The following is a 115,343-nucleotide window of genomic DNA, read 5'->3' on the forward strand; positions in this document are numbered from 1 at the left end:
CAAAGCAATATTTTGCAGACATTGAAAACAGAAATATAGAGAAACCCACTGTCACAGCTAAGTTAGACTTTGACCAAGCCGGTGGCAAACGTGTTTATTACTCGCCAAATGAAGATGTTAAGCAACTTCAGTTAGAGTTTACGATTGCTGATAACAGTAATCAGTTTGCCGTTAAGCCAAACCGTTTTGTTTCTTACCTGCTGAGTAATGAAATGCAAGGTAGCCCCGCTCAAATTCTACGAGATAAAGGTTGGGTTTCTCAATTAACAGCGTCTGCTGCTCCGACACAATATGGTAACTATGGCAGTCTAACTGTGAGCGTTGAGCTGACAGATGCAGGCATGCAAAACCGCGAGGAAATTGTCGCTACCATCATGCAATACATTGCATTGATAAAAGAGCAGGGTGTTGATAGTAAATACTTTAATGAGATTCGTACTTCTTTAAACAATGAATTTCAGTTTTTAGAAAAAGGCGATGAGTTTGGTTATGTGAGTAATCTAACTGATAGCATGCAAAAGTTCCCTGTTAATAATGCAATTAATGCACCTTATTACTACGCTCAATTTGATGCTGAAGCCGTGCAGAATGTGCTGTCTCAACTTAATGAAGATACTTTGCGTATTTGGTATATATCTAAGCAAGAAGAAACAGACTCACAGTTACACTTCTATGATGGTAAATACCGTATTGAAGATATTAGTGAAGATGAAATTAAACGTTGGAGTCAACCAAGTGAATTTGCACTTGCCTTACCAACCGTCAATCGCTTATTACCAGAAAGTTTTGCTATTAAAACGGGTGAATTTAAGCAGCAAGATCATCCTAAACTCGTGTTTGATAAGCAAGGCGTAAAAGTATGGCGTCAAGCAAGTCAGCAATTTGCTGAGCAACCTAAAGGCTTAGTCGAAGTTTATATCAATACACCCGATGCATTAGTTGACGCAAAATCACAGGTTCTCTACTCAATTTGGGCTGATGTCTATAATTTACAACAAAGTAAACTAAGTACTGAAGCTGCTGTTGCGGGGATGAGCCTTGGCTTACAACCAAGTAATGGATTGATTTTATCACTCAGTGGCTTTACCGATAAGCAAGACGTTTTACTTGCACAAGCGTTAGAAAATCTGCAATTAGACGTGTCTCAAGAAGGGTTTGCACAAGCGATTGACCGCTTTAAGCGTGACTTATTAAACCAGCAAAAGCAATTTCCGTTTTATCAAGCTTTTGGTGAGTATTCTAAATTAATTCGCAGTGGTAAGTTTGATACTGAGACGTTAATTGCCGCAGCAGATGAACTCACTTTGGCTGACTTTGAAAGTATTAAACAATCAACCCTAGCAGCTAATGACTTACGTGTATTCTCATTCGGTAATTATAATCAAAAAGATGTTGAGTCAATTGCAAATAAATTGATAGCCATTTTACCAAAGGGTCATAAAACGACGGAGTTTGCGCGCAGCAAAGCGTGGTTACCACAAGAAGGTGAGCGCATAGTATTACAAAAAGACATTGATGTAGCTGATGTTGCGATCATCGATATGGTCGTTCATCCTACGCCGGGTTATAAACAAAAAGCACAAGCACAAGTGTTACAAAACCACTTCAGAACTGTTGCTTTTGATAAACTGCGCACCGAAGAGCAATTAGCTTATGCGGTGGGTGCATTGGCTCGACCTATTGAAGATTACTCTGCGCTTGGTTTGTACATTCAAACACCTGTTAAAGGGCCAAAAGAGATGCAAACGCGTTTTGATGAGTTTAAAAAACAATACGCGGTAGAGCTTGATAGCATGACAGAAGAGACATTTGCTCAGCTTAAAAATGCCACCCTCGTGTCGCTAAAAGAGCAACCAAAGAATCTCAGTGATGAAATGTCGCCACTTATTAACGATTGGTACCGTGAAAACTTTAACTTTGATTCGAAAGAGCAGTTAATTGCTGAAGTTGAAAAAGTGACGTTGGCTGACTTGAAAGACTATTACAAGCAAACCATGTTAAATGATAAGGCGCCGCGTTTAAGCGTGCAAATGCGTGGTAGTAAGTTTGCAGACAAACCATTCGCCGACTTCGAAAATCAAACTAAAGTGACTAATCTAGAAACCTATTACAAAGGAATTAAATTCCAAAAGTAAGTTATCTGGTGTGTCATTACAAAAGCCCAAGCATTTGCTTGGGCTTTGTAATTTTAGGCAACGAGTAAGAACCCGATAAAGGCTGCCGTTGCTGCTATAAGGGTATACGGTAATTGTGTGACAGCATGGCTGACTAAATCGCAACCCGAGCCTTGTGCTGCTAGTACAGTGGAGTCAGAGTAAAAACATGCTTGGCTGCCAAATGACGAAGCCGACAGTAATGCCCCAATCACCAATGGAATATTGGCGTCAATTGCGTATGCTAATGGCATAACAATTGGGATTGTCACTGCAAATATTCCCCAGCTAGATCCCGTGGCAAAGGCAAGTACAGCCATTGCTAAAAAGACCACTGCAGGTAGATATTGTGCTGTCATATAGGGGCTTAAAGTATTTATCACATACTGTGGAAGCATAAGCTGGTCACAAACATCTTTAAATATAAATGCCGCCACGACTGTGCCGATAGCTGGGATCATGCTTTTAAAACCATCAAGCATTCGTTCAATAAGCTCCCCTAATGACATAAGCTTTTGCAACATATAAAACGGAAGTACCACAGCAAACGTTGCCAGTAACCCTTTGAATACATCGATATCAAAGTACACGGTAAAAGCAACTAGCAAGATGATAGGGACCAAGAAATTATACAATTTGCCGTTAGTAGCCGCTGTTTCGAAGTTTTCTTCAGCTGCCTTTACTGCGTATTCATCCGCAGTATGAACGTCGTTATATTGGTTGTTCGACACGGCTATTTCGTTGTGCATGGCACGACGTTGTGCTTTTTTCATTGGCCCAAATGCAGGGATCACATTTAAGCTAACGAGCAATACGACAATAACGGCAAACCAAGCGTAAAACATATACGGAATCGCTTGGATATACACGGCAATGCCTTGACCTTCAGCGGCCACATTGTTGTCGACTAGAAGCCCACCAAAAAACACCGCCCATGTTGATAATGGCACAAGTACGCAGATAGGGGCTGCTGTCGAGTCAACGACATACGCGAGCATTTCACGGCTGATTTTAAATTTATCAGTGATGCGTTTCATTGTCTCGCCAACAGTCAGCGCATTTAGGTAATCATCAATAAATATAATTACACCCAAAGCAAACGTCATAAGTAAAGAAGAGCGTTGCCCTCTTGCAAACTTAAGTGCTAACTCGGCAAAGGCAGTTGCCCCTCCGGTCCTGACTAACAAAGCGATTAATGCACCAAAGCCACCACAGACTAAAATAAGCCAAGCGATAGTTTCATCTTGCATCACCTTAAGAGAAATATCAGCAAAGTTTGCTAATATAGCGGTAGGTCCCAACATGGCTAAACCAAAGAGGGCACCTATAAGTAAAGATAAAATAGGGCGGCGTAAAAATACGGCCAAAACCACCACCAATATTGGCGGTAGTAAACTTAACGCAGAAGGTTCTTGCATTATAATTTTCACACAGTTAAGCAAAAGTCTTTTGCTTACATAAATCAAAAGTTGTTTTTTCAACTCATGTCACTGCTTTACGCGAACACACTTTAAGGCCGCTTTACGGTAAGTGCCTGCGTTGGCTGGCGCCAGACAGTATAGAGGATATACTGCTATTGTTTTGCCCAAAACATCGCGTGAAAAATAATCCTGAATTTTAATTTAGTCAATAAGAATTTTTATCTTATCTTAATTAATTTAAGCAGTGTATTCATGTTAGGCTTAAGTAAAATTTTACGAAGGGTTTTTATGGCTTTTTCAGATACATACAAGTTAAGTAGTCATGCTGTGATCACGAATGATCAGGGCCAAGTATTATTACTTAAAGCAGACTATGGGCAAAAAAGTTGGGGATTACCGGGCGGTGCCTTAGATCAAGGTGAAACAATACATCAGGCTTTAGTGCGTGAATGTAAAGAAGAGCTCAACTGCGACATTCAAATTGGCTATCTGAGTGGGGTTTATTACCACACAGCATTTAACTCTCACGCATTTATATTTCGTGCCTATTTACCTGAAAATGCGGAAATTATGCTCAGTAGTGAACACACAGAATATGATTATTTTGATATAGACGCATTGTCGACCGTTCAAAAAGAGCGTGTTCTGGATTGTTTAAATTTTACATCAGATGTAGTCAGTAAAGTATTTTAAGGGGACTTAAGTGTTTGATATCCATTTACGTGCTGGGCAACCGGGTGACGAGCAATTTATTCTCAGTCTTTTAAATCAACCCTCTTTTATCAAATACATCGGTGATAAGCAGATTAAAACGTTGGCACAAGCACAGCATTATATTCAACAGACCTTTATTAACAGCCACCAGCAGTTCGGTTTTGGCAGTTATGTTGTTTGTTTAGCGGATGGCACAGCGATAGGAATGGTGGGCTTGTTTCAGCGTGACGCACTGGCTATTCCAGATTTAGGGTTTGCTTTGTTAGCAGAGTATGAAGGGCAGGGAATTACCACCCGTGCGGCTGGTTTATTGTTAGCAAAAACGCACGTTAAGGCACTTGGAGTATTGGTGGCAATTACGTCACAAACAAATAGTGCATCGCAAAAAGTACTACAAAAACTCGGATTTGAGCAGGTGGGTGATGTCATTATTAATGACGATCACCAACCACTCACTTTACTTTTAAAGAGCAAGCTTTGAGAGTTCATCGCCTACTTGTTGATTCACTTTAAGCCACGTCGTCTCAAGTGTTGCAACGAGCCCTTCATAATCATTATCGTGTAAAGGTGTTAGCTCGTTAAAGTAGTTAACAGCCTTTATTTTTCGACCAGTCTCTGGTGTTGTGTAATATAAACGCCAAAGACCTGCGATATTTGCGTTACCTTTTTCGTCGCCATTAAAGTGATGAAGTTCGTATTCAAGCTCGTAGTAACGTTGTTGATCGACATCGGTAATAACCGGTAATCCTTTTATTACCATCCAGTTTGTCAGCTGTGTGTATAGTTGCTGATGCGCACTGGCTGTCAGCATTAAGTCAGGCGATTCACTCCACAGGTGATAATTTGCTGCGTTAACACGGTTATTATCGAGAACCATTGCAATACCGCGATTATTCAGTGCGCCTCGCAATTGAACAGTATTAACTCTTAGCTGAACGTGTGTATTGTCACTCGAACGCTTCATAGCCACGATTGGCTGCGAAAACTGATAATACTCGATGGTTGAGAATGACGTTTGGCTACAACCAACTAACAGTAATGCTGCGCCTAAACTAAATAAAGCGAGATGTTTATTGTTCATTATTGTTTCCTCGGAGTGGGATCAGCTGGGAGTTCTTTATCAAAAATCAGCATGTTAGGCTGTTGATTCAAACCTCGGGTAAGTGGCTGTAGCTCTTCACTTAAGCGCTTAAATTCTGACAAGGTTGTTTGTAATTGCTGGTGGAATGTTGAGCCTTGCTCATAACTTGCCATTGTTTTTTCGAATTGTTTCATGGTTTTATCAAATTGCTGCATGCTCTTGGTCATTTCAGCAAAGTTTCGATTAATATCACCGGGTAAATCTTGGGTATCTTGTTTATTAAGAAGATCCCGCATGTCATGAGCGAGCGCTTGGTATTCTGAAAAGGTCTCTTGCATTTGCGCTAAACTGTCTTCAATTTTTAAATTATTCACTTTATTAAGCACATCAGACACTTGGTCTGCAAGCACCGTGATACCACTCGATACACTCGGGAAAACAGTATACTCAGCAATCGTTGTAAGTTCTGCAGGCTTCGCGTTGTCGTAAATATCAAGATCAACGTACACCGCACCCGTTAGTAAGTTGCCTGGTTTTAAGGAGGCGCGCAGACCATTTTTAATCCAGCCGTTGAGGCTTGAATGCCAAAACTCTCGTGCCGCTGCACTGTCATGATAAAGCCGCCCGTATTCAATTTTTATGAGCGCAGGAACGGCTGTGTTATCGGTTCGAAAGTGGGCAGGTTTACCATTTATGATGACACTGGCGGGTGCCTCAACCACACTGCCTATCCGCATTCCTCTGTATTCAACGGGAGCGCCGGCTCTAAGGCCTCGAATTGATTGCTCAAAGTCTATTAAGTAGTAATCAAAATCATAAAAACGCTCTTCTAAAGCGGCTTTATAGCTATCACTTAACGAGAAGCTATGCCCATTGCTGGCTACTTCACCGGGGGCTTGCTGCTCTGGTCTACCGACAGAGATACCGCCTTTCAGCAGTTTACTTAAAGAGCCGGTGTTAACATTTATACCATCGGCAGAAAGATCAATTTCAATGCCTGAGTTAACCCAAAAAATGGAGTTGAGTGTTATTAAGTTCTGGTACGGTTCGTTAATAAAAATACCGTATTTCATTGCCTGATTTTTCCAGTCAAACGTGGCTGTTTCTATTTGACCTATTTTATAATCTTTAAAATAGATGCCCGTACTCACATCAAGCACTTCAGCGTTGTAGCTCAGTAAAGTAAAACGTCCGCCTTTGACATCTTTGCCAATTAATGCCGGTTCTTCTTGTAACTCAAATTTTTCAGTGAGTTTTTTACTTTCGCCAGGAGAGAATTCTAAGTAAACGCCAGAAAGTAGCGTGCTCATGCCGCTGATACCCGTATCATCAATGCGCGGCTTTACAACCCAAATTTTGGCATCTTCGGTGAGTAAGTCTTCGTAATGTTTATCTATTTGAGCGCGAGCAATAACACTGTTCTGTTTGTCGGAGAGTCTAACATGATCGATTTGGCCTATTTTTACACTGCGAACTTTGATCTCTGTTTTACCAGCTACAATCCCCTCCGCATGAGGCATTTTAATAAAGACGGTTGTCCCTTTATTTACTTGATATTGATATAACATCCATGCACCAATTAGCAAGGCAATAACGGGAATGATCCAAATTGCCGATATATTGGGCGCTGTTTTTATTTTAGCGGTTTCGCTCATACCAAGGTCTCTTGTTTCGCTGTTTTTAAGTTTTCAGGGTTATCCCACAATAGTCGTGGATCAAATGCATGGGCTGCTAACATTTGGCAGATCACCATGGTTGTAAAAAAGACGGTGCCGATACCGGGTGTCACTGACATTAAGTTTCCTAATTGTACTAAGGCTACTAAAATAGCGACAACAAATACATCTATCATTGACCATTTACCAATAAACTCAGTTAATTGATAAATTCGAGTGTAACTTTTTGTTTGCCTATTCGCTGGCCGTGCCACCATAAAACATAAAAAACTCATTACCAATGCTTTAGCCAAAGGCACGACTACACTGGCTAAAAATATAATCATTGCAATAGGGTAGGAGCCACTGTTCCATAAAATCATCACACCGCCAATTAATGTCGACGGGGTTTCATCACCTAGGCTCGTTGTGTACATAATGGGAAAAATATTGGCAGGAATATAACACGCGATAGACGTTATTAACCAAGCTGCCGCTTTTTGAACACTATACGGGTTACGAGTAAAGGTTTTAGATTCACAACGCACGCAAATATCTGTGTCTCCTAACTGGCCACAAACATGGCATGCACGCAAGCCTTGATCGATGGCCCTAGTGTTAGGCTTTGTTTGTTCGATGTAAACTGGGGGTTTGATTTGTTGCCATAAAGCGTGCTTGTTGAGCTTTGCTATCGCGCTTACATAGCAGATAACAAAGGCGGCATACGAGTAAAAGCTGACACCAAATTCAATATCAGCCATCGACATTATTTTAACCATACTGACCATGACACCAATTAAGAAAATTTCAGACATGATCCAAGGTTCTAAAGCAAAGGTCATTTTTAACAGTCGTTTACCCCATAAATAGGGCAATGCCTTCAGTAACCCTAAGTGCAGAGGAATAATAAGTAAAAGTAAAAACATCGGTAAGCCGATGATGCTTACATCGATAAAGAGGCCTAGAAAGTCACTGTCGTAATTAAATAATATTCGCGCAGCATCAGGCAGCGTAATTGTTTGCGTTATGCCGCTGCTGGTAAATGATAAGAATGGGTAAAACATACTGCTTAATAGCATCACAATGGCGCTTAAGCTCAGTGCAACAATGTGGCTATCTTGATTTGCTTGTGAAGATAACAGCTTTGTATTGCAATGCGGGCAGACTGCTAATTGTTTTGCTTTAAGGTCTGGGATCTCAATGACATGATCACAACTTGGGCATGCTGTTTGCAAACTAAGGGTCTCTTAAACAAGAACTTAATTAATTCTGCATCAATTAAGGCTTAAATACAAATGCAGAATTGTTTTAAATAAGTTAATATATGTACAGATCTTGAGTGTATTTTATGCAATATGTTGTTTAAGGTGAGCGGTGAAGCAATTACTTTTCTTTTTAATGCTGTGTATTAATTTTAAAGCTTACTGCTTATCTCCTCAATATACTGAGAAGGCGCTCGTGATTGCTGCAAGTGCCTATCTACCTCCTTATATGATGGAGCATACCAACAGCGGTATTCAATTAGAAATAGTCAAAGCGGCACTTAAATCACAGGGCATCACTCACCTTGATATTCACTACATGTCGAATAAGCGTATAGAGCAGCAGCTTATTCAAGGCAAAATAGACATCGCCCTAAATTTTCCTGCCACGGTACATGCTGACGTATATAAAAGTGAGGCATTGCTTTATTATCAAAATGTTGCGATTAGTCTAGCTGCCAGCGAGTTTACAATTAATAGCGTGTATGACCTGGCAGGTAAAAGTGTGTTGGCTTTTCAAAATGCGACAAACTTTATCGAACCGCCCTTTAAATCAATTACTCATATTTTACGCTCTTACGACGAAGTGATAAACCAAGAGGCACAGGTTGATCATTTAATGAAAGGCTGGGTCGATGTCATTATTCTAGAGCGTCGTGTGTTCTTATATTATCTAGAAAAATACAAGCAATCAGCCAAGCATCTTCCTTTTGTGGTCCACCCTATTTTCCAACGTGCGCCAAGACCCGCTTTTTTCAATAATAAGGCACTTAAAGAGACCTTTAATATTGGCCTTGGAAAAATAATTGATTCAGGCGAATATCAAGCGATTATTCGCCTTGATGGTACTGAGTACGCAAAGCTCAGCATCGATGAGTTAAGCAAATAAAGCGACAGTTTGGCGACTGAGAGCGATAAGCTTGCCATCTTCACGCCAAATGCAGCCATCTTCTAAGCCATAACCCCCTTTACTGTGATGGGTGATTGCTTCATACCCAACCCATGCATCAGGTGCAACTTCGGGCTCATCTAAAAATTCAATGTACCATGACATACTACTGGCAGGTGCAGGTTGCTTGAACATTTGTAATAATGTCGGCGGCCAGGCATCTGTTAGCGCAATAATATGTGCCTCAGCCATTTGTGAAGGCCCCTGTTTAAACTTCATCCAGCCTCCAAGGTGTGAGGTACCGGCAGCAGAAAATGGCATATTACCATCTTGCAAACACAGCGATACGTGTTGGAAAAACGCAGGCATCATCCCTTCTTTATAAGGGAGGATGAATCGCTCATCTACTGGTTTGAGTTGCATTGTTTTACTCACATCAACGCGCACCGCTGATTCTCGATTGGCCCCAAAGCAGGCTTGGGTAATCACACATATATCACCATTTTGAATAACTTTGGCAAGTACTTGTGCGCTGTTTTTACCTTCGCGCAATACCTCAACATCAATGGAAAAATCAGTATCAGCCAATAATGGCCCTACAAAGTTGGTGCTCAGTGATAATAAACGACGCGAGCCATCAATATGCTGACGCATAGCTTGATATAATAAAGCGGCCGATAACCCACCAAACGCGGTACGACCCTGACACCAGTTTTCGGGGAATTGCATGACTTTGGTTTTATCTTTACCAAGCTCAGTGGCTTTAGCGAGTAATTGTTCAAAATGCATAAATATCCTTAACATTTATTATTATGTCGTTGGTTATAGCACAGTAAAAGTCATCAGACCAGTTTGTTTGGCACGCCGTTTGGCTTAGAAACCGCCGGTTTTTGCGGAAAAAGTATGCATTTAGAAAATATTTCAAAAAAAAGTAAATTTTTTTCATTTTTATAGTTGAATTCAGTTTGCTGCACCCCTATTTACTAGTCATCGAACGTTTTAACGAATTTTGAAGTTGGAGAAGATTCATGGGTAGAATTATTGGAATCGATTTAGGTACTACTAACTCTTGTGTAGCAGTACTAGACGGTGATAAAGCACGCGTAATTGAAAACGCGGAAGGCGATCGCACAACACCATCGATCATTGCATATACGCAAGACGGTGAAACATTAGTTGGTCAACCTGCAAAACGCCAAGCAGTAACAAACCCAACTAACACATTATTTGCTATCAAGCGTCTAATTGGTCGTCGCTTTGAAGATGAAGAAGTGCAACGCGATATCGGCATCATGCCTTTTAAAATTGTAAAGGCTGATAACGGTGACGCATGGGTTGAAGCACGCGGTGAAAAACGTGCTGCACCACAAATCTCTGCTGAAGTACTGAAGAAAATGAAGAAAACAGCAGAAGACTTCTTAGGCGAAGCGGTTACTGAAGCGGTAATCACTGTACCTGCTTACTTCAATGACTCACAACGTCAAGCAACGAAAGATGCGGGTCGTATCGCAGGTCTTGAAGTAAAACGTATCATCAATGAGCCAACAGCCGCTGCACTTGCATACGGTATGGACAAAAACAAAGGTGAAAACGTTGTTGCAGTTTACGACTTAGGTGGCGGTACTTTCGATATCTCAATCATTGAGATTGACGAAGTTGAAGGCGAGCACACATTTGAAGTACTTGCGACTAATGGTGACACACACCTAGGTGGTGAAGACTTTGATAACCGTGTAATCAACTACTTGGTTGAAGAGTTCAAGAAAGATCAAGGCATTGACCTTAAAAATGATCCTCTTGCGATGCAACGTGTTAAAGAAGCAGCTGAAAAAGCGAAGATTGAACTTTCTTCTGCACAGCAAACAGAAGTTAACTTACCGTATGTGACTGCTGACGCATCAGGTCCTAAGCACATGAACGTGAAAGTAACACGTGCAAAACTTGAGTCACTGGTTGAAGACTTAGTTACTAAGTCAATCGAGCCACTTAAGCGTGCACTTGCTGATGCTGATTTATCAGTTAGCGACATTAATGACATCATCCTTGTTGGTGGTCAAACACGTATGCCACTAGTGCAAAAAACGGTTGCTGAGTTCTTTGGTAAAGAACCACGTAAAGACGTTAACCCAGATGAAGCGGTTGCAGTAGGTGCAGCGATTCAAGGTGGTGTACTTGCAGGTGACGTAAAAGACGTACTACTTCTTGACGTATCTCCGTTATCACTTGGTATCGAGACGATGGGCCAAGTAATGACGGCGTTAATTGAGAAAAACACGACGATTCCTACTAAGAAATCACAAGTGTTCTCAACAGCGGAAGATAATCAGTCTGCAGTAACGATTCACGTGTTACAAGGTGAGCGTAAGCGTGCTAGCGATAACAAATCACTAGGTCAATTTAACCTAGAAGGTATTCGTCCAGCGCAACGTGGTACACCACAAATTGAAGTTACTTTCGATGTTGATGCTGACGGTATCTTACACGTATCTGCGAAAGACAAAGATACAGGCAAAGAGCAGAAGATCACTATCCAAGCTTCTTCAGGTCTAAGCGATGAAGAAGTTGAAAAAATGGTACGTGATGCAGAAGCTCACGCTGAAGAAGACAAGAAATTCGAAGAGCTAGTCGCGACTCGTAACCAAGCGGATGCAATGGTTCACGGTACACGTAAGCAAATCGAAGAAGCAGGCGATGCATTACCTGCAGAAGATAAAGAAGCAATCGAAGCTGCAGTTTCAGAACTTGAAGCGGCGATTAAGAGTGACAAGAAAGAAGAGATCGAAGCGAAGACGCAAGCGCTTGCTGAAAAGTCACAAAAGCTTATGGAAATTGCACAAGCTAAAGCACAACAACAAGGTGGTGCTGACGCAGGTGCACAACAATCTTCTGCTAAGCAAGACGACGATGTTGTTGATGCAGAGTTCGAAGAAGTGAAAGACGACAAGTAATTGTTCGTACCGCTTCTGCCTAGCTTAAAAGAGGCTGCTTTATTAGGCCAATTAAGTTAGGATGAATGATTGAGGCGCGCCGGCGATTTCGCTTGACGCGCCTTTTGCATGTATATGGATGGTAAAGCGATACCCTTTATCGGTTTACTTTCATGCAGTGAAAACTGCAGTAAAAAGAGTAGTGTGATAGATATGTCAAAAAGCGATTATTATGAAGTTCTCGGCGTTAGCAAAGATGCCAGCGAACGAGACATCAAAAAAGCGTATAAGCGCTTAGCGATGAAATATCATCCAGACCGTACAGCAGGCGATAAAGAACTTGAAACGAAATTCAAGGAAGTAAAAGAAGCCTACGAAGTACTTACTGATGACCAAAAACGTCAAATGTATGACCAATATGGTCATGCTGCCTTTGAACAAGGTGGTGGCGGTCATGGCGGTGGCTTTGGTGGTGGTCACGGTGACTTTGGTGATATTTTTGGTGATGTGTTTGGTGATATTTTCGGTGGCGGTGGTCGTCGTCAATCTCGCCAACAGCGCGGTGCTGATTTACGTTACAACATGGACTTAAGCCTTGAAGAAGCTGTTCGTGGTAAAGATGTAGAAATTAAAGTACCGACATGGGTAAGTTGTAAACCGTGTGATGGTAGTGGCGCAAAAGCCGGCTCTAAACCAAAAACATGTACAACGTGTCATGGTGCAGGCCAAGTGCAAATGCGCCAAGGGTTTTTTGCTGTGCAGCAAACATGTCCTACCTGTCAGGGTACTGGTCAGATTATTTCTGATCCCTGTGATAGCTGTCATGGTCAAGGCCGCGTCGAAAAGACTAAAACATTATCAGTTAAAATCCCTGCGGGTGTAGATACGGGTGACCGTATTCGTCTTTCAGGTGAAGGTGAAGCTGGGATGCATGGTGCCCCTGCGGGTGATCTATATGTTCAAGTCTCTGTTCGTGAACACCCAATTTTCCAACGTGATGGCAATAACCTGTATTGTGAAGTACCAATTGGTTTCACAACGGCAGCATTAGGTGGTGAAATTGAAGTGCCGACGTTAGACGGTCGTGCCAAACTGAAGATCCCAGCAGAAAGCCAAACGGGTAAAATGTTCCGTATGCGTGGTAAAGGCGTTAAGTCTGTACGCAGTGGTGCTCAAGGTGACTTAATCTGTAAAGTAGTGATAGAAACGCCTGTTAATCTTAATGAACGTCAGCGTGAACTGCTTGAAGAACTTGAGCAAAGCATGGGTAAAGATGGTTCTAAAAATCGCCCAAAAGAAAAAGGTTTCTTTGACGGTGTGAAGAAATTCTTCGATGATTTAACTAAGTAATTTTAGTTAGCTGAATATAAAAATGGCGCTTATTTTTAAGCGCCTTTTTTATGCTTGTTTTAGTGATCTAAGAACAAATAGTTTTGCCAGCTTTTCATTCTAATCAACACTTTTCGCATAACAGAAACATGCTCAAAATGTTCTGAATACACGGCCACTTCGGTACTTGTGCCTTGTGGGAGATGATATTCACTCATATCGTCGGTAATTTTCAGTGTGACGATTGCCCGTCCTTCACGTGCAAAAAACTCACTGCCCATTAGCGTACCTTGTGCTTGAACTTGTCCTTCACCTATTGCTGGTAGTACATCAACGACTTCACCTGCAAAGGTTTTGCCGGGAATGGCTTTAAAAATAAAGTCAGCTTTATAGCCAGGCTCTAATCTAAGTAATGAATTTTGTCTAAATGCGGCCACGTAACGAGTGTCTTCTTTGTGTACAAAGGTCATCACAGGGCGCAATGGCATAGGGACGGCAATCATCCCTGGGCGAAGAGTTAATTGGGTAACATAACCGTCTGTCGGTGCATAAACACGAGTGCTATCAAGGTTAAACTGTGCTTGTTCTAAATGGGCCCTAGCTGCGGCTATTTTGGTTTGTTCACCATTAATTTCTGATTCGTACGCAAGCTTCTGACGTAACTCTTGTGCTTGTGACGCTTCGTAGTTTGCTTTCGCTGCGAGGTAGACTCCTAGTTTATTATCAACTTGGCCTTTTGAATAGGCACCGCTCTTTGCCCCTTTTTCATAGCGTTCGTATTCTTTTTTACTTCGCTCGAACTCTGCTTTACTCATAAGAGTACTTGCTTGTGCTGACTTATATGCGGCTTCTAACCCTAATACTGATTGCGTCGCATCTTGCAATCCAGCCATTGCCTCATTTAGTTTTGCTTTATATAAGGTATCATCTAAGCGAAAGAGTAAATCACCTTTTTTAACCGGCTGATTTGCATTTACCGCAACCTCTTCAACAGTGCCTCTAACATTTGGAACAATGGGGGTGGTTACATAGACACTGCTTGCCATGTTCGAGTGTGGATGATTGTAATTCATCAATAAAATGAGTGTGCCAATTAAAACGACACCGCCGAGTACAGCGGTTGGCACTGTCCATTTATTTAGGGGGATCTTGAATACTTTAAATATGCCAATACATAGTGCGGTATAAGATAGTATTAATAGTAAATCCATATTTTACTTCTCTTTATTATTCGATTGGGCGTTTATTTGTGCCTGTAATGCAGCGACGGTCGCTGACAAGCTAGCGACTTTTTCGGCAAGTTCTTCTTGTTCTTTTTGAATTTGGTTAAACCCCCAGCCTCTGTCGTCGCGCCATAAGGTTGCCCACACCCACAGCAAAGGCCATAACACATGCAGTGTAAACAAGCTGACCCAGCCAGCATAATGAATGGCATCTTGATGAGGGTGATTACGTTTTTTGGCAATCTCGTAGGGAATATCGTGGATGGCTATTACGCCATAAAATATTACTACAGTAACAAACACCAGCATAACTAGTGCAAAGTAGTCTAAAAACATGTACTTTCCTTCGTTCTTTCGTTAGTAGAATTTTATAATACGTTAAATTTTATTTTTTCCTAGTTTCTATTTTTATACAAAACATTAGTTTAGCACCACATAGTAGTCTGTATCGGCAAGACACCGACACAGAGTCACATCCTCTGAGAATGCGGTCTTTTGAATTTTTCCCTTATCAAGCCCTAGGGTATGGCACTTATTTTGACAGGCAATATACGCATTCCAAGCTGTGTATTCGTTACAGATAAAGTTTATGGTGCTTAGTAATGTAACGATAACTATGCACTGCTTTATAAGATAGAAGCAGGTGTGTTTCGACATGATACTGACCTTGCTTGGTGCTCATACCTTTAGTGTAGCGTATGCAGGAATTTTTATTGGTCATTAAAGAACGGTTTTTAATGTGTTTGCTTCTTTCTCTATAACAAACAGTTATGATACTTTTTAATGAAACAGCATTGGTTTTTTAAGGATTAATAGATGACACCTGCAATTAACTTACTCAAAAAAAAGGGAATTAAGTTTAATGTTCTTAGCTACGATCATGACCCCAATAACACACAATACGGTCTTGAAGCGGTTGAAAAGTTAGGCTTACCGGCAGAGCAAGTATTTAAAACGTTGGTACTTGAAGACAACGACAATCATCTGCTTGTTGCGGTTTTGCCAGTTATGCAGCAAGTAAACCTTAAAATGTTAGCCAAAGCGGCCGGTGTAAAAAGGGTGCAGATGGCTGCTCAGCAAAAAGTTGAAAATAGCACAGGTTATATTTTTGGAGGAGTTAGCCCGCTTGGTCAGAAAAAGCGACTTGCTACGTTTATCCACCATTGTGCATCAAACTGTGAGCTTATGTACGTGTCTGCCGGAAAACGTGGTTTAGAGGTTTCGATTTCTGTTCACGACCTCAGTCGCTTAACAGAGGCTAAGTTGGTTGATTTTTGAACATGTCTGTTGTTTTTTCTCTATTTTAGGTATTTTTTATTTGATATAGAGTGCATTCTGTATAAGCTTAATTTGCCTTATTAATGTTAATAACGGTTTATCTAAAAGGATTCAGGATATGAAAAAATTAATTGCTATTTCCGCACTTTCACTACTTCCACTTTCAACTGCAATGGCCGACCAAGATATTGGTTGTGGTTTCGGTTCAATGTTATTTGCAGGTAAAGACGGTAAAGTTGTTAAAGTACTTGGTGCAACAACAAATGGTATTTCTGGTAACCAAACATTCGGTATTACATTTGGTACGCTAGGCTGTGATGGCACAGGCACAGTAACTGCATCAACGAAAGTTGCAACGTTTATTGATGGCAATATGGAACAACTTGCACGTGATATGTCTCGCGGTGAAGGCGAAGCACTTGAAACACTTGCTGAAGTTTGGGGCGTAGAAAGCCAAGATAAAGCGGCATTCAATAAATTAGTTCAAACACAGTTTTCGCATGTTTTCACATCAGAAAATGTGACATCTCAAATTGTGCTTGAAAATCTAAATACACTTGTAGCAAATGATGCACAACTTGCATCTTACACTTTGTCTTAATTGACGTTTTTCTTTATAAAGCCCTTTACGGGCTTTTATTCTCTTATGCATAGACTTTTATTGCTTTGTTTAGTGCTTTTTAGCAGCACTGTTTTTTCTAGTACGGTTACAAAAGATATCGCTTATAACCCTTACTGGCTTAAACTAGGACATTATAATCAGCAACGTTTTTCTTCGTATGAAAGTGAAGTAGACAGTAATGCGTTTTTCTTTTCGCCTGTAGGCAAGAGCGATCCTCATGCTGAGCTTATTGCCACGATAAAAGCATTTGAGTTGGCTGATAATAATGAGGCTCAATGTCGTTTCCCTGCTCGCTATAGGTGGCTGAAGGATCATTTTTTTCCGCAGTGGCCTGAACTCCTATGCCCTGAGATAGATGTTTGGCAACAGCTTATAAACCCTAAAGGTATAACCTTGGTGTTTCCAACTGCGTTTATGAATGATCCCTCATCTATGTTTGGCCATACGTTACTGCGCATAGACGCAAGGGATCAAACTCGCAGTCGTGAACTAATAGCTTTTGCGGTAAATTTCGCTGCTGAACCAGATGCAACAGATAATGCGGCGCTTTACGCTTTAAAAGGCGTTATTGGTCAATACCCCGGTAAGTTCACCTTAATGCCTTACTATAGAAAGGTGCGTGAATATAATGATCTCGAATCGCGTGATATTTGGGAGTATCCGCTTAACTTATCAGAGCCAGAAATTCAGCGTATCTTGCTTCATTTATGGGAGATGCAGTGGGCTACATTTGATTATTTTTTTATTGATGAGAATTGCTCATATCAGCTATTAGCCTTGTTACAGCTAGCGCGTGATGATTTGTTTTTAACCTCGGAGTTTTCTACATACGCAATTCCCTCAGATACGGTTGCTGCATTAAAGCAATATGGGTTATTACAGCCCCCTAAATATCGCGCAGCGTCGGGCACCAAGTTACTTAATTATGAAAGCCAGTTAACCGATGAACAACTTGTCATGGCACAAGCATTACGTGATGGAAAACCTTTGCATGATTTATCACTTTCGGCTAAAGATGCTGTGCCAGTACTCGAAATGGCCTATGAATGGCTTAATTATCAGTACTATGATCAAGGTCTTGCTCGCGACGAAATAGCCCCACGATTAACGCGACTTCTTCATCAACGAAGCCAATATCATGTTGTTTCACCCTTTGAGCCACCCCAAATACCGCGCGTTAGTCCCGAGCAGGGACATGGCTCTGCGCGTATTGGTGCTGTGGTTAGCCACTATGAAAATAGCGCCAACCGTGTTGGTTTAAGTTATCGTGTTGCTTATCACGATTTATTAGATAATGCAGGGGGCTTTATACCCGGCGCCCAAATCAGCTTTTTTGATGTAGAGGCGAGTATTGATAACAACGAGCGCCTTTTTTTAGAGCGTTTATATGTGATAGATGCCATGTCTTTAGCACCTGACAATCGACTTTTTGATTCTTGGTCTTGGAATGTCCGTGTTGGTTATGACCGCCAACCCACGTTTAAAAAACGAGCTGGTCGTAGCTTTATTCAAGGTGGGTACGGTAAATCATTTGGTGATGCCAACCATTTTCAAAGCTATATTTTAGCGTCGTCTTTGTTGCAAACAGGTTCGTTAATTGATTCGCTCTCATTTGCTTTAGGCAGCGAGGCCGGTGCTATATGGCAAGTGACAGAGTCACAAAAGTTAGCTTTATCAGGCCAAGCATTATGGCTGTTCAATGAGCCCCGCAGTGACAAGCACATTGAGTTTTCTGCGCATTGGCAAATTGCCTTAGCGCAAAATTGGGGATTCAGAAGCTCTTTTGTATATCAAGATTGGCAAGTATCAGAGCAGCAATTTAAACTACAGCTACTGCATTACTTTTAACAGTGTATTTTTGGCAAGTTATACCAGCGAGTTGTGTAATGGGGTGATAAATACTCTCGTTTCATATGCCAGTCAGCGCTAGACGTTTCACTGGCTATGGCTAATGTGCCGATGCCAAAGCGTGCATTTATTTTGTCTAAGCATTGCATTAACTTAGGGTTATCGATGGAGGCTTGAAATAAGTCGGGTTGTTGGAACATGTGGCTTGTAAGCTCTAGTGCGCCAACACCACATTTGTAAAAAAGCACATTGGGTTTGTATAACAGCTCGAATACCTCGCTAATTGCATTAGCAAATACACGGCTGTCGGCGGTGGCGATATTGAACTCATAAATATACGATTTCTTGTAGTAGCCTTGTTGGTGTGGTGAACTGGCGACAAATATCAGTAAACGTTGAGTCAGCGACCCTTGAGCGCGTAGTTTACGCGCTACAATAGCACTGTGGTTAATCAATGCGGTTTTTAGCGTTATGGGATCTGTTACGCGCTCACCAAAGCTACGTGTTGAAAAAATTTCTTTTTTATCTTGGCGTACATCATCCCAGCTCAAACAGCGTTTGCCACATAGTTCATTAACGGTACGCTCAAGTACTACACTAAATAAACGTTTCATTTTTCGGGGGTCTTGCTGTGCAAGATCAAGTGCGGTGTTAATGTTCATTAACTTTAGCTTTTTAGCTAACCGTTTTCCCACGCCCCATACATCTTGTATATCCATGGCGCGTAAAATATTGACCCGTGAAGACTCAGAATCTATGACGGCAACACCATCAAACCCCGGTAGTTTTTTGGCCGCATGGTTTGCTGCCTTTGCAAGTGTTGCCGTAGGACCAAACCCTACGCCCACGGGCAGTTTTGTTTCACGCCAGACTGTACGTCGAATAGTATGCCCATAACGATACCAATCAGTTATGAGTGGATTAAAACCGTTAAAATTTAAAAAAGACTCATCAATCGAATAAATGTGTTGGTTATCACAAAAGCGACCTATCACATTCATCATACGCTCGCTTAAATCTGCGTAAAGCTCATAATTAGAAGAACGGATCACAACCTGATGATCAAAGAGGTATTGTTTAACTTGAAAATAAGGTTGAAACTTTGGGATCGCAAGCTTGCGAGCAATAGGGCACACAGCACAAATACAGCCATCGTTGTTAGTTAGAACCACGACGGGTTTACGACGAATCGACGGGTCAAAAACTTTTTCTGCACTGGCATAAAACGCCACTGCATCAACTAAGGCGTACATGATAGTAGTTCTTTGCTACTGCGGTGCATACGAATAGAGCGGGTAACAACACCTTCGAGTTGAAATTCATCAGAATCTCTTAACTGCACTGCGGGGTACTTGGCAGAGGCTGACAATAACTGTGCATTGTGTTTGTCGAGTAATTTACAAACAAATAAACCGTTTAAGTTTGCGACGATTACATCGCCATTTTTAACATCTTCAGCGCGATCAACAAGCAATAAGTCGCCATCAAAAATACCGACACCTTGCATTGATTCTCCCGACGCAATACCAATAAAAGTCGCATCGGGGTGCTTAATTAACAGCTGATCTAATGATAAGCCAAGTTCTTTGTATTGAGCCGCAGGTGATTCGAAACCACATACGCCTGCTTCAATATAAATAGGAATAACACGCATAAAAAAACCACTATACTGTATGTTTGTACAGTATAGTGGTTTATCGTAATCTTGCCAATGTGATTAACGGTCGATACGGTTAATATTTTCGATCATGATTGTGGCTGTCGAAATGAATTCGCTGATTTGTTGCTCTGTTAACCCTTGGCACAGAGTCTTGTCTACCTCTTGCTCCGCGACCTCTAGGCGTGAGAACAAAGCACTCCCTTGTTCTGTCAATGATAAAATTAAGCAGCGTTTATCATTTTCATCAGCGCATTTTGTAATTAATGCGAGTTTGAGTAGTTCTTTAATAAGCCGTGCTATTTGTGCTTTGTCACGGCCTGTTTTAGCGACTATATGATTAGCAGTACAGTGGTTGGTTTCAGCAATAATGTGTAAACAGCGCACATGGAGGGCATTTAGACCTAATTCATTCGCGTTAATCGCATTACGTACTGTGACACGGTAGCTCTGCGCCAGTGTAAATAAAGCTGAAGAAAGTGATGTTTGTGACATGGTTTACCTAGTTAGTTGACAAAGTCAATTAAAAGTATATAGTTGATTATATCAACTAATGGGGCAGTGTAAAACTTTATAGGAGACAAACATGGCAAAAAAAGTTCGTCGTGCAAATGTATTAAATACCACGCGCATTTCGCCGCACTTACAACGGATCACGGTTGGTTCACCAGACTTTGTCGATTTTCCACTCGATGCGAAAGGCGCTTATGTAAAAGTGTTATTTCCGCATGCAGGTGAATACCACGTAGAACAAGATCTAAATGCTGAGCATCCTGCAATTATGCGCTCTTATACAATTCGTGATATTGACCCTGTAACACGTGCTATAACACTGGATTTTGTAATTAATCAACATCAGGGAACTGCGACAAATTGGGCAAAGAACGCATGTATTGGTGATGAAGTAGGGATTGCTGGGCCAGGTCCTAAAAAATTGACTGATTTTGAACAGGCTCAATATTTAATGCTTGCAGACCTCACATCTATCAATGCTATCAATGGTTATCTGCACGTACTTCCAAGTAGTGCGCATGTTGATGTGCTCATTCATATTGAAGATAAAGACGATATTATTGAGCTTGAGCAAAACAAAGCGGCTATTAATCACAGTGTTCATTGGCTTGTCACCAATAAGCCAGAAACAGAACTTTTAGACCAAGTAGCACAATTATGTGGCGGGTATAACACCCAGCCTTTGATTTTTATGGCGCTTGAAGCAAATCTTGTTAAAGAGATTAAACGCTTAGTAACCAGTCGTTTTTCTGTAGCGCGTGAGCACATTGTTGCATCTGCATACTGGAAACGTGGTATTGATGCTGATGGACTAAAAGTGGAAAAACAGCAACAAAGCCGTGCTTAATTAGCATTTGAAAAAAGCATATTCGCACTCATTATAACGTTATCAACCCCATTATGGAGAGCTTATGTCTGAATTAAGCGGTATGCCTTTTTCATTGCTTGAACTGAGCCCAATGAAAGAGAACGAAACAGTTTCACAAACCCTTGCTAATAGTGTTGCCTATGCACAAACTGCCGATGAGCTAGGCTTTAATCGCTTTTGGATGGCTGAGCATCATAATATGCGTGGCATCGTATGTGCAGCGACATCAGTACTTATCGGTCATGTTGCAGGAAAAACGCAGCGTATCCGTGTCGGTGCGGGCGGGGTCATGTTACCTAACCATCCTCCTTTAGTTGTTGCTGAGCAATTTGGCACGCTTGAAAGTCTATATCCTGGTCGTATTGATTTAGGCTTAGGACGTGCACCCGGTAGCGACCCCATTACAAGTCGCGCGTTGCGACGCGATGAGCAGCGTGCTGAGCATTTTGCAGACGAAGTCACCGAGTTACAAAGTTTATTAGGCCCCTATAAAGGTGACTCACCTGTTAGGGCTATTCCCGGTGAAAATACAAATGTTCCTATTTGGTTGTTAGGATCAAGCTTATACAGCGCTCAATTAGCAGCGAAAAAAGGGTTGCCATATGCATTTGCAGGTCACTTTGCGCCACGATTTGTTCATGATGCTATAGCGTTGTACCGACGCGAGTTTCAACCATCAGACGTATTAGATAAACCTTATGTGATGCTTGGGTTACCCGTGGTGGCTGCTGATACTGATGAGCAAGCACAGTTTCTGGCTACAACTTCAAAGCAGCGAATATTAGCGTTAATGCGCGGTCAAGCATTGTGGTTAAAAGAGCCGATTGCAAGTATGGATGGACTGTGGTCACCTCAAGAAAAAATGCAAGTTGAAAGCTTTTTAGGGCTTGCTGTTGTAGGTAGTCAAGCGAGCGTTAAGCATAAGTTGAGTATGATTAAAAAAGAGCTACAGGTTGATGAGTTTATTTTTACTAACGACCTGTACGAATTGAGCGACAGACAACACGCGCTGACGATACTTGCGAACATAATGAGTTAATCGGTTACGGTGCGTAATGACGTAAATTACGCACCACACTGTGTGTCTGTTTTCTCATAATTAAACGGTTTTTTGAATTGAACTGATTTAATTATTCTATTTTAAGGATTTAAATAAACCCAATACACTGTCAATATTAACTACAACCCTAGGAAGGTGCACCGTGAAATCTCAAACAATTGCCAACGTCGAGCCACAAACAAAAACAGCATTAATTGCTGAGGGGGGCGGGCAACGAGGGATTTTTACCGCAGGTGTATTAGATGCATGGTTAGAAGAAAACTACGATCCATTCGATTTATTTATTGGCACATCAGCAGGTTCACAAAACTTAACCAGTTATCTAGCCAGACAAAAGGGTTACGCAAAACGCCTTATTAGAGGGCTGTCGCGGCATAAACGTTTTTTTCAACTGGGGCGTGGCTTAATTGGCAAAAGTATTGTTGATCTTGATTGGTATTTTGATAAAACCAAAGAAGTAAACCGCGCCCTTGATTTCAAAACAGCAACACAAAGTTTAGGCCAACGAGAGCTGTTAATAACAGCCACTCATGCAATTGATCGTAAGCCCTATTACTTAACACCGACAGGTGAAGACACGCAGTGGCTTGCATTACTAAAAGCGTCTAGTGCACTGCCATTCTTATATAGAGATGGGGTTAACTTAACGCCTTGGTTTACGACCAAAGCTGCTAATGATGCCATTATTCAAAGTGCAAATACTGACTTAGCAAATAATGTGTTTTTAGACGGCGGCTTAGCTGCACCACTGCCTGTTAAAGAAGCTTATAATCGAGGCGCTCGCGATATTGTGGTTATAAGAACGGTTGATAAAGACTTTCAAGTGCAATCTGAATGGGTCACTAAATTGAGGTCACTCGTGAGTGTGTCTGGCTATTGCCCAAAAACAATCGATTATTTATTGCAACATGAACAAGCGTATCAAGATGAACTTGATTTTATAGCCAATCCCCCAAGCGATGTGCGTATTACGCAAATATTCGCAGGCGACAAACTGCGCAGTAAATTATTAGGGAGCACAGACTCTGACTTGCGATTTGATCATAAATTAGGATTAGCAGCAGGTCGTAAGTTTTTAGAGGGTACGCACTGCAATTAAACACATTACTTACTTGAGATATTTGTAAATAAAGTTAAAGTGGTTAGCTAACTATTCACTTTTAGTGATTTGTTATTCTAAAAAATAACAATAAAAGGCTAACCATGTTCAATTCTGCTGTCGGTGCTATTAATAATCTATTGTGGGGAGACGGCCAGCTCCTCATCTATATTCTTCTGTTTGCTGGTATTTGGTTTTCAGTACGGCTAAAAGCCATTCAGCTTCTTAAATTTCGCCATATGTTCAGTTTATTAAAAACTAGCAGCAGCACAGATAAAAATTCTATCAGTTCGTTTCAAGCATTGTGCACCGGGTTATCTGCGCGAGTAGGGACAGGTAATTTAGCCGGTGTTGCGGTAGCAATATCGTTAGGCGGTAGTGGTGCTATCTTTTGGATGTGGGTTATTGCGATACTGGGAATGGCAACAGGTTTTGCAGAAAGTGTTTTAGGTCAAGTATATAAAGTAAGAGACGCTAATGGCGACTTTAGAGGCGGGCCTGCTTATTACATTGAACAAGGCCTTGCGAGTCGGTGGCTTGCCGTGTGTTTTGCTTTTTGTTTATTCCTTGGTTACGGCTTCACATTCAGTGCGATGCAAACTAATACCATAACAGATGCCCTGAACTACGCTTTTGAAATCCCCACACTGTATTCAGGGATTGTGATCACACTTTTAGCGGGAAGCATTATTTTGGGTGGCTTTAAAGCAATCGCCCGATTTGCAGAGCGTGTAGTGCCCGTAATGGGTATTTTATTTGTACTGGCTGCGGTGACTATTACCCTATTAAATCTAGGCAAGGTACCTGAAATGATTGAGGATATCTTACTTTCTGCATTTGGCTTACAAGAAGCGGGCGCTGGGGCCATGGGCGCCGCAATTAAAAATGGTATACAACGAGGACTGTATTCAAACGAAGCCGGTGCAGGCAGTGTGCCTCATGCCGCAGGTTGTGCATCGCCAATACCTAACCATCCTGTAACGCAAGGCTATATTCAAATGCTTGGTGTGTTTTTCGACACTATTGTGCTGTGTAGTTGCACTGCGGTGATCATACTACTCGCTGATATTGATATAACTGGCGAAATGGAAGGCATTCGCCTAACGCAATCTGCGATGACAGCACATATGGCTGCTGGTGGAATTTATTTTGTAGCTGCGGCCATTTGCTTGTTTGCATTTACCTCAGTTGTTGCAAATTACGCCTACGCAGAAAGCAATCTTCATTTATTTAAACTAGACAATAAATTTGGGCGAACAGTGTATACCGGCCTTTACTTATCGATGATGATTTGGGGAGCCTCAGCGACTCTTAAACAAGTATGGGATTTAGCCGACATCGCTTTAGGGTTGATGACAGTGGTAAATGTTATCGCTATCATACGGTTAACACCCACTATATTGGCAGTGACTAAAGATTACAACACGCAACGTGCCGAAGGAAAAGACCCCGTATTTAACGCCGAACATGTTAAAGTACAAGGACACACTGAGCTGGGTATTTGGCGTCAAAAACAAAAATGATGAGAAAAGCAGTACATGATTGATATTTACGCAGGGCCAACCGCTGCAAAAACAATACGAGAGCAGGGACTCTCTGCAGATCTTTTTAGTACATTTTTAGGTGCGAGTGGTGGACCTAAATGGTTTACTTTGTTCGGTCTAGATAAGTACCTATTCGGCGAGTTTTTTAAACAGCGAACACAGCCTTTAAATTTAGTAGGTTCAAGTGCTGGCGCTTTTCGTGCGGCCTGTTTTGCGCAAAATGATCCTGTGGCTGCAATATCACGCTTAGCTAAATCGTACTCCGAAACACGCTATTCCTCTAACAAAGCAAAGCCAACTGAAATAACAGAAAAAGCACGATTGCTTTTGAACTATGTATTTGCTGAAAACGGTATTGAAGAAATTATTAATAACCCCGTTTTTAAGGCGCATTTTATTGTTGCTAAATCAAATGGTTTTACGGCTTCAGAAAACAAAGTTATGCAGCTAATGGGGTTATCAAAAAGTTACCTATTTAACAGAGTAAATAGACGGTTGTTGAGCAAACAATATGAACGTTTCGTGTTTCAACCTGCGAATAGTAATCTGTCCTTTAGTGACAATAATACCTTTAATACTCAAACAGTTGAGCTTACAGAAGCTAATCTAGCCGATGCTTTACTTGCATCAGGCTCAATTCCGTTAGTAATGCAAGGCATTAAAAATATACCAGGCACACCGCAAGGTATGTACCGAGATGGCGGTATTATTGATTACCATTTTGATTTAACAATTCACAATGAAGGGTTAATACTTTATCCGCACTTTAATAATAAGCCAAAAGCAGGGTGGTTTGATAAAAACCTAAGCAGGGGGATCACACCGCGTAATTACGATAATGTGGTGATGGTTACACCTTCAGCAAAGTTTATAGCGTCATTACCCTACAATAAAATACCAGACAGAACAGACTTCACAGGACTTGATGCCGACACACGTATAAAGTATTGGCAACATGTTCTTAGCGAAACCGAACAATTAGCAGAGGCATTTCATCTGCTATGTAATAATAACGATTTTAAAATAAACATAATTACTTAAATTGATTAATGAGTGCGGTTTGCTCCGTTACTTTCGATAATAATCCTTCGCACAATTGCTGGGCAGAATGACCAAGCGAAGTGCATTCATGCGCAAAATCTTGTGCTGCTGATATATTGGCAGCAATTGCTTGACTGGCTGCTAATTGGTCACTAATTGCTTGTGAAATAATACTATTAAGTTCGCTTAATTTAACCGATTGTGCGTTGATATGTTGTAAACTTTCGCCGCTTTTATGGGCAAGACTCACGCTTTCTGAAGACAACTTGAGGCCATCAGACATCGCATTTTGTGCTTCTTTAGATGCTCCAGTGAGACGATTTAAAACAGTATTAATTTCTTCGGTTGATTGCTGAGTTCGTGAGGCGAGGGCGCGTACTTCACCCGCAACGACAGCAAAACCTCTGCCTTGTTCACCAGCACGTGCTGATTCAATCGCTGCATTTAATGCTAATAGATTCGTTTGTTCTGCTATGGCATTTATTTCCGATAAAATGGAGACAATATGCTTATTACCCTCCACTAAATTCACAACTTGCTCGCTGGCTGAGTGAAGTTTTTTGTCCAGCTCGTTTATTGAATTAATCGTTTGCTGTACTGCTTGTGACCCTTGCTCTGTTGATTTCATCGCCGTTTCGGCTGCTTGGCTTGTGTCTGTTGTACTCGATGATAAGTCGTTTATCGACGCTGACATCTGCTCCGTCGCAATAACAATTTGTGACACTTCGTCAGCTTGTTTACTTAATAGTTCAGTAACATGGTGTCCAGTTTCAGCGCACTGTATTGCATTATTATTCACTCCCATTGTTACGTCATTAACACGCCCGACAATCGCTTTAAGTTTTGCTTGTTGCATTTCAAATGCTAAATTCAAATAGCCAATGTCATCATTTGTTCCTGAGTATAAGTAAGCCATTAAAGGATTATTGTATATGTCTTTTGCTTTACTAATTAGCTGTGTGTAGCGCCTACGCCAAAAGAACATCAGACTATTTATAGTAGCTAAAACGATGAGTAATACCGTATTCAATATTTCAAAGCCATTGATCAAAACAGAGGCTAAAGCCGTAACAAAACACGCGGCTAAAAGGATGCTAATAAATAAAGTTACATCATACTTTTTTGATAACGCGCGAGATTTTTGTCCATCATTGATTTTTTTATATTCACTGCTGGCACGTGCTACAACATCATCATTTGGTTTAGTACGTACTGACTGATATTCAATTGTTCGATTATTTTCATCCCTGATAGGAGTCGCAAACGCATTAACCCAATAATAATCACCATTTTTACAGCGATTTTTAACCGGTCCCATCCAAGATTGGCCATTTTGTAAATGTTTCCACAGGTCAGCAAAAGCAAGTTTTGGCATATCAGGGTGGCGAACAAGATTGTGTGGCTTGCCTTTCATTTCATCTAAATCATAACCGGCGATTTTGCAGAAATCTTTATTCGCATAAGTGATATGACTTTTAAGATCGGTTGTCGAAAGGAGAATATCTGATTCAGAAAATTTCACTTCGTTGTTAGTTATTTTTGCTTTTATCACGTAGAAATCATCCAAGTGTGTCGTTAGCTATCAATAAAATTCATTAATTTATCGGTTGAAGTTTAAACATTATTTATAAAAAAAGATGTTAACCAGTACCAATAAAATGACTGTTGTCTTAGATCAATTTAGCGCTAAGTCAGTGAAAAATAACTAGGAAAATTCTGTTTTTGTATTTTGAAGGTAAATACTTTTTAATTATTTAAGGGACTAAAAAAGAGAACTCACTATAAGAAAAAAGAACACTCTAAATAAATTATCTTGAATTCAGAGTATATTGGGATAGTTTATTTTATAATGCTAAGCATGTGCGCCATGCTTAGATTTTATATTTAGGGGCGGAGTCTTGTGTCGTTTTCACATGGATCACCATCATAGTCTCCATCCATGTCTGTATTAGGGCAGTTTTTAATAAAAAAAAGTGCTTCTTCAAGCGAGGTCATCTCACTACAGTATTGCCTGCCATCACAGACAAATTTGCTCTCATCTGTTAAATAGGGTCCGTTACGTTTACGAGTATACTTTGTCCGAATGGGGTCAATAACTTCACTCTGTAATGTGTCTATTGGCGAAATGCCGCCATAATTTGTTGCATAATATTCCCAACCAAACAATCCAATAATGATTAGTAGCAATAATTTTCTCACGTGACTTCCTTTTAGTATTGTCATAAAAATGAGTATATTTATAGTCAGCGAAAGCTTTCGCACACCTAACTAAAATGGCTTACTATGATAGTGAGGTTATACAATAATTTTAAGTGATATTCGGATTTGAGAAAGAAATCTGAAATTTCGCAGAAGCTAGCGTATTAGGATATAGTAATTAAATTAAGCCCATAAATTACGTTATGTTAAATAGATTGTAATAAATAAAAGTGGGTGTTATGTTACTAACTAGCCCACTTATAGAAGGGTTTTTATTTACTGATTTAGCTCAGAATCTACCCAAAATTTAGTACCTTTAAGAACCGCTTGAAGCGCCAAGCCATTTTCGGTTAAAGAATATACGGTAACTTGATCGGCTATCGCTTCGGCAACTAAAGCGCCACCTTTATCTTCATATTTAGCGGCTGCATCTGCGTTGCCACCAAACGCCCATCCATGCTCGATGAAACGGTTTACAGCAGCCTGATTATGAAAAACCATAACAACATTGAAATCTTTAACACCTAAACCGAGGCCTAAACCTGCTTCGCCCATGTTCATGTAAGTTGATTTACCTGTTAGGTTGTTTTTAACAACACCGTAGCCACCGCCAAAACTTGCCAAAACTACATTTACATTGGCATTATCGAAAACAGCATAGCCAGCTGAGTTAGCAATTTGTTGTTTCACATCAGGTTTTTCTGCATATAATGTGTTTAGAGTGTTTGTTTTCATACTCTGGACTAGCGCCCGTTTTTCACTCGGAGAGGCACTGCCGGTAGTAGCACAACCCGACAAAACGGTTGATAATATGATTAAACTGATTGCAATAAACTTTTTCATACATATTCCTTGAATAATTGTATGGCAAGATAGTAATTAAAAGACTCGTTAATTTAAGGATATCTTAAGTCCAATACTAGACAGTATCGGACTTTGTGTTACTCTTATAACTAGTTATTTTACAAGATATTTATACATTATGCTCGTTGCTCTAGTCGATACTATAAAACAACTTCGTTACCAAATTGCCCACCTAGAAGATGATACTCTAGCAACAGAATATCCAGAACTTGATACATTTATACACCAGGTTGGATTGACTGTTGCTGAATCAAAAAATGACTTGGCTTTTTTGTATCAGTTTCTTTATGTGTATGGTCGAAAATCCGAAGCGACATTTAATCGATTTAGAAATGAACTTGAACGTTTTTGTTTATGGTCTTGGCTCATAGCTGAAAAATCAGTTTTTGAACTAAAACGTGAAGATATTGAAGCTTATGTTGATTTTATGGTTGAGCCAGAATCAGCGTGGTTATCAAATTCAGTTCAATGGCGATACAAAGATGAACAAGGTATTCGACGATTAAATTCTAATTGGCGCCCTTTTATCGGAAGAGAAAATATTGCTAGTCAACAAACGTTAGCTGCAATGTTTACTGCATTAAATGTATTTTATAAATTTGCCATTCTAGAAGAAAAAACATTCGCTAACTTTGTACCTGTTGTAAAAAAGAATAGCCCATATTTGGTTGTGCAATCTCAAATTAAAATTCCAGACACATTAAGTGATATACAGTGGGAGTATGTATTCGGTGTAACGCGAGATTTATGTGAAGAACAACCTGATCTTGAGCGAAACTTATTTACGCTTGCATGCTTAAAAGGATTGTATCTACGGATTTCTGAATTGTCGGAACGGCCGCAATGGTCACCGGTAATGTCACATTTTTGGCAAGATAATGATGGGTTCTGGTTTTTACGTATCATGGGTAAAGGCAATAAATTACGGGATGTAACATTAAGTGAAGATTTTATTACTTACCTAAAACGTTACCGATTATACCGTGGGTTACCCGCCCTGCCCCGAGTTGATGAAGCCGAACCTTTAGTTCACAAAATTCGTGGTAAAGGTGGTATGACGGTTAGACAAATTAGACGTTTAGTTCAACAAAGTTTTGATTTGGCGAAAAAATCATTACTTGATGATGGTTTTAAAGATGATGCAGAACAACTTGAAGCTGCCACAGCACATTGGCTTCGACATACGGGTGCAACACACGATGCACAAACTCGCCCTTTAAAACATTTATCTGAAGATCTTGGTCATGCAAAAATAGCTACAACAGATCAAATTTATATTCAAACCAATATTAAAGAAAGAGCAAAGTCAGGGATGAAAAGGAAAGTATAATGGAATACACCATATTGGCCATTGTTGGTTGTGCGTTGCTATTTTACTCAATGACAATCCGCCAACTTGAGCGCACCGAAATCACCGGACCAATGTTCTTTGTATTGGTCGGGATTGCAATGTCTTACTTATTACCCAGTGAATTTAAGCTTGGTGAAAATGGACTCAATGAAATTTTACCTTTAGTTGAGTTAACGCTAAGTATTTTTTTATTTACCGATGCAGCTAAATCAAAGTTAAGTGTATTGCAGCATAGTTTTCAGTACCCTAGCCTGCTTTTATTTGTAGCATTACCACTCACATTACTTGCAGGGGTTGCCGGTGGTTTATTTATATTTTCTGAGCTATCACTATTTCAATCTGCACTTATTGCAATTATTTTAACTCCGACGGACGCGGCGTTAAGCAAAGGTATTTTAGAATGCTCGTCGGTTCCTGAAAAAATTCGAGAAGGGATCAATACTGAAAGTGGATTAAACGATGGATTATGTGTGCCAATATTTTTAGTTTTATTATTGCTAGTTCAGAATCCAGATAGTGCTGTGACAACAACAGATACTCTCGTTGTTTTTATTAGAGAATTGGGTGTTGCGTTTTTGGTTGCCGCAGTTGCAACAGCGATATTTATTCCACTCCTTAAGGTCGCTTTGGCGCGTCATTATTTTGCAAATAATAGCAGTCCATTTTTATTGATTGGTTTAGTAATGGCGATCTTCTCGTTAACGCAAAACTTTCATGGTAGTGGATTTATTGCCGTATTTGTCGCTGGGTTATTGTTTGACTATTTTTCACCAAGAAAAATTCGTCTTACTTTAGTTAAAGACTCGGAGCATATCGCAGAATTTATAGCATTACTCATTTGGTGTTTGTTTGGGTTTGTTTGTGGACATTTAATAATTAATGATATTACTTGGCCTATTGTTTTTTATGCATTACTTAGCGTGACCTTATTTAGAATCATACCTGTATTACTTTCTTTATTTTTCACAGACTTAAATAGAAAAGATAAATTGACGTTTGCCTGGTTTGGACCAAGAGGTCTTGCGTCAATTGTATTTACACTAATGGTTATGGATACAACAATTGCTAACAAAGAACAAATTGCGACAGTAACGTTAACAACAATTCTATTCAGTGTTTTTATTCATGGCATGAGTACCAAGCCTATTGCGAATAGCTATAAATAAAAAGGCGCTTAAAGCGCCTTTTTTATAACAGTTCTGCTATTAATTGCAGTGGATGTTTTGGTTTATATTTTTCGTAACGCTTTACTTGGCTACGGCAAGAAAATCCAGTAGCCAAAATCGTTTCGGGTTCACTATTTTCAATAAGTGGTTTCCAACTCATTTCGTACAATGCGCGTGAGTTTTCTTGATTTTGTTTTTCATGACCATAAGTGCCAGCCATACCACAACAACCTGTACTTGTTGTACTCAAAGATAAACCTAAATCAGAGAAAATATTTTGCCAAACTTTTGAGGCATTTGGCATCGCTGTCGTTTCAGTGCAGTGGCTTAATAATTTAAATGGCACAGCACTTTTTGCCGACAGTGATACGTTTTTAAAGTTTTGTGTTTGTAACCACTCATGAGCAAGTTCAACTTTAAAATCACCACGCGTTTCTTTTAGTATTGATACATACTCATCGCGGTAACACATAACAAGAGACGCATCGAGACCAACCAGTGGAGAGTTGATTTCAGAAAGTGAATTTAAAAACTCAGCCGAATTTTTTGCTGTAATTTTAAATTCATTTAAAAAACCTTTTACGTGCTGGGCTTTTCCATTTGGTTTAAAGGGTAACAGGATTGGTTTTTTACCCAGCGCTTTTATTACTTTTATAAAACTCTCAACCAATTCAGCTTCGTAAAAACTGGTAAATGGATCTTGCACAATAAGAACATACTCAGCTTGTTCATCACTGGTAAGTGATTTAAGTAATTCAAAATTGAACATGTCATTTTTGTTTACGCGTTTCGAAAGTTGAGGAACACTTAACGTTGGAGTGTCTACATAGCCAATTGTATTTTTTATTAAACTAGAAACCAGTTTTGTATTTACAATTGGATTCACTACCTTCGCAAATTTAGCCATGACAGGTGCCGTTTGTTCGATACCTGCCACTAAATAATCTTTTAATGGCCGCGCGTAGTAACTGTGATAGAAATTTAAAAACTGCGATCTAAATGTTGGCACATCTACTTTTATAGGACAGGCTGTTGTACATGCTTTGCATGCTAAACATTCGTCCATTGACTCTTTCACTTCATGCGAAAAATCATAAACGCCTTTTTTCTTATCTCGGCTATGCTGAAAACGTTCCCACCACGTGATTACTTCTCCATTGATAAGTTCTTTTTCAACATGTATTAAATCAATATTTTCTGATTCTTGAAGACGCAACCATTCGCGCATTAAACCTGCACGTCCTTTAGGTGAGTAGCGTCTGTCACCCGTTACTTTATACGAAGGGCACATTGGAGAATTTTGATCATAGTTAAAACAAAGGCCATTACCATTACAAGTCATGGCGTTATTAAATTCTGTTTTAACGTCAATAGAAATTTCTTTATCAAACCAAGCTCGCTTTTGATCATCAACAGAAACGAGGGAGTCTTTACTTTCAAGCGGTGTACATATTTTACCGGGATTAATGCGATTGTCTGGATCGAAAGCTGATTTAATTTTTCGTAGTTGAGTAAATAAATGCTCACCAAAAAATTCTGGTCCATACTCACTACGATAACCTTTACCGTGCTCGCCCCACATTAAACCACCATATTTAGCGGTAAGTTTTACAACTTCATCTGAAATATGGCGAAGTAATTTTTCTTGCTCAGGATCACACATATCTAGGGCTGGACGCACATGTAAAACACCCGCATCAACGTGGCCAAACATACCATACTGAAGATGGTGACTATCAAGAAGTTGACGAAACTCAACAATAAAATCTGCCAAATTTTCTGGAGGTACGGCAGTATCTTCAGCAAATGCGAGCGGCTTTTGACTACCTTTAACATTGCCTAGTAAACCAACAGACTTTTTACGCATGGCATAAATTTTTAGAATATCGGCTTTATCATTTGTAAGTTGATAACCGATCACACCATGCGTTTCGTTTTTAACGCAGTCATCTAACAATCTACATAGCGTGTCTACTTTTTCTTTAATATCATCCGGTGATACAGCATTAAACTCAACCATGTTGAGGCCTTGCATATCTTTATTATCAACATCGGTTATTAAGTCCGATACTGAATGCCAAATGATATCTTCCCGTGCCAAGTTAAGCACTTTACTGTCGACTGTTTCAACAGACGTTGCATTTGCGGCGACCAAAAAAGGTGAATGACGCAATGCTGAATCAAAACTATCGTATTTAATATTGATTAAGGTTTTAAACTCAGCAATTGGGGTAATATTAAGTTTGGCTTCGGTAACTATACCTAAAGAACCTTCAGATCCCGTAATTAAACGACTCATATCAAAAGTTTGTAAGTCGTCAGAAAAAATATGTTCTAAGTCATAACCGGTTAAAAAACGATTTAATCGTGGGAATTTTTGCAAAATTGCATCACGATTATTGAGTCCAATATCCATTACCGTTTTATACAACTTGCCGACTGTTGAGTTTTGCTCAGAAACTAACTGTGCTTTTTCGATAGGCATGGGTGAGGTAGACATTTCAGTTCCATCGATTAGGTATGTTGTCAGACCTAAAACATGATCACTGGTTTTACCGTAGACAAGCGAGCCCTGCCCTGATGCATCGGTATTTATCATCCCACCAATTGTTGCTCGGTTACTGGTTGATAAATCAGGTGCGAAGAAAAATCCATAAGGGCGTAAAAAGTCATTAAGCTGATCTTTAATGACACCTGTTTGCACTCTTACCCAGTTTTCCTCAACATTTATTTCTAATATTTCACGCATGTAGCGAGATAAATCAACGACGATACCAGGAGTAAGAGACTGACCATTTGTCCCTGTGCCACCGCCGCGAGGACCAAAAGTCAGTGACAGAAATGGATCTCGAGAGGCGATTTGCATTGCAAGTTGAATATCTTTCGCCGTTTTTGGAAAAATAACTCCTTGCGGTACTTGCTGATAAACACTGTTATCGGTCGATAAGCTTAATCGCGTAGAATAACTTGCGTCTGTGTCACCCGAAAAACCTTGTTTTACAATAGTTTCTAGGTAGTTAGCGACTAACTCAGAAGCGACTTGTTGTTGACTTATTGTTGCTATCATGACGGTGATAAATTAAGGCATTTCGTAAATTATATCATGCTAATAGCTAAGTTAAATTGAAGATTTTACAGTTTGTAACACTCTTTTAATCGATTTAAGTCTCAATACTTTTATACTGTTTATAAAAGCATCAAATGAGTAAGGGATATGAAAAAGATTTTATTAGTAAGCTTAGGTATTTTAAGTATGCTACTTGGGTTGATATTTGTCATTGTGCCCGGCCCATCATTACTATTTTTTATAGTGGGATTACTGTGCTTTTCGTTTTATTACCCACTGGCACGTCGCTATTTGGTTTATTGTCAAAAAGCACTCACTAAATCATGTGCTTATTTAGATAAAAAACTAGCGAGATAATTGCCAATCTACGATAACACTTAAGTGCATCGTGATACTTTCTAATTGAGTAAACAAAAATGCCAGCATAATCGCTGGCATTTTTTTAATAAACACTAGTTAGTCTGCTAGCTTTTTAGCTAAGTATAACCAAGTTTCTAATACTGTATCTGGATTAAGAGATACAGAATCAATGCCCTGCTCAACTAGCCATGCTGCAAAGTCTTCATGATCTGATGGACCTTGACCACAAATACCTACGTATTTGCCTTTTGCTTTTGCAGTTTGGATTGCCATTGAAAGCAGCTTTTTAATCGCAGGATTACGCTCATCAAAAAGATGTGCAATTAAACCTGAGTCACGGTCAAGACCAAGTGTTAGCTGAGTCAAATCGTTTGAGCCAATAGAGAAACCATCGAAGTATTCTAAGAACTCATCAGCTAATAGCGCATTTGATGGTAATTCACACATCATGATCACTTTAAGACCATTTTCGCCACGTTTTAAGCCATGTTCTTCAAGAAGTTCGATAACACGCTTACCTTCTTCAAGGGTACGTACGAATGGAATCATGATTTCGATGTTCGTCATACCCATTTCGTTGCGAACGCGTTTAATTGCTTCACACTCTAGCGCGAAACAATCACGGAAATCTTCAGAAATGTAGCGAGCAGCACCGCGGAAACCAATCATTGGGTTTTCTTCTTCCGGCTCATATTGCTGGCCCCCAACTAGGTTTGCGTATTCGTTTGATTTGAAATCAGACATACGAACAATGACACGCTCTGGTGCAAACGCACACCCTAATGTCGCAATACCTTCAACAAGCTTAGAAATGTAGAACTCAACCGGTGACTCATAGCCAGCCATCATGTCTGAAATTTCTGCTTTTAACTCATCTGATTGCGCTTCAAAGTTTAATAGTGCTTTAGGGTGAACACCGATCATACGGTTGATAACGAACTCAACACGTGCAAGGCCAACACCTGCATGAGGTAAACGGGCAAAATCGAAAGCACGGTCTGGGTTACCAACGTTCATCATAATTTTCATTGGTAGTTCTGGCATTTCATCAACGCGCGAAGTAAGTACTTCGTAATCTAGAATGCCTTCGTAGATATAACCTGTATCACCTTCAGCACACGAAACGGTTACATCTTGGCCTGCTTTAATTAAATCAGTTGCGTTGCCACAACCCACAACAGCAGGTATACCTAGTTCACGAGCAATAATAGCTGCGTGACATGTACGGCCACCACGATTGGTAACAATCGCCGCTGCACGTTTCATGATTGGTTCCCAATCTGGGTCGGTCATATCGGTAACAAGGATATCGCCTTGCTGTACTTTGTCCATCTCGTCAATAGAGTTAAGAACTCGTACCGTACCAGCACCAATTTTGTGACCAATAGCACGCCCTTCGACAACAACATTGCTCGAGCCATTTAATTGGAAACGTTCCATTACGTTGGCATCTTCATTTGAGCGAACGGTTTCTGGACGTGCTTGAACAATGTAAAGCTTACCGTCGTTGCCATCTTTAGCCCATTCGATGTCCATTGGACGACCGTAATGTTTTTCGATGATCACAGCTTGCTTAGCCAGTTCTTGAACTTCGGCATCTGTGATTGAGAATTTGTTTGATAATGCAGTATCTACATCTACGATTTCAACTTGCTTACCATGTGATTCATCACTTGAGTAAATCATTTGGATTGCTTTTGAACCGATGTTACGACGAACTACTGCAGGCTTGCCGCTCGCAAGCGTTGGTTTATGTACATAAAATTCATCTGGGTTTACTGCACCCTGTACAACCATTTCACCAAGACCGTAGCTTGATGTGACAAACACAACGTCTTCGAAACCAGATTCAGTATCGATACTGAACATAACACCTGACGATGCTTTGTCTGAACGTACCATGCGTTGAATACCAGCCGATAAAGCAACACCACGGTGATCATAGCCTTGGTGAACTCGGTAAGAGATAGCGCGGTCATTGAATAATGAGGCAAACACGTGTTTGATTGCAGTCATAACTGAATCAATACCACGTACGTTTAAAAACGTTTCTTGTTGTCCTGCGAATGAAGCGTCTGGCATGTCTTCTGCTGTAGCAGATGAGCGAACTGCAAATGATACATCTTGAGATGCGTCGCCATGTAATTGGCTATATGCGTCGCGGATGGCTTGGTCTAGGTTAGGTTGGAATGGTGTGTCGATAATCCATTGGCGGATTTCGGCACCGACTTTAGCGAGTGTATTTACATCATCCACATCCAATGTGTCTAAAATATCGTGGATTTTTGAGTTTAGCCCTGATTGCTCAAGGAACTCGTTAAATGCATCGGCAGTTGTAGCGAAACCACCTGGCACTTGTACACCAGCGTTAGCTAGGTTTGAGATCATTTCACCCAGTGAGGCATTTTTACCGCCAACACGCGGAACATCTTGCATACCAAGCTCTTGATACCAGAGAACGTATTCTTGCACGGATCTTTCTCCATAAAACAAATTGTAGTACTAACTGTGAGAGTTAAGAAAGAAAACCTTCTAAAAAGGTCGCCATCATTCTACACTGGCAACAGACCTCACGTAAACCGTGAAGCCCCTATTTTGCAGATAAAGGTAATAAAAAGGTTAATTATGAGAACTGCATTCTATATTTCTGACGGAACAGCTATCACCTCTGAAGTGTTTGGCCATGCTACATTGTCGATGTTCCCTGTCGATTTTAATCACAAAACAATTCCATTCGTTGAGACAGAAAAAAAAGCAAACGAAGTTAAAAATTTAATCAACTCAACAGCTCAGCGCGACGGTGAACAGCCTTTGGTATTTTTCACTTTTGTGAATCATGAGCTAAGTGAAATTATTAAATCTTCGTGTGCGGTGTGTTACGATTTCTTATCTCAGTACAGTGACCAAATAGCAAAAGAGCTCAAAGTTGCGCCTGTGCCTAAAGTTCACCGTACACACTCTATGCATGAAAAAAGCTACGATTTTAGAATTGATGCCGTTAACTACGCGCTAACAAACGATGATGGCGCTAATATAAAAAACTATGCTGAAGCTGATATCATTTTGGTGGGCGTAAGTCGCAGTGGTAAAACCCCTACTAGCCTCTATTTAGCATTACAATATGGAATAAAAGCAGCAAACTATCCATTGACTGAAGATGACCTAGAGCGTGGCAGCCTACCTGAATGTTTGAAGTCGTATAAACATAAACTATTTGGTTTAACAATCGACCCTGTCAGACTTGCCGATATACGACAGCGACGCATGGCGAACTCAAAATATGCATCATTAAAACAATGTCGAATCGAAGTCCGCGAAGTTGAAATGCTTTATAAAAAGCAAAAAATTCAATATTTGAATTCTACACATCACTCTGTTGAAGAAATATCAGCCAAAATTATATCTGATACAGGGCTTGAGCGTCGTAAGTACTAACCAACTTTTCTTCATAATTAGTATCGGACATAAAAAAGGCTGCACTATGCAGCCTTTTAATACTTAATAAGTAAAGCGAGATTACTTGCGCGCATCCTTTAATAAGTCTGCAACAAGGAAGCCTAACTCTAATACCTGATCTGCATTTAAACGTGGGTCACACTGTGTGCGGTAACGTTGAGCTAAATCTTCATCTGACAGCCCATATGCCCCACCTGTACATTCAGTTACATGTTGGCCGGTCATCTCAAGGTGAACACCACCAGGGTATGAGCCTTCGGCTTTATGGACTGCAAAGAACTGGCTAATTTCACGAAGTATATTATTAAAGCTTCGTGTTTTATATCCTGAGCTCGCTTTTTCAGTATTACCGTGCATCGGGTCTGAGCTCCAGATAACCTTGCGTCCTTCTTGCTGTACTTTACGAACAAGCGCTGGCAGTTTTTCTGGTAGAATGTCTGCACCCATGCGTGTGATTAAAGTTAAGCGACCAGGGATATTATCTGGGTTAATTGCATCTATTAACTTAATCAACTCGTCAGGGTCCATGCCAGGACCTACTTTTACACCGATTGGGTTCTTAATACCTTTAAAGAACTCGATATGAGCATGATCTAATTGACGAGTTCGTTCACCAATCCACACAAAGTGCGCAGAACAGTCATACCAATCACCTGATAAATGGTCTCGACGTGTTAGTGCTTCTTCGTAGCCAAGTAATAGCGCCTCGTGCGATGTAAATAAATCTGTTTCTTTTAAACTTGGTGCAACCGTAGAGTCAATACCACATACTTCCATAAACTCAAGCGCATCTTGAATGCGATCTGCAAGTTGTTGGTACTTCTCTTTTAATGGATTTGCAGCAACAAAGCCCATATTCCAACGATTTACCTGATGTAAATCAGCAAGGCCACCTTGTGCAAATGCTCGTAATAAGTTTAACGTAGCCGCACTGTGGTGATAAGCAGTCATTAAACGTTGTGGATCGGGTATTCGTGCTTGTTCAGTGAATTCAAAATTATTTACAATATCACCACGATATGAAGGTAATGAAACCCCATCAATGGTTTCGTAATCTGACGAACGTGGCTTTGCGTATTGACCTGCCATGCGTGCAATCTTAACAACAGGGCATTTACCGCCATAGGTTAAGACAACAGCCATCTGTAATAGAGTTTTAAATGTATCGCGAATATTGGCGGCATTAAAATCACTGAATGATTCAGCACAATCACCACCTTGAAGTAAAAAGGCACGTCCTTCACATACATCTTCTAATTGTTTAAATAAGCTACGCGTTTCTTCGGCAAACACTAAAGGCGGTGCGCTTTTTAATTGCCCTTCAACTTGTTTAAGGGCTTCTTTATCTGGGTACTCTGGCTGCTGAAGTATCGGCAGGTTTCTCCAGCTATCTGGGTTCCACGATTGCATGTTCTTTCCTCATTCCTAACATAGACCGTTAATGAAAACTAACTTAATGCACAGGGTAAGTTCAAGGACTATATTCACCTATTTTCAATTATTTAGTTATTTGATAAACCAAAGCATTGATTGACTGGACATCAACTATAACATAGCTAATTAAAACAAAAGCTTAAGTTAGATTTGCAGAATGTGAGTGAGCAATAAAATTAAGAACACATCTTACCCATAATAAAGCTCAGTGTAACCTCAGCTTTACACTGTATTTAGATAAAAATAAACAGCAGATTGAAATATTGGAAAAGCATGCTAAGGGATATAATAAAGAACACATCATACTTATAGAAATGTTAGTGTAAGGTCAGCATATAAGAATAATTTATCCTTTAAATATCAAAGAAGCTGAGGTAATATTAACTCATGTTAAAGTAAGATGTGTTCTTATGACTTCTAAATTAGAAATTCGTAGTCAATTTGATTTAGTCAGCGAATTAACCCAATTATTTTGCGATGATCTAAAACAAGTTGGTTTTAAAAAAGCGTTTTATTATCAATTACCAGAAACGGATATTAACGATGAGAAAAAAATACCCTCACTGATTCCTGTCAAAAAGTTCGAAGGTGATGAAGCGCACAAATTAATTATTAACTCGTATTTAGACCTTTATAAAAAACCAGGGATTAGTAGTCGAGTTTTAAAACGTCATCCTGGGTTATTGGTACTTCATGATGTTGATAAAAATCAACTTACAGCCCGCATTCAACAATTGAACAAAGCAAAAGCTGACTTTAAAAACTGTATACTCGCTATCGATAATAATGATGCTCGATTTGAAGCAGTGCATAACGCTGTACCAAATTTAATTACGCTTGCAGCATATCGTAAAATTCATTTTGAAACTGAATCACCCTACTCGGTCAGGTTCACATGGATGCACAAACATGCAACTAAAACTTTATCCAAAAAAATGGCATTGGCCATGCTTGATAAATCGGCGAGTTACTCTAACCCTAGAATGATAGATCAACATACTTGGCAATCTCTTGTTGCAAAAGAACAAAGCCGTGTTGCGAGTTTAAATGATAAAGATAAATTAAGAATTCGCAGACCTACCCGTGTTAGTCCACAAGTTAATGTGCGATACACTGCTCAAAACCGATATCATGTGAGTGCCGCATTACCATTCATTCTTATAAATCCAGAACCGGATGTAAAACTTGGAGCACTAAATGATTATCAAAAACCTGAGAGTCATCCACGTAAAAAAGAATATGACTTTTTAGTAGATCGACTTTATTTGGAACAAGTAACAGATTGATTATGTTAAAAAGGCCACTTTAGTGGCCTTTAACATGTAACAGTATTGGAGATAAGAAATATAAATTTAATCTTCGACTATTTCTTCTATTTTATCTTCATCAATTAACACAGCATTCTCAACGATACGTTTACCGCCTTGAATTTCAATTCGTTTATTGTGTTTATTGAGCGCTAAAATTTCATCACAAAATTGATCAGACGGATGCATTTCGTATGTGTAATCAATAATATTACCCGTTTTATCATCTTTCACATTTGTGATGTTGTATTCTGATATCGCGCCTTTTTCTATTAAATCTTTCATCGTTGTGGTCATATCACGACGTAACGCTTTTAATTTATTCTCAGTGATTTCATCTGTCGAATAAATTGAGCCGTACTTTTCCATGATTGATAACAATCTAAAATGATATGTCTTACCTGGCGCAGCATAACGCCAAAGATGATACAAACGTAACATCATCCAGCGAGATAAACCGCGTTTCAGTTCTTGAGCACTATTAAAATAATAGCCTTTGTACTCAAGGTTATCGATCATGTTATGAACAAACGCATTTAAACATGCCACACATTTTACATTACCGCCTTGTCCTTTTTTACCGCTAAAGTGAAGCGACGATAAAAAGTTCATGTTCGACTCGTAAAATGAATCATCAATATCAGAGTTGCGCGTGTCCGTTGCAGAATATTTAAATGATAACTTAGAACCTTGAAGAGCTTCAAGCGATTCTTTAATCTGCGGATACGGCATTGATTGACCAACCGCTTTTAATTCTTGTGCCAACTCATTCATTGAAAAAACAACCGCGTATTGAATACCCGATTTAAAATTAATTTTTACAATTTTACCTTTAGAGGCCAAACGTATTAATGCACGTTCAACTTTTTCTTCGCGATCGGATGGCCATACTAAATATTCAATGTCTTCACCATCTTTTCGTGTGCTGACAACTGCTGGAGTAATTTTAATTTCGCCATCATAGAGAATCCCATCAACTTTTTCTGAAATTCTTCTTGTAACAATTGTCTTTTTTGGTGCTTCTTCAACCGGAAGCTTTTTATGACCTGAACGAACAAAACGTCCCCACAAATCATAATGATTAAAGGTATTTGAGTAAGCTCTCAAACCATGTGCTGCATTTTCAATTGAAACGCGTACATCTTTGTTGTCTGTAAACAGTGCAAGACTTTCATTATCGATTGCACTTTCCACCCCATGGATTTGCCCGCGTAATGTATCGGGGAGGTTATCCACTGAGATGTTGACCTTTCGGCTCATTGTTCTTATTTCCAATTTTTCTTCGACAGTTAATAACAACACATAAAACTTAAAAAGTTAAATGTTTAAGTTAGTATAAACTTGATCCGATCTGAAATATTTTCTTGAGATCAGTTTTATACTAACTAGATTAATTCTAGAACTTTTCAGATCAGATTTTTACTAAGTTATAGTGTATGGGTCAAAATTTTACTAACTCAGTGAATATTATGTCATGTTAAAATTCATTTTCAGGTCAAAAAACACGACACATAAACCCATTTTTACAAAAGCATGTGGATAAATGCTTACTGAGTTAGCATAGATCTGATCTGTACCAACTATAGATCAGATCTATACTAACAAAATGCACTATTCTGATTTTGCTTCAGTGCATAACTCTCTAATTTAGTTAGTAAAATCATGATCTACAGCAGTAAAAATGTGCATAAACTAGTGACTAACCTGTGCATAACTAAGCAGCTGGTTTTTTAGTTAGTATTAAGCTGATCTGCGAGTTATAAGAGATCTGATCTTAACCAAGTAAAAACATGATCTGCTTTTTTTAATAATATTCTGGTTAATCAGTAACATAGATTGCTATTTTAGCACGTTAACCTTATATACCTATATCTTTAACCAATTCTAATCTTACTTATTTATACTTAGCTTCAATTAGATTACAAATTTTTCTTAAATGTCTTATTAATAAAAGGCATGTCGTACAAAATAGTTGTTTACAGCAATTTGAATGGACATTATACTTAAAGCATAACTTTGAGGAAGAAAGTATGTCTATTAATAATAATGCGCTAGCCACTTACCGGTTACTAAAAGCAACAGCTGAAGTTGCTGAAAAATCGCTAGAAGGACGTATCCAACATTATCGTGCTCATCTTAAATCGGAAGAAAAAGAACTTCGCACCTATACTCAAAAAGCCGCAGCAGATCTTTTAGGCTGTAATAACAGAACGTTAAAGCGACGTCATGATAATGGTGACTTTGATGAATTAAACATCAAACGAGGTGCAAATGGACATTATGCCTATACGCTAGTCAATATTTTCGCTATGGCAGATATCATGGATATCAAGCCAGATCACCGCACAACAGATGACAAGCTACAAGTTATTGTCATTAACTCTTTGAAAGGTGGCTGTGGTAAAACAACCAGCATGGTTAATATTGCAGCGGCCCTCGCTACAACCAATATTAAACGGTATCGAATTGGTATTATTGACTTAGATCCACAAGGCTCATCATCGAGTTTCTTCCCGCCAAGTGAACCAGATCCAATTACTGTGGGTGACTTAATGCGTGATTGCATTGAGCTTGAAGAAAATGAAACGTGGGACGAACTTGTTACTAATTCATTTTTACCGACTCACATTCCCAATATTCGTATTTTACCTTCTGGTATGGATGATTTTTATTTTGAACATGAAACAGCCACACTGTTAAAAGATAGTTCAAGTTACGATAAAACACGTCATTATCATAAATTATTAGAAAAAGTGATTGAGCCTGTAAAAGATCAATTTGATATTATTTTAATTGATACAGCTCCATCACTTAACTTTATGTTTTATAACGCTTTAATGGCTTCAACATCGATGCTTATTCCTGTTCATCCTGAAGCTGTTGATTTTGATGCAAACAATAAATACTTAAAGCGTTTAGGCGAGATCTATCACACGGTTGCTGCTTTAGGGCATCAAGGATGGGATTTTATGCAGTTCCTCGTTACAAATTACGTGAAAGGCAATCATTCACAACGCGATATTGTTAAAGACGTGCGCAGTGCCTTTGGACGTCAAGTTATGAGTTACCCAATAAACCATAGCTCCGCTATCACGGCGAGTTCATCGTCTTTTAATACCATATTTGACCAAAAAACGTCTGACAGTCTCGCAAGTAGAGAATCATTACTACGTGCTCAAGAGAATATCAAAGATGTGGTTGATGAGCTTGAAATGTTGATTCGTTCTAACTGGCAATCAACCCAATCAAAATTGAATACAGCTAAGTAAGGTAAATGATTAAGATGGCTAAAAAACGTAAAAATGATACCAGCTTAGATCCTTTTTCAACGTCAATTGAAAGCAGCAGTCTAGATGCTTTACTTGAACAAGCCAATGCTGGCGATGTTATTAGCATGCCCGCGCCAAGTGATCCTACGCGCCAAATTACCCTGGTATGTAAAGTCATTCCAAGTTCTGAAATCGAATCTAAAACTAAAGTGTATGGCAAGAACCGTCGAGTTCAGTCGTTACTGAATGAAAAATCGGTGGCTGATATTTTACCGGCTATCGCTGAAGACGGACGAAACCAACACCCTGCCCTTTGCTGGGATAAAGGCACTGAAATGCTTGTTTTAGCCGGCTCACGTCGTCGCAAAGCGTGTATTTTAAGTGGTTCGGACTATTTAGTGCTAAGTTCAGAAGATTTCACAGAACAAGATGCAAAAATACTTGCGGTCTCTTCTGATCAATACATTGCCCCCAGTCTGTGGGAGCTTGGACAAGCTTATCAGCAAACCCGTGATGAATTAATTGCAGAAGGCAAAAAGGGCTCGTACCGTGAGATTGCAGCAATTGAAGGGGTATCACATACAGCAATAGCGGATGCCATTAAAGCCTATGAAAATTTACCCGCTTCTGTACTGAGCCTCTACCCAACAGCGAATCATGTTGGCCGAGAAGTGGCTAAAAAGCTTATTGCGGCGAAAGAGCGTGACGAACAGGCATTCACTCGCCTTGTAAGTGAAATCAGCACTGACAGCGAAATAAACGCCATAAGCAGTGACGATAAGCGTGCGCTAGCCATTACTAAGTACTTAACAGTCGAACCCGCTACGCCAAGCCGTCGTGAATCACTCATAGAAAGTGAATTTGTGACCGTACAGCGAAACATTAAAAGCGGTGATTTATCGGTAAAAATCGATAATAAAGTGATGACTGACAAGCGCTTAGAGCAGCTTACTAAGTTATTAAATAGCTTTAATTAGTTAGTAAAATAGCGATCTGTCACGCTTTTATTGTTAGTAAAAGCGTGATCTCTTACCCTATTTTGTTAGTAAAATACTGATCTAAATATCTTAAAATTTGCTCAATTCGCATCCATAGATCAGATTTTTACTAACTATCTGCCCCTTTACAGGCTATTTAAGCCTTTTCACTGTTTCCTTAGTAAAAAAGTGATCTGTAAAGGCCCTGCCTTGTTATTAAGTTGTTTATATCTTGTGCGTTTGTTGTTCGTTAAATAGTCGAGCCCTCTTCTTTGGCTGTATTTTTTAGACAAAAACATAATTTTACCAACTAATCAGCTCCAACCAGTCCGAAATAAAGGAATAGTGCTTTAGCTGGGCGCTGATAGATCATATACTGGCAGAATTATTTTTTGTTTTTACTGTTAAAAGCGTTATGTCTGCTAACTTATCCAAAAATGACTTATTAGCTATCTTTGAAGAAATCAAACAAGAGCAAGAAACACAGTTTCCGCTGTCAGAGCGATTCATCAAGCAGCTATTTAAGCCGCATGTGCTAAGTAAAGCAAAAGAGTACCATCAGAATGGCCAAATCAATTGGCTTGAGCATAGTAGTGACTTTAGTGTGATTGATGCTTCTATGTTTGGTAACGAAGGGAATACTTTTACCCAGCATATCGAGATCAGTAAATTACCAACCGGATTTTCAGTTGATTCACATTGTACGTGTGGTTCAAAAACAAAGTGCCGTCATATTGCTGCGGTTTTGCTTAAATTAAAAATTGAGCATTCAGGCGATTATGGCGAGGACTATATTATTAATGATTGGTTTAGTGAGCTAAAGACGCTAAAGCAATCAACAACCGACACAGCAAAACATGTATTATTATTTGTTTTAGATGTTGAAAAATCGGCTGTTACCCTTACCCCTAAAATTGCTAATTATGATCCTGAGCATAACTACACATTAGGCCGTAATTTAACAGAACAACAATTAAATAGCTTTGTTACACCGACTGATTTACTCGAAACTGACTTTAGATTATATAGTTGGATCCGCTCTCAAAACGCGCTCGGTAAGCTTGAGTTGAAAGGCTCATGGGGCTTTTCGGCATTACAACAACTCATAGCGACACAACGATTATTTTTAGGCCGTTCTCGCCAGGCTATTAAAGCAGATACCATGCAAGCCTTAGAATTTAGTTGGCAGCAAAATAGTGATTTAACCTCATTATCTTTGTCATTAGCAGGGCAAGATAATTGGTTGTTACTCAAAACGACACCCCCGACTTACCTAGATCCAGACACACTTAAAATTGGCCGTATCCGTACTCCTTTGACTGCAGATGAAATTGCGTTATTGGCTAACATGCCTGCGATACACAACGAAAACTTTGATCGTGTATACCAACAACTCAATGACAATTTTGGTGAGGGTGTTATTCCGCATGCATTTAAGCAAAGTAAAAAGAATCAATCACGTTCTGTCTTTCCCGTTATAAGCATACGCAACGATGAGGGAAACATTGGTCTATCGCTTCAATTTAACTATCAAAATTCACTTTACGAACTAAGCCAAGCCCCCGAGGGGATTATTAATCAATCGCTTGAGAATACCGTTGTTAATGAGCTAACGAACTTAGGGTTTGAATTTTGTAAAGGGGCTTTACAAACCGAGTTTGTATTTAATAAACAATCAGTTATACATGCACACTGGTTGAAATTCGAAATTATCCCTACCCTGCTTAAACGCGGCTGGAAAATTAATGATGAACTTGATGTTAGTAAAGCATTAAAGCAAATATCGCTGCAAGTTGAGCGAGGAAAAGGTCATCAAATAGTTAGTAAAATCGTGATCTCTGGTGTAAAAACGCAGCAACTTTTTACAGCGGATAACAATTTTCAGTCTCTCAATCGTCAAAGTGAACGTTATTATTATTTCAGCGTAGGTAAACGTTTTGCTGTTGTTGATAAGTTAGCGATTACTCAGCTTAATGAATACCGCGAACGTTTTGAGCATATAAAAACGCGTGATGAAATACTCATGCCATTGTCATTTTTACCCCAGTTAATCGCCCAAAAAGCAATTAAAGTCAGTATTGTTGATGATGCCCTTGATGCATATTTAACTGAATTAACGAACACCCATCCGGTGGTTAAAAAGTCCGATATTCAGGGATTGAATGACGGTGTGCAACTTCGAGAGTATCAGCAACATGGTGTTGATTGGCTTAACTTTTTAAAACGTCATCAGTTGGGGGGGATTTTGGCTGATGACATGGGATTGGGTAAAACCTTACAAGTTATTGCCTTTCTAGCGAATGCCAAACAACGGCCTCAAGCTGGCCCTACTTTAATTGTTTGCCCGACCAGCTTGGTAGGAAATTGGCAAAGTGAAATTAATAAGTTTGCGTGTAACCTTAAAATCACCACCGTATTTGGTTCGTTACGAAACGAGCAACTCCAGCAGTTATCGCAGGCCGATTGCATTTTAACAACGTACCCTTTGTTAAAACGTGATATTGCATATTACTCGCCACTGTATTTTGAAAACATCATTCTGGATGAAGCCCAGTACATTAAAAATGATGCCGCGCAGGTATCGCGTTTGGTTAAGCGCCTTAATGCCGATTTTAAATTGTGCTTAAGTGGCACGCCTATCGAAAATAACCTGTTTGAGCTTAAGTCGTTGCTCGACTTTGCAATGCCCTCACTCCTGGGCTCGCAAGCGCACTTTAAAACATATTTTCAAACACCTATTGAGCGCGATAACGATGTTAAACGAGCCGATGAACTTAAATCGCTGATCATGCCTTTTATTTTACGCCGAACAAAAGCGCAGGTAACGCAAGAACTTCCCGAGAAAACAGAGCTGGTTAAAGAGTTTGAGTTCGAAGCGAAACAAAAAGAAATTTACACCGGTATAACGCAATCGCTAGAGCAAAAGCTGGTTGACTTGTTTGCCCAACAAGGTGTGCAAAAGAGTAAGCTTGCGTTTTTGGACGCGTTACTAAAATTAAGACAAATTTGTTGTCATCCCAAACTTATTGATCCAACAACTCAGGCGGGTAGTGCAAAGCTTGAATGGCTCTCTAAGCATTTACCCGTTATGTTAAGTGAAGGTCGTAAAGTCATTATATTTAGCCAGTTTACGACCGCTTTAGATGTGATTGCAGAACGTTTAGGCGAGTTGGGAATTACCTTTAGTATGTTGACCGGTCAAACTCGACATCGCAGTCGTGTTATTGAAGAGTTTACCGAAGGTGAATCGTCAGTCTTTTTAATAAGCCTAAAAGCCGGTGGCACCGGGTTAAATTTAACCCAAGCAGATACCGTGATTCATTTTGACCCATGGTGGAACCCTGCAGTTGAAAAACAGGCAACCGATCGGGCATATCGAATAGGTCAAACCAACCCTGTGTTTGTGTATAAATTGATTATGGCCAACTCTGTTGAACAAAAAGTATTTAAAATGCAGCAGCATAAACAAGCGTTAGTTGATGCATTATTTACTGATAAATCAATGAGTTTTACTCAGTTTGATGAAGAGCAGATGTTGGCGCTGATAAAAAATTAAATTTTTTTAAACTTTTTTTGAACTAATCAAATTTAGCGGCGTCTATTATTATGCTTGTTGTTAAATTGCAGTTTACATGAGCATTATGTTGATTTCCCATTTGGTTACTAAATTTAGTAATGTTAGAGCCAGCTCACCTTGAGCTGGCTTTTTTTATGCCTACTCCCCTACTCTGCTGTCATGTAATTCGTTATGATGAAGTGTCTTTAAGTTATTGAGTTTTCATTATGATTACAGAGCTATTAGGCCACATTGATTGGCTTCAGATTGCAAGCGGTTGTGCACTAGGAGTATTGGCTGCAGGTACTGTGCTTTCGTTGCAAAAGAGTCGCTTAAAAAGCCAGTTAGTCGCACTGGAAAATAGCCATCAGTTGCAGCAGAATCAATTAGAGCAGAAGCTACAACAGTTACAAGAAAGTCAGTTAACACTGTCGCAGTTACAGCAAGATTACGCAGAGCAACGTGATGAATCTCAACACTTTAAAACCCGCTTTGTCGAGCAAGAAAAGCAAGCGCAGCAATTTAATCAATTTTGGCGACGAGTTGAAGCAGAACTCGCTGACACCAAAGCAATGCTAAATCAACGCGATGTCGATTTAAGTACTTTACGCAGCACCTTAGAACAAAAAGAACTGCACTTTAAAGAACAACTTAATCATATAAAAGACAGTAAAGAACAGCTCAAAAAAGAGTTTGAAAACCTAGCAAATCAAATTCTTGAAGAAAAATCACAACGATTTAAAACGCTCAACCAAGAAAGTATTGAACAGTTATTAAAGCCCGTTCAAGGTGAGTTAAAAGGCTTCCGCGATAAAATGGAGCTAATTCATGTTGAAGACTTAAAACAACGTGCCGCATTAAAAACTGAGCTTTTACATTTACAGGCAAAAAGCCAGGCCATAACAGAACAAGCAGACAGGCTCAGTACCGCTTTGCAGGGGCAAAAGAAAACACAAGGTAATTGGGGCGAGTTAATGCTCGAAAACGTCTTAGACAGCGCAGGGCTTCGCGCAGGAATCGATTATGAGCGAGAAGTGTCATTCAATACTGAAGACGGGCGTCTGCGCCCCGATGTTGTGGTTTATTTACCTCAAGAACGACATTTAGTGATCGACGCTAAAACCTCGCTCAATGCGTATACACGCTACGTTAATGCCGACAATGAGCTTGAAGCACAACAAGCACTAAAGGAGCATGTGACTGCGGTGCAATCGCGTATCAATGAATTGGCCAGTAAGGCATACGACAGACTCCCAGGAATTAACTCCCCCGAGGTGGTCGTCATGTTTGTCCCCATTGAGTCTGCATTTGTTGAAGCGCTTAAATATCAGAGTGATATATATCAGCAAGCGATCGAAAAGAATATTTTGGTGGCGACACCAACAACCCTGCTAACCAGTTTAAATATTGTGAAGCAACTGTGGCGATTTGAAGAGCAAACAAAATACTCAAAAGAATTGGCCGCCCGCGCTGAGCGCTTTTACAACAAACTTAATGGCTTTTTAACCAGTATGGAAGGCGTTGGTAAACAGCTCGATCGAGCTAAAGAAAGCTATGATAAGGCCTTTTCACAACTTTATCGCGGAAAAGGAAACTTAATTAAGCAAGCGTCGGAGTTTAAAGAGTTGGGTGTATCTGTGCAAAAAGAGCTCCCGAGTGACAGTGTCGAGAGAGCGCAGTTAGAACTCGATTAATCCCGTAAATATCCCGCACGTATACGTTTGTGAAAGCCAACAGCATGTTGGCTTTTTAGTTAGTTGATTAGCTCTGCCGAGACGATTCTGTTCAGCATTAAAAAATGGCTAAGCACAGCCTCTTCAAGCTCAAAGATCTGCACTACTTTTTCACCCTTGGTAGATAGCCCAGTTTGCTCCCCCTCAAACTGTATATGCAAACCGAGGCGTTTTAATGTGTTTACATCATAACTGTATATCGGGGCATCACGTTTTTCGGTTATGCCAGGCATCATCCCAATAATGGTTATCGCCTGTTCTACATTAATCGTTTCAAAAAATTGTTTTTCTGCTTCTTGCCACTTTGCAATGTAATTTGTTATTTGCGTATTTTTCTCCATTGGCACATATAACGGTTGCAAAGCTCCTCCATGCCAGCCAATGATCCCCTGCTCTTCAACGCGAACATCTGGGCTTGCCGTTATCACATAGTTTGCACATGATGAGGCGCACAATTCGCGTACGATCACTTTTAATTGATACTCGTGAACTAAGCCGCCTAAATGGAGACCAGCCATAACATCGCCGCCCTCACTGTTGATCACTAGGGTATCGATTTTGTTTTTGCTATTCACAAGCACGCTTTCGAACATTTCAACATTTTGTCTTGATGTCTCGCCTTGATACAAAACTGTACCTGGCGATATTTCACTGATTTCAGTGACGGTTTGCTCTGTTGATTTACACCCAACAAGCAGGCCACACAGTAATAATAATAAACGCATTAACAATGCCTTAAAGATTTATTTGTATACAGTACTAATTTAATAATATGTTATTAACGCTCTGCAAAAATGGCATAGTACGATTTTTTACTTGATAAATAAATCCACATATTAGGAACAATTGTATGAATATTGGGATCTACATTTATGATGATGCTGAAGTGCTTGATTTTTCGGGTCCGTTTGAAGTGTTCAGCACCGCAAAGCGTTTAGCCAAAAATGATTGGCAAGTAAGTTTAATTGCACAGACTAACGGCCCTGTGAATGCGCGTGGCGGATTCAGTGTAAACCCCCATTACAGCTTTGCTGATTGCCCAGAACTTGATGTGTTTATAGTGGTTGGTGGCGACCATACGCATGAGCTTGAAAAAAGCGCAGTGATTGAGTGGTTAACCCACACCGCATCAACAACAAAAAGGGTTGCGAGTGTCTGCACAGGCGCATTTTTGTTAGCTAAAACAGGGCTGTTATGCAAAAAAAATGTCACAACTCATTGGCAGGATCAAAGTGATCTCGCTGCTATGTTTAAAGACTTGACAGTGATTGCCAATAAACGTTGGGTAACCGATGGAAAATTTACAACGTCTGGTGGTATTTCTGCAGGCATTGATATGAGCTTAGCGTTAGTGGCAGAGCTGATAAATAAAGAGCACGCTTTATTAACAGCAAAACAAATGGAATACGCATGGCTATAGTGTTTCAGAAATAAACTGTGTTACGAACTGTTTTAGACAAACCGCTTTTTTACTAAGTAATCGCCCGCTTGGCCAAATTGCATATATCTCTCTGTTTTCACCACGCCATAAAGGGAGCACTTGCTTGAGCTGCCCACTTTTAAGCTCATCAATAATCTCAAAGCGTGGTAACAACGCTACACCTTGGCCATCACAGACTAAGTATTTCACAAACCCGGTGTCGTTAAATGTGCTAGCAAACCGGCACATGTAAGTCTGTGTTTCGCCTGTTTTTAGGTTGTTTAGTTGCCATTTATTTCTGAGCGTCGTGCCTATAAGCCGGTGTTGCCTTAAATCTGCTGGGGTACTGAGTGAGGGAGCGTCACTTAAATAGCGCTCTGTCGAGACAAATAATGTATCGACACTGCCTAGTTTCTTTTGTTGGTAGTGTGAATCAGTTTGCGGACCAATACGAATAGCGATATCTGCTTGGTTTTTACTGAGATCGTCACGTTGGTTGTTTAGCAGTAACTCAAGTTGAATTTCTGGGTAGTGTTTCGTGAAGGCAAGCCACATAGGTTTTAAAAATCCATGGCTAATATTCAGGGGTGCGAGTACTTTTAGCTTGCCCGTTAATTTCGCTTTTTGATCGTTTAATTGATGGTGAGTCTGCTCAAATTGCTCCACTAACTCTACGTAGCTTTGAAAGTACACTTCGCCAACGTGAGTTAATGTGCATTGCCTTGCAGTACGATTTAATAGTTTTTCACCAACGCGCTGTTCAAGCCGTTGTAATCGCCTTGAAACTGTTGCTGCTGGTACAGATAGGTAATCGGCTGCTGCTGTAACTCCGCCTTGTTTAACGATATGTATGAACAGTGCAATGTCATCAATCATCATTTCATTTATGCAATCATAGTTTGTTTATATTGTTGTTTTTAGCATTTTTGTAATTGTTTATCATGTTTTTTATGATTCACTACTTGGTATAAATATGACCTTCCTTCAATTTATTCAGGCGATAGTTATTGGCCTTGTTGCCACGCTTTCAATTGATATATGGAGTTATTTTTTTAAAAAGTGCTTTAACCAGACTACATTAAACTTTTGCTTTGTTGGGCGTTGGGCCCTTACTATGGCATCGGGGCAATTTAAACATGTCGATATTGCTGCCAGTGAAGCTAAAGAACGCGAATGTGTTGTTGGTTGGATTTTGCATTACATCATCGGCGCCCTATTTTCTCTGTTTTTTGTGTTATTAATTGGTAAGGAATGGATGACTTCACCGCTATTTTTACCTGCCTGTTTATTCGGATTGTTCAGCACGGTCATGCCATTTTTTGTTATGCAACCTGCTTTAGGATTAGGAGTTATGGCTGTTAATACAGCTAAGCCAAACCAAGCACGTTTGAAAACTCTCACCACCCATTTACTATTTGGTGTAGGGTTATATTTATCAGCTCAATTTGTGTTGTTTATTTAGGAGTTATTGATGGACGCAAAACATTGGCATAATCGTTGGGAAAATAATGAAATAGGATTTCATGAAGGGGATGTTAATCGTTACCTGGATCAGTATTTTACCAACTTGAGTTTGCAACCTGGCGATACCGTATTTGTGCCTCTATGTGGCAAAACGCACGATATTCATTTTTTGTTAGCCAGCGGCATGAAAGTTGTGGGCGCTGAGTTAAGTGAAATTGCAATTAAGCAGCTTTTTCAAGAATTAAACCTCACACCAGAGATTACTAACCATGGCACACTAACGTGTTATCAGAGCGCTAATTTAACTGTGTGGGTGGGAGATATATTTACATTGACTCCTGAACAACTTGGTACGGTAAACGCTGTGTATGATAGAGCGGCATTAGTGGCATTGCCATTATCAATGCGAGTACGTTACACGCAACACATTTTACAGTTAGCCAATAAAGCGCAGCAATTGGTTGTGGTGTTTGAGTATCAACAGAGTGAGTTTTCAGGTCCTCCATTTAACGTTACTGCCAACGAGCTTCATCAGCATTACGACGCGTATTATCAATTAACCTTACTTTGTCGAGAGCCATTAGAAGGGGGGCTTAAAGGGAAAATACCCGCAATGAATGCTGCATGGTTGTTAAGTTAGTACTTACAAACTTTTGGTGTGTAAAATCACACCTAAGCTGTGCATTTATGTGGCTGGCTATTGCACCTCTGTGCGTGCACTATACATAACAACGTAAGTAAGGAGCCCGTTTATGCAAAAGCCACGCGTCTTTTTTGTTTCTCATGGTGGCGGCCCAATGCCGCTATTAGGCGATGCCAGTCATGCTGATATGGTTACCTGTTTGCAATCTGTTGCAGCAAAAATTAAAAAGCCATCAGCTATTTTGATGATCAGTGCCCATTGGGAAGCCAACCCAATAAATATTACCTCTTCCGCTGCGCCTGAGCTTATATATGATTATTATGGATTTTCGGATTCTGCATATTCTATAGAATACCCATGTCCCGGTGAGCCAGCGCTTGCTGAGCAAGTTCATCAAGCACTCACAACTGCACATATTGACAGTGAGTTGAACCCCACTCGAGGCTTCGACCATGGCATGTATGTCCCTTTGAAGATAATGTACCCAGACGCAGATATACCTTGCGTGCAGTTGTCGTTGCACCCTAGCCTATTACCAAACGTGCATCTAGCAATAGGCGAAGCGCTGCAAAACCTGCATTACGACAACCTATTGATTATAGGCTCAGGGTTTACTTTCCATAATATGCGCGCTTTTTTTACACCGAAAACAGCCGAAATCAAAATGCAAAATCTCGCTTTTGAGCAGTGGCTTGTTGATGTGTGCGGTAATACATCGCTTACAGAACAACAGCGTCACGCTAAGTTATTAGAATGGCAAATGGCGCCAGCAGCACGCTTTAATCATCCTCGTGAGGAGCATTTGTTACCACTGCATGTGTGTTACGGAGCCGCTAGTCGACCATGTAGTGATATATATGAACTGCGTATTGCTAATAAACATGCCAGTATGTTTTTGTGGGATGATTAAGTTCAACCCCCCTGTTTATACGATAAAAACTCAGATTTTATTAACTTATTTTGCTACGCTAGGTTAGTTAAAACCAAGGGATAACAAAATGAACTTAATAAAAACATCAGCCCTCGCGTTTGCCGTTGTTGCAGGTTTGGGACTACAAGCATGCTCAAGTACTGAGCAAGCCAATACAACCACAACAGTGAGCGCAAACTCTAATCCTCTTTCGCTTGAGCAAATATACAAAGACAAAGACTTTAAAGCACAACGTAGCACCTATTTCACATGGCTCGACGACGGCACGGGTTACACAGTGCTTGAAGAGCGTGAAAGCGATAAAAACAAACAAGACGATAAAGCCAAAGACGATGAACATGGTGTAAAAGGCAACGACATTGTTTTTTATAATGCCGATGGTACAAATCGAAAAGTGCTTGTTAGCTACGAAAAACTGATCCCAGAAGGCGAAAAAGAGCCGTTAACCGTTGAAAGTTATCAGTGGTCAAAAGATGGCAAGTGGCTGATGGTGTTTACCAATGGTGAGCAAGTTTGGCGTTCACGTAGCCGTGGTGACTTTTGGCTTTTAAACCTAGAGACAGACTCGCTGTATCAATTAGGTGGTGAAAACGTTGAAGCTAAAAAATTAATGTTCGCAAAGTTCTCACCAGATAGCTCTAAAGTGGCCTATGTGCGTGATAACAATATCTACATGGAAAAAGTAGGCAGCAAAGCGGTTACTGCATTAACTACCGATGGCAATGACACCCTCGTTAACGGTAACTTTGACTGGGTATACGAAGAAGAGTTTACTATTCGAGATGGATTCCGTTGGAGCCCTGACAATAAATCTATCGCTTATTGGCAGCTTGATACCAGTGATGTGAAATATTTCACTATGATCAATAACACCGACGAGCTTTATCCGACACTCAAAGAGTTTCCGTATCCAAAAGCGGGCGAAATGAACTCTGCCGTAAAAGTCGGTGTGGTAAGCTTAAGTGATAAAAAAACGCGTTGGGCAGAACTGGGTGGCGATAACCGTGACCGTTATATCCCACGTATTAGCTGGGCTGGCACGGGAGAGTCATTAATGATTCAAGATCTTAATCGCCCGCAAAGTCACAACAAAGTGTGGTTATTTGATTGGAAAAAGCAACAGCTAACTAAAATTCTTGAAGACAAAGACGATGCATTCATCGAGTGGTTCTATAAAGCTAACTGGTCAAAAGATGGCACATTCTTTATTTGGCACAGTGAGCGAGATGGATGGCGTCATCTTTATCGTGTTTCTCGTGATGGCAAAAGTATCATTGATTTATCGCCTGGCGAATACGACATTATTGATATGTTGGCGTTAAACGAAGATAAAAATGTGATGTATTTCACAGCTTCACCTGATGATCCGGGCCAGCGTTATTTATTTCGTACATCGCTTGATGGAAGCACAAAACCGATGCGTGTAACGCCAGAGTCATTTGATGGCTCTAATAGCTACTACATGTCGAAAGACACCTCATGGGCAATGCATACCTACTCTAAGTTTGGCACACCCCCCATGAAAGAAATCATCAAAGTAAGTGATCACAGCAATGTGAAAACCTTAGTTGAGAATAAAGCGCTAAAAGAAAAGCTTACAACTGAACAATTACCAACACACGAGTTCTTTACAGTAAATGCCCGCGATGGTGTTGAGCTTGATGGTTACATTATGTTCCCTGCTAATATGGATAACAGCAAAAAGTACCCTATCGTATTTTATGTATACGGTGAGCCATGGGGTTCTACAGTTCAAGACCGCTGGGAAGGCAACAGTTACTTGTATAAGTCGTACTTAACACAACAAGGCTTTATTGTTGCCTCGGTTGATAATCGCGGTACACGTGCGCCGAAAGGCCGAGATTGGCGTAAATCAATCTACAAAAAAATTGGCTCAATCACTGTGCGTGACCAAGTGGATGCACTTGATGCAATGGCAAAGCGCTGGGATGTAATTGATACTGACCGTGTTGGCGTATGGGGTCACTCAGGAGGCGGCAGCTCAACACTTAACTTGTTATTCCGCCATGGCGACAAGTACAAAGTGGGCATTGCTTCAGCCCCAGTCCCTGATATTCGCTTGTACGACACCATCTATCAAGAGCGTTATGCTGGTAATCCAAATACGGATCCTGAAAGTTACGACAATACCTCGCCAATTACTTTTGCCAAAGACTTGCAAGGTAAATTGTTGCTGATCCACGGCACTGGCGATGACAACGTGCATTACCAAGGTTCAGAACGTTTAATTAACGAATTAGTTAAGCACAATAAACAGTTCGAGTTTTTCTCATACCCGAACCGCTCTCACAGCCTGCGTGAAGGTGAAGGCACGACTCTGCATTATCACACGATGATGGCTAACTTCTTTGAAAAGCATTTACTCAAGCCGTAATTCAGCTTTTAGTAAAAGCCGCAGCTTAATAACTTAAACTGCGGCTTTTTTATGCAAGCTGTAAACCCCCGTTACAGATTACTAAATGTTTAATTTAATAATCGCTCTAACCACTCAATTACGGTTTTATGTGTGTTTGTCTCAAAGCGAGACTTATCGGGTATGTAATAACAAAGCTGTGATTCTACAGCATGGCTCTTAAAGTGTGTGAGTAACCCTGCATCAACATAGGGTTTGACCAACGTGTTTGAGCAAAATACAGCGCCATTATTTGCCAATGCTTGTTGAATACCAAATAACTCCTGATCAAACGACTTAATCTCGAACTGCGATGAGCTTTGGTTGTTTTTAGTCAGCCACTCAGTGAGAGGAGGCGCTGCTAATGCGTTGTTTTTCCATTGACTAGTGTACAAAGTAACGTGCCCATTTAGCCAAGGCGCGCGCTGGTGCGTGCTTGCAGCAAAGACATTAAAAGCCTCATATTTTATGATATCAGCTTCGTTGATTTCTTCTTTATTCCCAAGTCTAACGGGTAAAGTATGCAATTGTTTATCCAGCGCTTCACTGGTTGATATATCGAGCGTTAATTGTGGATACTGCGTGTTTAGCGTATGTAAAGCGGGTATTAGCCTCATTGCGGCAAGTGATGAGGTGGTTGTTATCCGAATGTGGTTCTTTGCTTGGCTTAGCGTGTCTAGCGCATCAAAAATTAGTTTAAACCCTTTTGAAGTGCTCAGGCTCAAGTATTCACCCGTTTCAGTTAAGGTGATTTTTCTTACTTCACGATGAAATAAATCGGTGTTTAAACGACTTTCGAGGTTACTTATATGATGTGAAACCGCGGTGGGCGTAATCGCAAGTTCTGCTGCTGCAGCTTTAAAACTGCCCAAACGCGCAGCCGACTCAAAGGCTTTTAAGGATTGTAATGATACTTGCATAAAAAACTCTCGCAGATTTATAGCTGAGTATAACTTACTTATAGTGAATTTTAACTCGTTTGTTAAAACGCCTCAATTTATTGATGATACCCATACATTAACTAATGAGGTTTTACTTATGACTACCCTTCTACATATTGATGCTAGCGTACGTGCGGCAAAAAATGATAATTCAAGCCATGATTCAATTTCAAAGAATATTGCTAAACATTTTATAAGCTGCTTACAAAATACTAATGCAATAGCTGAGTATATCTATCGTGATGTAGGGATTCACCCGCCTTCTTTTATTACTCAAGCGTGGATAGGTGCTGTGTTCACACCGGCTAATAAGCAAACCATAGAACAACAAGCACTGCTTGCTGAGTCAGATGAACTTATTAGTGAAGTCGCTAAGGTCGACACTATCGTGATCTCAACTCCTATGTATAACTACGGTATGCCCGCGCAACTAAAAGCATGGTTTGATCAAATAGTTCGCATTAACAAAACTTTTGATTTTGACTTAGGACGTGGTGATTTTCCTTTAAAACCGCTGCTAAATGGTAAACGCTTAGTGATCATTACCTCTACAGGCGAGTTTGGCTTCGAGCAAGGTGGGATACGCGAGCATATGAGCCATTTAGTGCCTCATCTACGCACATTGAGTCTGTATTTAGGCGTTGAGAAAATCGACGAAATTGCCAGTGAATACCAAGAGTTTAATGATGAAAGGCATCAGCGTTCACTCACTAACGCCTATGCAAAAGCTGAACAAATAGCACTGAGTTTTTATAAATAGCCAGCGCCGCATTAAGCGGCGTATTTAGTCAATTTGTAATGGGGGTTTACACGCGTTGTTTAGTGCATTGCTATTCAACAGAAATAAACACCTCAACCTCATCGCTACTTTTATAAAACTCGTAGTCAGTTTTATAAGCGCGAATGTGTGGGCACTGCTCATTACTAAAGTATTGCCAAACTTGACCCCATATATCAATCACTGCGTGTGGCATACTTCCTTGACCACTAAAGCGAAGATAATGCCCTGCAGCCAGATCAACGGACTCTGTTTCTACCGTGTTTATCGGGGTATTAGTACAGGCATATACATCAAAGTCGCCGGTGACATCTGATTCGTAATGTGTATACACACCGTAAACCTGGCTTGTTGAGGTCAGTTCTGGTGCTATTTCGCTATAAAAACGTTGCCATAAATGCCCTATTTGAGCGCCCTCGCCACTCATTTCATTCGCGTTACACGTGCGCACTTTAAAACCTGAAAGTGATTTTATTTCGCTAACGTTGATTGAGGTAATGTGCTGTTCCATCGCTTGAATCCATTTTTAATTGCTCCCGATAAAATACCAGACGATGACCTAATTAGCCTCATTTTTTATAAAGGTTATTTAAAAAGGTATTTTTATCAATGCCCCTTTTATGGACAAAAAACAGTCATAGCATCGAGTTCATCATCAGGTTAAGATGGATTAAAACTATAACGAAATCAGCAGGTGTTTAATGAATAAAATCAATGCGCTTATCTACTTTTTAGCATTCAGTAGTGGCTTTTGTATAATGGGGATTGAATTACTCGGTGGGCGGATTTTAGCCCCATTTTTTGGTAGTAGTGTGCATATTTGGGGCAGTATTATTACTGTGTTTATGTTGAGCTTATCAATTGGTTATTTGCTTGGCGGTAAACTTTCTACTCGCAACCCAACATTAACCAAATATGGCGCTATCTTTTTTATTGCCAGTATTATGGTGATACCAATAGTTATGTTTGCTGAGCCAATTATGGCTTTTATTTTCAGTCATATCGAAGACAGTCGTTACGGTTCTCTGCTTGCCTCAATGGCATTGTTTTTCATTCCAACTATTATTTTAGGCATGATCTCGCCATATTCGGTGCGGTTATTGGTTACCGATCATGAAAAAAGCGGACAAGTGGCTGGCGGGTTATATTTTGTGAGTACATTAGGCAGTGCGCTGGGCACTATTATCACTTCGTTTTATATGGTACTGGCATTTGATGTTAATGACATTATTAAAACATTTGCTGCTGTACTTGGTGCTTTGGGGTTACTTGCTATTGTTGTGAGTCAGCTTTCGGTTAAGGAGCGTGCTGTATGCTTAGAGTCTTAATATGGTTAGTGTTAATCATGCCATTCATTGCACAAAGCAAGGTAATACACAAAGAACGCTCTTTGTATCGCAACATTTTGGTCGAGAAAAATGCTGACTTACTGTGTTTAAAATTTAATGAAAAAACCCGTAAAAGTACGCAAAGTTGTATGTACCAAAGTGACCCTAAAAAGTTAGTGTTTAATTACACTAAAATGACCTTCGCAAGTTTATTATTTATTGATAATCCAAAGAATGTGCTCATTATTGGATTGGGGGGTGGCACACTTTCTAACACCATTTATGAACTCTACCCCAATGCACATATAGAAAATGTAGAAATTGACCCTGCGGTGATTAAAGTTGCACGCGATTATTTTGATTTTGTTGAAACCGACAGCGTGACATCAAAAGTGCAAGATGGACGCATTTTTATAAAACGCGCGGCATTAAAAAAGCAAAAGTACGACTGGATTATTCTCGATGCCTTTAACGGCGACTACATTCCTGAGCACTTACTTACAAAAGAGTTTTTTGCTGAAGTAAAAAGTGTTCTGACCAAAAACGGCGTTGTTGCCGCGAACACCTTTTCATCAAGTAAGCTTTATCAGCACGAGTCTGCAACCTATTTTGATGTCTTTGGTGATTTTGTAAATGTAGTGACAGATAAAGATTCTAACCGGATAATTTTAGCGGGTTTTCATGCCATGCCCACAGAGCAACAAATTGCTGAGCGGGTAAAGCGTTTAACGCCAAAATTAGCCCCTTATGATGTCGATATGCAGTTGCTTAGTGAGCACTTGTTTTATACTAAAGGCAACCAAGACTGGCCAAAAGACACCAAAGTCTTAACGGATCAATATTCACCAGCAAACTTGTTAAATTATCAATGATCAAACTCATCTTCTCTCTATTTCTTTTTGTTAGCTCTGCTGTGATAGCAGAGCAACCTGCATCGACAACAGTTTCACCCAGCCTGCAACAACTCGCAGCGTTACTCAGTCAAAATAAAGGAAAAGTGGTACTATTAGATTTTTGGGCGTCGTGGTGCAGCCCTTGTCGCCGCTCGTTTCCGTGGCTTATTGAAATGCAAAATACGTATCGTGAACAAGGATTGACGATTATTGCGGTTAACATTGATGTAGAGCGCGCGGATGCTGAGAAGTTTTTAACTGATTTTGCGGTTAATTTTAATATCATTTATGACCCCGATGCTGTCATAGGCAGGCAATATCAACTCAAAGGGATGCCCAGCAGCTTTTTAATTGATAAAGAAGGGATAGTCCGCTACCAACATACGGGCTTTGTAATTGATAAGTTAGACCAATATGAGCAGCATATTAAAACGTTAATCGAACCTTTGTGAACTGACAGGTTATTATTTTCGTTGTTTCGGTTTTTTCGATTAGTTCTATCTGTTTTATAAAATGCATTAATATTTACTTAGCATGCTAACTACATTAAAATAGTTAGCATGCTAAGTAAATGGAGTGCATTATGTCCTCTTCTATCCCCTTTCATGAAACTCTTGATCTAACCTTGTGCGGAAGCATGGGGCGTGTACATCGTTTATGCCGCGATGCCGTTACATTTGCGGTTGAGCCTTTAGGTTTAACGCAATCGCGCTGGACGGTAATGATTCATTTATTTCACTTGAATCAAGGCTGCACACAGCAGCAATTGGCGAGTAGTTTAGGCATTGAAATGCCGTCACTAACACGCACTATTAAGCAGCTTGAGCAGCAAGAGATTATTGTACGCAAGTCAGATACCGAGGATAAACGCAGTAAACGCCTTTATTTCACCGAACAAGGTCTACAATTATTAGACACCTTGCGCGTTATTATTGCTGATGTGAAACAACACTTGTATGCAAATTTAACCACTGAGCAGCTCGATACCATGGCGCATGGTCTTGTGCAAATGGAAATAAACGCGCGCCAGTGCATTAAGCAATATTCAGGAGATAAGTAAGTTTATGACACCGGATCAAAAATTTGCCCGTTATGTAAAAATCTCCTTAGCGGGTTTTATTGTTTTATTTCTTTATTTTGTGGTTGCTGATTTATTCATGCCTGTAACTCCGCAGGCACGCGTGTATCACCCTGTTGTACAGGTAACGCCACAAGTCAGTGGGCGTGTAACGGATGTGTTCGTAACCAATAACCAGTCGGTTGTGAAGCAACAACCATTATTTCATATTAATGATGAGCCTTTTAAGCTTGCCGTACAGCAAGCCGAACTTGCTTACGATGATGCAAAGTTGCAAAACCAACGCTTAGATAGCAGCGTTAAAGCGATTGAAGCACAATTAGCAGCGGCAGAGGCCAAGTTACATGAGCAAACCTTGTTGTTTGAACGCGGCGAATCACTCCTTAAAAAGCGCTCTATATCAGAGCAGGAATACGAAACGATTAATGCGAATTATCAGTCGAGTAAAGCGAATGTGGCAGCGATTGAAGCGCAACTGAGCGAAGCTAAATTAGCGCGTGGTAAAATGGGCGATGACAACCTAGCGCTTCGTCACGCCTTGAATCAACTAGAGCAAGCAAAGCTTAATTTGTCTTATACAAGTGTTACAGCAGAGACCGATGGTAAAGTGGCGAACTTGCAAGTTACGCCAGGTACTTATGCGAATAAAGGCCAGCCATTAATGGCGGTTGTGGCTAATAAAGCGGATCTTGTCGCTGATTTTCGCGAAAAATCACTCGTTCATGTGAAGGTTGGTAGCCGTGCAAAAGTCAGTTTTGATGCCCTACCCGGCAAGGTTTTTAATGCAAAAATTATCAGCTTTGAGGCCGGTGTGAGTGATGGTCAACTTAATGCTAATGGCTTATTAAGTGCCACTGAAAGTAGCAATCGCTGGGTCCGTGATGCACAGCGTCAGCGTATTCATCTGCAATTAGAGCAACACGACATGCTGGCTAAGTTTCCAAGTGGCGCACGAGCAACGGTGCAACTATTGCCTGAGTCAAGCATCGGTAGCTGGTTTGCGGGCATGCAAATCCGTTTGATCAGTGTTTTGCACTTTATATATTAAGGTTAAGTAAGTTATGTCAACACTGCAACTCGATGGGAATGGTTTGCGTCAAGCATTGCGTATTGCTACGGGCTCAGCATTAGGGTTTGCGCTTGCAAAGTTGATGAATTGGCCAAATGGGATCTTTTTTACTGTGTATCCTATGTTGTTGCTTGGCCTAGTACCTGTACTTAATATGCATATTATTCGTCAGTTTTATGCGGGTGCAGTATTCAGTGCATTGTTTGTACTTGTCGTTCAAGGTTTGCTTGCACATTTGCCTGTGGTCATGACGATGGTAAGTTTTTTGGCATTTGCTTTTTTGTTTTACCAAATGAGTCGTGGCGCTAACTTTTTATTTGGTGCAACAACGGTAGTCAGCCTCTCGATTCAATTGCACTTTTCAACCTACACAGGGGCAGGAGTCAGTATTTATCCGTTGATCATCAGCAATGCAGTCGCTGTTATTGTAACCGTTGTTTTTTCGGTACTGATGCATGGAATTTTTCCTGATGTTTCACCCCGCCAAGCTCGCGTAATGCCTGAAAAAGCCAAAGAAAGTGTTCGGCACGAAGTCTTGCTATGTTCAACCGTTGCGACTCTTTCTTTTATTGTTTTTCAGGTATTTGATTTACAAGACTCTATTTCTGCACAGGCGGCGTCGGTATTGATTTTGTTTTCTTTATGCTGGAAAGCGGCGGGAATGGCTGCATGGCAGCGTGCTATTGGTACATTAATTGGCTGCAATTTAGCACTTGTGGCGCAGTTATTTTTATACAATCACACTGATATATTAATTTTTCCTGCACTGATTTTATGGATTTTGACCTTTATATTTAGTCGCTATCATATTTTATCTGGCGGCATTCCAGGGGTTGGTTTTGGTATTATTACGACCTTTGGCATCTTGTTTGGTCAATCATTAGGGCCGGGTCAAGATCTGGTGTATAGCGCTTTATATCGCTTTTCATCGGTGTCGGTTGCAATACTATTAAGCTTGTGTGCTGTCTATATTATGCATCACATACTCAATCGATTTGAAATGACACGCCACCATACATTTGACTAGTGCATGCGGGCCTGGTGACAAAAAAGGGAGTTAATCAGAACTCCCTTTTTTATTATTATTTGTTTCGAAGATGGTTGGCAGCGACTTTAATAACTCATCTTGCTTAGCCATACTCATACTTTCTACACAGGTTTTTGATGCAACATCGGCAACCCATGCCCCCCATTGTGAACTACCGGGTTCTTCTCCTGGGGTTGCCCACCATCTGGCTTTATAGAGTATCTCGTTATAACAGGTTTCACTTCCTTGCGGATAAGCGCTTCCGGCTTGCCAAGAATCAACGGCAAAGCTGGTCATAGGCAAAACTGACAGCGTTATCATAGCAACGCCGATTAAGCATATTTTTTGGCCCATTTGCGGCTCCTTTCAAAAGTGAGATAGTATGATTATTATAGTCTTGGTAGGATTAACCATCAATTAACTTTGTTAACAAGTTACACTTCTTTACAGTTATGCTTATTATTGACACTATTGGATGATGATAAGGTTATAGGCTTATATTTTTTCTTAATGCTTTAGTTTGACCTCTCTTCGTTTTGCTATCCATGCGCTTGCGTTGTGAATTTCTTGATGGCTTGGTTGCACGACGCTTTTTTTGAACCTGTGTTGCACTGATAATTAACTCTTTCAAACGATTGAGTGCTTCTTCTTTATTCAGTTCTTGTGTACGATGACTTTGCGATTTAATGACAATAACTCCCTCTTTGGTCAACCGAGAGTCATTTAAATTGAGTAATCTTTGTTTGTAAAAGTCAGGCAGCTTTGAACGCTTTATATCAAAGCGTAGATGAATTGCACTGGCCACTTTATTTACATTTTGTCCGCCTGCACCCTGAGAGCGGATTGCACTAAAGTCGAGCTCCCATTCATCAATTGTTACAGTATTAGAAATAATTAACATTAGGTTCAGTTAGTTGTGCTAAAAACTGTATTGTAACACTTGTAATTAGCTGATCATAATAACTCGCTAAACAAGTCGGTTGTTATAAACTGGAAAAGAAAGGAAATCATGATGAAAGCACTAATTATTTCAATGAGTTTACTCGCGATGAGTTTTTCTAGCTTCGCACAAGATATTACCGAAAACCAACTACAAAGTTATATTAAAGCACTCCCCGCAGTTGTGAACTGGTCAAAAAATCAACCTGAGCTTGAAAGTGTAGACCTGGGTAACATGCTGGGTAGCACAGAAGGGGTAGACACTTCTGTGGTAATGAGCGCACTGGGTCACATTAAAGAACATGAGCTTTACACTGAATTTGCCGCCTTAACACAGCAGTATGGCTTTACGCCAGAGCAGCTTGTTACTGTGGGTTCTGAAGTTTCTATGGCCTATCTTGAAAATGTGAAGGCAACACTGTCACCAGAAAACCAAGCGCGAGTTAATCAAGCAATGAGTGGCTTACAAAGTTTAACTGCGTCTTCTGCAAGTTCTGGAACACGTTCAATGACCGGCGCCTTAGAGGGCGTGAAAGAAGCGAGTAATGCCCCCGTTGATGTTAGCGAAAACAACGTTAACTTGATTAAAGAATATATGCCGCAGTTAAAGCAGTTATTTGCGATGCTGCAATAGTATTAAATGCAATGCGAGAAAGCGGCTAATTAAGCCGCTTTTTTATTAAATAAAAACCGCAGGATTTTCCAATTTCTTAAGCTGAGCATCTGTCGGTAAAAGGTCCGTGTTTATAAATTGCTCCACGCTCTCATGGCGTTCAAAAAATAGAATATCGAATGAAAACCTATTGAGCCCATACAATCCTCGGTGAATCATATTGGCCGAAAAAATCAATAGATCACCTTTTTGTAGTGAGATAGTTTTACCGTGGATTAAAGAATCATAATTGTGAGCCCCTTGCAGCTCTAGCCTTACCGCTAATTCTTCTTCAGAATCCCAATTTTTATGACTCGCTGGTATTAACTCAATCCCATGTTCATCTTCAAATGCAATACGGCAATGCAGTACTTCAGGACCTGTTAGAGCTGATTGCTGTGCATTGATATCTAAATGATACTGCGAATCTCGGTGCCAATAATTATGTTGTTCTGGGTTGTAAGGATTAAAAAATAATTGGCTATTTAAAAACCTTGGTCTCGCGATGATTGAGGTAACCTGATTGAGCAATTGCGTTGAGTTTATAAAATGGAATAAGCTCAGTTTTTCATTTTCTGTTAACCATGGAGACGCTGTGAGTCCTGAACTATTAATAGCTTTAGTTTTATAAAAAAGAGAATTTTCGCGAAGCCAATTATTATGAAATTTATCTAAAATGGGGCGAATAGCAGATAAAGCAGAATCATTGTAAAGCCCCTTTACATGCATGTAACCGTGTTGCTTAAAAAAAGTATTTTCCATTGTGTTATCTATTAAGTAATGAACGTATTTGGCTACTCAGTTCAGGAAGCACTTTTTCTTCAAACCATGGATTTTTCTTTAACCAAATATTATTGCGTGGGCTTGGGTGTGGCAAAGGTAAATACTTAGGCCAATAATCACGCCACGATTTTACTAACTCTGTTAACGGCAACTGTTTGGTATGAGGTAAATGATACGCCTGTGCATACTTACCTAAAATGATAGTCAGCTCAACGTTGTTTAATTGGGCGAGGAGCTTTTCTCGCCAAGCAATAGCGCATTCCTTGCGCGGTGGTCGGTCGCCAGACTTACCTTTACCCGGATAGCAAAAGCCCATTGGTAAAATAGCGAAGTTTTGGGCATCGTAAAACTCGTCATCACTGACACCTAGCCAATTTCGTAATCGTTTTCCGCTGGCATCATTAAAGGGCACACCTGTTTCGTGAACTTTAACCCCGGGTGCTTGCCCCGCTATTAAAATGCGCGCATTGGCATTAAATTGAATAACGGGACGGGCTCCTAACGGTAACTCAGGTTCGCAGATCACGCATTTACTAACTTGTTCTAAGAGTGTTTGATGTTTCATTACTTAGTAAAAATCTGATCTATGCTTGTTTTGACCACACGGCAAGCTCGTTGCCACTGGGTTCTGTAAAGTGGAAGCGGCAACCTCCTGGGAAATCAAATAATGGTTTAATTATAACCCCGCCGTGGTTCTCAACTTGAGCTTGGGTTTCTTTAATATTGTTAGAGTAAAGTACCAATAACGCCCCGCCATTGCTCGTTAAACTGGTTAAGGGTGCTTGATAAAAGCCGCCATCAAGCCCTGCTGATTCACAGCTGAAGGCTGTATATTCGGGGCCATAGTCAGTAAATTTCCATTTAAATACCTGCTGGAAAAAAGTTTTGGTAGCGGTTAAATCTTTAGCGGCGAATTCTACATAATTTAGACTGTGGTGATTCGACATAATAGTCTCCTAGTTTATGCTGTGCTTAAGCGCCATTGAACAATGCAATGCGGTGCTATCAAATAACGGAATGGCGGTATCAGTGTGTTGAATTAGCAAGGCTATTTCGGTACAACCTAAAATGATTGCTTCTGCACCTTGTTGGTATAGTTGATTGATAATTCTCAAATAAGCGGCTTTAGAGTCTGGGTTTATGATACCTATACAGAGCTCTGTATAAATAATTTCATGGATCACCGCGCGTTCGTCTGGCTCAGGAATTAGCACTTCAATTCCAAATTTGTCACTGAGGCGCTGTGTATAAAAATCTTGCTCCATGGTAAATGACGTACCTAGTAATGCGACTTTTTTGTGTTTACTCGCTGTAAGCTGCTCTCCAACGGCATCGGCAATGTGTAAAAGAGGAATCGAGATAGCTGCTTGAACTTGCTCTGCAAGCTTATGCATGGTGTTAGTACAGATAAGCAAACAATCAGCACCCGCAGCCTCAACTTGCTGAGCCGCATTTATTAATATTTCTGCCATTTTAGGCCAGTTTTGCTGTTGTTGAAGCGTTGCTATTTCGGCAAAATCAAGGCTAACTAAGGCTATTTTTGCTGAATGTAAACCACCAAGCTTATCTTTAACTCCCTGATTTAAAAGTTGATAGTAGCTCTGTGTCGACTCCCAACTCATACCGCCAATTAATCCGATTGTTTGCATTATAACTCCTTCTGCTGTGTGCATAACACCATAGGCTATTGTGTAAAACAAAGCTAGCAGATCATTATTTTACTAACTATGAAATCGGGTTTTAAATCGTTCCTTTATAAAATACGGTTACGCAAATGATAATCACTATCTTTTTGGTTTTGTCACTATATAATAATGCGTTTTCTTCTCGTTTAACTTTTTTTTAAGGGATTATCATGCACTCTCAGTCCTTACAAGCTGGGCAAGCTAAAGAACCAAGAGGCGCTAAAAAACGTTCACAGAGCCTGTCATATCGTGTTGCTGTGTTTTTTCGTTTTGTTGCTGCCATCTTAGGGGGTTATGTTTTTACCAGTGTATTTATCTCATTACTGGCGGTTTTATTGCCGCTAAATAAACTCGACAGTGTGTTGTTGACCACAACCTTATCGGTCTTTTTTTATTGCTGCGTGTTCATATGGGTGTTTGCAGTTAAGTCACTGAAGGTCGTTTGGATCACCATTTTACTAACGACAAGTCTGCAATTATTCGTACTGGCTTTGATTAAGGGATGGCTATGAAAGAGAATTTCTTCCGTTCAATGACGTGGTTACACACGTGGGTAGGTTTATTAGTTTGCTGGCTTTTATTTTTAATTTTTTTCGCAGGCACGTTGAGCTTCTTTAAAGACGAAATTAGTTTTTGGGCTAAGCCTGAAATCCATCAAGTACGTCATCAAGAGCACCGTGTTGCTTCACAAGCAAAGCAAATTAACGATGTGTTTGCAGATTTACAGCAAAAAGCACCTAACTCTCTTTCGTGGCGTATAAACATGCCCGACTCGCGAAACCCCGTTTTAAGTTATGGCTATGCAGAACCTAAGCAACCAGGTCAACGTCGTGCTCCGTTTAATTACACTCATATAGACCCAAATACACTGGAACCAGTTCCTGAGCCACGTGATACAAAAGGCGGCAGCTTTTTTTATCGTCTGCATTTTGATTTGCATTATATAGATGTGTTTACTGCGCGTATTCTTGTTTGTTTAGCTTCAATGTTTATGTTGGTTGCGCTTGTCACGGGGGTCGTAATTCATAAGCGTATTTTTAAAGATATGTTTTCTTTTCGTCGTAATAAAGGCAGTAGAAGCTGGTTAGATGCGCATAACGTGTCGTCTGTTTTGGCGCTTCCTTTTCATATTATGATTACTTACACAGGTATCATCACACTGATTTTTATGTTGTTCCCTTACCCCGCAGAAACCGTGTATGAAGAGGGATTAAGTCAGATGTTTAATGAAGCCTTACCGGTCAATAAGCGCGCGGCGCCATCCGATGAACACCGCCCCATGGTGGCAATAAATCAGGTTTTAGATCAGATTTATACTAAGTACCCTAATGCCGATATAAGCCATGTATTCGTTCGTAATGCCAATACGGCGTCATCACAAATCGTTGTCTATCTGGCGACAGCTAAAGAGGTGGTCGATAATGGTCCTCGTTATTTATTTAATGGTGTAACAGGGCAAATAGACGCGCAATCAGGTGAAGACTGGAGTGCATCGGCACAATTTTACGACTCAATGACCGCGCTTCACAGTGGGCGATTAGCTGAGCCATTACTACGATGGCTGTACTTTTTATGTGGGGTTGCTGGCTGTGCCATGATTGCGACTGGTTGCATGATGTGGGCGAAGCGTTTAAGAGAGCGCATGAAGCCTGAACAATCAGCACACCGTGGCTTGAAGCTTGTTGAAACGTTAAATTTAGCTACATTAATGGGCTTGCCCTTTGCAACGTGTGCATTTTTTATCGCGAACCGATTACTACCTATAGAGTTAGCCGCACGTGCCGATAAAGAGGTTCTAGCCTTTTTCTTAGCGTGGTTATTCATTGCTGTTTTGGCTTTGTTTGGACGTACTCAGTCACATTGGCGCTTAGCTGCGTGGTTAAATGCGGTGGCATGTTTTTCAATCCCTTTAATTAATGCATTTACAACAGAGGGAAATTGGATCAGCTATTTACTAACTCAGCAATGGGCGCTATTTGGCATTGATAGTGCGTTTATCTGCGCTGGTTTGATGTTTATTGTTCAAAGCAGAAAAATACCTAGCCATGGCAACGTAAAAGAAAAAGGAAATTTATTTAAAAACAGGCAGTTAAAGGAGCAACAAGGATGATGGAATTACTGCAATTTAGTCTCTGCTTTTTAGCGTTTAATTGTTTTGCACTTGCAAAGTTTAATCATTTTCGCGATGTATTTAAAAAGAAACTTACTGAAAAACAGCGATATAGATTTTTAACGATTGGCTGGATCACTATTTTACTAAGTTTAGGACTGAGTGTGATGAGTGAAGGCGGATACGGCGCATTATTATTTTGTGGTTATATGGCGCTAAGTGTTCTTATGCTTATGATTTTATATAGTTTTACGGTCTCATGGGTAAAACACATCAGCGCAATAAATGTGTCTGTTTTGGTTTTAAGTGGGCTTTCAGTGATGATTTTCTAGTTAAGTTAGTAAAAAACTGATCTCAAAAAAAAAAGGGTAGGCAATGCCTACCCGAGCAGGGGATTAAATTGGGGATCACATGTCATGTTCAATTTAATGTCGCACAGTGTGCCTCTTTTCCATGACAATTGTGTTGCACATTCGTGATAGTTTAAAGACGCGTGTAAAGCCCCTTTACATCCCTTCATGCTCAACAAAAATAAGCTCGTCTGTTTTAAAGCCATATTGTCTGGCGGTATTTTTAAAGTCGTCTAGCTGCTCTTTAGTGACTGTCGGGGTTCTTGATAAAAACCATAAATACTCTTTGTTATAGCCAGTAATATACGCGTATTGATAGTTTTGCTTATCGAGCTCAAAAATGACATAGGAGCTGTAGAATGGGCCAAAAAATGAGACTTCTAAATGACCAATGTCATTTTTACCGGCAAACTTAGCCTTGCCCTCTGCTTGTTCCCACTTTTTATCTGAGGTGTTATAGCCTCTATTAATAACTTTAACAGTGCCATCAGAGTTGACTGAGTACTGTGCGGTTATCCCTTCTAAACCGCGTTCAAATGAATGATCAAGGCGCGCTATTTCGTACCATGTTCCGGTGTACTTATTTAGTTCAAAATCATTAACGGGTTTTATGTTGTCAGGCACTCCTGTACAAGCCGATAACAGGGTCGTAAAGAAAAGTAGAAATATAAATTTTATGCTGTTCTGCACACGCTCACTCCTTTTAAAATTAAAGAATTTAATACGTTAATAGCGGTAAATAAGTTTAATTACGTTAAACTACCTAAGCTTAGAATAGTTAAATAGAGAAAACCATGAAGATTTGGGTTGATGCAGATGCCTGCCCCGTTGTTATTAAAGAAATTTTATTTCGTGCTGCAGAACGAACGCAAACAGTCACTACATTAGTGGCTAATCATGCTATGCGTGTTCCGCCGTCTAAGTACATTTTTCGTCAGCAAGTATCGTCTGGTTTTGATATCGCCGATAACGAAATTGTTAAGCGAGTCGAAGCCGGTGATTTGGTTATCACGGGTGATATCCCGCTGGCAGCCGAAGTGATTGAAAAAAATGCACAGGCGTTAAATCCCCGCGGTGAGCTGTATACAACAGAAAATATACGTTCTCGCCTTAATGTGCGTGATTTTATGGACACAATGCGCTCAAGTGGTATCGAAATGTCGGGTGGGCCGCCACCGTTGAGCCAAGCTGACCGTCAGAATTTTGCTAATAACTTAGATCGAATTCTTGCTCAAAAATCATCATGATTCAGCAACAACACTCTTTACAGGGCTTTGGTGACAGTGCATTTAACGTTGCTGTGTACATAGAAAAGCGTCCGCCGATGGTGCCTTGGCACAATATTGATCATTTACATGCTATGCAAATTGGTCAAATAGATGACATTAATCAGGCTTGTGGAAATGGCTGGCGAAAAGTCTTTAATGTGTATGCAAAAGTGCTGTTTGCGCTGCCGAGCGAATATTTTCAGTTTGCTAAATGTTCTGCCAATTGGCAAACCTATCGTGATACGCGTTTACTCCAAGCACACAGTCACACAGCGTTGCTGTTTAGCCCTCCTGTATTTGACAACACGGATAAATTACACATTATCGCTGGGCGCACGTATGCAAAAAGCCTTGTTCAATCAGGTTTATTATCTAGCCAGTTCACTTGGCTTGATGAAGAGTTTGCCTTTAATAAGCAAGATAAGGTGATTGTGTGCCCCTATTTTGATTATAGGCAATTAAGTAATATTAAAATTGCGCGGCTTAGTCAGTTGGTTGCAGATATTTTCGCGTAAAAGTCTGCCTTATCATTGCGTTATTTGGCTTGCAAACTAAGCTTTAAGGTAATGTAAAACGGACTACACTTTATATGAAAATTCTTGTCGTTGATGATATGCCTTTAATGCGTCATGTTTTGATAAACATGCTACGTAGCCTTGATTACAACGACATAACAGAAGCAACGGATGGTTCGCAAGCGTTAGAGTTGTTAGAAAAGCAGCATTTTGATTTAGTTATCACTGATTTACATATGCCTAAAATGGATGGAAAGTGTTTACTTAATCACATTCGCGAAACCCCCGAGTTTGACGATTTACCCGTTCTTATGGTGACGTGTGAGGATAGCAAGCAAACAGTCACTGACATGATTGCCGCCAAAGTCAGTGGTTTTATCATTAAGCCATTTTGTCTCAACACGCTGCAAAAACAGTTAAGTAGAATCGTTAAACCTGCGTAATAAACCGAAAAAGCCTGGAGTTAATTGCGATGAAGAACTGGCCAGCCACACTCTGTTTATTTTTCACATGGGCAGCACTGGCTGAATCAACGCCATTAACCTTGTATACCGAATCATTTCCTCCTTATAATTTTGAGGAACATAATCAACCGACGGGTATTAATACTGAAATAGTTGAGACGATTTGTAAGCACGCAAAATTAAAATGTGTAATACAGGTGTTGCCTTGGAGGCGAGCGATGTCAAAAACGCTTGAGCAGCCGTATTCTGGTATTTTTTCAACGTCTCGAACAACACAAAGAGAAGCTCAGTTTCAATGGGTTGGTCCACTGGTGTCGGGGCAATCTTGTTTATATAGGTTAAGTGAGCGCACAGACATTGAGCTGACAAGTTCACGCTTATTAACTAATTACACAATTGGCGTATCACGCGGCGATGTTTATCAAGCCGTACTTACAGACTTACAGTTAGTTGAAGGGCATCATTTTTTAACCTACTCAGGTAAATTTGAAGAGTTAAATATGTTTAAACGTGGTAAGCATGATTTATTAATTGGCTCTTCCATGACGCTTGCAACACAATTACAAAAAGTGGCTTTAAACCCTGATCAAGTGATACCTGTGCTTGAACTTAACCACCCTGCTTTAGGGGGAAACTATTTGGCTTTAAATAAATCTGCTCCAACTAGTGTGGTCAGCGCACTTCAGCGCGCACTCGATACCATGAAAGAAAATGGGCAAATAGCTCCCATTGTTGAAAAGTTTGTCCCTGCTAATAAGTACCCTCATGTGCAAACCTCTCCTACGGTTGATAGATGTTTTTACGGTACGGCTGTTTATTAATAATCGGGTGCTGTTTACGAATTCAATCGCGTTTTTTTTGCCCTCGGTAGCAAAACCATTGTTTACAGTGACTTTGCTTTTTATAGTGAATAAAACAATAAAATGAGAAATAACCATGAATCCAACGCCACTACTAAAAGGGCTTGTGTTAGCGGTATGCTTAGGCGCTGCTGGGACGACACAGGCTTACGACCGTATCACAGGGCATAACTTTGCCAGTCGCTCAGAAGTTATTGCGCAATCAGGTATGGTTGCAACGTCGCAGCCATTAGCTACACAGGTTGGCTTACAAGTGTTAAAAGACGGGGGCAATGCCATTGATGCAGCAATTGCAGCCAACGCCGTACTCGGGCTTGTAGAGCCGACAGGGTGTGGTATAGGTGGCGACTTGTTTGCCATTGTTTGGGACAATAAAAGCAAACAGTTATATGGCTTGAATGCATCTGGCCGCTCACCGAAAAGCCTGACATTCGACACCTTAAAGGCACAAGGCGATATGATCCCCGCCTATGGCCCGTTGCCTGTTTCTGTGCCAGGCGCTGTGGATGGCTGGTTTGAATTACATAATAAGTTTGGTAAAACACCGATGAAAACCTTACTTCAGCCAGCAATTGATTATGCTGAAAAAGGCTTTCCCGTTTCTGAATTGATTGCCTATTACATGCAAAAAAGTGTTGATGCGCGTGGAAAATACCCTGGGTTTAAAGACGTATACATGCCAAATGGGGCGATGCCAGAAAAAGGCGATATTTTTAAAAATCCTGCCCTTGCAAATACCTATCGTAAAATAGCGAAGGAAGGACGTGATGCTTTTTACAAAGGGGATATTGCAAAAGAAATTAGCCGTTATATGAAAGAAAATGGCGGTTATTTATCGTACGACGACTTAGCTTCACACCACAGTGAATGGGTTAAACCTGTCAGTGCAGATTACCGCGGTTATACGTTATGGGAATTACCGCCCAACGGCCAAGGCATCGCCGCTCAGCAAATTCTAAATATATTAGAAGGATACGATATTAAAGGTATGGGTTTTGATAGCCCTGAGTATGTTCACACGTTTGTTGAGGCAAAAAAACTGGCCTTTGCAGACCGCGCTAAATATTACGCCGATCCTGCGTTTAATACTATTCCCGTGCAGACCTTGATTTCTCAGCAATACGCCGATGAAAGACGCAAGCTGATTGACCCAAATAAAGCGGCAAAACGTGATCATGCGGGTCCAGTAGAAGGCGATACTATTTACCTGACGACGGCCGATAAAGACGGCAATATGGTGTCATTAATTCAAAGTAATTATCGTGGTATGGGCTCAGGTATGACCCCCGCTAAACTGGGCTTTGTATTGCAAAACCGAGGAGAAATGTTTGCACTTAAAAAAGGCCATATGAACCAATATGAGCCGGGTAAACGTCCGTTCCACACGATAATTCCAGCCTTTGTGACCAAAGATGGCAAGCCATACATGAGTTACGGAGTAATGGGCGGTGCGACACAACCGCAAATGCATGCGCAAATTTTAATTAACATGATTGATTTTGGCATGAATTTACAAGAGGCCGGTGACGCTCCACGCATTCTGCACAGTGGCTCATCACAGCCTACAGGCGAAATTATGGAAGACGGGGGCGTTGTGAGTTTAGAATCAGGTTTTTCGATGGAAACTCGCCGTGAGCTGATGAAAAAAGGCCACACTTTGCAAGACGCTGTTGGACCATATGGCGGTTATCAAGCTATCTTAAAAGACCTTAAAACAGGGGTGTACTATGGCGCATCTGAAACCCGCAAAGACGGCCACGCCGCAGGGTATTAAGGTAATATAAGGTAATAAATCATTGTGTTGCAATTGATTGATGACGCGGCTTAAAGCCGCGTCTAACTCTCGCTGTGAGACTCGCTTTGCGTGGTTTATAAGTTATCGACATACCTATCTACCTATCTACCTATCTATCTACCTATCCCAGTAAGACTGACTTTAGAGGTGAACCGTACTTCGTGTGCGTGTGTTGCGCGATATATAATCGCGCTGACAATGGAAGTTCAAAGCTTAAAACTTAAAGAGTCTAACTCCCCACCACATACCCAGTGAAACCCAGCACTTTAAAATACTGTTTAGGGGTGCTAAATCCGCTTTCATTCATTAATTCTGAAAAACGAATACGGTCTAATGGATAAAACTCATGTTCTAGATTGTGTCGGGTGCGCTCTTTGCCGGCATCGGTTAAACCTAGCTGAGTACAAAGCTGTAGTTGTGATTCGCGCTCAAATTGCGTTTCAGGGCGCATTAAATCGGCAATGAATAAGTTGCCCTGCTTTTTAAGCCTGCTTTTAATCGCTTTTAACAGCGCTTTTTTATCGCCATTGTCCTCGACAAAGTGCATGACTAATAAACATAATGCTGCATCGGCGCTTGCATCAATATCGTTAATATCGCCACAATGAACCGTTACACGGTCACTGATGTTATGTTGGCTAAAGTGCTGCTCAGCGATATCCAACATATCTTGTGAAATATCCTGCGCAATAAAACGCCAGCCTGCGTTGAGCTTAGCAAGTTCTATGATCTCTTTTCCGGTGCCTGCACCAATCACTAAAATACACGCGTCGTTGTCGAGCGTGCTGACTAGTTGCGCTGCGGTTGCTTGGTGTAATAACGCGTACCCTGGCACTAAACGCGTTATGCGCTCATCGTAATGACTGGCTTCTTCATGATTAAAAGTTGGCATGCTAATCCTTTAAATAACAGAGATGGTTGAGTAACCACCGGGTTTTTTCGCTACATGTACCTGCGTAGCCACGCGTTCGGTCATTTCAGATACATGCGAAATAACCCCTACTTTACGGCCTTGTGCTTGCAGCGAATCGAGAGCATCCATCGCGATGCTTAACGTTTCACTGTCCAACGTACCAAACCCTTCATCGATAAACAAAGAGTTTATTTGCACTTTATTCGATGACAACGAGGCAAGCCCCAAAGCCAGTGCCAGCGAGACTAAAAACGACTCCCCGCCTGACAAAGTATTAACAGAACGCTGCTCATCGGCCATGTCTTTATCAATGATGGCAATATCCAGCGTTTGCCCGATAGCCGTTAATTTGTAGCGCTTGTTTAAAGTGTGTAAGTGGCTATTGGCATAATGCAGCAGTATTTTGAGAGTTTGCGTTTGCGCTAAGTTACGCATGGTTTTACCACTGGCATCACCCAGCACTTTATTAAGTAAATGCCAGTGCTCGTAGCGCTTTTGCTGTTGAACTAATAATTGCTGTTTATCTGCTAATGCTTGGCTATTTTGTTGGTGCGTGTGCAGCTCACTACCCACTTGCATCAGCGATTGATTCGTATGTTGCTGGGCATTAACGGCGTTAGCTAGTTCAGTTTCAGTGTCGCTTTCGCTGTGCTTTGGCTGATCTTTTAAATGCGCCGACTGCGATGAATGCAGCTGTTTTAAAGCTGCTTGAGTTTCTTTTAGCGCATTTTCTGCCGCGTGGTGCTCGTTGAGTGTTTGCTTTATTGATTCGCTACTGATGCTTAAAAGCGTTGTAATTGCGTCTTCAGAAAGTGAAGGATGCTGTGCTTTAAACTCGCTAAACCACTGCGTGAATCGTTTTTCAAGCGCAGCTTGTTCATCGCTTAACTCTTTTTCACGCATCGTTAAGTGGCTTATTTGAATAGCGTGCTCGTCACGCGCTTTAACCGCATTGCTTAGGTGTTGCTGAGCCTGTTGCACTGCTTGCTGTAACGAGTCAATGGCCTGTTCAAGTTGTGCAATATACTCATCGACCGACATGTTCGCATCGGCAAACAAGGCAATGCGTTTTTCATGCAAATCAGCCTGCTCGTTCTCGGTATGGGCAAGTTGCGCAGTGCACTTAGCTTTCGCTTCTGCTGCTTCATGTTGCTGAGGCAGTAAATGCGCGATGGTTTGATCAGTGCTTGTTAGAGCCTTCGTTAGCTCATCTGATTGTTGAAGTTTCGTTTGATAGCGTTGCACATCCTCTGCAATAGTCTCTAATGACACGTGTTGTTCATTGAGCTGTTGCCACCAAGGGGCATTTTTAAAGGTGTCGTCGAGTGCGGTATGCAGTTGCTGATGTTCTGCGTTTAGCTCGTTTAAACGTGCTTGTTCAGTGTTGAGTTGCTGCTGTGTTTCACTCAGCTTTTGCTCTGCTGCATGCAGTGCTTGCCCTTTTTGATTAAACTCTGCTTGTTTGGCTGTTAATGATGTTTGCAGCTGCTGTTGTTGCTCAAGCACTTTAAAATACTGCTGTTTCTGGCTCGTGAGCTGCTGCTGACGCTCGTTTAATTGCGCCTCTGTTAAATCATTCAGCTCTGTACGATTTGCCGCCATGGTCTGTTTGAGCGTGTTCTGCTGGTCGGTGAGTTCACTCACCTGCCCCTCTAATGACGCTATTTGCTGAGTACAGGCTGTCAGTTCATTACTTTTTGTTTGTTGTAAAGCTTGCTGATTATTTAAGTGCTGTTTGGCACTATTAAGTTGCTCAGTAAAATCATTAATGAGCTGACTAAACTGCGCATTAACCACATCATGTTGAAACGGGTGCTCAGTCGAACCACAAACAGCACATGGCTCACCCGCTTTTAAAGTGGCTCTTAATTGGCTGACCCCCTCACTGGCTCTTAACTGAACTTGCTGTAAGTTTTTCTCGCATAGTGTCAGCTGTTGTTGGGCGTTTTCTACATCCTGCCCTATCGCGCTGAGGGCTGTTTGTAACTGTTGTTTATTTTGGTTTAAGGTGTCTGATTGGCTTTGCCACACTTTTAATTGTTGCTGATTACTTTGCCACAGTTGACGCTTTTCAATAAGGTGTTTAATCGCCTCTAGTTGTGCATCTATGTCGGCCATAGACTGACTATTTAAGCGGTCTTTGAAGCTAGCGTCTTGTTCATTCAGCGTTTTTAGTGCGTGCTCAAGCGCTTGATACTGTTTTTGTAATTGCTGACGACTGTGTTGCTGCTCAGTAACCGTAGGCTGAAGTGACTTTATCGTTTGATTTGTTTTATCAATACGAAGCTGCAGTTGATTAAAGCGGCTTAATTCACTTTTATAATATGACCAGTCTTTCGCTAATGGTTGCCATTGTGCATGTGTCGCTAACCAATTAGTGAGCGCTTGTTGTTGCTGATGTTGCTGTTGTTGCTCAGCCTTTGCCGTATTAAGTTTATTGCTCAGCTCGGTGTTATGCTGGTTTGCTTTTTCGAGTTGCGCTTTTTGAGCGTGTGCTTGCTGGTTCAATACCGCCAGTTGTTTATCGTACTCACGTGCTTGGCTAATGATTGGCTGAGCATCTTTTTGCGTTTGTTTCGCTTGCTTTAACTGCTCAGTGTGTTTGTTTAGCGTTTGCTCTGCGTCACTTATCAGGGCGTTATGATCAATTTTTAAAAGTTGCTCACGGTTTTCTACAAGCTGCGCTTGCTGAGCTTTAATTGTGGCTGTGCGCTCACGGTTATCTTTTATTTCTAAGCACTGCTGCGCTTGTTTGGCTTGCTTTGCTTTATCTTCAAGTTGATGTAATTGCTGCTCAGCTTGGTGCTTTGTGTGTTCTGCTTGCGTTATTTGCTCTGATAGATGCGCCGCCTGTTCATACCAAGTTTGGTATTGCTCCAGCTGCTTTATTTGGTTTTGTAGTTCAGTTTGCTTCGTTAATAGCGATTTATGCTCAGCTTGCTTAGCCGCTAACTCTTCGGGGCTTAATACCTTAAAGTTCGCCAAGCTGAGTTTTAATTGCTCAAGGGCCTGTTGTTGTTCGCGGTGACGTTCAAATATCCGTTGCCCAATACGACTAAATTTGTCGGTGCCAGTTAAGCATTCTAACAGTTGTGCCCGTTCATCCCCTGTGGCTTTCAAAAAGGCTGCAAACTCATGCTGGGCAAGTAGCACCGCCCGCGAAAATTGATCAAAGCTTAAACCAATAATGCGCTCTATTTCTTTGCTGGCATTACTTCTATCGGCAATTAAGGTTTCGTCAGGCAACGAATGAAGCGTGTGTTGCGCTTGTTGTAATTTGCCATTCGCTTTGTTCCGTGCGCGGCTAAAGCTCAAGCGAGCACGGTAGTGATGTTTATCTTGGCCTATAAAGTCCACTTCGGCATAGCCCTGCCCTGCCCCACGGCGTAATAAATTTCGCGAGTCATTGAGCTTGATATTATCGCCATTAAAGTCAATTTTATTACCTGTGTCGCCACGAAGTCTCGCGGTTTTGGTATACAGTGCTAAACAAATGGCATCAAGTAACGTACTTTTACCTGCCCCGGTATCACCTGTAATGGCAAATAGCCCAGCTTCTTTTAATGGCGAAGCTGTAAAATCGACTTCGGCATCGACAATGGATGCCAATTGATGAACACGTATCGCTAAAATTTTCATAGCACGTCCTCCGTATTCAACTCATCGATAACGTGGCTTAATAAGTCTTCGAGCTCTTTTGGCACTGCTTGCCCTGCCATATCTTTATGATTGGCAAAGGCTTGCTCTAACAACGAATGTGGATTGAGAGCTTCGATTTGCGACACATCGTCAAACAAGGCTTGCTCATCGTCTTGATGATTGCGCTCTTGTCGCACCCGTTCAATCCCACAAAACTTAAGCTGCTTACCTGCCAGCGCTTGTTCAATTTGCTCTCTGAACGTGGTGTCGGTGTCGTGAGCGCTCAGTTTAACGCGTAAATAGGGCGCTAAGTTTTCATCGCTTAAATCAAGTTCACTCAACAGCTCACACAATTCACTCAGTGGCACACAGTCTTTTTCGGGGAGCAGTATGACTTTACAAAAGCTCGGTATGTAAAGGGGGTTTACAGTGCAACTTGAATCAGAAAGCTCAATTAACACAACTTGGTGCTGGTAACGGCGCTCAGAAAAGGACATCGGCATGGGGGTGCCACTGTAGCGAATGGTCTCAGACTTGGCGACGGTTTGTGCTTTATGCAAGTGACCAAGGGCTACGTAATCAGCCTGTTCACTAAAAATGTTAGCAGAGATCGCTTCTTCACCGCCAATCACTAAGTTTCGCTCTGAGTCTGTCGAAATATCGCCGCCTTTTGCATGGAGGTGTCCCATTACAATTAGCGGCGCTTTCGGTAACTCACTGGCAGCATTTAGTGCATCTTTATAAGCCAATGCCACTGCTTGGTTGTAACTTAAAGGTTGCTCTTCTTGGCGATTATAATGACTTAAATCGCTGCTTCGTAAAAATGGCATGGCAACAACATGTGCTTGGCCATTTTTTGTTGATATAGGCAGTACGACATCCTTTGGGCTTGCGGTATCGAACCGACCCACCACATGCGTATCAAATTGAGCCAGTAAGGGTTTTGCAGCCATGATACGGTTTGCCGAGTCATGATTACCAGCAATAATCACGATGTGTAAATCTGGGCAACGTTGTTTGGTGTTCTTGATAAATTGATAGAGTTGGTTTTCAGCACTCGCAGGCGGTGTCGCCGTGTGATAAATATCGCCAGCAACGAGTAATAAGTCGATGTGCTGTGCTGCGAGAGTCTCCGTTAACCAGTTTAAAAAAGCCTGATGTTCCTCGAAGCGGGAATGTTCGTAGAATTGTTGGCCTAAATGCCAATCAGAAGTATGAAGGACTTTCATTAAACGCTCTTATTATTTATTAAGAGCGTCAATATACCTAAGCTGAGCCTCGATGCCCAGCCTCGTTTTTAACTTAAGCTATACCACGCAAACAACACCATAGGCAAAGCAAGCAATGCCATTATTAAGGGCACTTTGATAGCCTTTGTTTGTTTGGCCTGTAAAACTTTAAGGGCATTGGTTTCATTACATGCCGCTACTTTGTCGATATAGAAATACCCCGAATCTAGGTATTGTTTACAATTTTGTTCGTCCGCTGGAATTGCAATTAGTTCTTGTTGTTTTTTTAGGATGTAAAAATCCATACGCTCACCGAATTCTATGCTGATTACCGAAACATTTTTTGGGTATAAATAGACACACATAAACACCCAAATCGAAAAAAGTGGGCGATTTTAAATACAAACAGCAGTAAATTTCAATAGAAAATGTCGCAAAAACTACTTTATTGCGAAAATAATTGCAATTAGACTCAAAATAACCAGCGTTGAGCCATAAAACAGCCATTTTTTAGGGCGTTTTGCATGGGGAGTGGTACGCGATAGTGCATCGGGTTCATCGCGAGCGGCAATGACCTCTACAAACTCAAATCCGCGTGCTTTGTATTCGTTTAAAACCGATTCTTCTGCTGGAATAGCAGCTAATCGAGAGTCTTTTTTTACAATGTAAAACTTCATTTAAGTCCCCTCTTACCTTTAAACAAAAAATAAGCAACCTCGCTATATTTTAAGTGTAATACGGGGGTATGAATTAGCACTGAACCTGTTAGGTTTGTAAAGGGGCTTTACAGTTTTGTTAATAGCAGATGAAAGGATTGAAAAATACAGGCTAGGAAAGCGCGAATACTACCCTAAAAAACCCGCACTTTATCGTGATTTTATTGAAATTTTGTTAGTGGTTTGAGATGTTACGCTCACGCATATTTTACAGGATTAACAATGAAAAAAGCAGTTATTACTTTGAGTGCTTTGGTATTGCCTTTAGCAGTATCAACCGCAGTCATGGGGTCGTCTGTTGAGCAAACAAAAGGCTCATTTGTTGACAAGTTCCGTCAACTTGATGAAGCACTTGCAACGCCTAACGTATACCGTAGTGCCGCGGGTGAACCCGGCGAAAACTACTGGCAACAGCAAGTAAATTACGACATCGATGTAAACCTTGATGAGAAAAAACGTCGCTTAACAGCGCGTCAAACTATCGAATATAAGAATAATTCACCTCACACATTAAAGTACCTTTGGTTGCAATTAGACCAAAATATTTTTAAATCTGATTCAATTGCCGAGATGACCGCTACTTTCAATGGTAAAACATTGCAAGGTGACCCTCAGCCAAAAGCCACTAAATTGAGCTTAGGCCAGTTACGTCGTCAGCAATTTATGGCCGACAACGAGCTAGGTTTTCAAATCGCCAATGTTAAAGACGAAGACGGAAAAGAGCTTAAAGTAACCGTGGTTGATACCTTGATGCGTATTGACCTAAATGAGCCGCTTAAACCGGGTAAAGACGTTGAGTTCAGCATGGACTTCGCCTTTAACATTGTTGAAGAAGATGCGGTAGGCGCACGTTCAGGTTATGAACACTTTGAAGAAGATGGCAACGATATCTTTTTATTAGCACAGTGGTTCCCGCGTCTTGCTGCGTACACAGACTATGAAGCATGGACTAACAAAGCGTTCTTAGGAAGCGGTGAGTTTACACTGGAATTTGGTAATTATGATGTCGAAATCACCGTTCCTGCGGATCACATTGTATCGGCAACAGGTAAGCTAGATAACCCAGGCAGTGTATTAACACGTACGCAGCGTAATCGTCTTGAAGAAGCTGAAAACGCTAAGCGCCCTGTATTTATCGTGACCGAAGAAGAAGCACTTGAGAACGAGAAAGAAGGCACCGACAAAACCAAAACATGGCACTTTAAAGCCGAGAACGTGCGTGACTTTGCATGGGCATCATCACGTAAGTTTATGTGGGATGCAAAAGGCTACCATCAAGGTGGTAAAGAACAGCCGTTAGTGATGGCAATGTCTTTCTATCCGAAAGAAGGCGGTGACCTGTGGAAGAAATATTCTACCGAAGCTGTTGTGCACACGATGGAAGTGTATTCACGCTTTTCGTTTGACTACCCTTACCCTGTGGCTCAATCAGTCAATGGCCCTGTTGGGGGGATGGAATACCCCATGATCACATTTAATGGTCCGCGTACAGAGCTTCAAGACGATGGTACCCGTACTTACTCTCAAGCTGAAAAACGTTTCTTAATTGGTGTTGTTATCCACGAAGTCGGTCACATTTACTTCCCGATGATTGTTAACTCAGACGAGCGTCAGTGGACGTGGATGGACGAAGGTCTAAACAGCTTCCTAGATGGTGTTGCGGGGCGCGAATGGGACCACACAATCCCTTGGGGTGTTGAGCCGCGTGATATTGTTGAATACATGAAGTCTGAAAACCAAGTACCCGTTATGACACAGTCTGACAGCGTATTACGTTTAGGACCTAATGCGTATACTAAACCTGCTGCTGCACTTAATATTTTACGTGAAGTGATTCTAGGTCGTGAGCTGTTTGACTTTGCATTTAAAGAGTACGCGCAGCGTTGGAAGTACAAACGCCCTACTCCTGCAGATTTCTTCCGTACTATGGAAGAGGCGTCAGGGGTTGATCTAGATTGGTTCTGGCGTGGTTGGTTCTACACCACAGACCATGTTGATATCTCGTTAGACAAGGTTTATCAACTGCGTTTAGACACAAAGAATCCTGATATCGACTTTAATCGTCTTCGCGATATTGAAGCTGATAAACCAATGCCATTATTCGTTAAACGCAATAAAGAAGAAGGCAAAAAGTTATGGGTTGAAGAAAACCCAGATGTCACAGATTTCTATGACGAAAACGACCGCTTTACAGTGACTAACAAAGAACGTAACGCGTATAACAAGTTCCTTAAGGGGTTAGAGCCGTGGGAGCGTAAAACGTTTGAACGTGCAATTAAGGAAGATAAAAACTACTATGTGCTTGAGTTTTCAAACTTAGGTGGCTTAGTGATGCCTATCTTATTAGAGCTGACCTATGAAGATGGCACGAAAGAAGAACAGTACATTCCGGCTGAAATCTGGCGTCGTAACCACAAGCACGTACAAAAGCTAATTATTACTGAAAAAGGTAAAAACTTAGTGTCTGTTACGGTTGACCCTCGCTGGGAAACAGCCGATGTTGATGTGGAAAACAATAACTACCCTCGTCGTATTATTCCATCGCGTATCGAAGTATATAAGCGTGAGAAGAGTAAAGCGAAAGTGAGCCGTGATATCATGCAAGATATTAAAACTGAGCTGAAAAAAGACGACGAAAAAGATGCTGAGGAGCAAAAATAATGCGCTTTATAGCCATTATTTTCGCTTTATTACTGAGTGCGCCAACGATGGCGCACCAGTTAAAAGCGTCTGTGACTACGGTATTATTTAATAAACGCACTAATAACATAGAGCTAATGCATCGCTTTTATTTGCACGATACGGAGCATGCTGTTGAACATTTGTTTAATGGCAATGCCGATATCTTAAGTAACAAAGAAGATCAAAAGCGTTTTGCTGATTATGTTGAGTCACACATTGCACTGCAAACCTTAGAGGGCAAGCCACTTGAGCTTAAAAAAGTGGGAGCGCAAGTTGATGGTAAGTTCTTTTGGGTTTACCAAGAAGTCACCATCCCTGAAGGCATCAAAGGGATTCGTATGAGCAATGGCGCGTTACGTGATTTATGGCCTGCACAGGTCAATATGGTTAATATTGAAGGCAAAGGAAAGGTGAAAACACTGACCTTTAGCCAAGATGATAACTGGCTTGAAGCTAAATTTGAGTCAATTAAATAATAACCCTATCCGATAAAAAAGGATTAAAAAAGTCTATTTTTTAATCCTTTGATCCTTTAATTAACGGTTATCGTACACTATCTTATTAATGGGTCTTAAAATTTTCCCCCAATTCTCATATACAGGGATTTATATGAATATCCATGATAACAATATACGTGGTGTCATTTTCGATTTAGACGGTACCTTGGTTTCGTCAGAACTCGATTTTTCACTGATTAAAGCGCAAGTTGGCTGCCCGCTTGAAAAAGATTTGTTAGCCTTCATAGCCGCTTTACCTTCGCCTTATATGCGCGAAGAAGCGATGAACATCGTGCATCAACATGAGCTTTTAGATGCGCAGCACTCGCATTTATTGCCAGGTGTTGCCAGTGCGGTTACTGCACTCAAAGAAAATAATATTCCAATGGCTATTGTTACGCGCAATTATGACCGTGCTGCAGCAATTAAACTTAAAAATAACCCTTTGCCAATCGAAACAGTGCTGACTCGCTCAGATGCGCCAGCAAAGCCAGATCCAAGTGCGCTTAATGCGATTGCAACGCTTTGGGAGCTTGATAAATCAGAGCTGTTGTATGTTGGCGATTATTTGTTTGATATTCAAGCGGCACATAATGCGAATATGCGTGCTTGTTTGTATGCGCCAGATGACATTCCTGACTATGCTGATCAGGCAGATTACGTACTGCATCATTTTTCAGAGTTACCTAATTTAGTCGGCGCATTTCAACAAAATAAAGTGTTATGTTAAATAGCGCTTCCTTTAATTATTTCTGCATCGTTTTCTTAATTTTTTACTTTCAAGGTTGTCGCCACAGTCGTTGTCTATTTTAGCGAGAACGATAAACAGACCAGGCACTAGCCCAAGCGACAATGAATTGCTAAAATATCGGCAATTATCAAATGTATTCATAGAGGCATAAGATGGGCAGAGCATTTGAAGTCCGCAAAAACGCCATGGCTAAAACGGCCAATGCAAAAACAAAAGTAAATTCTAAGTACGGTAAAGAGATCTACGTTGTTGCAAAGAATGGTGAACCCGACCCAGAAGTAAACCAAGCATTAAAACGCATTATTGAACGTGCAAAACGTGATCAGGTTCCTGCACATGTAATCGAAAATGCCATCAAAAAAGCAGCCGGTGGAGCAGGGGAAGACTACTCTCCAGCACGTTACGAAGGGTATGGCCCAGGTAACTGTATGGTGATTGTTGACTGTTTAACAGACAACCCTAACCGTACAATTAAAGATGTGCGTTTACCGTTCACTAAAACTGACTCAAAAATTGGGACGCCTGGTTGTGTCGCGCACATGTTCGATCACTTCGCGGTTCTTGGTTTTGCTGGCGAAGATGACGAAGTGGTACTCGAAGCCCTAATGATGGCTGATGTTGACGTGACGGATGTCGAAGTAGAAGACGGCAAAGTGTCAGTATTTGCACCGCATACAGAATACTACAAAGCAAAAACAGCACTTGAAGAAGCGTTTGAAGGTATTACATTTGAAATAGACGAAATCACGTTTGTTCCACAAGTACATACAGAGATCACTGATCCAGATGATATTGCTAATTTTGAAAAGTTCATCACGATGTTAGATGACTGTGATGACGTTCAAAACGTTTATCACAATGCGATTGTCAAAAACTAATTTTAAAAAATTAGCACGTAAGAAGGGGCATTTGATAACAAATGCCCCTTTTTTGATCAATTTTTATTAGCCGATGAATGGCCATTATTCACTGTATTTATTCCGTTAAATAACAATATCAAGCTGAAAAAATACTGAATCATTGTAAGGGATAACATGAGTCGCAAGCGTGTAAGACAGCGCTCACTAACGACTGTATAGATATAAAAGATAAAGCAATGCAGGCGCAATTGCCGAGCACAACTCAATACAAAATTTTTGCCTTGTTATCAACGATGTATTATTGCCTCAAAATAGACCACTTAATTAAGTGAAATGGTATAAATACATGCGTTTATTGGTTTTTAGACGAAAAAAAGCAGCCCGAAGGCTGCAAAGAACGACACATCAAACTCGAAAGGGAGTGAGAAAAGTGATTAATGTTGAGACTTATACTTTATACGAAACGCATGCAGTAATGGTTCAGTATAACCACTTGGCTGTTTAACGCCTTCAAAAACAAGGGCTAATGCTGCTTGGTACGCAACACTTTGTGCTAGGCTTTCGGCTGAGTCAGCCATATTGGTGTAAGCTGGATCCCCTTCGTTTTGCCCATCGACGACTTTAGCCATACGTGCCATCGTTTTACGAATTTGCTCTTCATTGCATACACCATGATACAGCCAGTTCGCCATATGCTGGCTTGAAATACGCAGCGTTGCACGGTCTTCCATTAAGCCTACATGGTTGATATCTGGCACTTTTGAGCAACCAATACCTTGATCAATCCAGCGCACAACGTACCCTAGAATGCCTTGTGCATTGTTATCAAGCTCGGCTTGGATATCTTCTTTTGATAACGTACTTGAGTCTTTCATCAGTGGGGGGGTAAGTAAGCGTGTGAGGCTTGCTTCTTTACGGTCCATCAGTGCCTTTTGACAGGCAAATACATCAATATCATGATAATGCATTGCATGCAGTGTAGCCGCAGTAGGAGAGGGCACCCACGCGGTATTAGCCCCGCTTTTCGGGTGGCCAATTTTTTGTTCCATCATCAACGCCATTTTATCAGGCATTGGCCACATACCTTTACCAATTTGCGCTTTACCACTGAGGCCTGTTGCAAGGCCAATATCGACATTACGGTCTTCGTAAGCACTGATCCAAGGTTCTAGTTTTATAGCGCCTTTAGGCAGTACGACACCTGCTTGCATTGAGGTATGAATTTCATCACCTGTACGGTCTAAGAAACCTGTGTTAATAAACACAACACGGTTTTTTGCTTCGTAAATACAGGCTTTTAAATTTGCTGAAGTGCGGCGCTCTTCGTCCATAATCCCCATTTTTATGGTGTTTGCAGGTAAACCAAGCATCTGTTCAACACGTGTAAATAGGGTATTGGTGAAGGCCACTTCTTCTGGGCCGTGCATTTTGGGTTTAACAATATTGATGCTGTGAGCTGACGAATTTTTAAGGCCGTGCGTGCCTTTTAAGTCATGCAGGGCTGCGGTACTGGTGATGATGGCATCCATTATGCCTTCAAACACATCATTCCCCTCGCTATCTTGAATGGCTGGGTTTGTCATTAAGTGGCCTACGTTACGCACAAACATCATGCTTCGCCCTTTTAGGGTCACCGTTTCGCCATTAATACCCTGATATTGGCGGTCTTCAGCTAAGCGACGTTCAATAGTCTTCCCATCTTTGTTGAATGCTTCAACAAGGTTGCCTTGCATCAAACCAAGCCAGTTTTTGTAGACATTCACTTTGTCTTCAGCATCGACCGCAGCCACAGAATCTTCGCAGTCCATAATGGTGGTTAGTGCAGCTTCAAGTACAACATCTTTGAGGCCCGCTTTGTCTGCTTGCCCAATTGGGTGATGATGATCGATTTGTAGCTCAACATGTAAGCCGTTATTTTTCAAAAGAATAGCGCTCGGATTTTGTGCTTCACCTTGATAACCAACCAATTGTTCTGGGTGTGCCAGACGCACTTGGCTGCTATCACGCAAGGTGATAAGTAGCTCGTTATTCACAATGGCGTAGCTGGTACTTTCAATGTGTGAGCCATTGGCTAAAGGCAGCGCTTTATCAAGGAATTGGCGTGCAAAAGCCATTACTTTAAAGCCTCGCACAGGATTGTATGCAGCGCCTTTTTCTGCGCCATCGTCTTCACTGAGCACGTCGGTGCCGTACAACGCATCGTACAATGAGCCCCAGCGTGCATTGGCTGCATTCAGTGCAAAGCGTGCATTACTAACAGGCACAACTAGCTGAGGGCCTGCTGTATTGGCTATTTCGGGCTCTACGTGTTCGGTTTCAATTTTGAAATTGGCGGGCTCTGGCACCAGGTAGCCAATCTCCTCAAGGAAACGTTGGTAATTGGCTGCATCCCATACCGGCTGCTGTTTATGGTAGTTATCAATCTTGGCTTGCAGTTGTTCGCGTTTTTCTAAAAGCGCCCGATTGATAGGAGTTAACTCATTAACAATATCGGCAAAGCCTTGCCAAAACGCAGCTGGAGAAATGTCTGTACCAGGTAGCAATTGTTGTTCAACGAACTGTGCTAGCTGCTGGTCAACACTTAACCCATTTAGTGAGAGAGTGGTGGTCATAATAATGTCCTTTAAACGGTCGTAATTCGATCAGTCATGGCTCAACCATATCGTAAAAAAGGGTAAATGGCAGGCTAAATGTCATTCACCAAAAATATAGTGGCAATAACAACTATAAATTTACTAAATCCAAAAAATCGGCCTAATGTTGATTTAAGCGCTACGGAGCGAACACTTCTTAGCCACTCTCACTAACAAAAAAGATTAAATGAACCCGTTCGAAGGATTTTTATTATGACTACATATCAACGCGAAACAGATAACTTAGCGACTTTATGCCAAAGCCAGGGCAAAACGTGGCAATCAATTAACCCTGAATATGCAAGCCGCATGCGTTTACAAAACCGTTTTCGTACAGGGTTAGACATCGCACAGTACACAGCAGATATCATGCGTGCCGATATGGCAGCATACGATGCAGACCACAGCCAATACACTCAATCTTTAGGGTGTTGGCACGGTTTTACTGCACAACAAATGATGATGGCGATTAAACGTCATAATAAAACAACGAAACGCAGCTACGTGTATTTAAGTGGTTGGATGGTTGCTGCACTGCGCTCAGAGTTCGGTCCATTACCTGACCAAAGCATGCACGAAAAGACTTCTGTTCCAGCGCTAATTGAAGAAATTTACACGTTCTTAAAGCAAGCAGATGCACGTGAGCTTGATCACCTTTATAAAGACCTCGATGCGGCGAAAGCAAACGGCGGAGACGTACAAGCAGTCCTTGATAAAATTGATAACTTTGAAAGCCACGTAGTGCCAATTATTGCCGATATCGATGCTGGTTTCGGTAATGAAGAAGCAACATACCTACTTGCGAAGAAAATGATTGAAGCAGGTGCGTGTGCGATTCAAATTGAAAACCAAGTATCTGATGCAAAACAATGTGGTCACCAAGCAGGTAAAGTAACCGTTCCACATGAAGATTTCTTAGCAAAAATCAATGCGGTTCGTTATGCATTCCTAGAGCTAGGCATTGATAACGGTATTATTGTTGCACGTACTGACTCACTAGGTGCAAGCTTGACACAAAAAGTACCTGTATCGAAAGCGCCTGGCGACTTGGCAAGCCAATATACTTCATTCTTAGAAACAACGCCTGTAAACAGTGTTGATGAGTTAAACGAAGGCGACACCGCAATGAAGCTGAATGGCCAACTATGTAAACCAACACGTTTAGACAATGGTTTATACCAATTCCGTGAAGGAACAGAGAAAGACCGCGTTGTACTCGACTGTGTAACAAGCTTGCAATCAGGCGCAGACTTACTGTGGATTGAGACAGAAAAACCAAACGTTAAACAAATTGCAGAGCTTGTTAACCGTGTTAAAGAGCACGTGCCAAATGCGAAGCTTGTATACAATAACTCACCTTCGTTCAACTGGACGCTTAAGTTCCGTGAGCAAGTATACGCTGAATGGCAAGAGCAAGGTAAAGACTTATCTGCATACCCAAGCATTGATGATAACAAAGCATTAATGGCACCAGAAATGGATGATACTGAGCTTGCTGCAGCGGCTGATGTGCTTGTTCAAAACTTCCAACGAGATGGTGCGCGTGAAGCCGGTATTTTCCATCACTTAATTACACTGCCGACTTACCACACCGCGGCGCTAAGCACAGATATCCTATCAGAAGGTTATTTTGGTGACTTAGGCATGCTAGCGTATGTTCGCGATGTTCAACGTCAAGAAATCCGTCGTGAGCAAGCGTCAGTGAAACACCAAGACTTAGCAGGTTCTAATATTGGTGATACGCACAAAGAGTACTTCTCTGGTGAAAACGCACTGAAAGCGGGCGGTGAAGCAAACACCATGAACCAGTTCTAACCAAGTTGTAATATTCCTTTATAGCTATTCAATAATGTTGTTAGGGGCCTTCGGGCCCTTTTTCACTTTTAGTTATCAGTCTTCAGACTCGCACCTCGCATCTCGCACCTCGCATCTCGCACCTCGCACCTCAGATCAGAGTTTAACTAAGTCTTGGATCAGCCATTTACTAGCTTTTAGAAAAGACAGATCACGCTTTTACCAGCCTGCATTTTTTGGATCAGGATTTAACTACCTCCGCTATTTCTTGGTTGATTCAGCCTATTTATTGCTTATAAGTGTGGGTAAAAGGCCAAAATTGGCTTTTATAGCTGATTAGGGGCGGTAATTTGCGAGGAGAACTTCGTTTATAAACCGATTTTTTACCAACTTAAACGACCTACAAACCAAAATTTTACTAACTGATGCTAGGTTTTTAGCGGCACAAACCGATTTTTTACCAACTCAAGTTATTGATATTGGCCATAAACCGATTTTTTACTAACTGATGAGGAGACTATGTCCGATATTTGAGAAATGTATGTAAGGAGTTACTTACATATGTACTGTAAAGGGGGTTTACAATAATGGTTAAGAGTAAAGTCAAAAAGTAACAGCGGGTTTACCCCGCGTAATGGTTTTATTCATGACACGGCATAAAGCCACTGCTACTGGTATGTGCGAAACTATTTTACATTTTATGCTTTGCAAGTGACGCGATATAAAATCGCGTCTAATACTTTTTGCGATAAGTTAAACGAAACTGCGTCACGAAATCAGTTCATCTTGCGCAAATGAAACGTTCTCGCTTCGCTCGATGTTGTTAATCATTTCCACTGTTCTTATCAAACCACCATTGAATATACGCTACTTTGCTCATTAAGTTTGATGGACGAGCTGTAATGCCATGTGACGCATTTGGAATGCGTACCATTGCCGTATCAACACCTTGTAGCTTTAACGCTTGATAGAATTGCTCTGTTTCAGAAATCGGCGTGCGATAATCAGACTCACCCGTTAATAGCATAGTAGGAGTTTTTACATTACCTACATAACTAATGGGTGAGCGTTTCATATAATGCTCAATATTGTCCCAAGGTTTGCCCGGAAACCAATAATCAGCAAAGAAAGGATAGTAGTCGGCAGTTAGTACAAAACTGATCCAATTGATAACCGGCTTCGCAACAACGGCAGCTGCAAAGCGGTCAGTATGACCCACAATCCATGCCGTCAATACGCCACCACCTGAGCCTCCAGTAACAAACAGTTTGCTTTCATCAATAAAGCCTTTAGCGATAACCGCATCGACACCTGTCATCAAGTCATCAAAGTCATTGCTTGGGTAGTTATGATGAATTGTTTGCGCAAACTCTTTACCATATGAGTCACTGCCACGTGGGTTCATGTATAGAACGACATTGCCCTTCGCAGCAAACAACTGAACTTCAGGGCTAAAGTGAGGTCCATAGTTTGCAACGGGTCCACCATGGATTTCGAGTACCAATGGGTACTTTTTGTTTTTATCAAAGCCAGGAGGGTAGGCAATCCACCCTTGAACAGCTAAGCCATCATGGCTTGATTTAACCCAAATTTCTTCCACTTTAGCCAGCTCTTTGTTGCCAAGTGCATCTTCGTTAAGTTGAGTTAAACGATTCACTTTACCGCGTTTAATTAATGCAATATCTGCAGGGCGCTGAGTGTCAGCCAGTGTAATTGCAACATCACCGTCTTCGCTTACATCAAAATCTCCGCCAGAATACGGGCGACCAAATGCCACACTGCCTATCTTCTCGGTAATAACTTTGTGTTTACCGTTTCGAGGTTGGTACGCTAAATGCGTTTTCCCTTCGCTGTCATAGCTAAAGTAAATGCCTCTACTGTCATCATCCCACTTAATTTCTTCAACGCTACGGTCAAGGTCTGTTGTTAAAACTGAGGTCTCACCAGACTTAAAATCAAGAAGGTAAATGTCACTGTTTTCATAGTTTGTTTTTTTATCATCGTAGCCTGTGTAGGCAAGGTATCGGCCATTCGGAGAGACTGCTGGTCGTGAGTCAGGGCCTACCCGGTCGGTCACCTGTGAAATTGATAAGTCAGCTACGTTTAATTTGTAAATTTCCGAGTTAGTGGGTTTTAACTCATGATCTTCATGACGATTAGCTGAAAAATAAAAAGCATCGCCCGTTTCGTTAAAGCTAATTGAGCCGCCATGATCAAAGTCACCAAAGCTCAGCTGACGCGCGTTACCGCCAGTTGCACTGATCATGAAAAAATGGCGATAACCCGCCTTTGTATAACCGCCCCCATCGGCACGGTAATAGACGTCATCAATATATTTTGCAGGCTCCGCCCACTTAGCGCCTTCAGGCTTGCCCGGTAAAGACACAGGGCCGGCTGATTTTTCAGGAACAAATTGGCTAAACACCAAATTTTTACCATCTGGTGTCCATGTTAAACCACCCGGACTTTGCGTTAGGTTACTAATTTTTGCGACATTCCCTGTTTTTAGCCACTTAACATAAATTTGGCTACTCCCATCACGGGTAGAAATAAATGCCAAGCGAGTTTCGTCTGGCGACAACACAGGTGAGTAATCCATATGTACGCCGGATGTAAGCGGTAGCATTGTTTTACCATCAGGGTTAACCGACCAAATATTACTGACTTTGCGATCGGTTTTAATGTCCATTCGATTTCGTACGAAAAAAATGGTCTCGCCATTTTTTGTCATTTCTAATTGGTTCGCGTATTCAAGATCGAAGACATTTTCAAGTTGGAATGTGTTGCTAGTTTGTGCGTGGCTATAAAAGCTGGCTACAGCAAGTAACGCCAAAGACGCTTTGAACTTCATAATGATTCCTTGTTATTGGTCGGTGTATATTCTGTTATAAAGTAGCAAACCATAAAAATATAGTTCATTGCGATGAATGGAAAAATCAATAGACAGATGCCCAATTCCCTTCTATGTTGAACACACTATTTTTTCTTAAGGAGCAGAAAATGATTGGTTACATAATGTTAGGCACGAATAACTTAGCTAAAGCGGTGAAGTTTTATGATGAACTTTTTTCTACTTTAAACGCTGAGCGCTTTTTAGAAACTGACCGCTTTGTGGCATGGAGCACAGGCCAAGATAAACCAGGCTTTGCAGTTACAAAACCTTATAATGATGAAAAAGCCACTGTTGGTAACGGTACGATGATTGCGATTGCCGTTGAAACACCAGCTCAAGTTGATGAGTTTTATAAAAAAGCCATTGAACTCGGTGGAACAGATGAAGGTGCTCCGGGTCCTCGTGAAATGCCCGGTTTCTATGCCGGTTACTTTAGAGACCTAGATGGTAATAAACTTAATGTGTTTTGTTTTACACATGGGTGAGGAAAGTGAGCAGTCGCTAGGCACTAGAAAATAGGGCCTAGCAAATGTAGCAGCGGTTTTTGTTCGGCGCTAAAGCACCTCCTACCTCGCACTTCGCATCTCGCGCCTCGCATCTCGCACCTCGCGCCTCGCACCTCGCACCTCGCACCTCGCACCTCGCACCTCGCATCTCGCGCCTCGCATCTCGCGCCTCGCATCTCGCGCCTCGCGCCTCGCATCTCGCATCTCGCGCCTCGCATCTCGCGCCTCGCGCCTCGCATCTCGCATCTCGCGCCTCGCATCTCGCGCCTCGCATCTCGCGCCTCGCATCTCGCATCTCGCACCTCGCATCTCGCATCTCGCACCTCGTAACTCGAATATCTAACTGAAAGCTGACAGCTAAAGTCAGAACTCCTACCCACTTCTGCTTATTTTTATTACACTGCTGCTATACAAAATAATTATAAAAATAAGAGTAGTAGTATGACGTCGAAATTGCTTAAATCGCTTTCTTGTTTATTTGCTTTAAGCCTTGTGGGTTGTGGTGGGGGTGAGGTGTATACCGCGCCTGCAAAGGATGAATTTGCTCATGGTGATGAGTTATTAAGTGCCGCAGCATTGACTGAAGATGCCAGTCACTCTCTACTCGCAACTGAGTCTAAAGTGTGTGTTTGGGATAATCAGTTAAAAGCACGTCTATACGATTGCATAACAGGGCAGGGCGCTGAGCATGTAGAGCTTGCGGGGTTTAGTGCTAACAAATCGCGTTTTTATATTTCTAATCGTTTATCGATGACCTTATTTGATACCCGCACGGGTCGAAGTATTGGCTCTTGGCTAACAGGGCAGGAGATAGCCAGAGATATCGCTATTTCAGCGTCAGGCGATACATTAGTAATTGTTTATCGTAGCGGCAAGGCTGAGGTAATAAATACCCGTACGGGCGATACTAAGCGCTTTGACATTCATCGTCTTGATATTAATAGCGTGGCGTTGTCGGCTGATGGGCAATGGGCGTTTACCGGCTCGAGCGACAAATACGTTAAGCTTTGGTCAACGAGTGATGGCAGTGCACGCTTTGAACAGCGTTTAGCTACCAGAGTGAATCGCGTCACCTTAAATAAAGCAGGCACGTTAGGCTTTGCAATCGACTCGGTCGATGACCGAATTTTTTTTGATTTAGCCAATAAAAAAGAGCTTGCTGAGGTAGCCTCATACTCTAACTTTATTGAGTTCACCGCATCGCAATTTATCAATCAAGACAAATGGCTATTAACGGGATCGCCAAAAATGAAGATGCGATTATACCGTGTTGCTGATGGCGAGCTAATCGCTGAATATGAAGCAAAACAGCAGCGCCAACGTACCTCGGTGCTGAGTGTGGCTTACGATGGTACGCAGTTGTATTCAGAAACCAGTGACGGTCTATTACAGGCTTGGCCGTTTGAGCCAAAAAGCAGCAAATAGCAGATAAAACAAAAACGCCTACTTAAAGTAGGCGTTTTTTTAGATTTCTAATTTTAACTAGTAATCAAATTTATGCTTGGTAAACAAGCTTTGTACTTGTTGCCATATTGCACCCGGTTTACCGTCACCCACCAATTTACCGTTCACTTTTACCACAGGGCCCACTTCTTTGGTGGCGCTGGTGATCCACACTTCGTCGGCATCGAGTAGCTCATCTTTGCTTATAATGCGCTCTTGGACCTTAAAATCACTGTGGCTGTGTAAAATATTGAGGATTAACCAGCGAGTGATCCCCGGTAAAATTTGGTTATCAAGTGGTGGAGTGCTGATCGCCCCCTCTTTAACAATAAACACATTACTTGAGCTGGCTTCGGTGATTTCTTCTAAGCGGTTAAATAAAATCGTTTCTTTGTTACCGGCTGCTGCGCCATGTTGGTAATGCATAACATTGCCAAGTAGTGCTGTTGATTTTATATGGCAGCGTTGCCAACGACGGTCTTGCTCAAGTGATACCGTGTACGTTGTTGCACTGTCGACATCGCTTTTGGGCTCTGCAGGAATTTCAAAGGCAAAGGCGAATACGGTTGGTGTGATATTGCTTGGGTAGCCGTGAGCGCGTTTTGTGTCGGCACCACGACTAACATGCAAGTAAATGCCTAGGTTATCACCGTGGTTTTTTTCGCATAAGTCGTTACAAATTTTACGCCACGTATCAGCACTGTAATCTAGCTTTATTTCGAGCTCATTTAAGCCGTTATTCATGCGTTCGATATGCGCACCAAAGCCGAGCATTTTACCGTTGTAAGATGGGATCACTTCATAGATGCCATCGCCAAATAAAAAGCCGCGATCCATTGGTGAAATCTTTGCTTCATCAGCACTTAGGTATTCACCGTTTAGGTATACCGTACCCATTGTTAAACCTCATTCTGTCTAGTAAGTTGGCGAAGCCGAGTTATTAATTGTTGGCCATGCATTGCATGAAGGCCGTCTTCAGTGAGCTCGTTTTTATGGGTAACACCATCTACACTGCCGCGCTCACTTAGGTATTGCAAAATGTTCAAAGGCTCTATATCAGCCAAAAAATCGGTGTTATGCCAGCGGCTTAAAAATGCGATAAGGCCATAGGCTGCCCAGTTAGATACATCGGCAAGTAGTAATTCATCGCAAGGCGTTACACTGGGTGTTATGTTGAGCCCATGCATATGCTTTGCAAGATTACCCATGCCAATTTCGTTGCCACCATCGCCTATTGCTATGGTTGGGCAGGTTGCTTCTGTTATAAAAAAATCAAAACAGCCACAGTGCTCCGAAATATCGATACCACGCATATTGTAATAACGTTGATGTTCATTAAGCCCCGGACGTTCGATTGACAGTACGCAATCTGGCTTTAATTGCTCAAGCGCTTTAATGCTAAAAGTGCGGGCATTTTCAATACTGTTAATCGGCAATTCAAAACAGTTAAAATCGTTTTTTAATGCGCTGTAAAGGGGGTTGCCAGTGACTAAAATGGGCTGTTTTCCTAGCTTGTCTAACACGCTATAAAGTGCAATTGCACCAACCGGGCCATCGGTTTCAAAGGTGTTATTAACCGCAAATCCAGTGCCAATTAATACCGGTCCATTTGCTTTATGTAATGCCTGAGCTGCGCGTAAGTATGTGCCGGTGCTTTGCATTGCGTATAAATGCTGCATACCACGTGGATTTTGTTCAACCATCATGGTTTCAATTTGTTGGCTGAGGGCTTCGTCGCTTAGGCTTGCTGACATAATGTTTTAATCTCTTGAATTAGGGCAATGCCTGCTTCGTTATCACCATGCACGCAGAGGCTATCTGCATTCAGCGTTAACTGTTGACCGCTTCGAGTGGTCACAGTGCCGTGTTTAATCAACTGTTTAACTTGTGCGATTAACGCGGGCTTGTCGTGTACACTGCCAGCAAGGTTACGTGACACAAGTGTACCTTCGTCGGTGTATTGGCGGTCGGCAAATGCCTCTAAAATAAGTTCTAAATTGAGTGCGCTTGCGTGTTCTTTGTGTTTATCTGCTTGATTGGTAGCTAAAATCATTAATTTTAATGACTTTGGGTAACTTGCAACGGCACGCATTACACTCTCTAAAATACGCTCATCACGCATCATGTCATTGTAAAGCGCGCCATGAGGTTTCACATAATTAAGTGTTAAACCATGCACTGCTGCCATGCCATCAATCGCCGCTATTTGGTAATGCAGGCAATTTATCAATTCTTGAGCGCTCATAGCCATTGAACGGCGACCAAAACCTTGTTTATCGGGGTAGCTTGGATGAGCGCCAACAGTGACATTATGCTGCTTGGCAAGGGCTAATGTGTTTGCCATTACATCGGCATCACCCGCATGAAAACCACAGGCAATATTGGCCATATCAATATGCGGCATTACTTGCTCATCAAGGCCCATTTTCCACATGCCAAAGCTTTCGCCTAAATCGCAATTAAGTTTCATGGTCATTTTATAACGCCGCCATTCTACTGTTTGGAATATCGGTGATCAGCATATGACCAGGACTATGTGTAATGCAAAAATCGGGTGCTGCATTCGCAATGGCAATTTGTGGGGTGACACCACAGGCCCAAAACACTGGAACTTCGCCATTTTTAATGGTGACAGCATCGCCAAATTCAGGCTTATTTATATTTTTTATACCAATCGCTGCTGGGTCACCAAAATGAACTGGTGCGCCATGAACACTTGGAAAACGGCTACACACTTGAATAGCGCGAATCGCATCAGCAGGCTTCATTGGTCGCATACTTACGACCATATTTGCATGAAACATTCCTGCACTTTGACAGGGCATATTAGTCACATACATCGGCACATTTTTATGCTCGGTGATATTACGAATTTCAAGCCCAGCTGCAATCAATGCTTCTTCAAATGAGAATGAGCAGCCAATTAGAAAGGTCACTAAATCATCACGCCATACATCGCTTATGTCAGTGATTTCTTCAACCATTTGACCATTTTTGAATATGCGATAGCGAGGCAAGTCGCTGCGTATATCAATGTCTTCACCAACGGTTGGCATATCGGTTACACCTGGCGAGTGGCTGGTTGCAATAATAGGGCATGACTTAGGGTTGGCTTGGCTAAATTGCAAAAAGTCGAACGCATATTGTTTCGGTAAAATAACTAGATTTGCCTGCACGAAACCAGGAGCAAAGCCAGAAGTATGACCGCTGTAGTCACCTGCCCGCACCAATTTCCTAATCGCTGCTGGGGTCGTTAATGATGCATCTTTTTGCACGTGCCTCTCCTTCAGTATTTAGCTTGAACCAACCATAACATTCAGTTCAATCTAAGGGTATTAGACATTAATTTATACCATTAATTGTAACGGGAAGCTGTCCTTTCGCAGGGGCTTTGCCCAGCAAAACTTTTGCCAATGCTGTGAATGCAGGGCCTGCGATTTTCTCGTCAGTGTCCACGTCAATATTGTAAGCATAGGTGGCAAGGACTGCATCACCAAATTTGCCAAATTGGGCAATATCGTACGGTGCGCGTAAGCTGACAAATACGGTCTTTTTGTTTGCTAATTTAGCTTGTTTAAGTAACGATTCTAGCGCGGCTGATTGGTCTGCAATCGCAAACTCTGGGTTATCGGCCAAGTCATCCATACCACCTACTTCGACAGCACTTTGCTTGGGTGAAGCATTCGCCGCAATAATCACATCCGCTTCGTTTAACTCTTTTAACGTTGAAAGTGGCTCAAAGCCTTGCAAGCTGGTGCAGCTAAAGCTTAACAACGTGTGTGTGTTATCCAGCAGAGCTTGTTGCAGAGCGAAACATTTTCGTGTGTCAGGCATAATTATATGCACTTTGGTGTTTTCTTTAAGTTTAAGCGGTAAAGTGTGCTTTTCGTTTTTAACTTCGGTAATGGCCGCTAATGCCAGTTCTGCCTCTACTTTTCGGTGGTGTTGATCACCAAGCAATAACTGCGCTTTTTTAATTGCGGCTTCATCGTCAAGCTGCGTTGTTAGATTGAATTTTTCTTTAAGTTTTAAAATGCGTGTTGCTGATGCACTCACTTCATCGGCATTTAAGGTGCCACGTTTTACTTCGTTTTCTAAGCGCTCTAGCAGTGTTTCGAGTACGGCTAAGTCTTTAGGGCTTCTGATTTCAATGGGCATCAGCGCGATATCAACGCCTGCGGCAAATGTGTTGATTACAGCTTCGATAGGTTCAAAAAAATGGCTGATGCCTGCCATATCGAGGGCATCAGTGATAACAACCCCTTGATAGCCAAGCTCATCGCGTAACAAATCGGTTATGATTTTGCGCGACATCGTTGCTGGCTTGATCATGGTTTTACCTTCTTTGCTCACAAAGGTGCTGTTATCAAGCGCTGGGTACTGTATGTGCGCGGTCATTATCATACCTGGTTGCTGGTTTTTAATGATCTCTTTAAACGGCGGTAAATCTTGTTGCCAAATAGTCTCTTTGTCGTGCATCACTTTAGGCAGGCCTGTGTGGCTATCGACATTGGTATCGCCGTGCCCCGGAAAATGCTTTAACGATGAAATAACCCCATTATTTTCAAAGCCTGCCACTTGTGCGCCACCCAGTTTAGCAACCAATTGGGGGTCTTCACCGTATGAGCGTACGTTGATCACAGGATTATCAGGGTTCATGTTTACATCAACCGTCGGCGCATAATTTACGTTAACGCCCAGAGCAAGCAGTTCATCAGCAATAATCCGAGCGGACTCTTTGGCAAAGTGAGTTCCATGCTCTTTATACGTTGCGCCAATCGACATATTGCCCGTGAATGACGTGCCTACATCGCGTGGTATACGAGCAACCCGGCCACCTTCTTGGTCAATCGAGATAAACAAAGGTAAGCCTAACGCTGACTTAGCCGCGGCTTTTTGTAAGTCGTTATTAAGTTTAATTACTTGCGGCACGGTATCAATATTTTCGGCAAATAAAATTACGCCACCAATATTATGTTTAGTGATGATATTGGCTAAATCAGCGGGTAAGCGTGTAACTGGCGTGCGGCATTTTTGCTCGCCGATGTCTTGCTCGCAGTAATAGCGTAAGTCGAGCATTAGTTTTTGCCCTAACTGCTGTTTTAAAGTTAACGCAGACTCAGCAAATGATGATTGTAATGGCATGAAACACCCTAATCCGATAACCAGTGACGATAGTGCAAACTTATTTAACACAGCAAGCTCCAAAGCAAAACGCTTAATTAATTTTAAGAATAAATTATTCTCGATGTTAATGTGTTTTTAAATAGAAATACAGTATTTTTTTGCTACCCTAACGGTTTTTGGTTTGGACTGCAAAAAGCGTAGTTAAAACACTGAATATTACTTATAACCCCAAAAAATATAACGAAAACCCGACCTGCTCAGAACGAAGTTGATAATTTATCAATTTAATAAGTCGCTTTTTGATTAAAATTAAAGTAATAATATATTCCATATTTATCACACCAGATTAAGGCTAGCTTGGGGGCGAGATGGCATTAACCCGATTGCATGCGTTTAAACAATACATTACACCTTTTTTACCAGAGTCCGCATTAATAGAAGATTACTCGCGCCGCTATGCGTATGGAACAGACGCGAGCTTCTATCGTTTAATTCCTGAGTTAGTGGTTCTTGTCAGTAACCAAAAACAAGCAAAGCAGGTTATTAGCGCGGCAAATCAACATAACGTGCCTATTACCTTTCGGGCTGCGGGCACCAGCTTATCTGGCCAAGCAATTACCGACTCTGTCTTGGTTTTGCTGTGTGATAGTTGGAGCAACTTTGAAATTTTAGATAACGCCGATGCAATTCGTCTTCAGCCCGCCATTATTGGAGCAAGAGTCAATCAGGTGTTGGCCCCTTATGGTAAAAAGATTGGTCCTGATCCTGCGTCGATTAACAGCTGTAAAATTGCCGGTATGGCCGCTAATAACTCTTCTGGTATGTGCTGTGGTGTCGCACAAAATAGCTACCATACACTAAAAGATATGACGCTTATTTTTGCCGATGGCACAGAACTTAATACGGCTGACGAACACAGCTGCCAACGTTTCTTAAGCACCCATAGCGATTGGGTTAATGAGTTAATGAATTTAGTAGCCAGTGTTAAGCAAAACTCTGCACTCAGTGAGCTAATTACGCATAAGTACCGACTAAAAAACACCACCGGTTACGGTTTAAATGCGTTGTTGGATTTTTCTGATCCAATAGACATTATTAAGCATGTGATCATTGGTTCTGAGGGGACGTTAGCATTTATTGCCGATATCACTTACCACACGGTTATTGAGCACAGCCATAAGCACACCGGCTTCTTTATTTTTGATGACATAAACAAAGTGTGTGAGTTAGTGCAAAGACTTAGCGAGCTTGATGTCGCCGCCGTTGAGCTACTTGATAAACGTGCCTTGATGTCAGTGGCAGAGCACGCCATTATGCCCAAGAATGTTGCTGATTACCCAGAGCACGCCGCGGCGCTTTTAATTGAGCTAAGAGCAGAAGATGCACACACGCTCAATGAGCTTACGCACGCCACGCAGCAGTTAATTAATGAGTTTAGCGAATCTGCGCTCGCTACCATCGCCTTTTCGGCAGATAGCGTGCGCAATGCCGCACTGTGGAATATTCGCAAAGGAACATTTCCAGCGGTGGGAGCTGTGCGCGAAACAGGCACCACAGTAATTATAGAAGATGTTGCTTTCGCCCTTGATAAGCTGGCTTTGGGTGTTAATGCGCTTCATCAGCTCTTTATAAAATATGGCTACGATGAAGCGATCATTTTTGGTCATGCGCTGGCAGGAAATCTACATTTTGTGTTTACACAAGCATTCGATACTAAGCAGCAAGTAACGCGCTATGAGCAATTTATGGCAGATGTTGCCAACTTAGTCGCCGTTGAGCTTAAAGGATCACTAAAAGCAGAGCATGGCACGGGCCGTAACATGGCGCCTTTTGTGGCGACAGAGTGGGGCGATGATGGTTTTGCCGTTATGGTGAAGCTTAAGCAATTGTTTGATCCGAAAAATATACTCAACCCCGGGGTGATCATCAATGCTGATAAAAATGCGCATACGCAACATTTAAAAACCATGCCCAAAAGTGACGATATTATTGATACCTGCATTGAATGTGGCTTTTGTGAAGTTGTGTGCCCTTCAAAAGGACTCACTCTAACCCCAAGACAGCGCATAACTTTGTGGCGTCATCGCACTGAATTACACTCCGCGTTGCAAGCAGCAGACGACTTAAAAACCAAGCAACAGTTAAATCAAAAGCTCACCGTTATTGAAAATGACTTTAAATATCTGGGGATTGATTCGTGTGCAGCAACAGGGCTGTGTGGCTTAAAATGCCCTGTGGGTATTAACACGGGCGAATTTATTAAATCATTAAGAGCCGAAAAAGCGGCTACAAACAAACTCACACGCTCGCTTGCAGCCTTTGCGAGTAAGCATTTTGCGGTCATGGCCGGTGGGGCACGATTGGGTTTAAATGTGATGCAGGTGCTTGAAAAAGCTATCGGCACAAACAACCTTGTGAGCTTAACTAAACCTGCTCATAGACTACTGGGTACGCCTTTGTATTTTTCGGCGTGGCCTCGTGCTGAGCAACCAATTAATTGTCACGTAAAGCAAAAGCCGCAACATAAAAAAATGGTGTATGTGCCAAGCTGCGCAGGACGGGTTTTTGCTGCCGATAAAGGCAGTGATGATACGCGTTCTCTTGTCGAAGTAATGCATTCGTTAGCTGCAAAGGCAGGGTTTGAAGTTATCATCCCTAAACAGCCAGATTCATTATGCTGTGGTATGCCCTTTGCGAGTAAAGGCCTTAATAAAGAGTTTAAAAGCAAAAGTGAGCAATTACTAACAGAGCTAATTGACTGTTCAAATAATGGAGAATACCCCATCGTTTTTGATGCCAGTCCCTGCGCTTTAACCACATTGAATGCAGCAAAAAATACGCAACTGACTATTTTCGAAAGTGCAGACTTTGCAACCGAGCAGCTTTTAGCGCATTTGCAGGTAACTCAAACAAGCGAGCCTATTATGTTGCATGTAACTTGTAGCTCAAAGCGGTTAGGAAAAGAGCAAAGTTTAGTCACACTTGCCAAGGCATGCAGCTCAGACGTTATTATTCCGGCTGATATAGAATGCTGCGGCTTTGCTGGCGATAAGGGATTTAATCTGCCGAAGCTTAACGCCAATGCGCTCAAAACACTCAAACAACAGGTGCCAAAAAACTGCAATCGAGGGGTGTCTAATAGCCGCAGTTGTGAAATAGGCTTAACAGAGCACAGCGGAGTAAGTTATCAATCTATTTTATATTTACTTGATAAGCAAAGCAGCACTGTTAATTAGTAGCCTGTCTTATTAAAAGTCAGTTCTATTTACGAGCCAGAACGAGCCAGTTGTGTTGCCACAACTGGCTTAATTCATTATTTACACTTTCCAAAAAATGCCTTTCTTATAGCAGCCATACATCACACCGTATGACACAGCTAAAAACAGCAACGAAAACACAAAAGAAGCTAAGTGGTTATCTGTGATCAACGTGTTTATTGAGCCGTAAATAAGGCCCTTTAAGCTTGTATCCCCCACGGGGATCATAATTAATAACCGCGCCAGTATTGCTGCAAACATAAAGAATAAAATGGCGTTAGCACCAAACACAATGAAGGGAGCACCCCATGCACGTACTTTGTAAATGTCTAAAACTGCACTGCAAAACGCATAGGTAATTATTGCAAGTCCAGAGCTGAGTAACACATAACTTGGTGTCCAAAGTGCTTTATTGATAGGTGTAAGTGGCGAGATTAAGTAGCCTGCAATAACCGCTAACACACCTGTGAGGATAAAGACGCGCGCTTGTTTTTTTAGGTCTGTTTGTTTGGTTAAGTACACCGCCGCCAGTATGCCACTCAGCGCGCTGGCAATGGCAGGCAAAGTAGAGAAAATTCCCTCAGGGTCAAAAGGTAAGGGCTGTGCTTTAGCATAATAAACATGGTGACTACCCAGTACTGCATTATCAATCCACGCGCTTAAATTATTACCGTGTAACCATAAACCATTAACGACATCTCCGTTGGGCAGTGGGTAGGGAAGGTAGAGCATTGCTACAGCATAGACTGCAAGTAAGCTAATACAGGTTAATGCAATTTTTTGAGGCGTTAAATAGAGGTAACAACACAGTGCTACGATATACACTAAGCCAATACGCTGCAGCACGCCAAGTACTCTCAGTTGCAAAAGTGTGTCATCAATCCAGCTAAAGGTTGGATCACGAAAATTATAAAAAAACAGTGCTAAAAACCAGCCAAGAGCAAGTAGTTTAACGGCTCTAATTGCCCCCATTTTTAGTATATAAGCATGGTTAAACCCTTTAGCTCGCATGCTATCGACAGAAAGAGTAATCGACATACCAACAATAAAAATAAAAAAGGGAAAGATTAAATCGGTTGGTGTCCAGCCATGCCACTCAGCGTGTTTTAGCGGCCAATACATTGCGCTCCAACTGCCCGGATTATTTACTAGAATCATTGCGGTGATGGTTAAGCCGCGCATAACGTCTAGCGCCATTAAGCGATGCGGCGGTAATGTGTTTAGAATGGATGAACAGTGTTGTTTCATTTTGAATTTTTTATCTTTTATTAATAATTTTAATCTAGATAATTTATTCCTTTAAAGCAAGCCGTATCTAATTTTTTATAAACGAGGGCACCACACGCATGAATTTAAATGAAAGTGTATGAACCTATGAATCTATGAATCTATGGCAGTGGTTAATCAATAAAGTGATTTATTAGAGTAAATGCACTTATTGTTGCGCTAAATCAAAATTTAAGAAAAGTTCTATAGAGGTACAAATTTACAATTGCTAGTATAAAGGTATTAGATGTGCTCGATACGGAGATTGGGCTTTATTAAATGAGATGTATCGTGCTTAATTGTCTGAGAGCGGGTTTGAACCTGCATCGCTTAATTTTACTGCTGGCGTTTTCTGCAACGCTCATTACCTTGCTAAATAGTTACTACTCAAGCTATCAAGTTCAAAAACAACAGCTAATAGATAACACATTAAATAATCATAAAGCGTATGCGGCAAAGCTTGTGTCTGCTACCGATAACTTTTTATTGGCGGCGCAGCAGCAATTAGCATACGTTGCCAAAATACTTGAAGCAGATTTTACAAATCAAACGCTCATTAATGCTGAAGCAGAACGATTAAGGCTGCAAACAAACAGTTTTAATTCAACAATTATTGTCAATAAGTTTGGTGACATATTAGGGGTGTCGCCCCTTTCACTCAACTTACAAAATCGTAAAGTGGATAGTTTTGGTACCAAAGCCGCGCTGTCGTATCGCGTGCCTATGATCAGTGAGCCCTATATCTCAATGGCCGGTAACTTACTGATTTTTATGTCACAGCCGTTATTTAATTCAAACAATGAATTTATTGGCTATGTAGGCGGCACGTTATACTTAAAGCGTGCCAGTATTCTCAACGAACTATTGCAGGTACATTATCACCAAGACGGCTCGTATTTGTATGTCGTCGATGAAAACAACCGTTTGCTTTATCACCCCGATAAAGAGCGCATAGGTGAGCAAGTATTTGATAACCAAGTGATCAATGCTGTGCTTAAAGGCAAAGTTGGTAAGCAACAAGTGATTAATAGTCAAGGTGTTACAATGTTAGCGGGGTATGCCCCCATGACAATGGCACCTTGGGGCGTGGTAACACAACGTCCGCTTGAAAGTACCCTTGCACCGCTTGATAGCTTAATGTGGCAAGTATTTATTAAAACAGCGCCAATAGGAATATTAACATTCGTGTTAATTTGGGTGCTTGCAAAATTGATAGCTCAGCCTTTAAGAAAGCTGGCTGAAACAGCAAATACTTTGGATGAGCCCACAACATCAGTGGCACTTAAACACATTCGCTCTTGGTATTATGAGAGCGATGAACTGAGAAAAGCAATGCTCAAAGGGATTGGGCTGTTAGAAAGTAAAATAGGCCTTTTGCGTCACGAAGCACACACTGATCCGTTAACGGGTTTGCACAATCGAAGAAGCTTAAATATGCAGTTAAGCCAATTAATGGCACAGCAGCGCTCATTTGCGGTATTAGCGATTGATATTGATCACTTTAAACGCGTAAATGATGAGTTTGGTCACGATATTGGCGATGTTGTTTTGCAATCTTTAGCAAAAATACTCCTCGATGTGACGCGTGATAGCGATATTGTGGCACGCACTGGCGGTGAGGAATTCATTGTTATTTTACCTAATGTGCACCCTAAGCGTGCGTATCAATTGGCTGAACGTTTACGTATACGCATTTCTAAGAGCATTATTGAACCGGTGGGTAATATTAATGTATCGATTGGTATTGCGGGCTGGCCGCTTGAGCAATTAAGCCTAGACGACGTTATGAAATTAGCCGACCAAGCGCTTTATCTAGCAAAAAGAACAGGTCGCAATCGCTGTGTTGTCGATACGATTTATGATCAAGAGGATACGTCGCTTTTTGAGGCGACAGAGTTGGAATAAGTTATTTATTGTGTAATAGTGAAATTAATTAAGTTATTAACGGATAAATTTAATGGCATTCACTCACTTATATAGCGTGTCTAAATCAATGGCTTTTGTCGGCGTAGCATTACTGAGCGCGGCATCGGTCAATGCAACCCCACAAGAAGATAAGCGCAGCGAGTTTGTAGATGTCGGTGCATTATTGCCAAATGCGATGCTCGATATTCGTTATTTTGGCCATCATAACTTTGTTGGCAAACCGATAGAGGGCTATAACGCCCCTAAGTGTTTATTGCACACCAGCGCTGCCAATGCGCTTAAAAAAGTGCAAAATGCGGCGCAAATTGAGGGCCTTGGTCTAAAAATATTTGATTGTTACCGCCCACAACGCGCTGTTAATCATTTTGTGCGTTGGGTAAACGACCTAGAGGATACCCGCACAAAAGCTGAGTTTTATCCAAATTTAGGGAAAGACCAGCTGCTTGGCGACTATATTGCTGCTAAATCAGGCCACAGCCGAGGTTCAACTATCGACTTAACGTTGGTTGACTCTAAGGGGAAAGAGCTTGATATGGGGTCACCGTTTGATATGTTTGATACCCTTTCTAACACCGACGACTCACGAATTAGCCCCAGTCAAAAAGCAAATAGATATAAACTTAAACAGTTGATGACCGATGCAGGCTTTGCCCCGTATTCAATGGAATGGTGGCACTTTACTTATCAGCCTCAGGCATACCCAGCCACCTACTTTGATTTTGTGGTGGAATAGAAAAGCTCTAAATTATTAAAAACGCGGCATAAAACGTTGTGACAGGTCGGTGTGAAACTACGGGGTTAATCCCACATAGCCATTGCCTAGCGAAATGCCCCCACTTCGTGCCTTTATAAGCACAAAGTGGGGAGTCGCAACTGCTCTACTGAACAGTCGCTTTTAAACCACGGCGTTTTAATAGCGCTGAGGTATCAGGTTCTTGACCACGGAATGCTTTGAACGATTCCATAAGGTCACGTGAGTTACCAACTTCTAAAATTTCTTTACGGTATTTATCACCCATTTCGCGTGTTAAACCACCTTGCTCTTGTACATAAGCAAAGGCATCTGCCGCTAAGATTTCACTCCACATATATGCGTAGTAACCAGCTGAGTAACCACCACCCATAGAGTGTGAGAAGAAGGCTGATTTATAACGAGGTGGAACAAATGGCACGTTTACGCCGTGTTTAGTCAGTGCTTCTTGTTCAAACTTCTCGATATCTTGCAGGGGAGCATCTGCACTCAGTGAGTGCCATTCCATATCTAACAGCGCTGCTGCAACATACTCAAGCGTATCGTAGCCTTGGTTAAAGCTGCGAGATTGAATTACTTTTTTCAGTAATTCATCAGGAATAGGCTCACCTGTTTTGTGGTGTTTTGCATAATTAGCGATAACTTCAGGGTACATTGCCCAGTCTTCTTCAAAGGTAGAAGGGAACTCTACGAAGTCACGCGATACCGACGTACCAGACAATGTTGGGTACTTCACGTTTGAGAACATGCCGTGTAGGCCATGACCTAATTCGTGGAAGATTGTCGTGGCTTCATCATAGCTGATAAGTGTTGGTTCGCCATTGGCACCTTTTTGAATGTTCATAACATTCACAACCACGGGTTTTTGCTCTTTTAAGCCAGACTGTTTCACGAACGAGCTCATCCATGCACCACCACGTTTACCTTCACGGGCAAAGTAATCAGCAAAGAAAATAGCTAAGCTCTTACCGTCTGCATCAAATAATTCGTACGCTTTCACATCTGGGTGATAAACGGGCAGATCGTTGCGTGGTTTGAAAGTAATACCGTATAAACGGTTCATTGTGTAAAACACGCCGTCTTCTAATACGCGGTTAAATTCAAAATATTCTTTAACAGCGTTTTCATCTAGGTTGTATTTATCTTTACGCACTTGCTCTGCGTAGAATAACCAGTCCCACGGTTGCAGCTTAAATTGCTCACCTGACTCATCAATTTTCGCTTGGATTGCTGCCGCTTCTGCGTTGACGTTTTGCATCAATGCCGGGATCATGCTGGCAAACATATCAAATACGGCTTCTGGTTTTTTCGCCATTTGCGACTCTAAACCAAACGCAGCCCAGCTATCATAACCTAGTAATTTGGCTTTTTGAGCACGTAACTTAGCAAGTTCAGCAACAATTTCACGGTTGCTGTTTTCGCCTGAAAGAGCACGCTCTGCAGATGCACGCCATACTTTTTCACGCAGGTCACGATTTTTCAGTGTGGCTAAAATTGGTTGGCGTGTGGTGTTAGTGATTTTGATTAGGTACTTACCCGGGTGACCCGCTTCTGTTGCAGCATTAGCAAGCTGTTCAACTTGACCCGCAGGTAAGCCTTCAAGCTGTGCTTTGTCATCAACTAACACAACGTTGGTTTTAGTCAGTGCTAATAGGTTTTGCGAGAACTGCGTGGTTAAGCTTGAATGCTTTGTATTGATATCACGGATTTGTTGTTTTTCTTCTGCGTTTAGTTTTGCACCTGCACGTACAAAGCGCTTGTAGTAAACATCAAGTAAGCGCTTTTCTTCGGCTGTTAGCGCTAAAGAATCCATTTGTTCATGTACGCTAGCAACTTTGTCGAACAGTGCTTTATTTAAGAAAATATTGTCGTTATGTGCAGCAAGCTTTGGAGCGAGTTCTTTTTGTATTTCACGACGAGCAGGGTTTGAATCACTGCCTGCTAGGTTATAAAAAATGCTGCGTGTGCGCGTTAATAATTCACCGCTTTTTTCAAGTGCAACAACGGTGTTAGCAAAGTCTGGCTTTGCTGTGTTGTTGATGATCGCTTGAACTTCTGCCATTTGCTCTGTCATGCCCTTATTGAAAGCAGGCATGAAGTGCTCATCTTTAATGGCGTTGAAATCAGGCGTTTCGTATTGTAGTTCGCTTTTCACAAACAGTGGGTTTGTTTGTTCAACAGCGCTTGCCGGTGCTGTTTGCTCTGTAGTGGTATTGTTTGCTGTTGTTTGTGGTTCAGAACAGGCCGTTAACAATAACGCTGAACTGATCGCTGTTGCGAGTAAGTGTTTCATTGTTTATCTCTTTTTTATTTCTAAAATTAAATTGCGCCGGTAATGCGAAAGCTTCGTTAATAGTTAGTCGCGGCGCAGTTATGCTCACTAGGAGCACAATGACTGTGTAACCAATAGACTGAGGATACTGTGGATGACGACGAATGACCCCATCCGTTGCGATAAGGTGATTATTGGCTGCGATAAGTGGTGAATCTACCCTAAACCCCGACTGTCTTTATTATATAAACAGACCAAAATCATATCGCCTTTTTGTCAATTTTAAAAGCAACCGTATTTTTTAGCCCCATTCTCAGTGATTAAATGGTATGTTATATTGTATCATTAATTATTCAATAAACTGTATTGGCATTTTATTTTTTAAGTCAGTCATTAGGAAAAGGCCATCAGGCTTTTAATTTTAGTCATTTATAAGAATCCACTATGTATTTACCCGATATAACCTCACACAGTAATAGCCATTTTCAATTTCCGTTAAAGTGGGTCGGCATGGAAAAAATAGCCTTACCTCTCAAGCTTGAGTTGGCGGGGTTAAATGTGGCGCTTAATGCGTTTGCCGATGTGTTTGTTAGCCTAGACAGCAATGCTAAAGGCATTCATATGTCGCGTTTGTATTTAATGCTTAATCAGATGTTGGCACAGCAAACATTAACTCAACATCGATTGGCTGAGTGTATGAACCACATGCTTGCTTCTCAACAGGGCTTAAGCCAAGGAGCAAAGCTGGTGCTGCATTTTGATTTACCGTTGTTAAAACCGGCATTGCTCAGTGATAACGCGGGGTATAACGCTTACCCCGTGGTGTTAACCATTACTCAGCAAGCGCACCTAACGGTTAAATTAAACGTCACGATTGCTTACAGTAGTACATGCCCGTGCTCAGCGGCGTTGTCGCGACAGCTTTTAAGTGAAGCGGTCGACACACATTTTAAAGAAGACAGCATCGATAAGCACGCATTGTTAGGCTGGCTTGCCAGTGAAGAAGGCTCGATTGCAACGCCGCATAGCCAGCGCTCTTATGCCTACATAGACGCCACCTTTGAGAGTGAACAATTGCCTGATCTTTCGCATTTTATACAAACATGTGAACACGCAATTGGTACTCCCGTGCAAACCGCGGTTAAGCGTGAAGATGAGCAAGCATTTGCAGCCCTTAATGCAGAAAACTTATTATTTTGTGAGGATGCAGCAAGGCGATTAAAGGCATGTTTAGAGGCAATGAATGGGCTTGCTGACTATCAGTTTAAAATTGAACATCAAGAAAGTTTGCATGCGCATAATGCAGTGGTTTACGAGGCTAAGTAGGCTTAAATGTTTACAAACTTTGACAATCGTAGTCGCAAATTATTGCTATTGTACAAAACAAGGTGAATGATACGACCGCTAAAAATGATTAACAAAATAATATAAAGGTATTCTATGCGTTTTAAATTTATTGCAGCTGCAGTGGGTCTCGCTGTTGCAAATGTTGCTGTTGCAGACGAAGGTATGTGGCAACCTCACCAATTGCCAGAACTTGAATCAATTTTGAAAGCGAAAGGCTTGAACATCGACGTACAGTCAATCTCAAAATTGACAGAGTTTCCAATGAATGCAGTTATCAGCCTTGGGGGGTGTACCGCTTCGTTTGTTTCACCTAAAGGGTTAGTGGTAACAAATCATCACTGTGCGTATGGCTCAATTCAGTACAACTCAACAACCGAGAACAACATTCTTGAAAACGGCTTTCTTGCTAAAAATCATGCCGAAGAAGTGCCTGCCGCACCAGGTTCACGCGTGTACGTGACTGAAGACGTCGTTGAAGTCACAGATAAAGTAAATCAAGGCACCGATACCCTAACCGGTAAAGCGCGTTTTGATGCCATTGAAGCAAACCGAAAAGCATTGGTAAGCGAGTGTGAGCAAGATGATAGCTACCGCTGTAATGTGTATACTTTTCATGGTGGCTTAGAGTATTACTTAATTAAGTCACTTGAAATTAAAGATGTGCGTTTAGCGTATGCCCCAGCCATGGGCGTGGGTAAATATGGCGGCGACATTGATAACTGGATGTGGCCGCGCCACACGGGGGACTTTTCATTCTACCGTGCTTATGTGGGCAAGGATGGCAAGCCCGCTGAGTTCTCTAAAGACAATGTTCCTTACCAAAGCGATGCGTTTTTAAAAGTCAGTGCCAAGGGCGTACAAGAGGGTGACTTTGTAATGGTAACGGGCTACCCAGGTAGCACTAACCGCTACCGTATTTCACCTGAGGTTGATTACGTGTTTAACACGGCTTATCCACTGGCACGCAAATACAATTCAAAATATGTTTCATTGATTGAAGAAAATGCCCCAGAGGGTTCCGCGGCGCGTATTGCTTACGAAAGCACAATCGCTGGCTATAACAATTACATTAAAAATTATGGCTCAATGATAGAGAGCTTTAATAAAGGTTCAATGTATACCCGCAAACAGCAATTCGAGAAAGATCTAGCAGCGTGGATTAATAAAGACAGTCAACGTAAAGCTAAATACGGCAGCGTGTTGGCAGATTTAACCGCGTTAGTCGATGAGTCGCAGCAGCATAATCAACGCGACCGCATGTTAGGGTATGTGCATCGTTCGCAAATGATGTCATCAGCGCGCATGCTGTATCGTTTAGCCTATGAAAAGCAAAAGCCAGACGCAGAACGTGAAAGCGGCTACCAAGAGCGTGATATTCCACGTATTAAATCTCGCCTAGAAAGCATGAGCCGCCGTTACGACGAAACGGTTGATAAAGCTATTTTACTGTACTTTATTGAGCAGTATGCAGCGCTACCAAGCGACGAGCGTGTTGCAGAAGTTGATAAAGCACTTGGTTTAAGCGCTGGTTTTGATAAGCAAAAGCAACAGGCTTTGCTTGATGATATGTATGCTAACTCAGTGCTAAGCGATGAAACAAAGCGTCTATGGATGACTGATTTAGACCTTGCACAATTAAAGCAAAGCAGCGATCCATTTATTCAATACGCACACGCTATTTTTAACGTGATGAAAGACATTGAAGATGCGAAAAAAGAGCTTGAAGGTAAGCAACAAGCTGCGCGCCCAGCTCTAATGGAAGCCATTATTGCTTACAACAAAGCGATGAACAAACCTGTTTATGCTGATGCTAACAGCACATTACGTGTGACGTATGGCACGGTAGGCGGCTATTCACCGCAGGATGGCTTAGTGGCAACCCCCTTTACATCTTTAGAAGGATTGCTTGCAAAGAACACCGGCGTTGAACCATTCAACTCTCCTGAAAAGCAAAATGAGTTGATTAAACAAAAGCTTTACGGCGACTACACGGGCGGCATGAATACGGTGCCAGTTAACTTTTTATCGAATGTTGATACCACAGGTGGTAACTCAGGTTCACCTACTTTAAACGGCAATGCCGAGCTGGTTGGTTTACTGTTTGACGGTGTGTACGAGAGTATTATTGGTGATTGGGATTACGATGCTAATCTAAATCGCTCTATCCATGTTGATTCACGCTACATGCTGTGGGTGATGGATAAGGTCGACAATGCCCAAAACTTATTAAAAGAAATGAGCATCGTTAAATAACTCGGTTAAATAGCTTTATTATCTGAGCGATAAAATGCCAGTCCTTGCGACTGGCATTTTTGTTTTTTAATGAACATAAACGCATTTCAATTCAAGGAAATAAAAATATTTTATAAAAATAAATATTTCTTAAGTTTTATTTAAGTTTCGCTCGATAAATTTTACACATAACCTATGTGGAGCGAACGATAATGCTTTCAGTTAAACACTCACAATATACGCAAGTAAACGATCCCACTTTTGTTTGTGTACGCGAAGG

98 protein-coding genes and 1 pseudogene (2 of these 99 only partly in view) are annotated in these 115,343 nt (G+C 41.2%); 57 read left to right on the forward strand and 42 right to left on the reverse strand.

From position 1 onward, the window contains the following. Nucleotides 1–2,135, forward strand: partial view of an insulinase family protein gene (locus ACSSVW_RS02405; RefSeq protein WP_454178768.1) — the 3' portion only. It extends 745 nt beyond the left edge of the window; only the last 2,135 of its 2,880 coding nucleotides appear in the window; its start codon lies beyond the left edge, outside the window; it ends in the stop codon at nucleotides 2,133–2,135. A gap of 53 nt (nucleotides 2,136–2,188) precedes the next feature. Here ACSSVW_RS02405 and ACSSVW_RS02410 read toward each other — a convergent pair whose 3' ends face one another. Next, complete coding sequence (locus tag ACSSVW_RS02410; protein WP_074989175.1) at nucleotides 2,189–3,571, reverse strand: Na+/H+ antiporter NhaC family protein; 1,383 nt, start codon at nucleotides 3,569–3,571, stop codon at nucleotides 2,189–2,191. A gap of 291 nt (nucleotides 3,572–3,862) precedes the next feature. On the opposite strand from ACSSVW_RS02410, the gene ACSSVW_RS02415 reads away from it, so the two are divergent. After that, nucleotides 3,863–4,267 (forward strand): NUDIX hydrolase, encoded by a 405-nt coding sequence (locus ACSSVW_RS02415; RefSeq protein WP_454178769.1) that lies wholly within the window; start codon nucleotides 3,863–3,865, stop codon nucleotides 4,265–4,267. A 10-nt stretch (nucleotides 4,268–4,277) separates the two neighbouring features. Next, a complete protein-coding gene (locus tag ACSSVW_RS02420) occupies nucleotides 4,278–4,769 on the forward strand; it encodes a GNAT family N-acetyltransferase (RefSeq protein ID WP_036972694.1) in 492 nt (163 codons plus the stop codon). Here ACSSVW_RS02420 and ACSSVW_RS02425 read toward each other — a convergent pair. The 3 genes from ACSSVW_RS02425 to ACSSVW_RS02435 are packed head-to-tail and all read right to left on the reverse strand — an operon-like array spanning nucleotide 4,752 to nucleotide 8,259. Beyond that, on the reverse strand, nucleotides 4,752–5,369 hold the full coding sequence (locus ACSSVW_RS02425) for a PqiC family protein (protein WP_118844964.1): 618 nt from the start codon (nucleotides 5,367–5,369) through the stop codon (nucleotides 4,752–4,754). The genes ACSSVW_RS02420 and ACSSVW_RS02425 overlap by 18 nt on opposite strands. Continuing rightward, the gene (gene pqiB, locus ACSSVW_RS02430) at nucleotides 5,369–7,024 is read right to left on the reverse strand and encodes an intermembrane transport protein PqiB (RefSeq protein ID WP_036972689.1); all 1,656 of its coding nucleotides are present in this window, start codon (nucleotides 7,022–7,024) and stop codon (nucleotides 5,369–5,371) included. The genes ACSSVW_RS02425 and pqiB overlap by 1 nt, the downstream gene beginning before the upstream one ends. Beyond that, nucleotides 7,021–8,259: a PqiA/YebS family transporter subunit gene (locus ACSSVW_RS02435; protein ID WP_074989155.1), complete on the reverse strand. Its 1,239-nt coding sequence runs from the start codon at nucleotides 8,257–8,259 to the stop codon at nucleotides 7,021–7,023. Before ACSSVW_RS02435 ends, pqiB begins: the two co-directional genes overlap by 4 nt. 139 nt (nucleotides 8,260–8,398) lie before the next feature. Between ACSSVW_RS02435 and ACSSVW_RS02440 the strand changes: the two genes are divergently transcribed. Next, complete coding sequence (locus ACSSVW_RS02440) at nucleotides 8,399–9,175, forward strand: substrate-binding periplasmic protein (protein ID WP_454178770.1); 777 nt, start codon at nucleotides 8,399–8,401, stop codon at nucleotides 9,173–9,175. On the opposite strand, the gene ACSSVW_RS02445 is transcribed toward ACSSVW_RS02440, so the two are convergent. Then, on the reverse strand, nucleotides 9,164–9,964 hold the full coding sequence (locus ACSSVW_RS02445) for a thioesterase family protein (RefSeq protein WP_454178771.1): 801 nt from the start codon (nucleotides 9,962–9,964) through the stop codon (nucleotides 9,164–9,166). The two genes, ACSSVW_RS02440 and ACSSVW_RS02445, sit on opposite strands and share 12 nt — an antisense overlap. A gap of 239 nt (nucleotides 9,965–10,203) precedes the next feature. Here ACSSVW_RS02445 and dnaK point away from each other — a divergent pair, with 239 nt between their 5' ends. Together dnaK and dnaJ are read left to right on the forward strand one after the other, a co-directional pair. Continuing rightward, nucleotides 10,204–12,123: a molecular chaperone DnaK gene (gene dnaK, locus ACSSVW_RS02450; RefSeq protein ID WP_065979170.1), complete on the forward strand. Its 1,920-nt coding sequence runs from the start codon at nucleotides 10,204–10,206 to the stop codon at nucleotides 12,121–12,123. Nucleotides 12,124–12,315: 192 nt separating this feature from the next. Beyond that, nucleotides 12,316–13,452 carry a molecular chaperone DnaJ gene (gene dnaJ / locus ACSSVW_RS02455; RefSeq protein WP_036972987.1) on the forward strand — a complete coding sequence of 379 codons (1,137 nt, stop codon included), beginning with the start codon at nucleotides 12,316–12,318 and terminating at the stop codon, nucleotides 13,450–13,452. Between the two features lie 59 nt (nucleotides 13,453–13,511). Here dnaJ and ACSSVW_RS02460 read toward each other — a convergent pair whose 3' ends face one another. Together ACSSVW_RS02460 and ACSSVW_RS02465 are read right to left on the reverse strand one after the other, a co-directional pair. Next, nucleotides 13,512–14,642 carry an HlyD family secretion protein gene (locus tag ACSSVW_RS02460; protein WP_182396610.1) on the reverse strand — a complete coding sequence of 377 codons (1,131 nt, stop codon included), beginning with the start codon at nucleotides 14,640–14,642 and terminating at the stop codon, nucleotides 13,512–13,514. A 3-nt stretch (nucleotides 14,643–14,645) separates the two neighbouring features. Next, on the reverse strand, nucleotides 14,646–14,990 hold the full coding sequence (locus tag ACSSVW_RS02465; RefSeq protein ID WP_036972677.1) for a DUF3302 domain-containing protein: 345 nt from the start codon (nucleotides 14,988–14,990) through the stop codon (nucleotides 14,646–14,648). A 480-nt stretch (nucleotides 14,991–15,470) separates the two neighbouring features. Here ACSSVW_RS02465 and ybaK point away from each other — a divergent pair, with 480 nt between their 5' ends. From ybaK to ACSSVW_RS02480, 3 genes are all read left to right on the forward strand, one after another. Next, entirely contained in the window at nucleotides 15,471–15,932 is a 462-nt protein-coding gene (gene ybaK / locus ACSSVW_RS02470; protein WP_421420592.1) for a Cys-tRNA(Pro) deacylase, read from the forward strand. 118 nt (nucleotides 15,933–16,050) lie between these two features. Next, nucleotides 16,051–16,533, forward strand: coding sequence for a DUF3015 domain-containing protein (locus ACSSVW_RS02475; protein WP_065979173.1), 483 nt, complete (start codon nucleotides 16,051–16,053; stop codon nucleotides 16,531–16,533). Between the two features lie 45 nt (nucleotides 16,534–16,578). Further along, nucleotides 16,579–18,402 (forward strand): Lnb N-terminal periplasmic domain-containing protein, encoded by a 1,824-nt coding sequence (locus tag ACSSVW_RS02480; protein ID WP_454178772.1) that lies wholly within the window; start codon nucleotides 16,579–16,581, stop codon nucleotides 18,400–18,402. Here ACSSVW_RS02480 and ACSSVW_RS02485 read toward each other — a convergent pair. From ACSSVW_RS02485 to ACSSVW_RS02495, 3 genes are all read right to left on the reverse strand, one after another. After that, entirely contained in the window at nucleotides 18,399–19,655 is a 1,257-nt protein-coding gene (locus ACSSVW_RS02485) for a Y-family DNA polymerase (protein ID WP_454178773.1), read from the reverse strand. The genes ACSSVW_RS02480 and ACSSVW_RS02485 overlap by 4 nt on opposite strands. Continuing rightward, entirely contained in the window at nucleotides 19,643–20,056 is a 414-nt protein-coding gene (locus tag ACSSVW_RS02490) for a LexA family protein (RefSeq protein WP_036972666.1), read from the reverse strand. Before ACSSVW_RS02490 ends, ACSSVW_RS02485 begins: the two co-directional genes overlap by 13 nt. A 63-nt stretch (nucleotides 20,057–20,119) precedes the next feature. Beyond that, entirely contained in the window at nucleotides 20,120–20,554 is a 435-nt protein-coding gene (locus ACSSVW_RS02495; RefSeq protein WP_065979176.1) for a MarR family winged helix-turn-helix transcriptional regulator, read from the reverse strand. 91 nt (nucleotides 20,555–20,645) lie between these two features. Here ACSSVW_RS02495 and ACSSVW_RS02500 point away from each other — a divergent pair, with 91 nt between their 5' ends. The 5 genes from ACSSVW_RS02500 to ACSSVW_RS02520 all read left to right on the forward strand — a co-directional run bounded on the left by ACSSVW_RS02500 (nucleotide 20,646) and on the right by ACSSVW_RS02520 (nucleotide 26,184). Next, complete coding sequence (locus tag ACSSVW_RS02500) at nucleotides 20,646–21,419, forward strand: siderophore-interacting protein (protein ID WP_454178774.1); 774 nt, start codon at nucleotides 20,646–20,648, stop codon at nucleotides 21,417–21,419. 64 nt (nucleotides 21,420–21,483) lie between these two features. Next, nucleotides 21,484–22,479 (forward strand): LLM class flavin-dependent oxidoreductase, encoded by a 996-nt coding sequence (locus tag ACSSVW_RS02505; protein WP_036972660.1) that lies wholly within the window; start codon nucleotides 21,484–21,486, stop codon nucleotides 22,477–22,479. Between the two features lie 163 nt (nucleotides 22,480–22,642). Then, nucleotides 22,643–23,599 (forward strand): patatin-like phospholipase family protein, encoded by a 957-nt coding sequence (locus ACSSVW_RS02510; protein WP_036972658.1) that lies wholly within the window; start codon nucleotides 22,643–22,645, stop codon nucleotides 23,597–23,599. A gap of 104 nt (nucleotides 23,600–23,703) precedes the next feature. Then, nucleotides 23,704–25,122: an alanine/glycine:cation symporter family protein gene (locus tag ACSSVW_RS02515; RefSeq protein WP_118844970.1), complete on the forward strand. Its 1,419-nt coding sequence runs from the start codon at nucleotides 23,704–23,706 to the stop codon at nucleotides 25,120–25,122. Between the two features lie 15 nt (nucleotides 25,123–25,137). Next, complete coding sequence (locus tag ACSSVW_RS02520) at nucleotides 25,138–26,184, forward strand: patatin-like phospholipase family protein (protein ID WP_454178775.1); 1,047 nt, start codon at nucleotides 25,138–25,140, stop codon at nucleotides 26,182–26,184. Here the strand turns inward: ACSSVW_RS02520 and ACSSVW_RS02525 are convergent. The 3 genes and pseudogenes from ACSSVW_RS02525 to ACSSVW_RS02535 form a co-directional block, all read right to left on the reverse strand. Then, complete coding sequence (locus ACSSVW_RS02525) at nucleotides 26,177–27,736, reverse strand: methyl-accepting chemotaxis protein (protein ID WP_176714554.1); 1,560 nt, start codon at nucleotides 27,734–27,736, stop codon at nucleotides 26,177–26,179. The two genes, ACSSVW_RS02520 and ACSSVW_RS02525, sit on opposite strands and share 8 nt — an antisense overlap. A 332-nt stretch (nucleotides 27,737–28,068) precedes the next feature. Beyond that, nucleotides 28,069–28,212 (reverse strand): annotated as a pseudogene (locus ACSSVW_RS02530) (excalibur calcium-binding domain-containing protein); the annotation flags it as partial. A 447-nt stretch (nucleotides 28,213–28,659) separates the two neighbouring features. Next, nucleotides 28,660–29,226: a lipid-binding SYLF domain-containing protein gene (locus tag ACSSVW_RS02535; RefSeq protein WP_036972643.1), complete on the reverse strand. Its 567-nt coding sequence runs from the start codon at nucleotides 29,224–29,226 to the stop codon at nucleotides 28,660–28,662. A gap of 139 nt (nucleotides 29,227–29,365) precedes the next feature. Here ACSSVW_RS02535 and ACSSVW_RS02540 point away from each other — a divergent pair, with 139 nt between their 5' ends. Together ACSSVW_RS02540 and ACSSVW_RS02545 are read left to right on the forward strand one after the other, a co-directional pair. Next, entirely contained in the window at nucleotides 29,366–30,577 is a 1,212-nt protein-coding gene (locus ACSSVW_RS02540) for a tyrosine-type recombinase/integrase (protein WP_036972641.1), read from the forward strand. After that, nucleotides 30,577–31,764: a cation:proton antiporter gene (locus tag ACSSVW_RS02545; protein WP_074988390.1), complete on the forward strand. Its 1,188-nt coding sequence runs from the start codon at nucleotides 30,577–30,579 to the stop codon at nucleotides 31,762–31,764. The genes ACSSVW_RS02540 and ACSSVW_RS02545 overlap by 1 nt, the downstream gene beginning before the upstream one ends. A 22-nt stretch (nucleotides 31,765–31,786) precedes the next feature. Here ACSSVW_RS02545 and ydiJ read toward each other — a convergent pair whose 3' ends face one another. Beyond that, nucleotides 31,787–34,831 carry a D-2-hydroxyglutarate dehydrogenase YdiJ gene (ydiJ, locus tag ACSSVW_RS02550; RefSeq protein WP_454178776.1) on the reverse strand — a complete coding sequence of 1,015 codons (3,045 nt, stop codon included), beginning with the start codon at nucleotides 34,829–34,831 and terminating at the stop codon, nucleotides 31,787–31,789. A gap of 147 nt (nucleotides 34,832–34,978) precedes the next feature. On the opposite strand from ydiJ, the gene ACSSVW_RS02555 reads away from it, so the two are divergent. Then, nucleotides 34,979–35,188, forward strand: a complete 210-nt coding sequence (locus ACSSVW_RS02555) for a PGPGW domain-containing protein (protein ID WP_036972636.1) — start codon at nucleotides 34,979–34,981, stop codon at nucleotides 35,186–35,188. Nucleotides 35,189–35,287: 99 nt separating this feature from the next. On the opposite strand, the gene ppsA is transcribed toward ACSSVW_RS02555, so the two are convergent. Further along, nucleotides 35,288–37,663 carry a phosphoenolpyruvate synthase gene (gene ppsA / locus ACSSVW_RS02560; RefSeq protein ID WP_454178777.1) on the reverse strand — a complete coding sequence of 792 codons (2,376 nt, stop codon included), beginning with the start codon at nucleotides 37,661–37,663 and terminating at the stop codon, nucleotides 35,288–35,290. Nucleotides 37,664–37,816: 153 nt separating this feature from the next. On the opposite strand from ppsA, the gene ppsR reads away from it, so the two are divergent. Next, entirely contained in the window at nucleotides 37,817–38,626 is an 810-nt protein-coding gene (gene ppsR, locus ACSSVW_RS02565) for a posphoenolpyruvate synthetase regulatory kinase/phosphorylase PpsR (protein ID WP_036972633.1), read from the forward strand. Nucleotides 38,627–38,707: 81 nt separating this feature from the next. Here the strand turns inward: ppsR and ACSSVW_RS02570 are convergent, their stop codons facing one another. Then, nucleotides 38,708–40,057, reverse strand: coding sequence for a class II 3-deoxy-7-phosphoheptulonate synthase (locus ACSSVW_RS02570; RefSeq protein ID WP_036972631.1), 1,350 nt, complete (start codon nucleotides 40,055–40,057; stop codon nucleotides 38,708–38,710). 434 nt (nucleotides 40,058–40,491) lie between these two features. Between ACSSVW_RS02570 and ACSSVW_RS02575 the strand changes: the two genes are divergently transcribed. Further along, entirely contained in the window at nucleotides 40,492–41,367 is an 876-nt protein-coding gene (locus tag ACSSVW_RS02575; RefSeq protein WP_454178778.1) for a DNA replication terminus site-binding protein, read from the forward strand. A gap of 66 nt (nucleotides 41,368–41,433) precedes the next feature. On the opposite strand, the gene ACSSVW_RS02580 is transcribed toward ACSSVW_RS02575, so the two are convergent. Continuing rightward, the gene (locus ACSSVW_RS02580) at nucleotides 41,434–42,648 is read right to left on the reverse strand and encodes a hypothetical protein (protein ID WP_036972628.1); all 1,215 of its coding nucleotides are present in this window, start codon (nucleotides 42,646–42,648) and stop codon (nucleotides 41,434–41,436) included. Nucleotides 42,649–43,418: 770 nt separating this feature from the next. Here ACSSVW_RS02580 and ACSSVW_RS02585 point away from each other — a divergent pair. From ACSSVW_RS02585 to rmuC, 4 genes are all read left to right on the forward strand, one after another. After that, nucleotides 43,419–44,657: an AAA family ATPase gene (locus tag ACSSVW_RS02585; protein WP_036972627.1), complete on the forward strand. Its 1,239-nt coding sequence runs from the start codon at nucleotides 43,419–43,421 to the stop codon at nucleotides 44,655–44,657. 14 nt (nucleotides 44,658–44,671) lie between these two features. Then, the gene (locus tag ACSSVW_RS02590) at nucleotides 44,672–45,634 is read left to right on the forward strand and encodes a transcriptional regulator (RefSeq protein ID WP_036972625.1); all 963 of its coding nucleotides are present in this window, start codon (nucleotides 44,672–44,674) and stop codon (nucleotides 45,632–45,634) included. Between the two features lie 415 nt (nucleotides 45,635–46,049). Next, on the forward strand, nucleotides 46,050–49,190 hold the full coding sequence (locus ACSSVW_RS02595; protein WP_118844976.1) for a DEAD/DEAH box helicase: 3,141 nt from the start codon (nucleotides 46,050–46,052) through the stop codon (nucleotides 49,188–49,190). A gap of 227 nt (nucleotides 49,191–49,417) precedes the next feature. Then, nucleotides 49,418–50,884: a DNA recombination protein RmuC gene (gene rmuC / locus ACSSVW_RS02600; protein WP_036972622.1), complete on the forward strand. Its 1,467-nt coding sequence runs from the start codon at nucleotides 49,418–49,420 to the stop codon at nucleotides 50,882–50,884. Between the two features lie 59 nt (nucleotides 50,885–50,943). On the opposite strand, the gene ACSSVW_RS02605 is transcribed toward rmuC, so the two are convergent. Further along, complete coding sequence (locus ACSSVW_RS02605; protein ID WP_074988395.1) at nucleotides 50,944–51,648, reverse strand: hypothetical protein; 705 nt, start codon at nucleotides 51,646–51,648, stop codon at nucleotides 50,944–50,946. Nucleotides 51,649–51,773: 125 nt separating this feature from the next. On the opposite strand from ACSSVW_RS02605, the gene ACSSVW_RS02610 reads away from it, so the two are divergent. After that, nucleotides 51,774–52,343, forward strand: a complete 570-nt coding sequence (locus ACSSVW_RS02610) for a DJ-1/PfpI family protein (protein WP_304634167.1) — start codon at nucleotides 51,774–51,776, stop codon at nucleotides 52,341–52,343. On the opposite strand, the gene ACSSVW_RS02615 is transcribed toward ACSSVW_RS02610, so the two are convergent. Beyond that, complete coding sequence (locus ACSSVW_RS02615; RefSeq protein ID WP_421420615.1) at nucleotides 52,338–53,222, reverse strand: LysR family transcriptional regulator; 885 nt, start codon at nucleotides 53,220–53,222, stop codon at nucleotides 52,338–52,340. The two genes, ACSSVW_RS02610 and ACSSVW_RS02615, sit on opposite strands and share 6 nt — an antisense overlap. A 94-nt stretch (nucleotides 53,223–53,316) precedes the next feature. Between ACSSVW_RS02615 and ACSSVW_RS02620 the strand changes: the two genes are divergently transcribed. The 4 genes from ACSSVW_RS02620 (at nucleotide 53,317) to ACSSVW_RS02635 (ending at nucleotide 57,776) form a co-directional block, all read left to right on the forward strand. After that, a complete protein-coding gene (locus ACSSVW_RS02620) occupies nucleotides 53,317–53,805 on the forward strand; it encodes a DUF2938 domain-containing protein (RefSeq protein WP_075593361.1) in 489 nt (162 codons plus the stop codon). 9 nt (nucleotides 53,806–53,814) lie between these two features. Then, nucleotides 53,815–54,447: a thiopurine S-methyltransferase gene (gene tmpT, locus ACSSVW_RS02625; RefSeq protein ID WP_036972616.1), complete on the forward strand. Its 633-nt coding sequence runs from the start codon at nucleotides 53,815–53,817 to the stop codon at nucleotides 54,445–54,447. 112 nt (nucleotides 54,448–54,559) lie between these two features. Continuing rightward, a complete protein-coding gene (locus ACSSVW_RS02630) occupies nucleotides 54,560–55,360 on the forward strand; it encodes a DODA-type extradiol aromatic ring-opening family dioxygenase (RefSeq protein WP_454178779.1) in 801 nt (266 codons plus the stop codon). An 88-nt stretch (nucleotides 55,361–55,448) separates the two neighbouring features. Continuing rightward, the gene (locus ACSSVW_RS02635; protein WP_454178780.1) at nucleotides 55,449–57,776 is read left to right on the forward strand and encodes a S9 family peptidase; all 2,328 of its coding nucleotides are present in this window, start codon (nucleotides 55,449–55,451) and stop codon (nucleotides 57,774–57,776) included. A gap of 89 nt (nucleotides 57,777–57,865) precedes the next feature. Here the strand turns inward: ACSSVW_RS02635 and ACSSVW_RS02640 are convergent, their stop codons facing one another. Further along, nucleotides 57,866–58,714, reverse strand: a complete 849-nt coding sequence (locus ACSSVW_RS02640; RefSeq protein WP_421420621.1) for a LysR family transcriptional regulator — start codon at nucleotides 58,712–58,714, stop codon at nucleotides 57,866–57,868. Nucleotides 58,715–58,832: 118 nt separating this feature from the next. On the opposite strand from ACSSVW_RS02640, the gene ACSSVW_RS02645 reads away from it, so the two are divergent. Beyond that, nucleotides 58,833–59,495, forward strand: a complete 663-nt coding sequence (locus tag ACSSVW_RS02645; RefSeq protein ID WP_454178781.1) for an FMN-dependent NADH-azoreductase — start codon at nucleotides 58,833–58,835, stop codon at nucleotides 59,493–59,495. 70 nt (nucleotides 59,496–59,565) lie between these two features. On the opposite strand, the gene ACSSVW_RS02650 is transcribed toward ACSSVW_RS02645, so the two are convergent. Continuing rightward, nucleotides 59,566–60,024, reverse strand: a complete 459-nt coding sequence (locus ACSSVW_RS02650) for a GyrI-like domain-containing protein (RefSeq protein WP_421420624.1) — start codon at nucleotides 60,022–60,024, stop codon at nucleotides 59,566–59,568. Nucleotides 60,025–60,214: 190 nt separating this feature from the next. Between ACSSVW_RS02650 and ACSSVW_RS02655 the strand changes: the two genes are divergently transcribed. The 6 genes from ACSSVW_RS02655 to ACSSVW_RS02680 all read left to right on the forward strand — a co-directional run bounded on the left by ACSSVW_RS02655 (nucleotide 60,215) and on the right by ACSSVW_RS02680 (nucleotide 64,908). After that, on the forward strand, nucleotides 60,215–60,841 hold the full coding sequence (locus ACSSVW_RS02655) for a fused MFS/spermidine synthase (RefSeq protein ID WP_036972611.1): 627 nt from the start codon (nucleotides 60,215–60,217) through the stop codon (nucleotides 60,839–60,841). Next, a complete protein-coding gene (locus ACSSVW_RS02660; RefSeq protein WP_421420627.1) occupies nucleotides 60,826–61,713 on the forward strand; it encodes a spermidine synthase in 888 nt (295 codons plus the stop codon). The genes ACSSVW_RS02655 and ACSSVW_RS02660 overlap by 16 nt, the downstream gene beginning before the upstream one ends. Next, nucleotides 61,710–62,186, forward strand: coding sequence for a TlpA disulfide reductase family protein (locus ACSSVW_RS02665; protein ID WP_421420630.1), 477 nt, complete (start codon nucleotides 61,710–61,712; stop codon nucleotides 62,184–62,186). The genes ACSSVW_RS02660 and ACSSVW_RS02665 overlap by 4 nt, the downstream gene beginning before the upstream one ends. A gap of 131 nt (nucleotides 62,187–62,317) precedes the next feature. Further along, entirely contained in the window at nucleotides 62,318–62,794 is a 477-nt protein-coding gene (locus ACSSVW_RS02670) for a MarR family winged helix-turn-helix transcriptional regulator (protein ID WP_036972607.1), read from the forward strand. Between the two features lie 4 nt (nucleotides 62,795–62,798). Further along, nucleotides 62,799–63,860: an HlyD family secretion protein gene (locus tag ACSSVW_RS02675; protein ID WP_065979205.1), complete on the forward strand. Its 1,062-nt coding sequence runs from the start codon at nucleotides 62,799–62,801 to the stop codon at nucleotides 63,858–63,860. 13 nt (nucleotides 63,861–63,873) lie between these two features. Next, nucleotides 63,874–64,908, forward strand: coding sequence for a DUF2955 domain-containing protein (locus tag ACSSVW_RS02680; protein ID WP_036972605.1), 1,035 nt, complete (start codon nucleotides 63,874–63,876; stop codon nucleotides 64,906–64,908). Between the two features lie 30 nt (nucleotides 64,909–64,938). On the opposite strand, the gene ACSSVW_RS02685 is transcribed toward ACSSVW_RS02680, so the two are convergent. Together ACSSVW_RS02685 and arfB are read right to left on the reverse strand one after the other, a co-directional pair. Next, entirely contained in the window at nucleotides 64,939–65,262 is a 324-nt protein-coding gene (locus tag ACSSVW_RS02685) for a hypothetical protein (protein WP_036972603.1), read from the reverse strand. 133 nt (nucleotides 65,263–65,395) lie between these two features. Beyond that, nucleotides 65,396–65,809, reverse strand: a complete 414-nt coding sequence (gene arfB, locus ACSSVW_RS02690; protein WP_065979207.1) for an alternative ribosome rescue aminoacyl-tRNA hydrolase ArfB — start codon at nucleotides 65,807–65,809, stop codon at nucleotides 65,396–65,398. Between the two features lie 111 nt (nucleotides 65,810–65,920). Here arfB and ACSSVW_RS02695 point away from each other — a divergent pair, with 111 nt between their 5' ends. Further along, complete coding sequence (locus ACSSVW_RS02695; RefSeq protein WP_454178816.1) at nucleotides 65,921–66,481, forward strand: short-chain dehydrogenase; 561 nt, start codon at nucleotides 65,921–65,923, stop codon at nucleotides 66,479–66,481. Nucleotides 66,482–66,526: 45 nt separating this feature from the next. Here ACSSVW_RS02695 and ACSSVW_RS02700 read toward each other — a convergent pair whose 3' ends face one another. From ACSSVW_RS02700 to ACSSVW_RS02715, 4 genes are read right to left on the reverse strand one after another with little or no spacing between them, the layout of a single operon-like run. Then, complete coding sequence (locus tag ACSSVW_RS02700) at nucleotides 66,527–67,261, reverse strand: phytanoyl-CoA dioxygenase family protein (RefSeq protein WP_421420635.1); 735 nt, start codon at nucleotides 67,259–67,261, stop codon at nucleotides 66,527–66,529. Nucleotides 67,262–67,265: 4 nt separating this feature from the next. Next, nucleotides 67,266–67,847: a uracil-DNA glycosylase family protein gene (locus ACSSVW_RS02705; protein WP_421420637.1), complete on the reverse strand. Its 582-nt coding sequence runs from the start codon at nucleotides 67,845–67,847 to the stop codon at nucleotides 67,266–67,268. Nucleotides 67,848–67,866: 19 nt separating this feature from the next. Continuing rightward, nucleotides 67,867–68,229 (reverse strand): VOC family protein, encoded by a 363-nt coding sequence (locus ACSSVW_RS02710; protein ID WP_036972597.1) that lies wholly within the window; start codon nucleotides 68,227–68,229, stop codon nucleotides 67,867–67,869. Nucleotides 68,230–68,238: 9 nt separating this feature from the next. Beyond that, nucleotides 68,239–68,931, reverse strand: a complete 693-nt coding sequence (locus tag ACSSVW_RS02715) for an aspartate/glutamate racemase family protein (protein WP_065979210.1) — start codon at nucleotides 68,929–68,931, stop codon at nucleotides 68,239–68,241. Between the two features lie 206 nt (nucleotides 68,932–69,137). On the opposite strand from ACSSVW_RS02715, the gene ACSSVW_RS02720 reads away from it, so the two are divergent. From ACSSVW_RS02720 to ACSSVW_RS02730, 3 genes are read left to right on the forward strand one after another with little or no spacing between them, the layout of a single operon-like run. Beyond that, nucleotides 69,138–69,479 carry a hypothetical protein gene (locus ACSSVW_RS02720; protein WP_036972593.1) on the forward strand — a complete coding sequence of 114 codons (342 nt, stop codon included), beginning with the start codon at nucleotides 69,138–69,140 and terminating at the stop codon, nucleotides 69,477–69,479. Then, nucleotides 69,476–71,077, forward strand: coding sequence for a PepSY-associated TM helix domain-containing protein (locus ACSSVW_RS02725; RefSeq protein WP_454178782.1), 1,602 nt, complete (start codon nucleotides 69,476–69,478; stop codon nucleotides 71,075–71,077). Before ACSSVW_RS02720 ends, ACSSVW_RS02725 begins: the two co-directional genes overlap by 4 nt. Beyond that, nucleotides 71,074–71,409 carry a DUF3325 domain-containing protein gene (locus ACSSVW_RS02730; protein WP_036972590.1) on the forward strand — a complete coding sequence of 112 codons (336 nt, stop codon included), beginning with the start codon at nucleotides 71,074–71,076 and terminating at the stop codon, nucleotides 71,407–71,409. Before ACSSVW_RS02725 ends, ACSSVW_RS02730 begins: the two co-directional genes overlap by 4 nt. A 174-nt stretch (nucleotides 71,410–71,583) precedes the next feature. Here ACSSVW_RS02730 and ACSSVW_RS02735 read toward each other — a convergent pair whose 3' ends face one another. Further along, nucleotides 71,584–72,117, reverse strand: a complete 534-nt coding sequence (locus tag ACSSVW_RS02735) for a lipocalin family protein (RefSeq protein WP_254369141.1) — start codon at nucleotides 72,115–72,117, stop codon at nucleotides 71,584–71,586. 104 nt (nucleotides 72,118–72,221) lie between these two features. Between ACSSVW_RS02735 and ACSSVW_RS02740 the strand changes: the two genes are divergently transcribed. From ACSSVW_RS02740 to ggt, 5 genes are all read left to right on the forward strand, one after another. Then, the gene (locus ACSSVW_RS02740; RefSeq protein WP_036972589.1) at nucleotides 72,222–72,674 is read left to right on the forward strand and encodes a YaiI/YqxD family protein; all 453 of its coding nucleotides are present in this window, start codon (nucleotides 72,222–72,224) and stop codon (nucleotides 72,672–72,674) included. Continuing rightward, entirely contained in the window at nucleotides 72,671–73,210 is a 540-nt protein-coding gene (locus ACSSVW_RS02745) for a DUF6942 family protein (RefSeq protein WP_454178783.1), read from the forward strand. Before ACSSVW_RS02740 ends, ACSSVW_RS02745 begins: the two co-directional genes overlap by 4 nt. Nucleotides 73,211–73,284: 74 nt before the next feature. Further along, complete coding sequence (locus ACSSVW_RS02750; RefSeq protein WP_421420647.1) at nucleotides 73,285–73,653, forward strand: response regulator; 369 nt, start codon at nucleotides 73,285–73,287, stop codon at nucleotides 73,651–73,653. 29 nt (nucleotides 73,654–73,682) lie between these two features. Then, a complete protein-coding gene (locus ACSSVW_RS02755) occupies nucleotides 73,683–74,495 on the forward strand; it encodes a substrate-binding periplasmic protein (RefSeq protein ID WP_454178784.1) in 813 nt (270 codons plus the stop codon). Nucleotides 74,496–74,610: 115 nt separating this feature from the next. Further along, the gene (gene ggt, locus ACSSVW_RS02760; protein ID WP_065979213.1) at nucleotides 74,611–76,308 is read left to right on the forward strand and encodes a gamma-glutamyltransferase; all 1,698 of its coding nucleotides are present in this window, start codon (nucleotides 74,611–74,613) and stop codon (nucleotides 76,306–76,308) included. Between the two features lie 250 nt (nucleotides 76,309–76,558). Here ggt and ACSSVW_RS02765 read toward each other — a convergent pair whose 3' ends face one another. From ACSSVW_RS02765 to ACSSVW_RS02785, 5 genes are all read right to left on the reverse strand, one after another. Then, on the reverse strand, nucleotides 76,559–77,221 hold the full coding sequence (locus ACSSVW_RS02765) for a class I SAM-dependent methyltransferase (RefSeq protein ID WP_454178785.1): 663 nt from the start codon (nucleotides 77,219–77,221) through the stop codon (nucleotides 76,559–76,561). Nucleotides 77,222–77,230: 9 nt separating this feature from the next. Beyond that, nucleotides 77,231–80,881: an AAA family ATPase gene (locus ACSSVW_RS02770; protein ID WP_454178786.1), complete on the reverse strand. Its 3,651-nt coding sequence runs from the start codon at nucleotides 80,879–80,881 to the stop codon at nucleotides 77,231–77,233. Further along, on the reverse strand, nucleotides 80,878–82,110 hold the full coding sequence (locus ACSSVW_RS02775) for an exonuclease SbcCD subunit D C-terminal domain-containing protein (RefSeq protein ID WP_421419884.1): 1,233 nt from the start codon (nucleotides 82,108–82,110) through the stop codon (nucleotides 80,878–80,880). The genes ACSSVW_RS02770 and ACSSVW_RS02775 overlap by 4 nt, the downstream gene beginning before the upstream one ends. Before the next feature lie 68 nt (nucleotides 82,111–82,178). Further along, a complete protein-coding gene (locus ACSSVW_RS02780; protein ID WP_036972579.1) occupies nucleotides 82,179–82,415 on the reverse strand; it encodes a hypothetical protein in 237 nt (78 codons plus the stop codon). A gap of 135 nt (nucleotides 82,416–82,550) precedes the next feature. Next, entirely contained in the window at nucleotides 82,551–82,787 is a 237-nt protein-coding gene (locus ACSSVW_RS02785) for a hypothetical protein (protein ID WP_036972578.1), read from the reverse strand. Between the two features lie 261 nt (nucleotides 82,788–83,048). On the opposite strand from ACSSVW_RS02785, the gene ACSSVW_RS02790 reads away from it, so the two are divergent. The 4 genes from ACSSVW_RS02790 (at nucleotide 83,049) to ACSSVW_RS02805 (ending at nucleotide 87,634) form a co-directional block, all read left to right on the forward strand. Beyond that, complete coding sequence (locus tag ACSSVW_RS02790; RefSeq protein ID WP_118844983.1) at nucleotides 83,049–85,487, forward strand: M1 family metallopeptidase; 2,439 nt, start codon at nucleotides 83,049–83,051, stop codon at nucleotides 85,485–85,487. Further along, nucleotides 85,487–85,984: a DUF6702 family protein gene (locus tag ACSSVW_RS02795; RefSeq protein ID WP_180311817.1), complete on the forward strand. Its 498-nt coding sequence runs from the start codon at nucleotides 85,487–85,489 to the stop codon at nucleotides 85,982–85,984. Before ACSSVW_RS02790 ends, ACSSVW_RS02795 begins: the two co-directional genes overlap by 1 nt. 133 nt (nucleotides 85,985–86,117) lie before the next feature. Beyond that, the gene (locus ACSSVW_RS02800; RefSeq protein WP_304634187.1) at nucleotides 86,118–86,735 is read left to right on the forward strand and encodes an HAD family hydrolase; all 618 of its coding nucleotides are present in this window, start codon (nucleotides 86,118–86,120) and stop codon (nucleotides 86,733–86,735) included. Nucleotides 86,736–86,908: 173 nt separating this feature from the next. Next, nucleotides 86,909–87,634, forward strand: a complete 726-nt coding sequence (locus ACSSVW_RS02805) for a YebC/PmpR family DNA-binding transcriptional regulator (RefSeq protein WP_036972571.1) — start codon at nucleotides 86,909–86,911, stop codon at nucleotides 87,632–87,634. Nucleotides 87,635–88,050: 416 nt separating this feature from the next. On the opposite strand, the gene ACSSVW_RS02810 is transcribed toward ACSSVW_RS02805, so the two are convergent. Beyond that, on the reverse strand, nucleotides 88,051–90,228 hold the full coding sequence (locus tag ACSSVW_RS02810) for a malate synthase G (RefSeq protein WP_454178787.1): 2,178 nt from the start codon (nucleotides 90,226–90,228) through the stop codon (nucleotides 88,051–88,053). A gap of 234 nt (nucleotides 90,229–90,462) precedes the next feature. Here ACSSVW_RS02810 and ACSSVW_RS02815 point away from each other — a divergent pair, with 234 nt between their 5' ends. Then, complete coding sequence (locus tag ACSSVW_RS02815) at nucleotides 90,463–92,064, forward strand: isocitrate lyase (protein WP_036972569.1); 1,602 nt, start codon at nucleotides 90,463–90,465, stop codon at nucleotides 92,062–92,064. An 802-nt stretch (nucleotides 92,065–92,866) separates the two neighbouring features. Here the strand turns inward: ACSSVW_RS02815 and ACSSVW_RS02820 are convergent. After that, entirely contained in the window at nucleotides 92,867–94,894 is a 2,028-nt protein-coding gene (locus ACSSVW_RS02820; protein ID WP_421419892.1) for a S9 family peptidase, read from the reverse strand. Between the two features lie 149 nt (nucleotides 94,895–95,043). On the opposite strand from ACSSVW_RS02820, the gene ACSSVW_RS02825 reads away from it, so the two are divergent. Then, nucleotides 95,044–95,421 (forward strand): VOC family protein, encoded by a 378-nt coding sequence (locus ACSSVW_RS02825; RefSeq protein WP_065979219.1) that lies wholly within the window; start codon nucleotides 95,044–95,046, stop codon nucleotides 95,419–95,421. Nucleotides 95,422–95,883: 462 nt separating this feature from the next. Further along, on the forward strand, nucleotides 95,884–96,867 hold the full coding sequence (locus ACSSVW_RS02830; RefSeq protein WP_454178788.1) for a WD40 repeat domain-containing protein: 984 nt from the start codon (nucleotides 95,884–95,886) through the stop codon (nucleotides 96,865–96,867). Nucleotides 96,868–96,924: 57 nt separating this feature from the next. On the opposite strand, the gene ACSSVW_RS02835 is transcribed toward ACSSVW_RS02830, so the two are convergent. The 5 genes from ACSSVW_RS02835 to ACSSVW_RS02855 form a co-directional block, all read right to left on the reverse strand. Continuing rightward, nucleotides 96,925–97,782, reverse strand: coding sequence for an aminotransferase class IV (locus ACSSVW_RS02835; protein ID WP_454178789.1), 858 nt, complete (start codon nucleotides 97,780–97,782; stop codon nucleotides 96,925–96,927). Nucleotides 97,783–97,784: 2 nt separating this feature from the next. Beyond that, nucleotides 97,785–98,639, reverse strand: coding sequence for a glutamate cyclase domain-containing protein (locus tag ACSSVW_RS02840; RefSeq protein ID WP_278370236.1), 855 nt, complete (start codon nucleotides 98,637–98,639; stop codon nucleotides 97,785–97,787). Beyond that, the gene (locus ACSSVW_RS02845; protein ID WP_118845284.1) at nucleotides 98,624–99,355 is read right to left on the reverse strand and encodes a 5-oxoprolinase subunit PxpA; all 732 of its coding nucleotides are present in this window, start codon (nucleotides 99,353–99,355) and stop codon (nucleotides 98,624–98,626) included. The genes ACSSVW_RS02840 and ACSSVW_RS02845 overlap by 16 nt, the downstream gene beginning before the upstream one ends. A 7-nt stretch (nucleotides 99,356–99,362) precedes the next feature. Continuing rightward, a complete protein-coding gene (locus ACSSVW_RS02850) occupies nucleotides 99,363–100,160 on the reverse strand; it encodes a putative hydro-lyase (protein ID WP_454178790.1) in 798 nt (265 codons plus the stop codon). A 67-nt stretch (nucleotides 100,161–100,227) separates the two neighbouring features. Further along, entirely contained in the window at nucleotides 100,228–102,030 is a 1,803-nt protein-coding gene (locus ACSSVW_RS02855; RefSeq protein WP_454178817.1) for a glycoside hydrolase family 3 protein, read from the reverse strand. Nucleotides 102,031–102,380: 350 nt separating this feature from the next. On the opposite strand from ACSSVW_RS02855, the gene ACSSVW_RS02860 reads away from it, so the two are divergent. Beyond that, a complete protein-coding gene (locus ACSSVW_RS02860; protein ID WP_454178791.1) occupies nucleotides 102,381–105,248 on the forward strand; it encodes an FAD-binding and (Fe-S)-binding domain-containing protein in 2,868 nt (955 codons plus the stop codon). Between the two features lie 81 nt (nucleotides 105,249–105,329). Here the strand turns inward: ACSSVW_RS02860 and ACSSVW_RS02865 are convergent, their stop codons facing one another. After that, complete coding sequence (locus ACSSVW_RS02865) at nucleotides 105,330–106,517, reverse strand: acyltransferase family protein (RefSeq protein ID WP_454178792.1); 1,188 nt, start codon at nucleotides 106,515–106,517, stop codon at nucleotides 105,330–105,332. Nucleotides 106,518–106,850: 333 nt separating this feature from the next. Here ACSSVW_RS02865 and ACSSVW_RS02870 point away from each other — a divergent pair, with 333 nt between their 5' ends. Continuing rightward, nucleotides 106,851–108,440 carry a sensor domain-containing diguanylate cyclase gene (locus ACSSVW_RS02870; protein WP_421419900.1) on the forward strand — a complete coding sequence of 530 codons (1,590 nt, stop codon included), beginning with the start codon at nucleotides 106,851–106,853 and terminating at the stop codon, nucleotides 108,438–108,440. Between the two features lie 52 nt (nucleotides 108,441–108,492). Next, nucleotides 108,493–109,194 carry a M15 family metallopeptidase gene (locus tag ACSSVW_RS02875; protein ID WP_218640585.1) on the forward strand — a complete coding sequence of 234 codons (702 nt, stop codon included), beginning with the start codon at nucleotides 108,493–108,495 and terminating at the stop codon, nucleotides 109,192–109,194. A gap of 145 nt (nucleotides 109,195–109,339) precedes the next feature. Here the strand turns inward: ACSSVW_RS02875 and ACSSVW_RS02880 are convergent, their stop codons facing one another. Then, complete coding sequence (locus tag ACSSVW_RS02880) at nucleotides 109,340–111,505, reverse strand: M3 family metallopeptidase (protein ID WP_036972554.1); 2,166 nt, start codon at nucleotides 111,503–111,505, stop codon at nucleotides 109,340–109,342. A gap of 423 nt (nucleotides 111,506–111,928) precedes the next feature. Between ACSSVW_RS02880 and folE2 the strand changes: the two genes are divergently transcribed. The 3 genes from folE2 to ACSSVW_RS02895 form a co-directional block, all read left to right on the forward strand. Continuing rightward, the gene (folE2, locus tag ACSSVW_RS02885) at nucleotides 111,929–112,810 is read left to right on the forward strand and encodes a GTP cyclohydrolase FolE2 (RefSeq protein ID WP_454178793.1); all 882 of its coding nucleotides are present in this window, start codon (nucleotides 111,929–111,931) and stop codon (nucleotides 112,808–112,810) included. A gap of 114 nt (nucleotides 112,811–112,924) precedes the next feature. Further along, entirely contained in the window at nucleotides 112,925–115,084 is a 2,160-nt protein-coding gene (locus ACSSVW_RS02890) for a S46 family peptidase (RefSeq protein WP_036972550.1), read from the forward strand. 191 nt (nucleotides 115,085–115,275) lie between these two features. Continuing rightward, nucleotides 115,276–115,343, forward strand: the 5' end (the start) of a protein-coding gene (locus tag ACSSVW_RS02895; RefSeq protein WP_454178794.1) for a thermostable hemolysin. The gene runs 574 nt beyond the window's last position; the window shows 68 of its 642 coding nt (coding positions 1–68); its start codon is at nucleotides 115,276–115,278; the stop codon falls past the right edge of the window.

It is taken from the genome of Pseudoalteromonas sp. MBR-15 (assembly GCF_053628915.1).

What these genes read in the sequence shown, in the direction of transcription:
- ACSSVW_RS02410 (WP_074989175.1), bottom strand. Translation starts at nt 3,571, where the DNA reads ATGCAAGAACCTTCTGCGTTAAGTTTACTACCGCCAATATTGGTGGTG.
- ACSSVW_RS02415 (WP_454178769.1), top strand. Translation starts at nt 3,863, where the DNA reads ATGGCTTTTTCAGATACATACAAGTTAAGTAGTCATGCTGTGATCACG.
- ACSSVW_RS02425 (WP_118844964.1), bottom strand. Translation starts at nt 5,369, where the DNA reads ATGAACAATAAACATCTCGCTTTATTTAGTTTAGGCGCAGCATTACTG.
- pqiB (WP_036972689.1), bottom strand. Translation starts at nt 7,024, where the DNA reads ATGAGCGAAACCGCTAAAATAAAAACAGCGCCCAATATATCGGCAATT.
- ACSSVW_RS02445 (WP_454178771.1), bottom strand. Translation starts at nt 9,964, where the DNA reads ATGCATTTTGAACAATTACTCGCTAAAGCCACTGAGCTTGGTAAAGAT.
- dnaK (WP_065979170.1), top strand. Translation starts at nt 10,204, where the DNA reads ATGGGTAGAATTATTGGAATCGATTTAGGTACTACTAACTCTTGTGTA.
- dnaJ (WP_036972987.1), top strand. Translation starts at nt 12,316, where the DNA reads ATGTCAAAAAGCGATTATTATGAAGTTCTCGGCGTTAGCAAAGATGCC.
- ACSSVW_RS02460 (WP_182396610.1), bottom strand. Translation starts at nt 14,642, where the DNA reads ATGGATTTACTATTAATACTATCTTATACCGCACTATGTATTGGCATA.
- ACSSVW_RS02465 (WP_036972677.1), bottom strand. Translation starts at nt 14,990, where the DNA reads ATGTTTTTAGACTACTTTGCACTAGTTATGCTGGTGTTTGTTACTGTA.
- ybaK (WP_421420592.1), top strand. Translation starts at nt 15,471, where the DNA reads ATGACACCTGCAATTAACTTACTCAAAAAAAAGGGAATTAAGTTTAAT.
- ACSSVW_RS02475 (WP_065979173.1), top strand. Translation starts at nt 16,051, where the DNA reads ATGAAAAAATTAATTGCTATTTCCGCACTTTCACTACTTCCACTTTCA.
- ACSSVW_RS02480 (WP_454178772.1), top strand. Translation starts at nt 16,579, where the DNA reads ATGCATAGACTTTTATTGCTTTGTTTAGTGCTTTTTAGCAGCACTGTT.
- ACSSVW_RS02485 (WP_454178773.1), bottom strand. Translation starts at nt 19,655, where the DNA reads ATGTACGCCTTAGTTGATGCAGTGGCGTTTTATGCCAGTGCAGAAAAA.
- ACSSVW_RS02490 (WP_036972666.1), bottom strand. Translation starts at nt 20,056, where the DNA reads ATGCGTGTTATTCCTATTTATATTGAAGCAGGCGTATGTGGTTTCGAA.
- ACSSVW_RS02495 (WP_065979176.1), bottom strand. Translation starts at nt 20,554, where the DNA reads ATGTCACAAACATCACTTTCTTCAGCTTTATTTACACTGGCGCAGAGC.
- ACSSVW_RS02500 (WP_454178774.1), top strand. Translation starts at nt 20,646, where the DNA reads ATGGCAAAAAAAGTTCGTCGTGCAAATGTATTAAATACCACGCGCATT.
- ACSSVW_RS02505 (WP_036972660.1), top strand. Translation starts at nt 21,484, where the DNA reads ATGTCTGAATTAAGCGGTATGCCTTTTTCATTGCTTGAACTGAGCCCA.
- ACSSVW_RS02515 (WP_118844970.1), top strand. Translation starts at nt 23,704, where the DNA reads ATGTTCAATTCTGCTGTCGGTGCTATTAATAATCTATTGTGGGGAGAC.
- ACSSVW_RS02520 (WP_454178775.1), top strand. Translation starts at nt 25,138, where the DNA reads ATGATTGATATTTACGCAGGGCCAACCGCTGCAAAAACAATACGAGAG.
- ACSSVW_RS02535 (WP_036972643.1), bottom strand. Translation starts at nt 29,226, where the DNA reads ATGAAAAAGTTTATTGCAATCAGTTTAATCATATTATCAACCGTTTTG.
- ACSSVW_RS02540 (WP_036972641.1), top strand. Translation starts at nt 29,366, where the DNA reads ATGCTCGTTGCTCTAGTCGATACTATAAAACAACTTCGTTACCAAATT.
- ACSSVW_RS02545 (WP_074988390.1), top strand. Translation starts at nt 30,577, where the DNA reads ATGGAATACACCATATTGGCCATTGTTGGTTGTGCGTTGCTATTTTAC.
- ydiJ (WP_454178776.1), bottom strand. Translation starts at nt 34,831, where the DNA reads ATGATAGCAACAATAAGTCAACAACAAGTCGCTTCTGAGTTAGTCGCT.
- ACSSVW_RS02555 (WP_036972636.1), top strand. Translation starts at nt 34,979, where the DNA reads ATGAAAAAGATTTTATTAGTAAGCTTAGGTATTTTAAGTATGCTACTT.
- ppsR (WP_036972633.1), top strand. Translation starts at nt 37,817, where the DNA reads ATGAGAACTGCATTCTATATTTCTGACGGAACAGCTATCACCTCTGAA.
- ACSSVW_RS02570 (WP_036972631.1), bottom strand. Translation starts at nt 40,057, where the DNA reads ATGCAATCGTGGAACCCAGATAGCTGGAGAAACCTGCCGATACTTCAG.
- ACSSVW_RS02575 (WP_454178778.1), top strand. Translation starts at nt 40,492, where the DNA reads ATGACTTCTAAATTAGAAATTCGTAGTCAATTTGATTTAGTCAGCGAA.
- ACSSVW_RS02580 (WP_036972628.1), bottom strand. Translation starts at nt 42,648, where the DNA reads ATGAGCCGAAAGGTCAACATCTCAGTGGATAACCTCCCCGATACATTA.
- ACSSVW_RS02585 (WP_036972627.1), top strand. Translation starts at nt 43,419, where the DNA reads ATGTCTATTAATAATAATGCGCTAGCCACTTACCGGTTACTAAAAGCA.
- ACSSVW_RS02590 (WP_036972625.1), top strand. Translation starts at nt 44,672, where the DNA reads ATGGCTAAAAAACGTAAAAATGATACCAGCTTAGATCCTTTTTCAACG.
- ACSSVW_RS02595 (WP_118844976.1), top strand. Translation starts at nt 46,050, where the DNA reads ATGTCTGCTAACTTATCCAAAAATGACTTATTAGCTATCTTTGAAGAA.
- rmuC (WP_036972622.1), top strand. Translation starts at nt 49,418, where the DNA reads ATGATTACAGAGCTATTAGGCCACATTGATTGGCTTCAGATTGCAAGC.
- ACSSVW_RS02605 (WP_074988395.1), bottom strand. Translation starts at nt 51,648, where the DNA reads ATGCGTTTATTATTATTACTGTGTGGCCTGCTTGTTGGGTGTAAATCA.
- ACSSVW_RS02610 (WP_304634167.1), top strand. Translation starts at nt 51,774, where the DNA reads ATGAATATTGGGATCTACATTTATGATGATGCTGAAGTGCTTGATTTT.
- ACSSVW_RS02615 (WP_421420615.1), bottom strand. Translation starts at nt 53,222, where the DNA reads ATGATGATTGATGACATTGCACTGTTCATACATATCGTTAAACAAGGC.
- ACSSVW_RS02620 (WP_075593361.1), top strand. Translation starts at nt 53,317, where the DNA reads ATGACCTTCCTTCAATTTATTCAGGCGATAGTTATTGGCCTTGTTGCC.
- tmpT (WP_036972616.1), top strand. Translation starts at nt 53,815, where the DNA reads ATGGACGCAAAACATTGGCATAATCGTTGGGAAAATAATGAAATAGGA.
- ACSSVW_RS02630 (WP_454178779.1), top strand. Translation starts at nt 54,560, where the DNA reads ATGCAAAAGCCACGCGTCTTTTTTGTTTCTCATGGTGGCGGCCCAATG.
- ACSSVW_RS02635 (WP_454178780.1), top strand. Translation starts at nt 55,449, where the DNA reads ATGAACTTAATAAAAACATCAGCCCTCGCGTTTGCCGTTGTTGCAGGT.
- ACSSVW_RS02640 (WP_421420621.1), bottom strand. Translation starts at nt 58,714, where the DNA reads ATGCAAGTATCATTACAATCCTTAAAAGCCTTTGAGTCGGCTGCGCGT.
- ACSSVW_RS02645 (WP_454178781.1), top strand. Translation starts at nt 58,833, where the DNA reads ATGACTACCCTTCTACATATTGATGCTAGCGTACGTGCGGCAAAAAAT.
- ACSSVW_RS02650 (WP_421420624.1), bottom strand. Translation starts at nt 60,024, where the DNA reads ATGGAACAGCACATTACCTCAATCAACGTTAGCGAAATAAAATCACTT.
- ACSSVW_RS02655 (WP_036972611.1), top strand. Translation starts at nt 60,215, where the DNA reads ATGAATAAAATCAATGCGCTTATCTACTTTTTAGCATTCAGTAGTGGC.
- ACSSVW_RS02660 (WP_421420627.1), top strand. Translation starts at nt 60,826, where the DNA reads ATGCTTAGAGTCTTAATATGGTTAGTGTTAATCATGCCATTCATTGCA.
- ACSSVW_RS02665 (WP_421420630.1), top strand. Translation starts at nt 61,710, where the DNA reads ATGATCAAACTCATCTTCTCTCTATTTCTTTTTGTTAGCTCTGCTGTG.
- ACSSVW_RS02670 (WP_036972607.1), top strand. Translation starts at nt 62,318, where the DNA reads ATGTCCTCTTCTATCCCCTTTCATGAAACTCTTGATCTAACCTTGTGC.
- ACSSVW_RS02675 (WP_065979205.1), top strand. Translation starts at nt 62,799, where the DNA reads ATGACACCGGATCAAAAATTTGCCCGTTATGTAAAAATCTCCTTAGCG.
- ACSSVW_RS02680 (WP_036972605.1), top strand. Translation starts at nt 63,874, where the DNA reads ATGTCAACACTGCAACTCGATGGGAATGGTTTGCGTCAAGCATTGCGT.
- ACSSVW_RS02685 (WP_036972603.1), bottom strand. Translation starts at nt 65,262, where the DNA reads ATGGGCCAAAAAATATGCTTAATCGGCGTTGCTATGATAACGCTGTCA.
- arfB (WP_065979207.1), bottom strand. Translation starts at nt 65,809, where the DNA reads ATGTTAATTATTTCTAATACTGTAACAATTGATGAATGGGAGCTCGAC.
- ACSSVW_RS02695 (WP_454178816.1), top strand. Translation starts at nt 65,921, where the DNA reads ATGAAAGCACTAATTATTTCAATGAGTTTACTCGCGATGAGTTTTTCT.
- ACSSVW_RS02700 (WP_421420635.1), bottom strand. Translation starts at nt 67,261, where the DNA reads ATGGAAAATACTTTTTTTAAGCAACACGGTTACATGCATGTAAAGGGG.
- ACSSVW_RS02705 (WP_421420637.1), bottom strand. Translation starts at nt 67,847, where the DNA reads ATGAAACATCAAACACTCTTAGAACAAGTTAGTAAATGCGTGATCTGC.
- ACSSVW_RS02710 (WP_036972597.1), bottom strand. Translation starts at nt 68,229, where the DNA reads ATGTCGAATCACCACAGTCTAAATTATGTAGAATTCGCCGCTAAAGAT.
- ACSSVW_RS02715 (WP_065979210.1), bottom strand. Translation starts at nt 68,931, where the DNA reads ATGCAAACAATCGGATTAATTGGCGGTATGAGTTGGGAGTCGACACAG.
- ACSSVW_RS02720 (WP_036972593.1), top strand. Translation starts at nt 69,138, where the DNA reads ATGCACTCTCAGTCCTTACAAGCTGGGCAAGCTAAAGAACCAAGAGGC.
- ACSSVW_RS02725 (WP_454178782.1), top strand. Translation starts at nt 69,476, where the DNA reads ATGAAAGAGAATTTCTTCCGTTCAATGACGTGGTTACACACGTGGGTA.
- ACSSVW_RS02730 (WP_036972590.1), top strand. Translation starts at nt 71,074, where the DNA reads ATGATGGAATTACTGCAATTTAGTCTCTGCTTTTTAGCGTTTAATTGT.
- ACSSVW_RS02740 (WP_036972589.1), top strand. Translation starts at nt 72,222, where the DNA reads ATGAAGATTTGGGTTGATGCAGATGCCTGCCCCGTTGTTATTAAAGAA.
- ACSSVW_RS02745 (WP_454178783.1), top strand. Translation starts at nt 72,671, where the DNA reads ATGATTCAGCAACAACACTCTTTACAGGGCTTTGGTGACAGTGCATTT.
- ACSSVW_RS02750 (WP_421420647.1), top strand. Translation starts at nt 73,285, where the DNA reads ATGAAAATTCTTGTCGTTGATGATATGCCTTTAATGCGTCATGTTTTG.
- ACSSVW_RS02755 (WP_454178784.1), top strand. Translation starts at nt 73,683, where the DNA reads ATGAAGAACTGGCCAGCCACACTCTGTTTATTTTTCACATGGGCAGCA.
- ggt (WP_065979213.1), top strand. Translation starts at nt 74,611, where the DNA reads ATGAATCCAACGCCACTACTAAAAGGGCTTGTGTTAGCGGTATGCTTA.
- ACSSVW_RS02765 (WP_454178785.1), bottom strand. Translation starts at nt 77,221, where the DNA reads ATGCCAACTTTTAATCATGAAGAAGCCAGTCATTACGATGAGCGCATA.
- ACSSVW_RS02770 (WP_454178786.1), bottom strand. Translation starts at nt 80,881, where the DNA reads ATGAAAATTTTAGCGATACGTGTTCATCAATTGGCATCCATTGTCGAT.
- ACSSVW_RS02775 (WP_421419884.1), bottom strand. Translation starts at nt 82,110, where the DNA reads ATGAAAGTCCTTCATACTTCTGATTGGCATTTAGGCCAACAATTCTAC.
- ACSSVW_RS02780 (WP_036972579.1), bottom strand. Translation starts at nt 82,415, where the DNA reads ATGGATTTTTACATCCTAAAAAAACAACAAGAACTAATTGCAATTCCA.
- ACSSVW_RS02785 (WP_036972578.1), bottom strand. Translation starts at nt 82,787, where the DNA reads ATGAAGTTTTACATTGTAAAAAAAGACTCTCGATTAGCTGCTATTCCA.
- ACSSVW_RS02790 (WP_118844983.1), top strand. Translation starts at nt 83,049, where the DNA reads ATGAAAAAAGCAGTTATTACTTTGAGTGCTTTGGTATTGCCTTTAGCA.
- ACSSVW_RS02795 (WP_180311817.1), top strand. Translation starts at nt 85,487, where the DNA reads ATGCGCTTTATAGCCATTATTTTCGCTTTATTACTGAGTGCGCCAACG.
- ACSSVW_RS02800 (WP_304634187.1), top strand. Translation starts at nt 86,118, where the DNA reads ATGAATATCCATGATAACAATATACGTGGTGTCATTTTCGATTTAGAC.
- ACSSVW_RS02805 (WP_036972571.1), top strand. Translation starts at nt 86,909, where the DNA reads ATGGGCAGAGCATTTGAAGTCCGCAAAAACGCCATGGCTAAAACGGCC.
- ACSSVW_RS02810 (WP_454178787.1), bottom strand. Translation starts at nt 90,228, where the DNA reads ATGACCACCACTCTCTCACTAAATGGGTTAAGTGTTGACCAGCAGCTA.
- ACSSVW_RS02815 (WP_036972569.1), top strand. Translation starts at nt 90,463, where the DNA reads ATGACTACATATCAACGCGAAACAGATAACTTAGCGACTTTATGCCAA.
- ACSSVW_RS02820 (WP_421419892.1), bottom strand. Translation starts at nt 94,894, where the DNA reads ATGAAGTTCAAAGCGTCTTTGGCGTTACTTGCTGTAGCCAGCTTTTAT.
- ACSSVW_RS02825 (WP_065979219.1), top strand. Translation starts at nt 95,044, where the DNA reads ATGATTGGTTACATAATGTTAGGCACGAATAACTTAGCTAAAGCGGTG.
- ACSSVW_RS02830 (WP_454178788.1), top strand. Translation starts at nt 95,884, where the DNA reads ATGACGTCGAAATTGCTTAAATCGCTTTCTTGTTTATTTGCTTTAAGC.
- ACSSVW_RS02835 (WP_454178789.1), bottom strand. Translation starts at nt 97,782, where the DNA reads ATGGGTACGGTATACCTAAACGGTGAATACCTAAGTGCTGATGAAGCA.
- ACSSVW_RS02840 (WP_278370236.1), bottom strand. Translation starts at nt 98,639, where the DNA reads ATGTCAGCAAGCCTAAGCGACGAAGCCCTCAGCCAACAAATTGAAACC.
- ACSSVW_RS02845 (WP_118845284.1), bottom strand. Translation starts at nt 99,355, where the DNA reads ATGAAACTTAATTGCGATTTAGGCGAAAGCTTTGGCATGTGGAAAATG.
- ACSSVW_RS02855 (WP_454178817.1), bottom strand. Translation starts at nt 102,030, where the DNA reads ATGCCATTACAATCATCATTTGCTGAGTCTGCGTTAACTTTAAAACAG.
- ACSSVW_RS02860 (WP_454178791.1), top strand. Translation starts at nt 102,381, where the DNA reads ATGGCATTAACCCGATTGCATGCGTTTAAACAATACATTACACCTTTT.
- ACSSVW_RS02865 (WP_454178792.1), bottom strand. Translation starts at nt 106,517, where the DNA reads ATGAAACAACACTGTTCATCCATTCTAAACACATTACCGCCGCATCGC.
- ACSSVW_RS02875 (WP_218640585.1), top strand. Translation starts at nt 108,493, where the DNA reads ATGGCATTCACTCACTTATATAGCGTGTCTAAATCAATGGCTTTTGTC.
- ACSSVW_RS02880 (WP_036972554.1), bottom strand. Translation starts at nt 111,505, where the DNA reads ATGAAACACTTACTCGCAACAGCGATCAGTTCAGCGTTATTGTTAACG.
- folE2 (WP_454178793.1), top strand. Translation starts at nt 111,929, where the DNA reads ATGTATTTACCCGATATAACCTCACACAGTAATAGCCATTTTCAATTT.
- ACSSVW_RS02890 (WP_036972550.1), top strand. Translation starts at nt 112,925, where the DNA reads ATGCGTTTTAAATTTATTGCAGCTGCAGTGGGTCTCGCTGTTGCAAAT.